Source organism: Mesorhizobium sp. M0991, assembly GCF_040318915.1.
Lineage (GTDB): Bacteria > Pseudomonadota > Alphaproteobacteria > Rhizobiales > Rhizobiaceae > Mesorhizobium.
Genome location: NZ_JAMYNE010000023.1, coordinates 1 through 92,243, shown reverse-complemented (window position 1 = coordinate 92,243; position 92,243 = coordinate 1). Strand labels below are relative to the sequence as shown.

Annotated in this window: 86 protein-coding genes, 6 pseudogenes and 1 riboswitch; of the genes and pseudogenes, 40 read left to right on the top strand and 52 right to left on the bottom strand. The window is 60.8% G+C overall.

Features of this window, described 5'->3' with window-relative positions; genetic code table 11:
- Together thiC and pmtA (NKH70_RS26670) are read right to left on the bottom strand one after the other, a co-directional pair.
- On the bottom strand, positions 1-1,106 hold a 1,106-nt coding region (gene thiC, locus NKH70_RS26675), incomplete at its 3' end, for a phosphomethylpyrimidine synthase ThiC (RefSeq protein WP_353026512.1).
- Positions 1,107-1,209: 103 nt separating this feature from the next.
- A riboswitch (TPP riboswitch) is annotated at positions 1,210-1,326 on the bottom strand.
- Between the two features lie 182 nt (positions 1,327-1,508).
- Positions 1,509-2,104 (bottom strand): annotated as a pseudogene (gene pmtA, locus NKH70_RS26670) (phospholipid N-methyltransferase PmtA).
- A 144-nt stretch (positions 2,105-2,248) separates the two neighbouring features.
- Here pmtA (NKH70_RS26670) and NKH70_RS26665 point away from each other — a divergent pair.
- A complete protein-coding gene (locus tag NKH70_RS26665; RefSeq protein ID WP_353026510.1) occupies positions 2,249-2,800 on the top strand; it encodes a DUF309 domain-containing protein in 552 nt (183 codons plus the stop codon).
- Positions 2,801-3,013: 213 nt separating this feature from the next.
- On the opposite strand, the pseudogene NKH70_RS26660 reads toward NKH70_RS26665, so the two are convergent.
- Positions 3,014-4,667 (bottom strand): annotated as a pseudogene (locus NKH70_RS26660) (MFS transporter).
- Positions 4,668-5,001: 334 nt separating this feature from the next.
- Here NKH70_RS26660 and NKH70_RS26655 point away from each other — a divergent pair.
- Positions 5,002-5,268, top strand: coding sequence for a hypothetical protein (locus tag NKH70_RS26655; protein ID WP_352884135.1), 267 nt, complete (start codon positions 5,002-5,004; stop codon positions 5,266-5,268).
- Between the two features lie 221 nt (positions 5,269-5,489).
- Here the strand turns inward: NKH70_RS26655 and NKH70_RS26650 are convergent, their stop codons facing one another.
- From NKH70_RS26650 to NKH70_RS26630, 5 genes are all read right to left on the bottom strand, one after another.
- Positions 5,490-6,965, bottom strand: coding sequence for an NAD-dependent succinate-semialdehyde dehydrogenase (locus tag NKH70_RS26650; protein ID WP_353026508.1), 1,476 nt, complete (start codon positions 6,963-6,965; stop codon positions 5,490-5,492).
- A 502-nt stretch (positions 6,966-7,467) separates the two neighbouring features.
- The gene (gene nadC / locus NKH70_RS26645; protein WP_353026506.1) at positions 7,468-8,349 is read right to left on the bottom strand and encodes a carboxylating nicotinate-nucleotide diphosphorylase; all 882 of its coding nucleotides are present in this window, start codon (positions 8,347-8,349) and stop codon (positions 7,468-7,470) included.
- The gene (locus NKH70_RS26640) at positions 8,349-9,890 is read right to left on the bottom strand and encodes an L-aspartate oxidase (protein WP_353026504.1); all 1,542 of its coding nucleotides are present in this window, start codon (positions 9,888-9,890) and stop codon (positions 8,349-8,351) included. The genes nadC and NKH70_RS26640 overlap by 1 nt, the downstream gene beginning before the upstream one ends.
- The gene (gene nadA / locus NKH70_RS26635) at positions 9,887-10,861 is read right to left on the bottom strand and encodes a quinolinate synthase NadA (RefSeq protein ID WP_353026503.1); all 975 of its coding nucleotides are present in this window, start codon (positions 10,859-10,861) and stop codon (positions 9,887-9,889) included. The genes NKH70_RS26640 and nadA overlap by 4 nt, the downstream gene beginning before the upstream one ends.
- A gap of 66 nt (positions 10,862-10,927) precedes the next feature.
- On the bottom strand, positions 10,928-11,896 hold the full coding sequence (locus NKH70_RS26630; protein WP_353026501.1) for an NUDIX hydrolase: 969 nt from the start codon (positions 11,894-11,896) through the stop codon (positions 10,928-10,930).
- A gap of 336 nt (positions 11,897-12,232) precedes the next feature.
- On the opposite strand from NKH70_RS26630, the gene panB reads away from it, so the two are divergent.
- Together panB and panC are read left to right on the top strand one after the other, a co-directional pair.
- A complete protein-coding gene (panB, locus tag NKH70_RS26625) occupies positions 12,233-13,057 on the top strand; it encodes a 3-methyl-2-oxobutanoate hydroxymethyltransferase (protein WP_353026499.1) in 825 nt (274 codons plus the stop codon).
- Positions 13,058-13,073: 16 nt separating this feature from the next.
- Positions 13,074-13,967 carry a pantoate--beta-alanine ligase gene (panC, locus tag NKH70_RS26620; protein ID WP_353026498.1) on the top strand — a complete coding sequence of 298 codons (894 nt, stop codon included), beginning with the start codon at positions 13,074-13,076 and terminating at the stop codon, positions 13,965-13,967.
- Between the two features lie 286 nt (positions 13,968-14,253).
- Here panC and NKH70_RS26615 read toward each other — a convergent pair whose 3' ends face one another.
- Positions 14,254-15,141 carry a LysR family transcriptional regulator gene (locus tag NKH70_RS26615; RefSeq protein WP_353026522.1) on the bottom strand — a complete coding sequence of 296 codons (888 nt, stop codon included), beginning with the start codon at positions 15,139-15,141 and terminating at the stop codon, positions 14,254-14,256.
- 136 nt (positions 15,142-15,277) lie between these two features.
- On the opposite strand from NKH70_RS26615, the gene NKH70_RS26610 reads away from it, so the two are divergent.
- A complete protein-coding gene (locus tag NKH70_RS26610) occupies positions 15,278-16,189 on the top strand; it encodes a DMT family transporter (protein ID WP_352700143.1) in 912 nt (303 codons plus the stop codon).
- A 400-nt stretch (positions 16,190-16,589) separates the two neighbouring features.
- On the opposite strand, the gene bioZ is transcribed toward NKH70_RS26610, so the two are convergent.
- The 5 genes and pseudogenes from bioZ to bioB form a co-directional block, all read right to left on the bottom strand.
- Positions 16,590-17,573 carry a 3-oxopimeloyl-[acyl-carrier-protein] synthase BioZ gene (gene bioZ, locus NKH70_RS26605; protein WP_353026496.1) on the bottom strand — a complete coding sequence of 328 codons (984 nt, stop codon included), beginning with the start codon at positions 17,571-17,573 and terminating at the stop codon, positions 16,590-16,592.
- Positions 17,570-18,835, bottom strand: a complete 1,266-nt coding sequence (locus NKH70_RS26600) for an adenosylmethionine--8-amino-7-oxononanoate transaminase (RefSeq protein ID WP_352700139.1) — start codon at positions 18,833-18,835, stop codon at positions 17,570-17,572. Before NKH70_RS26600 ends, bioZ begins: the two co-directional genes overlap by 4 nt.
- Complete coding sequence (bioD, locus tag NKH70_RS26595; protein ID WP_353026494.1) at positions 18,832-19,470, bottom strand: dethiobiotin synthase; 639 nt, start codon at positions 19,468-19,470, stop codon at positions 18,832-18,834. Before bioD ends, NKH70_RS26600 begins: the two co-directional genes overlap by 4 nt.
- Positions 19,467-20,615: an 8-amino-7-oxononanoate synthase gene (locus NKH70_RS26590; RefSeq protein ID WP_353026520.1), complete on the bottom strand. Its 1,149-nt coding sequence runs from the start codon at positions 20,613-20,615 to the stop codon at positions 19,467-19,469. Before NKH70_RS26590 ends, bioD begins: the two co-directional genes overlap by 4 nt.
- Positions 20,612-21,551 (bottom strand): annotated as a pseudogene (gene bioB / locus NKH70_RS26585) (biotin synthase BioB). Before bioB ends, NKH70_RS26590 begins: the two are co-directional and overlap by 4 nt.
- Positions 21,552-22,204: 653 nt before the next feature.
- Here bioB and NKH70_RS26580 point away from each other — a divergent pair.
- On the top strand, positions 22,205-22,417 hold the full coding sequence (locus NKH70_RS26580) for a cold-shock protein (RefSeq protein WP_023749661.1): 213 nt from the start codon (positions 22,205-22,207) through the stop codon (positions 22,415-22,417).
- Positions 22,418-22,664: 247 nt separating this feature from the next.
- On the opposite strand, the gene NKH70_RS26575 is transcribed toward NKH70_RS26580, so the two are convergent.
- From NKH70_RS26575 to NKH70_RS26560, 4 genes are all read right to left on the bottom strand, one after another.
- A complete protein-coding gene (locus NKH70_RS26575) occupies positions 22,665-23,129 on the bottom strand; it encodes a Ros/MucR family transcriptional regulator (RefSeq protein ID WP_353026492.1) in 465 nt (154 codons plus the stop codon).
- Positions 23,130-23,219: 90 nt separating this feature from the next.
- Entirely contained in the window at positions 23,220-23,387 is a 168-nt protein-coding gene (locus tag NKH70_RS26570; RefSeq protein WP_353026491.1) for a hypothetical protein, read from the bottom strand.
- A gap of 398 nt (positions 23,388-23,785) precedes the next feature.
- Positions 23,786-24,088, bottom strand: coding sequence for a hypothetical protein (locus NKH70_RS26565; protein ID WP_353026490.1), 303 nt, complete (start codon positions 24,086-24,088; stop codon positions 23,786-23,788).
- Positions 24,089-24,571: 483 nt separating this feature from the next.
- Positions 24,572-26,218, bottom strand: coding sequence for an MFS transporter (locus NKH70_RS26560; protein WP_353026488.1), 1,647 nt, complete (start codon positions 26,216-26,218; stop codon positions 24,572-24,574).
- A 682-nt stretch (positions 26,219-26,900) separates the two neighbouring features.
- On the opposite strand from NKH70_RS26560, the gene NKH70_RS26555 reads away from it, so the two are divergent.
- From NKH70_RS26555 to NKH70_RS26500, 12 genes are all read left to right on the top strand, one after another.
- On the top strand, positions 26,901-28,850 hold the full coding sequence (locus NKH70_RS26555) for a putative bifunctional diguanylate cyclase/phosphodiesterase (protein ID WP_353026518.1): 1,950 nt from the start codon (positions 26,901-26,903) through the stop codon (positions 28,848-28,850).
- 541 nt (positions 28,851-29,391) lie between these two features.
- Complete coding sequence (locus NKH70_RS26550) at positions 29,392-29,580, top strand: hypothetical protein (RefSeq protein WP_006205770.1); 189 nt, start codon at positions 29,392-29,394, stop codon at positions 29,578-29,580.
- 180 nt (positions 29,581-29,760) lie between these two features.
- The gene (locus NKH70_RS26545; RefSeq protein ID WP_353026487.1) at positions 29,761-30,660 is read left to right on the top strand and encodes a DUF3991 and toprim domain-containing protein; all 900 of its coding nucleotides are present in this window, start codon (positions 29,761-29,763) and stop codon (positions 30,658-30,660) included.
- A 322-nt stretch (positions 30,661-30,982) separates the two neighbouring features.
- Positions 30,983-31,588 (top strand): DUF1419 domain-containing protein, encoded by a 606-nt coding sequence (locus tag NKH70_RS26540; RefSeq protein WP_353026486.1) that lies wholly within the window; start codon positions 30,983-30,985, stop codon positions 31,586-31,588.
- Positions 31,589-31,598: 10 nt separating this feature from the next.
- Positions 31,599-31,997 carry a DUF3085 domain-containing protein gene (locus NKH70_RS26535; protein ID WP_352688753.1) on the top strand — a complete coding sequence of 133 codons (399 nt, stop codon included), beginning with the start codon at positions 31,599-31,601 and terminating at the stop codon, positions 31,995-31,997.
- An 86-nt stretch (positions 31,998-32,083) separates the two neighbouring features.
- Positions 32,084-37,174 (top strand): helicase-like domain-containing protein, encoded by a 5,091-nt coding sequence (locus tag NKH70_RS26530; protein ID WP_353026485.1) that lies wholly within the window; start codon positions 32,084-32,086, stop codon positions 37,172-37,174.
- A 326-nt stretch (positions 37,175-37,500) separates the two neighbouring features.
- Positions 37,501-37,671, top strand: a complete 171-nt coding sequence (locus NKH70_RS26525; RefSeq protein WP_352689507.1) for a hypothetical protein — start codon at positions 37,501-37,503, stop codon at positions 37,669-37,671.
- Positions 37,672-38,104: 433 nt separating this feature from the next.
- Positions 38,105-38,575: a Ros/MucR family transcriptional regulator gene (locus NKH70_RS26520; RefSeq protein WP_353026484.1), complete on the top strand. Its 471-nt coding sequence runs from the start codon at positions 38,105-38,107 to the stop codon at positions 38,573-38,575.
- A 664-nt stretch (positions 38,576-39,239) separates the two neighbouring features.
- Positions 39,240-40,982, top strand: a complete 1,743-nt coding sequence (locus tag NKH70_RS26515; RefSeq protein ID WP_353026483.1) for a ParB N-terminal domain-containing protein — start codon at positions 39,240-39,242, stop codon at positions 40,980-40,982.
- Between the two features lie 97 nt (positions 40,983-41,079).
- Entirely contained in the window at positions 41,080-41,571 is a 492-nt protein-coding gene (locus tag NKH70_RS26510) for a UCP036055 family protein (RefSeq protein WP_353026481.1), read from the top strand.
- A complete protein-coding gene (locus NKH70_RS26505; protein WP_353026480.1) occupies positions 41,552-42,436 on the top strand; it encodes a DUF7007 domain-containing protein in 885 nt (294 codons plus the stop codon). Before NKH70_RS26510 ends, NKH70_RS26505 begins: the two co-directional genes overlap by 20 nt.
- Positions 42,436-42,759: a hypothetical protein gene (locus NKH70_RS26500; protein WP_353026479.1), complete on the top strand. Its 324-nt coding sequence runs from the start codon at positions 42,436-42,438 to the stop codon at positions 42,757-42,759. The genes NKH70_RS26505 and NKH70_RS26500 overlap by 1 nt, the downstream gene beginning before the upstream one ends.
- A gap of 13 nt (positions 42,760-42,772) precedes the next feature.
- Here the strand turns inward: NKH70_RS26500 and NKH70_RS26495 are convergent, their stop codons facing one another.
- Positions 42,773-43,081 (bottom strand): alkylphosphonate utilization protein, encoded by a 309-nt coding sequence (locus tag NKH70_RS26495; RefSeq protein WP_353026516.1) that lies wholly within the window; start codon positions 43,079-43,081, stop codon positions 42,773-42,775.
- A 510-nt stretch (positions 43,082-43,591) separates the two neighbouring features.
- On the opposite strand from NKH70_RS26495, the gene NKH70_RS26490 reads away from it, so the two are divergent.
- The 3 genes from NKH70_RS26490 (at position 43,592) to NKH70_RS26480 (ending at position 46,868) form a co-directional block, all read left to right on the top strand.
- Positions 43,592-44,179, top strand: coding sequence for a hypothetical protein (locus NKH70_RS26490; protein ID WP_352726782.1), 588 nt, complete (start codon positions 43,592-43,594; stop codon positions 44,177-44,179).
- Between the two features lie 337 nt (positions 44,180-44,516).
- A complete protein-coding gene (locus tag NKH70_RS26485) occupies positions 44,517-45,443 on the top strand; it encodes an ArdC family protein (protein ID WP_353026477.1) in 927 nt (308 codons plus the stop codon).
- 1,116 nt (positions 45,444-46,559) lie between these two features.
- Positions 46,560-46,868, top strand: a complete 309-nt coding sequence (locus NKH70_RS26480) for a DUF736 domain-containing protein (protein ID WP_023819777.1) — start codon at positions 46,560-46,562, stop codon at positions 46,866-46,868.
- Between the two features lie 191 nt (positions 46,869-47,059).
- On the opposite strand, the gene NKH70_RS26475 is transcribed toward NKH70_RS26480, so the two are convergent.
- A complete protein-coding gene (locus NKH70_RS26475) occupies positions 47,060-48,139 on the bottom strand; it encodes a DUF2130 domain-containing protein (RefSeq protein ID WP_353026476.1) in 1,080 nt (359 codons plus the stop codon).
- 225 nt (positions 48,140-48,364) lie between these two features.
- Here NKH70_RS26475 and NKH70_RS26470 point away from each other — a divergent pair, with 225 nt between their 5' ends.
- Positions 48,365-48,553, top strand: coding sequence for a hypothetical protein (locus NKH70_RS26470; protein ID WP_353026475.1), 189 nt, complete (start codon positions 48,365-48,367; stop codon positions 48,551-48,553).
- Between the two features lie 215 nt (positions 48,554-48,768).
- Here the strand turns inward: NKH70_RS26470 and NKH70_RS26465 are convergent, their stop codons facing one another.
- The 3 genes from NKH70_RS26465 to NKH70_RS26455 all read right to left on the bottom strand — a co-directional run bounded on the left by NKH70_RS26465 (position 48,769) and on the right by NKH70_RS26455 (position 50,284).
- Positions 48,769-49,041 (bottom strand): WGR domain-containing protein, encoded by a 273-nt coding sequence (locus tag NKH70_RS26465; RefSeq protein WP_353026474.1) that lies wholly within the window; start codon positions 49,039-49,041, stop codon positions 48,769-48,771.
- A 212-nt stretch (positions 49,042-49,253) separates the two neighbouring features.
- Positions 49,254-49,595 carry a hypothetical protein gene (locus NKH70_RS26460; RefSeq protein ID WP_023819767.1) on the bottom strand — a complete coding sequence of 114 codons (342 nt, stop codon included), beginning with the start codon at positions 49,593-49,595 and terminating at the stop codon, positions 49,254-49,256.
- Positions 49,592-50,284 (bottom strand): nucleotide-binding protein, encoded by a 693-nt coding sequence (locus NKH70_RS26455; protein ID WP_353026472.1) that lies wholly within the window; start codon positions 50,282-50,284, stop codon positions 49,592-49,594. The genes NKH70_RS26460 and NKH70_RS26455 overlap by 4 nt, the downstream gene beginning before the upstream one ends.
- Positions 50,285-50,608: 324 nt before the next feature.
- Between NKH70_RS26455 and NKH70_RS26450 the strand changes: the two genes are divergently transcribed.
- The gene (locus NKH70_RS26450; RefSeq protein WP_353026471.1) at positions 50,609-51,019 is read left to right on the top strand and encodes a hypothetical protein; all 411 of its coding nucleotides are present in this window, start codon (positions 50,609-50,611) and stop codon (positions 51,017-51,019) included.
- Positions 51,020-51,213: 194 nt separating this feature from the next.
- On the top strand, positions 51,214-53,286 hold the full coding sequence (locus tag NKH70_RS26445; RefSeq protein WP_353026469.1) for a relaxase/mobilization nuclease domain-containing protein: 2,073 nt from the start codon (positions 51,214-51,216) through the stop codon (positions 53,284-53,286).
- 131 nt (positions 53,287-53,417) lie between these two features.
- On the opposite strand, the gene NKH70_RS26440 is transcribed toward NKH70_RS26445, so the two are convergent.
- The 14 genes from NKH70_RS26440 to NKH70_RS26375 form a co-directional block, all read right to left on the bottom strand.
- Complete coding sequence (locus NKH70_RS26440; RefSeq protein WP_006205593.1) at positions 53,418-53,699, bottom strand: helix-turn-helix domain-containing protein; 282 nt, start codon at positions 53,697-53,699, stop codon at positions 53,418-53,420.
- Complete coding sequence (locus tag NKH70_RS26435) at positions 53,696-54,019, bottom strand: type II toxin-antitoxin system RelE/ParE family toxin (RefSeq protein WP_095204878.1); 324 nt, start codon at positions 54,017-54,019, stop codon at positions 53,696-53,698. The genes NKH70_RS26440 and NKH70_RS26435 overlap by 4 nt, the downstream gene beginning before the upstream one ends.
- Before the next feature lie 220 nt (positions 54,020-54,239).
- Complete coding sequence (locus NKH70_RS26430) at positions 54,240-56,561, bottom strand: type IV secretory system conjugative DNA transfer family protein (protein ID WP_353026468.1); 2,322 nt, start codon at positions 56,559-56,561, stop codon at positions 54,240-54,242.
- Complete coding sequence (gene virB11 / locus NKH70_RS26425; protein ID WP_023819761.1) at positions 56,539-57,585, bottom strand: P-type DNA transfer ATPase VirB11; 1,047 nt, start codon at positions 57,583-57,585, stop codon at positions 56,539-56,541. The genes NKH70_RS26430 and virB11 overlap by 23 nt, the downstream gene beginning before the upstream one ends.
- Positions 57,551-58,885 carry a type IV secretion system protein VirB10 gene (virB10, locus tag NKH70_RS26420; RefSeq protein ID WP_353026467.1) on the bottom strand — a complete coding sequence of 445 codons (1,335 nt, stop codon included), beginning with the start codon at positions 58,883-58,885 and terminating at the stop codon, positions 57,551-57,553. Before virB10 ends, virB11 begins: the two co-directional genes overlap by 35 nt.
- 7 nt (positions 58,886-58,892) lie before the next feature.
- On the bottom strand, positions 58,893-59,729 hold the full coding sequence (gene virB9 / locus NKH70_RS26415) for a P-type conjugative transfer protein VirB9 (protein ID WP_353026465.1): 837 nt from the start codon (positions 59,727-59,729) through the stop codon (positions 58,893-58,895).
- Positions 59,726-60,457, bottom strand: coding sequence for a VirB8 family type IV secretion system protein (locus NKH70_RS26410; protein WP_352810084.1), 732 nt, complete (start codon positions 60,455-60,457; stop codon positions 59,726-59,728). The genes virB9 and NKH70_RS26410 overlap by 4 nt, the downstream gene beginning before the upstream one ends.
- A gap of 13 nt (positions 60,458-60,470) precedes the next feature.
- Positions 60,471-61,541, bottom strand: coding sequence for a TrbL/VirB6 family protein (locus NKH70_RS26405; RefSeq protein ID WP_353026463.1), 1,071 nt, complete (start codon positions 61,539-61,541; stop codon positions 60,471-60,473).
- A 226-nt stretch (positions 61,542-61,767) separates the two neighbouring features.
- The gene (locus NKH70_RS26400) at positions 61,768-62,481 is read right to left on the bottom strand and encodes a type IV secretion system protein (protein ID WP_352907197.1); all 714 of its coding nucleotides are present in this window, start codon (positions 62,479-62,481) and stop codon (positions 61,768-61,770) included.
- A gap of 11 nt (positions 62,482-62,492) precedes the next feature.
- Positions 62,493-63,374: a hypothetical protein gene (locus NKH70_RS26395; RefSeq protein ID WP_353026461.1), complete on the bottom strand. Its 882-nt coding sequence runs from the start codon at positions 63,372-63,374 to the stop codon at positions 62,493-62,495.
- On the bottom strand, positions 63,371-65,782 hold the full coding sequence (locus tag NKH70_RS26390; protein ID WP_353026460.1) for a VirB4 family type IV secretion/conjugal transfer ATPase: 2,412 nt from the start codon (positions 65,780-65,782) through the stop codon (positions 63,371-63,373). Before NKH70_RS26390 ends, NKH70_RS26395 begins: the two co-directional genes overlap by 4 nt.
- 2 nt (positions 65,783-65,784) lie before the next feature.
- Positions 65,785-66,093 carry a VirB3 family type IV secretion system protein gene (locus NKH70_RS26385; protein ID WP_023819753.1) on the bottom strand — a complete coding sequence of 103 codons (309 nt, stop codon included), beginning with the start codon at positions 66,091-66,093 and terminating at the stop codon, positions 65,785-65,787.
- Positions 66,094-66,098: 5 nt separating this feature from the next.
- A complete protein-coding gene (locus NKH70_RS26380) occupies positions 66,099-66,407 on the bottom strand; it encodes a TrbC/VirB2 family type IV secretion system protein (protein ID WP_023819752.1) in 309 nt (102 codons plus the stop codon).
- A gap of 12 nt (positions 66,408-66,419) precedes the next feature.
- Positions 66,420-67,256 carry a lytic transglycosylase domain-containing protein gene (locus NKH70_RS26375; RefSeq protein WP_353026514.1) on the bottom strand — a complete coding sequence of 279 codons (837 nt, stop codon included), beginning with the start codon at positions 67,254-67,256 and terminating at the stop codon, positions 66,420-66,422.
- A 110-nt stretch (positions 67,257-67,366) separates the two neighbouring features.
- Between NKH70_RS26375 and NKH70_RS26370 the strand changes: the two genes are divergently transcribed.
- Both NKH70_RS26370 and NKH70_RS26365 read left to right on the top strand, forming a co-directional pair.
- Complete coding sequence (locus NKH70_RS26370; RefSeq protein ID WP_353026458.1) at positions 67,367-67,906, top strand: hypothetical protein; 540 nt, start codon at positions 67,367-67,369, stop codon at positions 67,904-67,906.
- On the top strand, positions 67,906-68,505 hold the full coding sequence (locus tag NKH70_RS26365; RefSeq protein WP_353026457.1) for a thermonuclease family protein: 600 nt from the start codon (positions 67,906-67,908) through the stop codon (positions 68,503-68,505). The genes NKH70_RS26370 and NKH70_RS26365 overlap by 1 nt, the downstream gene beginning before the upstream one ends.
- Here NKH70_RS26365 and NKH70_RS26360 read toward each other — a convergent pair.
- Both NKH70_RS26360 and NKH70_RS26355 read right to left on the bottom strand, forming a co-directional pair.
- Positions 68,462-68,746 (bottom strand): hypothetical protein, encoded by a 285-nt coding sequence (locus NKH70_RS26360; protein WP_353026455.1) that lies wholly within the window; start codon positions 68,744-68,746, stop codon positions 68,462-68,464. The two genes, NKH70_RS26365 and NKH70_RS26360, sit on opposite strands and share 44 nt — an antisense overlap.
- Before the next feature lie 254 nt (positions 68,747-69,000).
- Positions 69,001-70,239 carry a DUF1173 family protein gene (locus NKH70_RS26355; RefSeq protein ID WP_353026454.1) on the bottom strand — a complete coding sequence of 413 codons (1,239 nt, stop codon included), beginning with the start codon at positions 70,237-70,239 and terminating at the stop codon, positions 69,001-69,003.
- An 819-nt stretch (positions 70,240-71,058) separates the two neighbouring features.
- Here NKH70_RS26355 and NKH70_RS26350 point away from each other — a divergent pair.
- Together NKH70_RS26350 and NKH70_RS26345 are read left to right on the top strand one after the other, a co-directional pair.
- Positions 71,059-71,490 carry an Xre family toxin-antitoxin system antitoxin gene (locus tag NKH70_RS26350; protein WP_023755433.1) on the top strand — a complete coding sequence of 144 codons (432 nt, stop codon included), beginning with the start codon at positions 71,059-71,061 and terminating at the stop codon, positions 71,488-71,490.
- Positions 71,487-71,969 carry an RES family NAD+ phosphorylase gene (locus NKH70_RS26345; RefSeq protein ID WP_353026452.1) on the top strand — a complete coding sequence of 161 codons (483 nt, stop codon included), beginning with the start codon at positions 71,487-71,489 and terminating at the stop codon, positions 71,967-71,969. The genes NKH70_RS26350 and NKH70_RS26345 overlap by 4 nt, the downstream gene beginning before the upstream one ends.
- 175 nt (positions 71,970-72,144) lie before the next feature.
- On the opposite strand, the pseudogene NKH70_RS26340 reads toward NKH70_RS26345, so the two are convergent.
- From NKH70_RS26340 to NKH70_RS26330, 3 genes and pseudogenes are all read right to left on the bottom strand, one after another.
- Positions 72,145-72,566 (bottom strand): annotated as a pseudogene (locus tag NKH70_RS26340) (ABC transporter ATP-binding protein); the annotation flags it as partial.
- A 259-nt stretch (positions 72,567-72,825) separates the two neighbouring features.
- Positions 72,826-73,578, bottom strand: a complete 753-nt coding sequence (locus NKH70_RS26335) for a DUF7146 domain-containing protein (RefSeq protein WP_353026451.1) — start codon at positions 73,576-73,578, stop codon at positions 72,826-72,828.
- A 603-nt stretch (positions 73,579-74,181) separates the two neighbouring features.
- A complete protein-coding gene (locus NKH70_RS26330) occupies positions 74,182-74,523 on the bottom strand; it encodes a hypothetical protein (RefSeq protein ID WP_353026450.1) in 342 nt (113 codons plus the stop codon).
- A gap of 640 nt (positions 74,524-75,163) precedes the next feature.
- On the opposite strand from NKH70_RS26330, the gene NKH70_RS26325 reads away from it, so the two are divergent.
- Together NKH70_RS26325 and NKH70_RS26320 are read left to right on the top strand one after the other, a co-directional pair.
- Positions 75,164-75,616 (top strand): helix-turn-helix domain-containing protein, encoded by a 453-nt coding sequence (locus NKH70_RS26325; RefSeq protein ID WP_352907190.1) that lies wholly within the window; start codon positions 75,164-75,166, stop codon positions 75,614-75,616.
- Between the two features lie 142 nt (positions 75,617-75,758).
- Positions 75,759-76,091 carry a hypothetical protein gene (locus NKH70_RS26320; RefSeq protein ID WP_353026448.1) on the top strand — a complete coding sequence of 111 codons (333 nt, stop codon included), beginning with the start codon at positions 75,759-75,761 and terminating at the stop codon, positions 76,089-76,091.
- Between the two features lie 42 nt (positions 76,092-76,133).
- On the opposite strand, the gene NKH70_RS26315 is transcribed toward NKH70_RS26320, so the two are convergent.
- From NKH70_RS26315 to NKH70_RS26305, 3 genes are all read right to left on the bottom strand, one after another.
- Positions 76,134-76,832: a transglycosylase SLT domain-containing protein gene (locus NKH70_RS26315; protein WP_353026447.1), complete on the bottom strand. Its 699-nt coding sequence runs from the start codon at positions 76,830-76,832 to the stop codon at positions 76,134-76,136.
- A gap of 1 nt (position 76,833) precedes the next feature.
- Complete coding sequence (locus tag NKH70_RS26310; protein ID WP_353026445.1) at positions 76,834-77,190, bottom strand: hypothetical protein; 357 nt, start codon at positions 77,188-77,190, stop codon at positions 76,834-76,836.
- Positions 77,191-77,401: 211 nt separating this feature from the next.
- Positions 77,402-77,992: a hypothetical protein gene (locus NKH70_RS26305; protein ID WP_353026444.1), complete on the bottom strand. Its 591-nt coding sequence runs from the start codon at positions 77,990-77,992 to the stop codon at positions 77,402-77,404.
- A gap of 67 nt (positions 77,993-78,059) precedes the next feature.
- Here NKH70_RS26305 and NKH70_RS26300 point away from each other — a divergent pair, with 67 nt between their 5' ends.
- Both NKH70_RS26300 and NKH70_RS26295 read left to right on the top strand, forming a co-directional pair.
- The gene (locus NKH70_RS26300) at positions 78,060-79,130 is read left to right on the top strand and encodes an acyltransferase family protein (RefSeq protein ID WP_353026443.1); all 1,071 of its coding nucleotides are present in this window, start codon (positions 78,060-78,062) and stop codon (positions 79,128-79,130) included.
- Positions 79,127-79,405, top strand: a complete 279-nt coding sequence (locus NKH70_RS26295) for a hypothetical protein (RefSeq protein WP_353026441.1) — start codon at positions 79,127-79,129, stop codon at positions 79,403-79,405. The genes NKH70_RS26300 and NKH70_RS26295 overlap by 4 nt, the downstream gene beginning before the upstream one ends.
- 526 nt (positions 79,406-79,931) lie before the next feature.
- Here NKH70_RS26295 and NKH70_RS26290 read toward each other — a convergent pair.
- Positions 79,932-80,300 (bottom strand): hypothetical protein, encoded by a 369-nt coding sequence (locus NKH70_RS26290; protein WP_353026440.1) that lies wholly within the window; start codon positions 80,298-80,300, stop codon positions 79,932-79,934.
- 278 nt (positions 80,301-80,578) lie between these two features.
- Here NKH70_RS26290 and NKH70_RS26285 point away from each other — a divergent pair, with 278 nt between their 5' ends.
- Both NKH70_RS26285 and NKH70_RS26280 read left to right on the top strand, forming a co-directional pair.
- Positions 80,579-80,902 (top strand): hypothetical protein, encoded by a 324-nt coding sequence (locus NKH70_RS26285; protein WP_353026438.1) that lies wholly within the window; start codon positions 80,579-80,581, stop codon positions 80,900-80,902.
- A gap of 764 nt (positions 80,903-81,666) precedes the next feature.
- A complete protein-coding gene (locus NKH70_RS26280) occupies positions 81,667-82,404 on the top strand; it encodes a helix-turn-helix transcriptional regulator (RefSeq protein ID WP_352616878.1) in 738 nt (245 codons plus the stop codon).
- A 179-nt stretch (positions 82,405-82,583) separates the two neighbouring features.
- On the opposite strand, the gene NKH70_RS26275 is transcribed toward NKH70_RS26280, so the two are convergent.
- The 3 genes from NKH70_RS26275 to groES form a co-directional block, all read right to left on the bottom strand.
- Entirely contained in the window at positions 82,584-82,934 is a 351-nt protein-coding gene (locus tag NKH70_RS26275; protein ID WP_353026436.1) for a hypothetical protein, read from the bottom strand.
- Positions 82,935-83,053: 119 nt separating this feature from the next.
- Positions 83,054-84,709 (bottom strand): chaperonin GroEL, encoded by a 1,656-nt coding sequence (gene groL, locus NKH70_RS26270; protein ID WP_353026435.1) that lies wholly within the window; start codon positions 84,707-84,709, stop codon positions 83,054-83,056.
- Between the two features lie 71 nt (positions 84,710-84,780).
- Complete coding sequence (gene groES / locus NKH70_RS26265; RefSeq protein WP_353018246.1) at positions 84,781-85,077, bottom strand: co-chaperone GroES; 297 nt, start codon at positions 85,075-85,077, stop codon at positions 84,781-84,783.
- Positions 85,078-85,383: 306 nt separating this feature from the next.
- Between groES and pmtA (NKH70_RS26260) the strand changes: the two genes are divergently transcribed.
- The gene (gene pmtA, locus NKH70_RS26260; RefSeq protein ID WP_353026433.1) at positions 85,384-85,980 is read left to right on the top strand and encodes a phospholipid N-methyltransferase PmtA; all 597 of its coding nucleotides are present in this window, start codon (positions 85,384-85,386) and stop codon (positions 85,978-85,980) included.
- Between the two features lie 124 nt (positions 85,981-86,104).
- On the opposite strand, the gene NKH70_RS26255 is transcribed toward pmtA (NKH70_RS26260), so the two are convergent.
- Positions 86,105-86,653: a helix-turn-helix domain-containing protein gene (locus NKH70_RS26255; protein ID WP_353026432.1), complete on the bottom strand. Its 549-nt coding sequence runs from the start codon at positions 86,651-86,653 to the stop codon at positions 86,105-86,107.
- 267 nt (positions 86,654-86,920) lie between these two features.
- On the opposite strand from NKH70_RS26255, the gene NKH70_RS26250 reads away from it, so the two are divergent.
- The 3 genes from NKH70_RS26250 to NKH70_RS26240 all read left to right on the top strand — a co-directional run bounded on the left by NKH70_RS26250 (position 86,921) and on the right by NKH70_RS26240 (position 88,934).
- On the top strand, positions 86,921-87,343 hold the full coding sequence (locus NKH70_RS26250) for a hypothetical protein (RefSeq protein WP_353026431.1): 423 nt from the start codon (positions 86,921-86,923) through the stop codon (positions 87,341-87,343).
- 56 nt (positions 87,344-87,399) lie between these two features.
- Entirely contained in the window at positions 87,400-87,858 is a 459-nt protein-coding gene (locus tag NKH70_RS26245; RefSeq protein WP_353026429.1) for a hypothetical protein, read from the top strand.
- A 791-nt stretch (positions 87,859-88,649) separates the two neighbouring features.
- Positions 88,650-88,934, top strand: a complete 285-nt coding sequence (locus tag NKH70_RS26240) for a hypothetical protein (protein ID WP_353026427.1) — start codon at positions 88,650-88,652, stop codon at positions 88,932-88,934.
- A gap of 239 nt (positions 88,935-89,173) precedes the next feature.
- Here NKH70_RS26240 and NKH70_RS26235 read toward each other — a convergent pair whose 3' ends face one another.
- Both NKH70_RS26235 and NKH70_RS26230 read right to left on the bottom strand, forming a co-directional pair.
- Positions 89,174-89,509, bottom strand: a complete 336-nt coding sequence (locus NKH70_RS26235) for a hypothetical protein (protein ID WP_353026425.1) — start codon at positions 89,507-89,509, stop codon at positions 89,174-89,176.
- Between the two features lie 277 nt (positions 89,510-89,786).
- Positions 89,787-90,206: a hypothetical protein gene (locus tag NKH70_RS26230; RefSeq protein WP_353026423.1), complete on the bottom strand. Its 420-nt coding sequence runs from the start codon at positions 90,204-90,206 to the stop codon at positions 89,787-89,789.
- Positions 90,207-90,406: 200 nt separating this feature from the next.
- Between NKH70_RS26230 and NKH70_RS26225 the strand changes: the two are divergent.
- Both NKH70_RS26225 and NKH70_RS26220 read left to right on the top strand, forming a co-directional pair.
- Positions 90,407-90,675 (top strand): annotated as a pseudogene (locus NKH70_RS26225) (transposase domain-containing protein); the annotation flags it as partial.
- Between the two features lie 676 nt (positions 90,676-91,351).
- Positions 91,352-92,102 (top strand): annotated as a pseudogene (locus NKH70_RS26220) (Tn3 family transposase); the annotation flags it as partial.
- Positions 92,103-92,243: the final 141 nt, after the last annotated feature.

Here is a 92,243-nt window from a genome sequence, read left to right as displayed (position 1 = left end):
AGCCCGTCGCCGAGCGAGAAGGAGACGTCATAGCCGCGGCAGATGTCGCAGATTTCCGCGAAATGCTCGTAGAGGAAGCTTTCCCAGTGATGGTGCAGGCACCATTTGGCCATGATTGAGCCGCCGCGCGAGACAATGCCCGTGACCCGGTCGACGGTCAGCGGGATGTAATGCAGCCGCACACCGGCATGGATGGTGAAGTAGTCGACGCCTTGCTCGGCCTGTTCGATCAGCGTGTCGCGGTAGACCTCCCAGGTCAGATCCTCGGCAATGCCGCCGACCTTTTCGAGCGCCTGGTAGAGCGGCACCGTGCCGATCGGCACCGGCGCGTTGCGCACGATCCAGTCGCGGATGTTGTGGATGTTGCGGCCGGTCGACAGGTCCATCACCGTATCGGCGCCCCAGCGGATCGCCCACACCATCTTTTCGACCTCTTCCGCCATCGACGATGTGACGGCGGAGTTACCGATATTGGCGTTGATCTTGACCAGGAAATTGCGGCCGATGATCATTGGCTCGCTCTCGGGATGGTTGATGTTGGCGGGAATGATCGCCCGTCCGCGCGCCACCTCGTCACGGACGAATTCGGGCGTGACGAAATCGGGCAGTGTCGCGCCGAAAGCCTCGCCGTCGCGCTCAAGCTTGCCGTGCAGGATCTCGCGACCAAGGTTCTCGCGAATGGCGACGAACTCCATTTCGGGTGTGATGATGCCGGCGCGCGCATAGGCAAGCTGCGTCACCGCCTTGCCTGCTTTGGCTTTGAGCGGTCGGTGGCGGATGGGAAATTCCGGCGTCAGGCGTTCGCCCGTCGCGAATCCGTTGTCCTCCGGCCGGACATGGCGGCCGTCACAGCCCTCGACATCGCCGCGCGCCAAAATCCATTCGTGGCGAAGTCGGGCCAGGCCTTTTTCGATGCTGGTTTCGACAGCCGGGTCGGTATAGGGGCCCGACGGATCGTAGACGGTAACGGGCGGCTCGCCGGCTGTCGGATGGACGGAGATTTCGCGCATCGGCACTTTGATCTGCGAGTGGATGGTGCCGGGCTTGTGGATCTTCCGCGAGGCGGGCAGCGGTCCCGTCGACACGGCGGGGGTAAGCGCATTCATCTTGAGGCTCCTTTGCTCATGCATTGGAGACCCAGTTCTGTGCCGGAAGGATGAAAAGACGCTTCTGTGGACCTGCCGAAACAGGACCTCGGGCGTGAACTCCCGCAGAGCGCTTGCACCGTCCCTACGCCAGTATGAACTGGATCAGGTTCAACGGGTCACTGCGCCGCGAAAGCCAGCAGTATCTCAGCCCCTTGCCGGGACTCCCCTGGTGAATGCCTCAGGTTGAACGGGCCGGCGCGGCTTTGTCAAGCGCATTTGGCCCGCCCACTGCCAAATCAAACCAGGACCGCGTCGTCTTCTTGGCAATCTGGCATCTGCCCCTGCTCTGTTCCACATCCTATTTGGGTGCAAGGGCACCACTCAGCGGAACCCTCAGAGAAGGAAACCGTCCAGATTTGGCTAGACTGCTCGACGATAAGTCCAGAGCTGTGCCGGCGGTATGTTGCGGACGACGAAGTCATAGTGGGAAACCACGTAACGGTCTGGCATCTTGATCACTGGCGACAGAGGTCCGTATGTGATCTGAATCACGGGCCGGCCGGCAGGAATACGGGCAAGCAGATCCTCAACCAGCGCGACACGCTGTTGCACTGGAAAGCTCAACAGCGGGACTGCACTTATAACACAATCGAACTGTTCACCTTTGCGCTCACCCAGAGCTTCGTCCAGCGCAAATGCGTCGCCCAATCTGAAGTCCACATTCGGGAAGCGTTGCACCAAGCCGTCGTAGAAAATCCTGGAATATTCGACTGAACCAGCTGGTGCGGCTTGATTCCCCTAGCCAGAATCGCCTTTGTGATGACACCGGTTCCCGCGCCAAGCTCCAGAATTGGCAATCCTGACCGTGGGTTCACCACGCTTGCCATCCGGCGTGCCGCATAAACCGAAGTGGGAATAAGGGCTCCCACGCCCTTCTTGTCCTTCTGCCAGCCTTTGAAGAATTCAACTTTTTCCTCAAACCTTTTGCCGAGCCGCTCCTTCAGTCGCAAAATCATATCTTCTCCTTGCGTCAGCCGCTTACCCAACGTCATGAATTTGGCAAAGCGCGTTTTGGCCAATCTCGGCACCCTTTACAAGCCCGTTAAGACTGCTTGCCCGTCACGACGCGGTCAGCATGAATTGCCCCTTAACGCACTTTCATGTTTGCTGGGCCTATGTTTCGCCCTCGCCTGCTGCCCGAAAAAAGTTTCCCGAGTTATGCGTATCTGCCCGGCAAATATCCGCATCCGGTGCGTGATGCCTTGGGCCACAGTTACCGATCAGACCCGGTGACCGTCGCCGTTGGCGAAGCGCTCGGCTCAGATGTGTTTCGATGGGGAATCGACCTTTTCAATCACGGCTACTACTGGGAAGCCCATGAAGCCTGGGAGCCTCTCTGGCAGGCTGCGAAACAAAGCGCTCAGCACCGCCTGTTCTTCAAGGGACTGATCCTGTTGGCGGCGGCCGGCGTGAAGATCCGTGAGGGAAAGCGGGTCGCCGCGGCGCGCCATGCGACAAGAGCTGCAGGGCTTTTTCGTCAGGTGGTGAGTCCGGGCGGCCTGTTTGAGAAAGCACTGGGAATGACACCTGCCGCGCTCGCTGAACATGCCCAAGCGGTTGTCGCTTACCCGGTTGTTCTCCGGGAGCCAAAGTCTGCCGAGCCTGAGCCCGCCTTTAATTTCATACTCGCACCAGAATCCGAGAGCGTTTGATCGGCAATTCAGTGGTTCAAGTGTCCAGCTAGCTTTGTAGCAGGAAATGGGCTGTGAAAACCGCTCACCACCCGCATGCGTCACAAACAATAAGAGTGCAGTAATGTTTTATGGGCAACTCGCGGCCGCTTCGAAGTCGATGGTCTTGAAGGTCGGGGGCTGACCGGTCGCGCTCGTAGCCAATCGATTGATGACAGAGATGCCAGCCAGGCTTCAATGACGGGGATGGCGAAAAGCTGAGTGCTCGGGCTTGCGGGCCGAGCTTGTCGGCCGCTCGATGGAAAGTGTCATGTGAGGTGGGGTCTCTGCCGCGTGCAGCTGGAAGACACGCTCGTCCAGTTCCTTGTCTACTTCCGTCAGACGATGATTGAGGCGAAGGTAGTCCGTCCAGGTCGGCGTGCGGAACGTTTCTGTCCAATGCATAGGCTTCTGCAGGTTCCGCTGGAGCGTCCAGTTCCGAGCACCGACGCGGCTGTGTACATGGCGCCGCTGCCGCATGAGGTCGAGGAAGGCCTCCAGATTTCTCTCGGCTATCAGATATTCGACCTTGACCACGATCGGGCCGCTGCTCGGCTTCAAATTGAGAGAGACAGCTGGGCATCGAATTCCTCCAAGGGATCGGGCTCGGAGTCGCGGCGCTCTCGAAGCGGAAACAGAACGCCGGCTGCAGCGACGATCAACAGGGCTCCAGCGGAACCCTCTAGCGCCCAGGTCAGCGAATGGTTTTCGGCCACCGTGCCCACACCCAGCTGCCGAGCGCGATTCCACCATCGATCAAAGCATAGTAGATCGAGATGGTGCGCCCCACGACCCAGCGCGGGCTCGCCAGCTGCACGCTCACACCAACCCCGGACCAGGCGGTCACCCAGCCCGCGCCGCCCAAGGCGAGTGCAATTGCCGCCACGGCAATCGAAGATGTCAGTGCCAGGGAGAGAGAACACGCCGCACAGGCGACGCAGGAGAGCCTCATCAGCCGCTCCTGCGACAAGCTCCGTCTGAACAGGCTGTTGGAGAGGCCGGCCAAGACGGCACCGGTCCCGAAGCCGGCCATGAGCGCGCCATAGGCAAGCGGGCCTCCTCCCAGCTGGTCGCGGACAACCACCGGCAGCAGCGCGAGTATGGCGATGCTCGCCAGGCCAAAGAGGGTTCCGCGCGCGATCGCTGCCTTGATCTCCGATGACATCGCCGTGAAGCGCAGCCCGTCATAAATTGCCGTCCTCATCGACTCGCGGGGAAGAGGGGAAGAACGAACCTTCCACTTGCAGCGCCAAATAGTGGCCAAGGGTACGAAATAGGTGAGCGTGGTCACGGCGAATGCCGCCATAAGGCCAAATGAGGCAACCACAATGCCGCCGAGCGCCGGACCCACGGTCCGGACGGTGTTGAAGCCAACAGAAAGCAGGGTGACGGCAGCGGGAACATCGCGTCGATCCACGATATCGCCAACCGACGCTTGCCAGGCCGGATCATTGAGAGCACCGCCGCTTGCGATCAAGAAGCTGAAGCCGAGGATCATCCACGGACTGACAAAGCCCAGCGCCACGGACGCGGTCAGCATCGCGGACGCAATCACCATAAGGCACCGACCGGCGAACATCACCCTGCGCCGGCTGAAATTGTCGGCGAGAGCTCCGGCAAAAACGGACAGGACGAAGGCGGGGAGGTTCGATGAAGCCTGCACCAGCGCAACCATCAGATCGGAAGTCGAGATCGTTGCCATCAGCCAGCTGATGGCAACAGTCTGCATCAACCAGCCGAGGCTTGAAACCTGCGTGGCGAGCCAGATCGAGCGAAAGGTGGGCTGCAAAAGTGGCCCAAAGGTCGTTGGTGCAGCCAAATCTTCGTTTGATCCAGCCACCCCACTCATTTTGCGATCCTTTGCTTTCCGTTATTGTCGCTTCCCATGTAATCTAGGCTGAACCGTGGCGGCTAGAAGAATAGATGGAACCCATTTGCCCGACAAATGTGGCCACAGTTCCTCCTGACCAATGGTTTAGGCGGCCGAGACGCAGAAATGGGCCGGCTCACTCGCCTTCGACCACATCTTGGTGAGCCGGGATTCACATGTCATTTGAGGCAACATGCTTGATCGACGCGCTGCCGAGCGATTTTTTTCGCGAAAAGCGACCCTTTTCTTTTGTTGAAAACTCACTCATCAGCGGCGTTCGATGCTGAGTGTGGCTTTCGAAAAGTGAGGACGCTTGCAGATCTTTGACAGGATCGATTCCCTGATAGACGCAGACGATTGCCAGGCCGCGATCGAAGAGGCGCGCGCCTTGCTACTTCGATTTGAACAAAGGTCGGATGCGCTCACGCATGCGATCGACGACTTTCTGCTCGACCTGATAACGCTGGCTTTCATTGTTGAATGTTACGGACGCGGCTTTGAACTTTTGGCGCGAACGCTGGCCCGTAGAAGACTGGCAAAGGTCAGGCTTTTGTCGGAAGGGGTCGATTCCGCCAGATAGAAATGACGCCCAAAGCTTGTTGCTAACCGGCTATCGCGCCGCGTTCCGCCACAGCGACGAAGGCAATTGACGACGTTCGACCACCAAAAAATAGGCGGAAAACCGGGGCCCTTTATGAGGCAGATTGGGTGTGGATTGTTCCGCGAATCTGAAAACTGCGGATCCATTTGTGGCGTCCGGCCGTCCGCTGGCCTTCATCGCGGCAATCGCCGCCCGCCGCCTCAGATGCCGCCCATGGAGAGGTACTTCATTTCAAGATAGTCTTCGAGGCCGTGGCGGGAACCTTCCCGCCCGATGCCGGACTGTTTTATCCCACCAAAAGGCGCGGCTTCTGAGGACATGCGTCCTGTGTTGATCCCCACCATGCCATATTCCAGCGCCTCGGCCACACGCCAGACACGCTTCAGGTTCGAAGCATAGAAATAGGCGGCAAGGCCGTAGATCGTGTCGTTGGCCTCACGCACGACCTGATCGGCATCCTCGAAGCGGATAATCGGCGCCAAGGGTCCAAAGGTCTCCTCTTGCGCCACGGTCATTTCCCTTGTGACGCCGCTGAGGACCATAGGCTGGAAAAAGTTGCCATCGCTGCCGATGCGGCCGCCGCCACATCGGATCGCGCCGCCCTTGGCCAAGGCATCGGCAATGTGAAGTTCGATCTTGGCCAGTGCATGCCCGTCGATCAGCGGACCGATGGCGACACCTGGATCGAAGCCGTCGCCGACCTGAAGCTCACGGACACGCTCCACGAATTTGGCGACGAATTCGTCATGAACGCCCGACTGGACGTAAAGCCGGTTGGCGGAAACGCAGGTCTGGCCGGCATTGCGGAACTTGGCCTGGATCGCGCCGTCGACGGCAGCATCGACGTCGGCATCATCGAAGACGATGAAAGGCGCATTGCCACCCAACTCTAGACCGACTTTCTTGATCTGGTCCGAGCACTGGCGCATGAGCAACCGGCCGACTTCGGTGGAGCCCGTGAAACTGATCTTGCGGACCTTGGGGTTGAAGGAGAGTTCGCGACCGACCGCATCACCCTCGCACGCATAGATCAGGTTGACGACGCCTTCGGGAAACCCGGCAAGGTGGGCCAGAGCAAACATTGCACCCGCCACCAGTGGCGTCTGTTCAGCAGGTTTGAGCACGATCGTGCAGCCGGCGGCGAGAGCCGGCGAGATCTTGCGCGCAACCATTGAGGCGGGGAAGTTCCAGGGGGTGATCGTTCCAACGACGCCGATCGGCTGTTTGATCACCAGCATGCGACGGTCTGCAGAGGGCGGCGAGATCGTCTCACCATAGATGCGGTTGGCCTCTTCGGCGTACCACTGCAGATATGCGGCCGCATGCGCCACCTCAGACTTCGCTTCGGCTAGCGGCTTGCCCATCTCCGCAGTGAGGATCGCTGCAAGATCGTCCGTGTGGTCGACGATCAGTTGGTGCCAATGCCAGAGGATGTCGCTGCGCTCGCGCGCGGTCAGTGCGGCCCATTCAGGTTGCGCCACGTAGGCTTTGTCGATCGCCGCGCGCGTCTCCTCAACACCCATGTCGGGCAATTCCGCCAGCACCTCGCCGGTCGAAGGGTTTGATACCTCGAAGGTCCGCTCACTTGCTGGGGTGCCAAGAGCCGGCACCCGGTCAATGGCTCCGAACAGCTCGCGCGATTTCAGGTGGCGAAGCATTGGTTCGTACAGTGGCAAACGCGTATCCTCCTTGAGGCATGCAAACACGACGTATTTTTGGATTTATTCGCGCGCCTCAGCTTCGCATAGGGCCTCGGTGAAGGGCCACTAGACCCACTCGATTCCACTCTATACAGGCATCGCAACCACGCAGACAAAGTGAGCCTGCCGCGCGGTCAAATACTCCCATTGATCGTTACGGCCAAACCGCTCAAGGTTGGATCGTGTGAGCTGAAGCTACCGCAGGGCTCAGTTCGCAGCGCGGCGCTATCCCTGATCTACGATCTTGCTCTGACGATAAGAGCGTTCCTTGCGGACCATATCGTACGATTCGATCTAGGCCATCCCAAGAAGATATCCCAGCAAGTGCAGTTTGTGAGAGGCTGCCACAAGATGCAGTTCTTTGAGATTGGCACTGATGAAGGCAAGTGCCTCGACACGGTTGCTAACCAGTCCCTTCTTTTTCATAGCACGAACCCTGCTGCCACAATTGACCCCACCTTGATTGAACGCACTCTCATCAATTCAGATGCTTCTGGACGCATGCGTCGACCGGCACATCCATGCCAATGTCGAGGATTGGCGCGCTATGCGTAAGCCAGCCAACAGAAATGAGGTCGACTCCCGTTGCCGCGATGGCTGGTGCCGTTGCCGGCGTTATGCGCCCCGAGGCCTCGGTGGTCGCGCGGCCGTCGACCATTGCCACCGCCCGGGTGAGTTGCCTGACGGACATATTGTCCAGCAGGATGGCGTCCACCCCGGCGCCTAGCGCGATTTCCAATTGGTCCAGGGTGTCGACCTCAACTTCGACCTTGACCATATGCCCGACGGCAGCGCGCGCGCGTTCAATGGCCGTGCGGATGTCGCCGGCAATGGCGATGTGATTGTCCTTGATGAGCACCGCATCATCGAGCCCGAAGCGGTGGTTGGCGCCGCCGCCAGCGCGCACGGCGTATTTTTCCAGCGCGCGCAGGCCGGGCGTTGTCTTTCGCGTGCACACGATCCTTGCTTTCTGTCCGCGCACCGCTTCGACGATCTCGGCCGTTGCCGTCGCAATGCCGCTGAGATGGCAGAGAAAATTGAGCGCTGTACGCTCGGCCGCAAGCATGCCACGCGCCGGTCCACTCACCGTAGCAATGGTCTCACCCGCCGCGACCCTGCTGCCGTCCAGACGTCCAAAATTTATGTCGATCGACGGATCAACAAGCATGAAAGCGTAGGCTACCAGATCAAGACCGGCAACAACGCCAGACTGCCTGGCTCTGAACGCAAAAGTGGCCTTGCAGTCAAAGGGTATAATCGCATCGCTGGTAAGGTCACCGGCTTTGCCCAGATCCTCAAGTAGAGCGCTACGCACGATCGGCTCGATCACGATCCCGGGAAGGGGTGGAGGTGACGTCATCAGGCACTCCGTTCCGCGGGTCGCAGGCTGAGTTCGGCCGCAACTGTCATTGCTGAGGCAAGGGTCAAGCGTGAAGACCGGGCCTGCGCCCTGCGTGTGGGGAAGTCCGACCTGTAATGCGAGCCGCGGCTTTCCTCGCGTCGAAGCGCTGCAATGGCGATCATCAGCGCGATCAAAGCAGGATCGGAAGCGGCAGTGTTGCGTACCGCCATCGGCAGCAGCGTTTCCACGGTGTCGGATAGTGCTTGCCCGTCCCGGATAACACCGAGCCCATTGGAGACTGCGTGGCGAACGGAGGAGGGGTCGGGCCGCGGGGGTGCCGTTGCGACAAGCCTTGGCCACTGCCACCCTGCAGGCGCGGCAGCTACGCTTTGCGCGACCCACAACGAGGTCGTCACGGCCTCGGTCAGCGAGTTGCTGGCAAGCCGGTTGGCGCCGTGCAGACCGGTGCCGGCAACCTCACCGCAAGCCCACAAACCCGGCACCGTGCTGCGGCCCGCGGCATCCACGGCCACGCCGCCCATGTGATAATGTGCCGCCGGGCGAACCGGAATCGGCTCAACGGCAGGATCGATTCTGGCGTCCCGGCAATGCCGGGCAACAGCTGGGAAGCGCTTGGCGAACTTCTGGCCGAGGGACTGCCGGGCATCAAGGTAAACACGATGTCCGGTGCCAAGCTGCTGCCATACGGCCCGTGCCACGACGTCGCGCGATGCCAACTCGCCGCCAGGCGTATCGCATAGAAAGCGGTGCCCGCACTCGTCGATCAGCACTGCGCCTTCGCCGCGGACCGCTTCGCTCACCAACGGCATAGGCCGATGCGAAACGTCGAGCGCCGTTGGGTGGAACTGGATGAATTCCAGATCGGCGAGTTCTGCACCAGCGCAGGCGGCGAGCGCCAGGCCGTGCCCGAATGAGCCGGGCGGGTTGGTCGTGTCTCTGAACAGCGCGCCGATACCGCCGGTCGCAAGAACGACGCGACGGGTCGGAAATATAATCGCCTGTCCACCTTTTGCCGCCACAACGCCGCTGACCGCACCATTTTCCACAATGAGCCGGCGGGCTTCCATGCCTTCCAGAATTGTGATCGAAGGCGTTCGCCTCACAGCGATGATGAGCGCGCGAACAAGCTCGCGGCCCGTAGAGTCACCCCCGGCATGGACGATCCGGCGACGGGAATGCGCTGCCTCGAGCCCGAGCCGCAGTGTCCCGTCCCACGAGCAGTCGAAGGCGACGCCCAGGTCCATCAAATTCTCGATGGCTCGGTCCGCCGCATTCAAAATACGTCTGACTACACTCTCGTCGCAGAGGCTATCACCTGCAGCAAGCGTGTCTGCAAGATGCAGGTCTGGACTGTCGTCAGCGCCGAGGCTTGCCGCCAGCCCGCCTTGCGCGAGTGTGCTGGAGGCTTCGGTCCCGAGCCGCGTCGGGGACAGAAGGTAAACGGGATGCGGCGCCAGATGAAGCGCCGTCATCAGCCCGGCAACGCCGGCTCCGATGATCACAGGCGCTCCCCTGATGTCGCCGACCTCTGGCGTCATACGGCAAGCATCCGCTCGACAGCGCGCCGGGCCCGATCCACGACTGGAGGATCGATGGTGACGACGTGGCGGTTTTCCTTAAGCGCGCTGCGAATGTTTGCGAGCGTGATACGCTTCATGTGCGGACAGAGATTGCAGGGCCGCACGAACTCGACGTCGGGGTGCTCGATCGCGACGTTGTCGCTCATTGAGCATTCGGTCATCAACACGACGCGCGCAGGCTTATGCCGTCCGACATAGTCTGACATCGCCGCCGTAGAGCCAGCGAAATCCGCAACCGCGACAACTTCGGGCGGACACTCGGGATGGGCAAGCACCGTGACGCCAGGATAGGCATCGCGCAGCTCGCGAATGTCGGCTGGCGTGAAGCGCTCATGCACTTCGCAATGGCCGTTCCAGGCGATGATCTCGACCGAAGTCTGTGCCGCGATATTCCTTGCCAGGTACTCGTCGGGCAGCATGATCACCCGCCCCACGCCGAGCGACTCAATTACCGCCAACGCATTGCCCGAAGTGCAGCAGATGTCCGACTCGGCCTTTATCGCGGCGGACGTGTTGACGTAGGTCACGACCGGCACGCCAGGGTAGCGTTGCCGCATCAGCCGCACGTCGTTCGCCGTGATCGAGTCGGCCAGCGAGCACCCCGCGCCGAGATCCGGAATGAGCACCGTCTTGTCCGGATTGAGGAGCTTCGCAGTCTCAGCCATGAAATGCACGCCGGCCAGCACGATGATGTCCGCATCGACCGTCATTGCCTTGCGAGCCAGCGCCAGGCTGTCTCCGACGATATCGGCCACGCAGTGGAAGATCTCGGGTGTTTGATAGTTGTGGGCTAGAATGACGGCCTTGCGATCACGCTTGAGCGCCAGAATGGCCTCGATGTCATCGCTGAAAGCTGCCCATTCCGCCGGCGGGACGATGCGCTGGACACGCTGATACAGGGACGCGGCCGAAGGTAGCGTGCCACTCACCGGCGCCTCCCGATTTATAATCTATTTGACTATAAGGGGAATATATCTACGTTGACTATAAGCGTGTCAACCCCGAGCCAGCGGCAATTTTGTCCCCGCTACGGCTGTTTCGTCCAGCACGGCATGGCGGAACTGATAGAGTTTGGCCGGCCGGCCGCCCGTATCCAGGGACGTCTCGCCAGTCTCCTCGACCAGCTCTTGCTGCTCTATGAGCCGACGGAAGTTTGGCTTGTTGATCAGCCTGCCGGCCAGGGCTTCCACGGTCCGTTGCAGCTGGAGCAGCGTGAACACCGGAGGCATCAGCTCGAACACCACCGGCCGGTACTTAATCTTCGAGCGCAAGCGCGCAATGCCGGTCGCAAGGATGCGGCGATGGTCGGCAACCATCGCTGTCCCGGCTGTTGAGTCGGCTGCGATCGACCGTCCGTCGCGGGTGGCCTCTGCCACCAGACCCGCCTCGTAAAGCAACTCATAGCGCTGGAGCGCCAACTCTTCATTCCAGGGGCGGTCCTCGAACCCAAAAGCAATGGCAGCTCGCCGCCGCCGTTCACGGACAATCGCAGCCTCCTTGGCCTCGGCCGCCCAGGCAAGCAGACGCGGCTTCAGAACATCCGCAATCACTTTCGGCGTACCGAGGCGGTGGTCCTCCCACGGAAAATAATCGTACCAACTCCGCCAGGCGCAGGTGGATGCGCCGGTGGCGTGTTCCTTCCGGGTCAAAGCGAGATAGCTGATTGAAATGACGCGCTGCTGACGCCCGTCATCTGCGCGGTCCCGATCAGCGAACGTATAGAGCTGCTCAATATAGCCAAGGGGATGACCGGTCTGCTGCTCGACCCACGCCCTTAGACCTGACTGCAGCGATCGATGCTCCAGCGCGAACGGCCCCGAGGGCAGGCAATCCGCCTGCCCGATGGTGAGGACCGCTGGTTCACCGTCGTTGACGGCCACGACAACGGCAATCAGCTCCGCTTCGACGTCTTTGGCCTTGGCGGCGGCCCTACCGTTCCGTGTTGCTTTTGGGCGATCGTCCATGGTTGCCTGGGTTGGGCAGAGTTCCCTGAGAAGCTTCTCAATCGATTTAACCAGCGTGTCGCAGCCCCATTAGCCTGTCAACACCACACTCTCCGTAAAGGCCTAGACCTTCGGTCTACACAAGAGTGTCGCAAACGCGAAGCCGCTCGGCAGTGACGCAAGGGAAGTGGACTGGGCGCGAGACAAGAGCCCCGCTTTCGCACTCGTGCTCATTCGAAGCGGCGTCGCAGCTTGCGGAATGAATAGTCAGCAAATTATTGTGCAGTGCAAATTCTTCTTCGCATCTGCACAAATTTGTGGCAGATGTCTCGGGTTGACGTTAGGTGAGGGAAGTCGGTGAGCGCGACGCGAGGAACCAGAGCCTTGACTCCGCCGGAGATTTTGGGCCGCAAAGGTCGAACGCCGCTGGTCTGTCTGACCGCCTATACGACGCCCGTTGCACAACTGGTCGATCATCACTGCGATGTCGTTCTTGTCGGTGACAGCGTCGGAATGGTGCTTCACGGCCTGGCTTCGACGCTCGGTGTCACGCTCGAGATGATGATCATGCACGGGCAGGCGGTGCGGCGGGGTCTGGAACGGGCACTGATGGTCGTCGATATGCCGTTCGGCTCCTATGAGCAAAGTCCTGGGCAGGCCTTTGGCAATGCCGCCCGCGTAATGGCGCAAACCGGATGTGCGGCGGTCAAGCTCGAAGGCGGCGAAAGCATGGCCGAGACGATACGCTTCCTTGCTGCGCGCGGCGTGCCGGTGATGGCTCATGTCGGGCTGACGCCGCAGGCGGTCAATGCACTCGGCGGCTATCGTGTTCAGGGGCAAGGCGACGATGGTGACCGCATCCTGCGTGATGCGCGCGCGGTGGCCGAGGCAGGAGCGTTCGCGGTCGTGCTGGAGAAGACACCTGAAGCCTTGGCGCAGCGAATCACGCAGGAGATCGCAATCCCGACCATCGGCATAGGCGCCTCGCCGGCCTGCGACGGCCAGATTCTGGTCGTTGACGATATGCTGGGCCTGTTCGGCGCCTTTCGTCCAAAATTCGTCAAGCGATACGCCGAACTGGGGGAGGCAGCTTCCGCGGCAATAGCGGCCTACTCCCATGATGTTCGTGAGCGCCGCTTTCCAGCGGCAGAACACGTGTTCGGCGACGAGCCGAAGACCTGAAAAGAGGAGATCCAACGTGGGCATTCCCATCATTCGGACAGTTGCCGAACTGCGCAGCATAGTAGCCGTGTGGCGCCGGGATGGTTTGAAGGTGGCGGTCGTACCGACCATGGGGGCTCTCCACGAGGGTCACCTCAGCCTGGTGCGTGCCGCCCTCGCAAAGGCCGATCGGGTGATAGTCACGCTCTTTGTCAACCCCAAGCAGTTCAACAGCCCGGCGGATCTGATCGCCTATCCGCGCACCGAGTATGACGATGCCGCCAAACTGGCGCCGCTCGGCGCGCACATCCTTTACGCGCCGGATGCGGCGGATGTATATCCGCAAGGCTTTGCCACGACGGTTTCGGTGAGCGCGGTGAGCGAAGGCCTTTGCGGCGCGTTCCGCCCCGGTCATTTCGATGGGGTGGCGACCGTCGTCACCAAGCTTTTTCTCCAGACCGGTGCCGATATGGCATTTTTTGGCGAGAAGGATTTCCAGCAACTGCATGTGGTGCGGCGGCTTGTTCGCGATCTCGACATTCCCATCAAGATCGTCGCCTGCCCGACGGTGCGTGAAGGTGACGGGCTGGCGATGTCTTCGCGCAACGCGCGGCTGTCCGCCCCTGAACGGAGCGCGGCACCCCGCCTTGCCGAAATTTTGTTCGAAACTGCCCGGCGGCTGAACTGCGAAGATTGCATCGATCGTGTGCTCGATGAGGCACGGCAGGCCATCCTTGCTGCAGGCTTTTCGCAGGTCGAGTATCTTGAGCTGCGTGCGGACGAGGACCTCGCCATGATGGCCGCCCCGGACCGACCGGCGCGACTGCTCGTCGCCGCCTGGCTTGGCCAGACGCGGCTGATCGACAATGTCGAAGTGTGGTCGCCACGAGGCAGGGTCGAAGGTTTCGTGGAGGCCGCGGCCGCCGCGTAAGCATCCTTTTTTGCTCGAGGCACAATAGGAGCGCCTGCAAGCTGGTCACGAACAGAATACCCTAGCAGCCACCGGCGGAACGATCTCACGCACCACGCGGGGTCTGACTAGCTGCGCCCTTGAAGTAGGCACCCACCACCAGAGCGTCTCGCTGCAAAACAGGCCGCACCGTTCACTTGTTGGTGTAATCCAGAAAGCCGACTACATGCGGCAATCAGTGACCGCCGCGGGGGGCTTCCCTGATCCGAATTGCCCGTGAGTTTTTTTGGGATCGCGGCCAAGTCGATCAGGGTGTCCCAGCGGCGAGCCGTGAAAAATCGAAGGTATTCACATAATCGCGAAATGCCACTTGCGCCTTGGAATGGTTCTTCAGGTGCGGGAAAATGAGCATCATTTCATAGGGTGGGATTTCCCAGCCCGGGAATAATTCTACGAGGCGGCCGACGGCCACGGACGACTGGCACACATAAGCGGGCAGGAGTGCAACCCCTTCTCCGGCGATGCAGGATTGCAATAGGAATCCCATTGAATCCGAGGTCGCGGCAGGCGGTGGCCGTAGAACGAGCGGTGTGTCGTCCGACGAGAATACCCATTCGGGTTGCGCATCATGCACCAGACAGCGCCGCCGGAGCAGATCGGTCGGTTCCCGAAGAGGAATGCCACTTGCCAGAAATGCTGGCGCGGCCACAAGCACCCGTTTTATGGAGGAGATACGCCGAATGATTATGTCCTGACCTGTGGTTGTGCCAACGCGAAAGGCGAAATCAACCCGCTCGCGGATGATGTTGAGATGCCGGTTTGTGGCGATCAACTCGATGGCGATGCCGGGAAACTGGGTAGTAAATCCGTGTAGAAAGCTCGGCATGAAATACGTCGCTGTCACCTCCGGGCAGGTGATCTTCAGCTTCCCGACAGGCTGTTCCCTCAGATTGGTCATCGCCATATTCGCGGCCGAAACCTGTGCACGAACGCGGCGACAGTATTCGAGATAGACTTGACCGCTGCCGGTGAGGCTTACGTGCCGGGTGGAACGATTGAGGAGCCGCAGTCCCAAACGTGCCTCCAGCTGGGCGATACGCTGGCTGACCGTAGACTTAGGCATCCCAATCCGCTCCCCGGCGCGCGTAAAGCTGCCCGTTTCAGCGACTTCGGCCAGAAGTATCATGTCGTCCACGCTATCCAAGCGACGCATCCCTGTTGGTGTTCTTGGCGATTGTACAATGACACGGACAGTGTGTCCGTGCGATCGGAATTGTTGGAACGCTCTCGGCTGGGTAGCGTGGAAGTGGTAGCGAAAAGGGAAGGTGGACATGTCGATCCGTCAGACGACCATCGGGACCGACAGAGTAGGCATGGCCGTGGCGGCGATGATCTTAACTGATCTGACGCTTTCGATCGCAGATGCGATCATCAAGATCACGATCTCGGACATGCCACTGTCGCAATTCATCTTCTTGCGGTCCTGCGTCACCATCCCCTTGTTGATCTTTATGATGAAATGGAGGTTGCCTCGGGTATCGCTGAGCCCAGCTCGACCTGGCTGGGCCACGGTTCGAAGCAGCCTGCTTCTGTCCAGTCTGCTGATCTACTACGCTTCGCTTTCGCGCCTCGATTTCTCGATAGCGGCCGCGGTCTATTATACGATCCCGCTGTTCATTACCCTATTCTCGGCACTCTGGGTCCGCGAGCCTGTCGGCCTGCAAGGTTGGCTCGGAGTTGCGCTCGGGTTTGTAGGGGTACTACTCATGCTGAAGCCGCAGGCCGGCGACATCAGTATCCACACCCTCATGCCACTGGCGGCTGCCATTCTCTATGCCCTGGCGATGGTGCTGACGCGGACCAGGACCCGTGCTGAAAACCCGTTCGTTCTGGCACTCACATTCAATCTGATCGCGATCATTGTGGCAGGTGGGGCAAGCCTGGCGGCAATAATTGCTGGCAGCGATGGCGGGCAGAGTCTGACGATAGGCGAGTGGGTACCGATAGGCTGGAGCCAATGGGGGCTGATGGTGCTGCTAAGTATCACAATGTTGATCGGCAGCGTCGGCACTGCTGTCGCGTACCAGTGGGCACCGTCGGCCATGATCTCAACCTGCGACTTCTCCTATCTGGCATTTGCGGTGTTGTGGGGCGTCCTACTGTTCTCGGAACGTCTGGACGGCGCTTCCATGCTCGGCATAGGTCTCATCGCGCTCGCCGGCATCATCGTCATTCGACGTTAGCCGGACTGGAGCACCCAGTTCAGCGATCTTCGGTTGGAACGGTCGCTGCTGGCACCGCTGCACCTGCACCGACGACGGTGCAACGAACGCGGCCGAGGTGCGCCCAAAGCCAGACTCACAATTGATTGCAGGCGGTTTGCCTGAAGGTGCTGCGGGGTGAAGCTCATTCCACCGCCGCCCGAGGCGCGTTTGTGACGGCCGCGCGCGAAGCAGACATTTTGCCAGGCGATTGGTGGATGCCGGGAGCCCGCGCCAGACTGTTCCAGGAGTATCTTCCGACCGACATTCGCTGTTCCTTATGGTGCAGGATGACAGCTGACCGCTCTCTTCCTACTAGGCAAACATCAACGCCCAGAGAGCCGTTCGCCGTCACTTCTTGCAAGCGCACTAGTCATTGCCCCTAGACGCCGATCACGAGTGCGCCGCCGGTAAGCCCGGCGCCGGCCGCGGCGAGCAGAAGCCTTTCGCCTGCCAAAAACGGCTTGGCCTGATGGGAGAGGGACAGCGACAGCGCAATTGTCGCGGCAGAGGAATTGCCGAACTCCGCAATGCTTCTCACCACCTTCTCAGGGCCAATATCGAGTTTGTCGGCCACGGCATCGAGAATGCGGGCGTTGGCCTGGTGTGGAACAAACCGATCCACGGCCTGAGCTGAAACGTTCGCAACTTCCAGCGCCTCGGCCGAACACCGCGCCATCATCTCGACCGCCTTGGCGAACACGGCGCGTCCGTCGGCGATCGTCATGCGGGTTTCGGCTATGTCGAAATCTCCGGCAAACGGCCGGGTGCTGCCGCCCGCCGGGATCTGGATCAGGCCATAACCGGACCCGTCGGAATCCAGCGAAGCGCCGAGGACACCGTGATTGGGGTCGGACGACGGGACCAGCAAAAGCGCGCCTGCGGCGTCGGCGAACAGCACCGCGCTGGCGCGTTCGGCCGGGTTGATGCGGCGGCTCAGAATGTTGGCGGCGATGACCAGCGCCGGCTTGCCGTGCGTGCGCACGAAGGCGTCGGCGAAGGTAAGCGCGTAGACGAAACCGGCGCAGGCGCCGGCAAGATCGACGGCTCCGGCATTAGCAAGGCCGAGACGGTGAGCGACCAGCGGCGCGCTTGGCGGCAGCAGATGATCGGGCGTCGATGTTGCCAACAGCAGAAGGCCGATCTCGCTGCGGTCGATGCCGGCCATACCCAGGGCCATGTCTCCCGCCTTCCCGGCCAGGCCCGACAAGGTGTCGGAAGGCTCGGCCCAGCGGCGCGACCGGATGCCGGTCCGCCTCTCGATCCAGCCGGCCTCCAGGCCAAGCGAGGCCTCAATGTCGGCATTCGGCACGACCCGTGCCGGTGCGTGGTGGCCGAGACCGATGATCTTCGCGCCTCGGATCATCCGGCTTGCCCAACAACGTCGGCGGCCTCGTCGATCGCATCGTGCAAGCGACCAAGCTCGCTGGGAGTTACGCAATAGGGCGGCAGGAGATAGATCACATTGCCGAGCGGGCGTACCAGGAGATCACGCCCAAGGAAGAAAGCGCGCAGCTTCGGGCCGATTTCAGCCAGGTAGCCGGAGCTGGCGACCGCCAGTTCGAAGGCGGCAATCGTGCCGGTCACCCGGACATCGGCGAAGCGGGGATCTCCCACAAAGCGATTGTATGCTTCGGCCTGCAGTCGCGACAGGGTTGTGACGCGCTCGATGACCGGCTCGTCGCGCCAGACTGCGATGTTGGCCAGCGCCGCCGCGCAGGCGATCGGATTGGCGGTATAGGAGCTCGAATGAAAGAAGGTGCGGCTGCGATCCGGCGAATAGTACGCCCGAAAGATGGCGTCGGTGGCGAGCGTGGCGGCAAGCGGGATCGCGCCGCCGGTCAGCCCTTTCGACGTGCACAATATGTCGGGCGCAATGCCTGCCTGCTCGCAGGCAAACAGGGTGCCGGTTCGGCCCCAGCCGGTCATCACCTCATCGGCGATGAACAGCGTCCCGGAGGCCTCGGCGATACGTTTCAATTCGGCCAGGATTTTTGGCGAATACATCCGCATGCCGCCGGCGCCCAGGACCAGCGGTTCTAGGATCAGCGCCGCCGCCTTGCGATCACGGCTGAACGCCTCGAAGGCGTCGAGGGTTTCCTGCTCGCGGCCGTTGGCAGGGAAGGGGATGGTATCGACGTCAAAGAGCAGGGGTTCGTAGGCGGCGTTGAAGACGCCGCGGGCGCCGACGCTCATCGTCCCGATTGTGTCGCCGTGATAGCTGGATTCCATCACAACGACACGCGAGCGCGGCGCGCCGATGTTGCGGAAATAGCCGAGCGCCATTTTGAGCGCCACTTCGACGCTGGTCGAGCCGCTGTCGGAATAAAAGACCCAGTCCAGACCCTTCGGCGCCAGGCCAATGAGCGCGCTCGCCAGTTCTTCGGCCGGCGCGTGGGTGAGACCGGCGAATATGATCTGGTCGAGCGTTTCGGCAGTTGAGCGGATTGCCTCGACGATCGCCGGATGGCGATGGCCGTGGGTCACCACCCACCATGAGGATATCGCGTCGAGAATGCGCCTTCCGTCATCCGTCTGCAGGTATGCGCCTTCGGTCCGAACGATCTTCGGCAGAGCCGGTTCGACGGCGTGCTGGGTAAAGGGATGCCAGACGGCTGAGCGGCTCATACGCTGGCCTGCTGAAAAGGCGCCATGTCGAAATGCGCTGCCATGGCCGACAGGAGAGTGTCGGGCCCCAGCAAATCGAGGAAAGGCAAGCGGCCAAGCACACGCACCTTGCCGATCGCAGCGATGGTGCATTCCGTGTCGGGCATAGGGTTGCCGATGAATGCGACGCCCAAAAGCGGAATGTCGCGGCGGCGCAGCGCCTCGATCGACAGAAGCGTGTGGTTGATCGTGCCGAGCGCGGTGCGCGCACAAAGCACGACCGGCGCGCGCCAGCGGGCGAACACATCGATGAACAGGATTTTGCGGGTGAGCGGCACCATGAGACCGCCAGCTCCCTCGACGATCAGCGGACGCGCCATTACGGGCAGAACGAGGCGGTCGGGATCGATCAAAACGCCATCGAGTTCGGCAGCGCGATGCGGCGAGAGCGGTCGCACGAGCCGCCAGGCTTCCGGGACGATCCGCTCTGGGGGCAGCTCAGCAAGCCTCGCCACGGTCTGGGTATCGGTTTCGCCGTCGAGCCCCGACTGCACCGGTTTCCAGTAGGCGCCATTGAGCAGGCCGGCCAGACCAGCCGCTATAACCGTTTTGCCGATTCCGGTGTCCGTGCCGGTGATGACGAAGGTTTGGCTCATGCCACCATTCGCTCCCATTCCTCTGACAATGCCTTGATCATCGCAGCGACGTCAGCCTGCTCGACATTGAGCGTCAGCGAAATCCTGAGCCGAGCCGTGCCCTCGGGCACGGTTGGCGGGCGGATGCCGCGCACGTCGAAGCCGCGCGCCTGCAACGCGCTGGCGAGCGCCATGGCGCGGGCGTTGTCGCCGACGATGACCGGCAGGATCTGCGAGCCGCTCGGCGCCACCCCGCAGCAGGCTTTGAGTTCCCGGCCGGCGAAGGCGACGAGTGCTGCAAGCCGCTCGCGGCGCTTGGGCTCGTCACGAAGGATGGCAAGCGCCTCGGTTGCAGCGACCGCTATAAGCGGCGAGGGGGCGGTGGCATAGATAAACGGTCGGCAACGGTTGATGAAATAGTCGATGATTGCCGTGGGTGCGGTCACCAGCGCACCGGAGACGCCAAGCGCCTTGCCGCAAGTGTGCAGCACGACAACATTGTCGCGGCCTTCGAGGTCGTGCGCAAGGCCGCGTCCGTCGGGACCATACACGCCGGTGGCATGGGCCTCGTCAATCAGCAAGAATGCGTCGTGTCGGCCGGCGAGCACTGCCAGATCGGCCAAGGGCGCGCGGTCGCCGTCCATGGAATAGAGGCTCTCGACCACGATCCAGGGGCGCCCCGTACCGCCCGAACGCCGCCAGGCCAAGATGGCGGCTTCGAAGCCGCCGACGTCGTTGTGGGGCGCCTCCACCATCGCCGCCCGCCCGGCCCGCGCGCCCTCGTGGGCACTGGCATGGATGAGTGCGTCAAGCACGACGAGGTCGCCCTTTTGCGGAAGGGTCGTCAGGATGGCGAAATTCGCTACATAGCCCCCGCTGAAGAAAAGCGCACGTTTGGCACCGAAGAAGCGCGCCGCCTCGGCTTCGAGGGTCTCGTGCTCCGGTGTATTGCCGCGCAACAGGCGAGACCCCGTGGCGCCGACCGGCGTGCCGGCTGCGAGTGCTGCTGCGACCGCTTTGGCCAGGCGCGGCGAGGCTGCAAGTCCCAGATAGTCATTGGAGGCGAAATCGAGACCGGCACGCGGCGACAACGTGCGCAAACGGTTCTTGCGCGTGAGCCCGCTCAGCGTCGTCTCATAGCGGTCGAGCAAGCCCCCTGCGCTCACAAGCTGGAAAGCTCCATTGGCAATACCGAGCTTGCGAAAGAGCACAATGTCCTTATCCTCACTCGGGTTGTCCGCCGTCAGCAGCGTATCGCCGACAAACACGGAATTGGCGCCGGCAAAGAAGCACAGTGCCTGCATTTCCTCGCTCATTGCCGTGCGGCCGGCCGACAAGCGAACATGGGATTGCGGCATCAGGATACGGGCAAGCGCAATGGTGCGCACGAATTCGATCGGCTCTATTGGCCGCTCATGACCAAGCGGTGTGCCTTCAATCGGGATCAGCATGTTGATCGGGACGCTGTCGGGCGGCTCGGGGAGATTGGCGAGCGTCACCAGCATGTCCACGCGGTCGACCGGTTCCTCGCCCATGCCGACAATGCCGCCGCAGCAGACTTTGATGCCGCTATCGCGAACATTGTCCAATGTTTCGAGCCGGTCGGCGAACGAGCGCGTCGTGATGACTTCGCCGTAATAGCGCTCGGACGTATCGATGTTGTGATTGTAGTAGTCGAGCCCCGCTGTCTTTAGCTGCTGCGCCTGCTCAACATCGAGCATCCCTAATGTCATGCAGGTTTCCATGCCGAGCGCCTTGACGCCTTCGACCATGGCGACCACGACCTCCATGTCGCGCGCCTTGGGGCTGCGCCACGCCGCGCCCATGCAATAGCGCGTCGCACCCGCATCGCGCGCCTTGCGGGCTTCCTCGATGACGCGTTCGACCGCCATCAGCTTGGAGGCCTTCAGTCCCGAATTGTGATGCGCGGACTGGCTGCAATAACCACAATCCTCGGGGCAGCCGCCGGTCTTGATGCTCAGCAGCCGGCTGAGCTGAACGCGATTGGGATCAAAGTTCGCACGATGGACGCAATGGGCGCGAAACAGCAGTTCGTTGAAGGGATACTCGTAGAGGGCGCGGGCTTCGGCTTGGCTCCACAGGCGGCGGCTTCTGGCAGCTCCCCTATCCGCGGTCGATCCTGCCGCTCCATTGTCTGGAGCAGGCCTTTATGTGCGGTACTCAGAACCTTGCCGCCGCGCGAAAGATAGAAGCGAATGGTAAACACCGACTGAAGGTCGGTGCCGTTTTGATGGCCTTTGAGCTTCCGGCCCTGCCAGCCGACAAATGCTGGCGAGTTGACAGCTTGCTCAATGCAGGCCGAACTCGCGCAATCCCTCCCCTCGCGATAGCGCACAAACCGGCTTTCGCTCCTCTCGCGCGGCCGCCGCAAGTCAAACGGTGATGAGCCGCGCCGCGCCGCCCTTCTCCCAGCACACTGTCGGCGAGATAGATCGCCTAACCCGAGTTCATGGGGAACGATGACTACGGATCGGCAGCCACTCGCTGCTTTCAATCCAGCTCCGCCACGCGGGATGTTCGGTTGATAGCCGCTCATTGGCCGACGTACGCGAACGGCTGCCCAGCAATTGCGCAGGGTCGCGATGTTGTCTTTAGCTGACCGGTCGTGACGCCATCCGAGAATGCCGGGTCTTGCAATTTTTTCTTTGCTGCGTCTAATTCCAATGCTTTGATCTGAACCGGCCTGGCACAACTGTCAGGCCACACTGCAATTGTTACGAAGGAATACGTAGATATGGCGACCGGCACCGTGAAGTGGTTCAACAGCACCAAGGGATTTGGATTCATCCAGCCCGACAATGGTGGTCAGGATGTTTTCGTCCACATTTCCGCTGTCGAACGAGCCGGGCTCTCGACCCTCGCTGACGGCCAGAAGATCAATTATGAGATCGAGCAGGACCGCCGCACCGGCAAGTCTTCTGCTGGCAGCCTCAGCAAAGCCGGCTGATTTTTCTGCCGCGTCCCGGCAAGAGCCGGACGCGGCAGGTCCCGGATGTACTGGCGACCGCTCGACAAGAGCGAGCAAGGACATAGCTAAACTGCAAGACCGTGACAGCAGATTGCTGCAAGGCCCTTGCGAATTCCTTATGAACTATGGCTGTTTGCAGGCAAGGCGGGTTTGGCCCCGCCTTTTTATATTCAGCGCAGGCTACGCCAGTGGTGCTGCCCACCAGAACGAAGCCCAAAGATTGACGTCAGGCTGCGGCCTTCTTGCGCGTCTGTTTCTTGGGCGCCGTCACTTCCGCCTCTTTCGGTTTGCGGCCGAGACCCATCGTCTTGGCCAACGCCGAGCGCGAAGCAGCATAATTCGGCGCGACCATGGGATAATCTGCCCCCAGACCCCATTTGGCGCGATAGTCGTCCGGCGTCAGCCCATAGCGGCTCGACAGATGGCGCTTGAGCGACTTGAATTTCTTCCCGTCGTCAAGGCAGATGATGTAGTCCGGCGTCACCGACTTCCTGATCGGCACAGCAGGCTTGAGAGCCTCAGGGATTTCTGCGGAAACGTTGCCGATCGTGCCTTTCAGTGCTGCGTGCACCTGGTCGATCAGGGCGGGGAGATCGCTCACCGGGACCGGATTGTTGGTGACATAGGCTGAGACGACATCAGCGGTGAGCTCGATGAGGGCGTCGATGTTGTTGTCGGCTTCTTCTGTCATGAAAAATCTCCGGGTGGGCTGAAAGACAGTCGGCTAAGTGTTGCTTCATAGTGGCGGTTGTCGCTCAAAGCAACAAAACCCCGACAAATGCTAACCGCGACTAAGCATGATCAGACGGCTGGCGACCGATCTGCCAGCAGGCTCATCGGCCATTGCAGCAGCAGCGCTGGACCAGCCGCCTGTTGCTTGCTCCTGCTCCTCTTCGGGTGGCGGGTCTTTTGCTTTCGGTGTCACCGCTTCTCGATGATCGATCGCCATCTGTCCCGCGTCCGCATCCCGAGCTTGTCAAAGATGGAAAGCGAGCGTGCCGACTTCGCAGGTTTCGCTGCGGCGCTACCGTCCTAAGCCTGCCTGGCGGCCGGGCCCGTGTTTTCGGCCATTCATCTCGACGGTAACGAGGCGTAACGGTGAATTGCCTCGCGAGCAAGGTGAGTTGGTGCATCGCGCGGAACGCCTCCGTGGCGCGCCCCGAATGTCGTGATCATATACGGCTCGTACGCGTCCTCAACTGCCGCAGCTTTCATCGGCTCCGCACTTCGCCATCCGGGCTTGGGACACTGCCTGCTCTGCTTCCGTGCAAAGTCCGCGATGGCGGCTCGATTGCTCGGCCGAGACGCCATTTTTGGGCGGCAATTCCAGCGCCGGCCCTGAACGGATCATGCCGCATATCTCTTGGATTCCCCATCGTCGTGGCCCCGCTTAACCCGGCCGGGCCTCCCGACCGCCGGATCGATAATGATGATCGCCTCTGGAGAATTGTTCTTGTTGTCGAGCGCGACGGTCTCCACCGTCTTGCCGTGTTCGACTCTTTGCCAATGGCCGGCACGGGGCCGAGCGATGTCATGGGCGTTGCAGGCCTGCGCGACGTGCTGGTCCCTGACGCCATGTAGTCTTGCGATCTCGGTCATCGGTTTCGACCAGACCAACCCATGAAGCTCGGCACGCGTCATTTTCAGCATGTTTCTTTCCGCTCGCATCAGTCATGAGCAACGCCAGCCAGCCTGTCGACACGACGAGGTCCCCTGCCTTATCTGCACCGTGTGAAGTTTTTGTGGGGTTCGCTCGGGCCGCGCCACCCCAGCCTATCTTCCTTCACCTCCAACAGCGAAGCATTCAATCCTAATTCGTGAAGCGTCGAGAAAACAAAAATTTGACTGGCAACCCAGGCTTCTGCGGCGCCGACCTTTCCGATTGGATACGAGAGCCAAACAGCCTAAACCCCTCGGAAAGTTTGCTGCCCAGACTCCCCCGTCCGGTCGAACGCCCTTTGCGGTACCGGCTGTCAATCCGGACTTTCCGACGCCAAACGTCGCTGCATCCGTTCACGGCTCAATCGTGATTGTCCATTCCACCGCCATCGCTTCCTCTCCAGACAAAGCGACGGTGATGGACTGCGCAGGCCTGACAACCCATGTCCAACCCAGAGAAGTTTCCACTCATCCTTACGGGCGCGATACAAAGGGCACAGGCTGAACCTGGCTGCCGGGGGCAGGACTTGTCGACCGCTCGATCGAAAGTGCGAGATGAGGAGGAGAACCACCGACCTGCAGAGCGGCAAGGCGCTCGCCTACCTCCCTGTCGGTCACCGTTAGCCGATGGTTTAGACGAAGATAGTCCGTCCATGTCGGCGTGCGGAACGTCTCGGTCCAAAGCGTCGGCTTCTGAAGGTCGCGCTGGAGGGTCCAGTCCCGCGCACCGGCACGGCTCTGAACGCGCCGCCTTTCGCGCATGCAGCGCAGAAATTCCGTGATGTTCTCCTCGGCGATCAAGTACTCCACCTTGATCACGATGGGGCCGCTCCTGGGCCTCGGATCGAGGGCCAGCTCTGGTGGTGTGAAGTCGAAGGCCCCTTGATCTGATTCTTCCCATAGCTCTATCGGCAATAGCTTTCCCGCAGCTGCAACCAGCAACAGTGCCCCTGCAGCACCTTCCAAAGCCAACGTCAGGGAATAGTTCTGTGCGACGGTACCCCAGATCCAGCTGCCCGCTGCCATGCCGCCGTAGGTCAAGGCGTAGTAGATCGACAGAGTGCGACCAACCACCCACCTTGGGCTTGCCAACTGCACACACACGTCGGTTCCAGTCCAGGTGACAACCCAGCCTGCGCCACCGATTGCAAGCGCGATCGCCGCCACAGCCACCGATGATGTGAGAGCCAGTAAAAGGCAACACGTTGCGCAAGCAACGGATGCGAGCGTGATCAATCGGTTCTGGGACGTGATGCGTCTCAAGTAGTTGCTGCCAATGCCGGCGATCAAGGCGCCCGTGCCGAAGCCGGCCAAAAGGATGCCGTAAACGATTGGCCCCCCTGCCAGTTGGTCGCGAACCAGGAGGGGGAGCAAGGCAAGGATCGAGATGCTTGACAGCCCGAACAGGGTTGCACGCACAATCGCCACTCTGATCTCCGAGGAAATCGCGGTGAAGCGCATGCCATCATGAATGGCCGTAGTCATCCGCTCGCGCGGAAGAGGCGAAGAGCGAACTTGCCACTGTGAGCGCAGAACAGCGCTCAACGGGACCAGGTCACTTAGCGCAGCGAGGGCGAAAGCCGTAAGGGGGCCCAGCAAAGCTAAGATTACACCGCCCAGCGCCGGTCCTATGCTCCGAACCACGTTGTACCCCACCGACATCAGCGTCACTGCAGCGGGTATCTCGCGCTTTTCCAGGATATCGCCGACCGAGGCGTGCCAGGCTGGATCGTTCAAGGCAAAGCCGCATCCGGCCAAGAAACTCAGTCCCAGGATCAGCCATGGACTAGCAAAGCCCAGTCCCACAGAGAGTGCCAGCGCCGTGGATGCCAGTGCGATCAGGCAGTGTCCGGCAAGCATCACGCCGCGGCGGCTGAAGCTGTCTGCAATGGCTCCAGCAAGGATCGACAAGAAGAAGGCGGGCAGTGTCGATGCAGCCTGCACGAGCGCAACCATCAGATCGGAGGCTGAAATCGTTGCCATGAGCCAGCTTATGGCAACGCTCTGCACGAGCCAGCCAAGGCTGGATATCTGCGTGGCTGTCCAGATCGAACGAAAGACCGGGTTCTGAAGAGGGATCAGTGTGGTTGCCGCAAAAGGGCGGGAATCTTGACGCCGCATGACTTCTCACCTTCACAACGTAGCATTTTTGCTCACGCACCTGCTGACAGCGGTGCACTTACGCGTAGCTGCGTCACAACCAAGTTACGAAATCGCGCTCGCAACAGTAGATGTCGCATCCACGGTGCTGATGCGCGATGAGTGTGCCGTTTGGGCGTCAACTGGTCTGGGTCGCGCAGCCCGAAGGGGTGCGGTCTGCCCTGCGACTCTTGGCCTTGGACGGTGCTACCGCGCCGATGGCTTGGTTGTCAAACTGCCGCGGGGCTGGCAGCGCCCGTAGCATAGGCTGGACGATTTCAGGCAAGCAATGATGACATGAAACTGGGGAACAGCGAAGCCAGTGCGATGTCCAGCGAAGACCGCTGGACATGTCGACCCGCTCAGCTGACTACCTGCATGCTCACGAGAGCATCATCCTACCGCTGCTAGACTTAGCCACACCTTCGCGCGCCGCTCTGCAAAAATGCGCCAGAGCGTCAGGTAGAGCCGGATATCGGTCAGCGCCTCGAGCATTTTTTCACTTGCGAAAACGTGGACCAGGTTGGGTGGGCGTTTTCGACTTATCTTCGAATTTCCGCGGACCTTTCCCCGCCAAAGTTGCGGTTGAAATTTACTTTTTCCGAATTGTTCGATGCTACGGACCACGCAGCTACTACTCTAGGGCGGGGGAGTGAAACCAGTGATGCAGCGTCTGTCTGCCGCAAGCCTCGGTGACCTTCTGGCGGGAGATCTGCGGGCTTTTGGCGGGCCCTCGACGATCGAACCACTTGCCGGCCGAATAAGGGCGGAGCAGGTCAGTATCGTGCTTCGCAACACATCTCTTGGCATGGTTGCGAATATACTCAATGCGGCCACTTTTGTTATGGCGGTCTGGGGCTCGCCCGACCAAACGAAAGCCATCCTCTGGGCGAGTGTGATCATCGTCGCCGCTGGTTTCGTCGGCCTAAGAGCGAGATCATCGTTTCTATCGGTCAAACCAAGGTCGGTGTCTCGCCGGACAACGCAAAACCTGGTGCGCAACGCCTTCTTGTTCGGCACTTGGTGGGGCGCACTTCCCGTTCTGTTCTTCGGCGGGGCAACGAGTGCAGCCCAGGTCGTTATTACCTGCCTGAGCGCGGGGATGATCGCAGGCGGTGCCGCTTCCTTTTACACGATTCCCATTGCGGCCATCGCGTATACGCTACCGATCTTCATCGGTTCGGCGGTCGCGATTGGGTGGGTGGAAGACGCCGTCAACCTGCCCGTCGCAATCCTGATAGTGAGTTACGCCATCACGCTGTTTCGTGCAGTGCTTGCTCACGCGTCCGAATTTACCCAACGCTTCATTCTGCAAGCGGAAAGCGAAAATGCCATTCGCAGGGATGTTCTAACCAGTTTGCCGAACCGGTTCAGCTTCAACGAGCGGCTGGAGAACGCGTTGGTGGACGCAAAGCAGTTTGACCAGCACTTTGCGCTGCTTTTGTTCGATCTTAGCAATTTTGACGAGGTGAATGATCACTTTGGCCGAGCCATAGCGGATGCCGTTTTGGTCGAAGTCGCTGCGCGACTTCGCAAATCGACACGGGAGAGCGACGGCATCGCCAGATTGGAGGGTGGCGAATTTGCAATAATCGCTGCGCGCGATATCAGGCCAGATCAAATCACGTCCTTGGCCAAACAGATCATAGATGCCATGCGCGGCCCGTTCTTGATCGAAGGGCGCGAAATATATTGCAGGGCCTCTCTCGGCATCGCTTTGGCGCCCACTGACGGTTTGGATGCCAACCAACTCCTGCGGTGCGTCGACACCGCGCTACACAGGGCGAAGGCGCAGGGGGCGGGCACCATCCAGTTTTTCAGCCCAGGCGACGATGAAGCTGCTGCAAGGCGCCATGCCCTTGAACGCGATCTGGCTTCTGCGCTGGCCAATGACCAGCTTTCGCTCGCATTTCAACCCTTTCTCGATCTCGCGAGCGATCGCATTCGAGGTTTTGAAGCCCTGCTGCGGTGGCAGCATCCGACCTTTGGCGAGATCCCTCCGTCGGAGTTCATAACCATCGCCGAAGAAACGGGTTTGATTCACTCCATCGGACACTGGGTCGTCAAAACGGCTTGTTTGGCGGCTGCGCGCTGGCCGCGCGACTTGCGGGTCTCCGTCAATTTGTCGGTAGTGCAGCTTAAGGACAAGGCCTTGCTGGATGGAATTGAAGTGGCCTTGGCTGAAGCCGGGTTGGAGCCCCGAAGACTGGAGGTCGAGATCACGGAAACTGTGCTGATTTCGAATTTTGAGGAAACGATTTCATTATTACAATCGTTAATTTCGCTATCCGTCACAGTTGCTCTTGACGATTTTGGCACGGGCTATTCGTCACTCACTTACCTTCGAAAACTGCCTCTTTCGCGGCTCAAGATCGATCGATCTTTTGTCCAGGATATGCTGACTGATGCTGACTGCGCCGCGATTGTAAGATCATTGGTTGAGCTGGCGCATGAGCTTCGAATTGAGGTAACCGCCGAAGGCGTGGAAACTCCCCAACAGCTCGACTATCTGCGCCGCGTCAGATGCGATGAAGCTCAAGGTTATTTGATCGGGAAACCTATCCGGATAGGCGACATTCCTGGCTCGCTGAAATCCGGCGCGTCCCTCACTTGATCAGTATCGACGAGGGGCGCGCCGGATTACCCCGGTCGCCTTTCCAGCCTCCCCATCGATACCTGCAAGAACCTGGAACGCGGCTTTTGCAGCTCCTTCACCGCCAGTCCTAGCTGTGAGCTATCGGCGGTCAGCCCGATCAGGCTTGATGTGCCTCTCGTATTGTCGGCGGCTATGGTGTTGCCCGGATGGGTTCTTTGTGCGGATGCCACTATCGTGGCGGCGTCATCGGCACAGGAAGAACGGTTTTTTCGCCTAGACCTTGATGAAGCCGGCACAACTCAGCCGCAAAGTGCCGCAGGCATGAATCCGCGAGGTTTCGTGGCGAGTGACTTGGCTCCTGTGCGGGGTCCATTTCCCGCTCTTTCGGCTTAATTCCCTTGTTCCAGCCCGGACCTTGCCGATCAACCCGCTTCGGGGTCGGACTACGCAAGCGTGCCGTCGCTCAAGGCTTCGCCATCGCGATGATCGCGGTCCCGGCTGGACCCGACGGGCGCCTGTCGAGCGGGGAATGGTCCCCGCGAACACGGGAGCCAAACAAATGTCGCACGAACTCAGCCTCGCTCAGAGCCACGCCTGGAACCTCGCTCGCACCCTGATGACGCCGGTCATCCTGTTCAAAGTCAATGACAACGAGTACGGCGTTCTCCCTGCCGAAGACCTCGACGGCGACGAGGTCGAGGCGATCGCCGAATACTGTCCATACACAGGAGGCCGGCCGGTTCATTGAACCAGCCTCTATGCCACGGCGTGCCGCTTGCGAGCGGCAGGCCGCAAGGGAGGCTGCGCCGCGGCGAAAGCCGCGCCCTTGCGCCCTTTGCTCTTCGCGGCGGTTGGGGAGTGTTCCGCCAATTGTGCGGAACAAATTGACTTGGAGAAAGGCCGGCCGGAAGGCCGCCGGGAGAGAAGAATGGAAAAGACGGATATAGAAGCGCTGCGCGGCCGGGTCGGCTGTGCCGCGGTGCTGGAGACCAGCGGCTTTACGGTCGACCTCAAGGAAAGCACGCGCAAAGCGGTCAAATACCGTCGTGGCGACGATATCATCATCGTCATCCATGACGGCAAGGGATGGTTCGACCCGTTGTCGGATCGAAAGGGCGATGTCTATTCGCTGGTGCAGCATCTGGATGGCGGCGATTTCCTGGAAGCCCTCTTGCAGGTAGCCTCGCTTGCGGGGTTCGTGCCGAGCGAGCCGGAATGGAAACGACAGTCTCGGGGGACCGAACCCGGCCAGTCAGTTCCGAAGCGATGGGCGGCCCGACGCAAACCGTGGCGCGGATCGGCGACCTGGCGCTATCTGCGCGATGAGCGGCACATTCCCGAACAGGTCATTGCGACTGCGATCGCTCAGAACGTTCTGAGGGAAGGCCCGCGCGGCAGCATGTGGGCCGCCCACAGCGACGCGGCCGGTATCGTCACCGGCTGGGAGGAGCGTGGCCCGCAATGGCGTGGTTTTGCCGCCGGGGGCGGCAAGGTGTTGTTCCGGTTTGGGTCCGACACAGCCACCCGCATCTGCGTCAGCGAAGCGGCCATCGACGCCATGAGCCTGGCCGCGATCGAACGGATAAGGCGCGATACGCTCTATGCCAGCACGGGCGGCGGCTGGTCGCCGGCGACGGACACGGCTCTTCGCCTGTTGGGAGGAAGGCCGAACATGCGGCTTGTAGCGGCCACCGACGCCAACGCGCAGGGCGAGGCATTCGTGTCGAGGCTGCGTGAGCTTGCCGGCGAGCTCGCCTGTGACTTTGAGCGGCTGAAGCCGCGCGCGGAAGACTGGAACGCGATGCTGCAGGACGCGGCATCCGCATGATAGCGCCGATCACTCAACCGCGGTGCAGGATTGAAGATCGCCGGCCGTAGTCATGTCCGCTCGAAAAGGTGCGCACGTTGCCATGACAGTCGGTTCGCACCACCAAATTGGGGAGGGCAAGATGGGAAAGGTAGAAAAGAAAACCCGGCTGCCGCATGCCCGCCGGTCGCGTGCAAGGGTGAAGCTTCGCCCGGCTGCGCCGGCCCTTGACCCGCCCGGACGGAGAGGCGGCCGCAGGGGAGGGGTCATGAAGGGCTGAAGACGATGGGCATCCACGAGGGTGCTGCGCGCTCAGGCCCGACGAGGCTGAAGGAGCCCGCAAATGAACCCCTTTTTTCCCAATCGTAAAGTCTACCAGGGCATCGCCGACCGCCGGCAGATGTTTCGCATGTTCGATCGCCATGCGCAGCGCCCGAACCGGGAGCATGTCGATGCCGGATTTCTCTATAGCGGCGAGTGGTTCGAAGTCGGCCGCGTCGAGCACGACTACATGCTGGAGATCCTGCCACCGCTCTGGATGCGGGGCGACATGTTCGCGCTGCGCGAGTTCCTTACCGACAGCATCACCAGCGTCTTCTACACGCTGCGCATCGACGGCAAAACGCGCTACTTCCATGCCTACTGCGACCTGAATGTGGCGCGATCGCCTGCCGAAATGCGCGATGCCATCGTCGAGCGCGAGTCCTGGCCGGTGAAGGCGATGACGCGCGAGGAGCGGCTCGAGCATATCTGGAGCGCCACGCACGACGAGTATCGTGGCTATGCCGGGGACCGCTGGCTGCCGGAGCATCACGGCAAGCGCACGGTGCACTGTTATGGCGGCCGGCAGGCCGCCGTGCTGAAGCTGCTCGATGAGCTCACCGATGATGAGATCGCGGCGAAGCTGCCGGTGCATCTGCGCCACCTTCCCCTGGCCGTTGCCGCGTGAGGGGGCTGCGATGTTCACTTTTCCCATTCTTGCAGTTCGCAAGGTCATCGAGCGCGGAAAGACCGATGCCGCCAACAACGGCGGTTTCCGCAATCCCTATTATGGCCTCAAGCCCGGCCAGGGCGAGATCCCCGGCCTGTGGCTGGTCGGAGACCAAGGGGTCTACATCATATCGAACGGAAAACTCGCAGACGGCGAGCGCCCGCTCGTCCTCTATTCCGAAGAATGCCACCCGATCGGCAACCCCGACTGGTTTCACTACAAGCAGCGCCATTTCGGTGGCGACGACGGCATCGAATTCATCGACGCCGAGCAACTGATCCCGCTGTTCGATCGCAAGCTTCGCTGCACGCATCTCAACGTGCAGCTCACCGAGACCGAAGTCTCGCTCTCGCTGATCGCCCGCTAACCCCCAGCAAACCTGCCAGCCCTTTCACGCGGACGCCAACGCCGTACGCCCGATCGTGCTCGCCCTCAAATCCAAGGAGATTTTCCATGGCTCATGACGACCCCTTTACCATCGACCTGTTCGGCAGCACGGCCATTTCGTCCGGACTTGGCCTTGGCGTCACGGTTTTCGCGGCTGACTTCCGGCCGGGCGATGAAGATGATCCCGATTCTTCCGCGCCTTCGCCGGTCACGCCGGCGGTTGCAGCCAGGCAACCGACGTCGAAGCCTCGACGGGTTCATGGACTGAACTTTCATCTTGCCGGCGATCGTGGACTGGCCCGTGGCTGGAAGGATCGGGCCCGCGACAACATCGCCTCGATCCGGCTCGCCGCCGAGATCGAGGCCGATGAGCGTCCTGCCACGCGTGAGGAGCAGGAGCGGCTGATCCGGTTCACCGGCTTCGGCGCGTCCGACCTTGCCAATGGTGTCTTCCGCCGCCCCGGCGAGCTCGAATTCCGTAAGGGCTGGGACGACATCGGCTCGGACCTGGAAGATGCCGTCGGCGAGATCGACTATGCCTCGCTCGCACGCTGCACCCAATATGCCCACTTCACGCCTGAGTTCATCATCCGGGCGATCTGGTCAGGTCTCCAGCGTCTCGGATGGCGCGGCGGTCGGGTTCTTGAACCGGGCGTCGGAACCGGCCTGTTTCCGGCGCTGATGCCGCAGTCCCTGCGCGGCGTCTCCCACGTCACCGGGATTGAACTCGATCCCGTCACCGCGCGCATCGCGCGGCTTTTGCAGCCGCAAGCGCGGATCATAGCCGGCGATTTCGCCCGCACCGACCTGCCGGCGAGCTTCGACCTCGCCATCGGCAATCCGCCGTTTTCGGACCGAACCGTGCGCTCCGATCGGGCGTATCGGTCGATGGCATTGCGGCTGCATGACTATTTTATCGCGCGCTCCGTCGACCTGTTGAAGCCGGGGGCATTCGCCGCCTTCGTCACCAGCTGCGGCACTTTTGATAAGGCCGACAGCACCGCGCGCGAGCATATCGCGAAGACCGCCGACCTGATTGCCGCGATCCGCCTGCCCGAGGGCAGTTTCCGGGCCGACGCCGGGACGGATGTCGTGGTCGACATCCTGTTTTTCCGCAAGCGCAAGATCGGCGAGCCAGAGGGCGACCTGTCATGGCTCGACACCGAGAAGGTCCGGGGAGCAACTGCAGATGAGGGCGCGATCCGCGTAAACCGATGGTTCGCGCGCCACCCGGATTTCGTGCTCGGCACACATGCCTCGATCTCGGGGCCTTACGGCGAGGCCTATTCCTGCCTGCCTCATCCCGGTGTCGATCTGGCGCGGGCGCTCACCGCAGCGATCTCCCTCCTTCCGGAAGCCATTTATGACGGCGAGCCGGACGAGATTGATCATGACGCCGAGGACAGTGCCGATATCGTCGATGCCCTGCCGGAAGGCGCCGGCGTGCGCGAGGGCAGTTTCTTCGTCGCGAAAAACACCACCCTCGCACAGATGATCGACGGCGCTGCCGTGACCGTCACGGTGCGCAAGGGCAGGGCGAGCGAAGGCGTGCCCGAAAAGCACGCGCGTATCATCCGCAAATTGATCCCCATCCGTGATGCCGTGCGTGAAGTCCTGAAGGCGCAGGAGTTCGACCGGCCCTGGAAGCCGGCCCAAGTCAAGCTGCGCATCGCCTGGTCGAATTTTGTGCGCGCCTTCGGCTCCATCAACACGACCGTCGTTTCCACCAGCGAGGACACCGAGACCGGCGAGGTCCGCGAAGTGCATCGCCGGCCGAACCTGCAGCCCTTCCTCGACGATCCCGATTGCTGGCTGGTGGCTTCCATCGAAGACTACGATCTTGAGACCAATACCGCCCGGCCGGGTGCGATTTTCACCGAGCGCGTCATCGCGCCGCCCGCGGCACCCGTCATCACAAGTGCTGCCGATGCGCTTGCCGTCGTCCTCAACGAACGCGGCCATGTCGACGTCGATCACATCGCCGAGCTGCTGCACGCCGATGCCGCAGCAGTCATCACCGAACTCGGCGACGCCATCTACCGCGATCCTGAGACCGGTTCCTGGCAAGCGGCCGACGCCTATCTCTCCGGCCAGGTCCGCGACAAGCTCAAGGCCGCACAAGCCGCCGCCGCCCTCGACCCCGTCTTCGAGCGCAATGTCCGTGCCCTGGTCGAGGTTCAGCCGGCCGATCTTCGGCCTTCCGACATTACCGCCCGTCTTGGCGCACCATGGATACCCGCCGCCGATGTTGCCGCCTTCGTCAAGGAGACGATGGGCGCCGAGATCAGGATCCATCATATGCCGGAGCTGGCGTCGTGGACGGTAGAGGCGCGGCAATTGGGATGGATGGCGGCCGGCACGTCCGAATGGGGCACCGATCGCCGTCATGCCGGCGAGCTCATAGCCGACGCGCTGAACAGCCGCGTGCCGCAGATCTTCGACACTGTGAAGGAGGGCCCGGCTGAAAAGCGCGTGCTCAATGTCGTGGATACGGAAGCCGCCAAGGAAAAGCTGCAGAAGATCAAGACCGCTTTCCAGAACTGGATCTGGTCCGATCCCGACCGGACCGACCGGCTGGCGCGGGTCTATAATGACCGCTTCAACAACATCGCGCCCCGAAGATTCAACGGGGATCACCTGCAACTTCCAGGCGCCTCCGGCGCCTTTTCTCTTTATGGGCACCAAAAACGCGGCATCTGGCGCATCGTCTCGGCCGGCTCGACCTACCTCGCCCATGCCGTCGGCGCCGGCAAGACCATGACGATTGCCGCGGCCGTCATGGAGCAGCGCCGGCTTGGCCTGATCGCCAAGGCCATGTTGGTCGTTCCCGGCCATTGCCTTGCACAGATGGCCCGCGAATTCCTGGCGCTCTATCCGACCGCCCGCATCCTGGTGGCCGACGAGACGAATTTTTCTTTAGCCAAGCGACATCGCTTCCTGTCGCGTGCGGCGACCGCCGCTTGGGACGCGATCATCATCACGCACAGCGCCTTCCTCTTCATCGGCGTGCCGTCGGCATTCGAGCAACAGATGATCCACGACGAACTGGAACTCTACGAGACGCTGCTGACCAAGGTCGAGAGCGACGACCGCGTCTCGCGCAAGCGTCTCGAGCGGCTGAAGGAGGGGCTCAAGGAACGGCTGGAGGCGCTGGCGACCCGCAAGGACGACCTGCTCACCATCTCCGAGATCGGCGTCGACCAGATCATCGTCGATGAAGCCCAGGAGTTCAGGAAGCTTAGCTTCGCCACCAACATGTCGACGCTCAAGGGCGTCGATCCGAACGGCTCGCAGCGGGCCTGGGACCTTTATGTCAAATCCCGGTTCGTGGAGACGAAGAACCCAGGCCGGGCGCTCGTGCTGGCCTCCGGCACGCCGATCACCAACACGCTTGGCGAGATGTTCTCGGTGCAGCGCTATCTCGGTTACCAGGCCCTGCTTCAGCGCGGGCTGCACGAGTTCGACGCCTGGGCTTCGACCTTCGGGGACGTCACGACTGAACTCGAATTGCAGCCATCCGGGAAATACAAGCCGGTGACGCGCTTCGCCACCTTCGTCAACGTGCCGGAGTTGATCGCGATGTTCCGCTCCTTCGCGGATGTGGTGATGCCGCAAGACCTTCGGGACTATGTGAAGGTGCCGGCGCTTTCGACCGGCGCACGTCAGATCATCACCGCCAAGCCGTCCGCCGCCTTCAAGCGCTACCAGATGGTGCTCGACGCCCGCATCAAGGCCATCGAGGAACGAGACGGTCCGGCAGAAGCTGGTGACGACATCCTGCTGTCGGTTATCACCGATGGCCGGCACGCTGCTATCGACCTGCGCCTGGTTGATCCCGACAATGACAATGAGCCGGACAACAAGCTCAACGACCTGATCGGCAATGCCTTCCGTATCTGGCAAGAAACAGCGCAAAGCAGCTATGTCCGCGCCGACGGCAAGCCGTTCGAGCTTCCTGGCGCAGCGCAGATGATTTTTTCCGATCTCGGCACGATCAGCGTCGAGAAAACCAGAGGCTTTTCAGCCTATCGCTGGATCAGGGACGAGTTGGTCCGCAGGGGCGTTCCGGCATCGGAAATTGCGTTCATGCAGGATTTCAGGAAGTCGGAGGCCAAGCAGCGCCTGTTCGGTGATGTGCGGGCCGGAAAAATCCGGTTCCTGATCGGCTCCTCCGAAACGATGGGCACCGGCGTCAACGCGCAGCTCCGCCTCAAGGCGTTGCATCACCTCGATGTGCCGTGGCTTCCCTCCCAGATCGAGCAGCGCGAAGGTCGTATCCTGCGGCAGGGCAACCAGCACGATATCATCGATATCTTCGCCTACGCCACGGAAGGATCGATGGACGCCCAGATGTGGCAGAACAACGAGCGCAAGGCCCGGTTCATCGCGGCCGCCCTCTCCGGAGACACGTCCATTCGGCGGTTGGAGGATATGGGTGAGGGGCAGGCCAACCAGTTTGCTATGGCCAAGGCGATCGCCTCGGGCGATCCACGTCTGATGCAGAAGGCAGGTCTGGAGGCAGACATTGCCCGCCTGGAGCGCCTTCGCGCGGCCCACATTGATGATGAGCACGCCGTTCGGCGGCAGATCCGCGATGCCGAGCGCGATATCGAATACGCGACCCGGCGCATTGGCGAGGTGGGCAAGGATATCGAGCGCCTCGTGCCGACGACCGGCGATGGGTTCAGCATGGTGGTCGGGGGCGAGGCGTTCACGCAGCGCAAACTCGCCGGTCGTGCGCTGATGAGGGAAATCCTGACTCTCGTGCAGCTTCAGCAGGAGGGCGAAACCACTATCGCCTCCATCGGCGGCTTCGATTTCGAATATTCCGGCGAGCGCTTCGGCAAGGACGGCTACCGCTATGCCACGATGCTGATGCGCACCGGCGCCGATTATGAAATCGAGCTGCCGGTGACCACTACGCCGCTTGGTGCGATTTCTAGCCTCGAGCATGCCTTGGCCGGCTTCGAGGGCGAGCAGGTACAATACCGCCAGCGTCTTGAGGATGCCGAGCTCAGGCTCACTTCCTATCGCTCGCGTCAGGGCGGCGAGTTCGGATTCTCTGGTGAACTCGCCGAGAAGCGCCGGCAGCTTGCGGAAATCGAAAACGATCTTGCGTCTTCGATTGATGGCCAGGATCCGCGTGCAGCCGCATAGCAGGCTCGATACAGGCTGCCGGTCAAGAGTCCGGCAATACCGGCGGCAAAGGTTCAAGGCGGCTCGGGTGCAGGCGATGCGGGAGGCGCGCCGAACTGCTTACCCATGTTGATGCCTCGTTTCGGTCATGCTCGGCTCCGGCCAGCCAGACCACATGACGTAACGTCAAGAATCAGCTAACTGGATCATCGCGGCGGACCTGATTGGACCGTCCGGCCGGCGCCTGCCAGAGCCCCCCGCAAAAGCAGGCGCCGGCCTTTTAGCGCTTGAAAGGCGAGCAGTCATATTGTTTCGTCTTGTCCCCATCCAGACACGAGGCAGTTGCGATGGACGACACCAAAGGCGGCGCAAACCACACGTCCGTTGAGATAGTCGAGGCCATGGGCGAGTGGTTCGTCCGTGTTGTTGGGAACGGCGAAGAACTTACCCGATCATTCGACCTGGAATCGGTCGCCCTTGCCTTCACGGAAGGCCAGCGGATGCGCCTTGGGGCTTAAGGACTTCAAGCGGATCTGACCCGACTTCCGCGTTCACACCATAGCCGCCTAAATTCAGTTTGCTATCGATCCGTTGCGGGATGGCCCTATGTCGTGCCGATCAACTTCCGTTCTTCACCATACGACGGCAGGATCAAAGTCTTGCGCAATGCAAGCAAAGGTCTGACATAACCGCTTTGGTTCCGTACTTGTCCGTTGGACGTTCCGTTATTTTAGCTAATCGGCATATAAGCGGGCCGTCACTGGCTGACGGGCCGCCTGTTTTTTTAGTCTACAGCCTAGCCGGCCAAAAAGAACGCGTCAATTTTGGCGTCGCTCTTGCCCAGCGCCGCAATGCCGGATGCCATCATTGGCTTAGAATAGATCAGGCCCGGTTGCGTACTGGACATTGCTCAAATAGAGATGGGACAAATCAGACAAAAGGACCGACACATTGACAGAAGAATCCGACCGCCGCGCCGCCGAACTAGCCGAGCTTACTGCGGAGATTGTGTCCGCCTACGTAAGTAAGAACCCTGTACCGGCTACCGGCCTGCCTGAACTAATCGCATCCGTGCATATGTCTCTGTCCGGGCTTGGTACGCCGATCGCGCCTGTCGTTGAGCCGCAAACTCCCGCGGTCAACCCGAAGAAGTCGGTGACGCCAGATTTCATTATCTGCCTCGAAGACGGCAAGAAGTTCAAATCCCTGAAGCGGCACCTTAGCACGGACTTCGGTCTGACGCCGGACGCCTATCGCGAGAAGTGGGGCTTGCCGCGCGACTATCCGATGACGGCTCCGAATTACGCCGCTCAGCGCTCGCAACTGGCGAAGTCCATCGGGCTTGGACGCAAGGCTGAACCCGTCGCACCAGCCAAGAAGGCACCCGCGAAGCGGAAAGCCAAAGTGTCCGCCACCACCTGACGCTACGTAACGACTCAGCTATGTCAAGGCGCGGCGGATCCCAATCCCGCCCGGGGCCGGCGCCATTCGGATAAGCTTCAGCGAGGGCGCCGGCCTTTGTTCTTAGCGTGGCGGAACTCGCCGGGCGAAGAAACCCCTATCACCTCAAGCCCGGCGAGCCTACACCTGATCAAAGTTCGCGATCAGGACCGGGATCAACCGGCACCACGTTCGAAGCAAGCGCAATGCCAGCGCTTTGGTCCCGAAATGGGACAATGCCGACCCCCCCCCGCTAGCAGCCGGGTTTCTCTTCACAAAAACCAACGTAGAACAAAAACCTGTGAGCTTTCGCAACGGAGCCGCCGCGCCAAGGCAGAGAACCGTTCCGCTTATCGCCATGCCCCGGTCTACGTCGCAGGGTTGAGGAAAGGAAAACTTAGGAGGAATAAAACCCGCTCGCAGATCGGGCGGGCCGCTGACGCTGGCGCTCAACCGCGCCGCTCGCGATCCCGGCCGCGTCGTCCTGCGCAGGGCTGTTAGCCCCGCTCGGCCAGCCGGGCAGGGATGCTCGGCCGCAGGTGCACCGGCCCGCCCGCTCCGCGGGCCGGGGGATGTCTTCAGGAAGAAGACGAGCAAGGACGCAGCGATCAGCGGTGTCCCGCAAAACCCTTGAAGGAGCATCTCCATGGAACTGAAGTTTGTCGACCCGCGCGCGCTGAAGGACAACCCTGACAAGGCGCGACGCTCGAAGTCGAGTCCGCAGGCCGACGCGCTGCTGCTGGCTACGATCCGTGCCGTCGGCATCGTGCAGCCGCCTGTCGTCGCGCTGGAGACCGATGGCGGCAATGGCTACGTCATCGATGCCGGCCATCGTCGGGTGAAGCAGGCGATCGCGGCCGGTCTCGAAGAGATCGCCGTGCTGGTGATCGAGAGGGCCGAGGATGGCGGCGCCATGCGCTCGCTAGCGGAAACGCTCGCTCACGAGCAGCTCAATCCCGTCGACCAATGGCGCGCCATTGAGCGGCTGGTCGCGCTCGGCTGGACCGAGGAAGCGATCGCCGTCGCTTTGGCGCTGCCCGTCCGCCAGATCAGGAAGCTGCGCCTGCTGGCCAACGTTCTGCCGGCCATGTTGGAGCAGATGGCCAAGGGCGACATGCCCAACGAGCAGCAGTTGCGCACCATCGCCTCGGCTTCGCTTGATGAACAGAAGGAGGTCTGGAAGAAGCACAAGCCCTCCAAGGCCGATCCCCAGGTGTCGTGGTGGAGCGTGGCGCAGGGCCTGACGAAGCGCCGCATGTACGCGCGCGACGCCAGCTTCGGTGACGATCTCGCCCAGGCCTACGGCATTGCCTGGGTCGAGGACCTGTTCGCTCCGGCCGACGAGGACAGCCGCTACACGACGGATGTCGAGGCCTTTCTTGGCGCCCAGCAGGAGTGGATGGCAAACGCTGTGCCCAAGCGTGGCGTGATCGTGGAAGCCGGTCAGTGGGGCGAGCCGAAGCTGCCGGCCAAGGCCGAGCGTCTGTACGGTAAGCCGTCGAAATCCGATCACACCGCCATGTATCTCGACCGCGACGGCAAGGTACAGTCGGTCGCGTATCGTATGCCGGCGGTCAAAAAGTCCAAGGACAAGAATGGCGCTGATGTCGAGGCCGATGGCGATGATATGGTCGTTACGGCAAAGCCGCGTCCGGACGTGACGCGCAAAGGCCTGGAGATGATCGGCGACCTTCGTACCGACGCACTGCACGAGGCGCTGTCGCGCGCACCGATCGAGGACGACACGCTGATGGCGCTGCTCGTTCTCGCCTTCGCCGGCCAGAATGTGACAGTGGCATCTGGCGCCCGCGACATCTCCTATTACGGGGCGGCAGGCCTCGGCGAACATGCCGCGCGCCTGTTCGACCAGGAGGGCAAGCTCGCGTTCGACATGGACACGCTGCGCATTGCCGTGCGTTCCTTGCTGATCGACGTTTTGTCCTGCAGGGAAAATCGCTCGGACAGCGGCGTTGTCGCCCGTGTCGCCGGCGACGTCATCGCCGCCGACAGCTTCCTGGCCAACATGGGGACGGAGGATTTCCTGTCATGCCTGTCGCGGCAGGCATTGGAAAGCGCCTGCGCGGATACATCCGTCCTGCCCCGTCAGAAGGTCAAGGATACTCGTGCGGCCCTTGTCGAGCATTTCAAGGAAGGCCGCTTCGTCCACCCGTCGGCGCGGTTTGCGCCCACTCCGGAAAAGCTGACCTCCTGGCTGAAGAAGAACGAGGCCAGGGAACAGCCTGACGACGGCACGCCGGAGGACCAGGACGAGCTCGACGGCGATGCGGTTGTCGAGCCCGCGCATGACGACGTTGGCGAGGACCCCGCTGCGCAGGACGAGGACCTCACGGACGAACAGATCGAGCCTTACAAGGTGGCCGCCGAGTAGGCGGCTGCGCCTTACCTTTCCCTTCGAACGATCATTCCGCCGCCGGCACATCACCGGCGGCGGTTCTGTTTCCACCATGAGCACCACGGAGAAAACTATGTCCGCCCAATTGATCTATGACCTTGTTCCACTCGCATCCATCGTGACTTATTCCGACGGATCCCCACGCCCGCCAGAGCGGCATCGCAAGAAGCTCGCAGCCTGGGAAAATCGCAACGGCGGCGGTCGCCTGATCCGCAAACAGGCCGAGGCCCGCGTCGGCAGTACGACGCTGCCCGCCTCGATCACCCTGCACAAGGGCGACTATGGCAGTCAGGGAACCATTGTGCTGCGCGTCCACCAGACGTTTTCGGTGAACAGCGACCTGAAGTTTTCGGTCAAGCAGCGGCCCGCCATCGGCTCCGTCCTGGTGCTCGACCGCGCCGGCGACGATGCGGAGCTTGTCCATCTTGCCGCCAATCGCGCGGCCGCCGAGGAATGGCTTACCCGTCACGGCTATCCGAACGCCGTGTTGCAGCAAGTCACGGCCGACACCGTAGCGGCGGATACTGTAGAGGGGGGACGGCAGCATGACTGCGCGAACTTCTGAAACCCATGTCGTCGAACCCCCCGGTTCTCCAGAAGTTACTTTTGGCCGAAGCGCCGATGGGCTTTGCGTTGCCACTGTCGGCGAGCACGCCTTCGCCATGGCTCCGGCCCGCGATGGCCCGCACTATCTTGTCACGGGCTGGCGTATCCGCCGGCCCATGGCCGAATGGACGCGCGGCGATTTCTACGGCCATGCCGGAGAGCTTGCCGACAAGGCGGCGTTTCGCGCGCATGTCAAGGAGAGCGCCCTCCACCAGCAGCAGCGCGCGGCTCTCGGACGTCGCGAGATCCACTCCCGTGCCCACACGCCATGGGGAACGTCGCAGGGAGCGACCGTCTATGCCGAGGGCGTCGTGGCTCACTCGACCGCAGGCCATGGCGGGTTCCATCTGTCGGCGGAGCGAAATCGCAAAGTCCATCAGATGCTCCGTGCCAATGATGGCTGGTATGAAGAGGATTGCCATTGGGCGGCCGTCGCCCAAGCCTTCCCCCAACTCTTCACGGACTTCGAGAGGGCTTGTGCGGAAAAGTCGATCCGCGACTGGTTCCCGGATGCCTGGGAGGCGATCCACGGGAGGGTGCTCGAACCCGGCCAATCCGCGAAAAAGGACGAGCGGGCATTTTTCGAGAGGCATACCGATGACTGGGTCGTTGTGTCGGCGATCCGTTCCGGGCACCAGGCCGCGTTCACCGAGGTTATCGCGACCCCTGGCGGCAGGCGCGGAGCGGGCACGGAGGAACGTCGCTTTCTCGTTGCGACCGACGAATACCATGTCGGCCGCTTTGGATTCGTCATCGATGTTGCGCGCCACCGTGTCTATGGCGGGCCCTCAAGCTTCATGGATTGGCAGGGGAGGGACACATAATGTCTGTCCCCGAGCTCCGCGCACAGCTCTTTCGCATGGAGGAGGCTCGGCGCCACACACAGCGCCAGCTCGATATGATCAACCGGCAGATCATGAGGCAGATGACGGCGATCATTCCGCAGCTCAAGCTCCAGCGTATCGGCCACCGACGCCGAAACCCTGCTGATGCCAGGACCTTTCTGGAACGGTATCGATCGAACCTTGCCGCGATCACACAGGAAAGGCAGCACGAAATCGATGCGCTCTCACGCAAACTGGCCAGGCAGGACGCTGCAATCGCAGCACTGCGTGACAGGATCCCGCAGGACCTGCTGCGTGCCTAATACTGGTGTCTGATCAGCGCTTGCGGACGAACTCCGTTCGCAACACCAGCCCCTTGATCGCATCATGCCGGCAATCGATTTCTTCGGGATTGTCGGTGAGACGAATCGACTTGATCACCGTGCCCTGCTTCAGGGTCTGGCCGGCACCCTTGACCTTGAGGTCCTTGACGAGGACGACGGAGTCGCCGTCGACGAGCACATTGCCGGCGGCATCGCGCACTTGAATTTTTCCGGCAGAAGCTGCAATGGCAGCCATCTCCGACGCTGGTCGCCATTCCCCTATTGCGTTGTCATAGACGTAGTCGTCGTTGTGACCGGTCATTGCTGCCCTCGTTTCGGAGTTGAACACGCTACGCTGCCAGCCCGACATGGGAGCAGGCCAAAGAGTTGATCCGCAGCGGCGGACCGGCGCAGCTCATCTATACCGGCAGGAGCCGAAGTTCAAACCGCTGACGTCCCTCGCGCAGCTTGGCGGGCAGGCGGATTGGCGGCGGGAATGAACACTGCATTTCCTCGCGCATGCCGATGTCCGAATTCATCCCTTGCCGGTCTTCCCGGCGGGTTTGCTGCGGTCTGAACCGGCGGCTGTCCGCTTCAAGGCCGCTATCGCGCCGCGGGGCGGCCGGATCCCGCCGATCTCGGCAAGGCTGGCCCGCGTCCCGCGCAGGGCCAGTGAAGAACTGACCCCGCTTGTCCGCAAGCCAACCTCGCTCGCCTGGCAGGCTCCGGACCCTGAAGCGTCCAGCTTCCGCCGGTTCCTTTTGACCGCACCCGCAGGAAAGACCGGCAAGGGCCGGAACACCTGAAGGGCATCGCTAGAAAGGAAAGCTCAATGTCCAGTTCAACCCGCTCCACCAAGGCCAAGGCCCGCGTCGTCCAGCTCCGCAAGGGCACAACCCTCGAAATGGTCCGGCTCTGCTGCCCGGATGGCCACCAGGCCACCCTCATTTCCGAAAGCTTCGGCCTCTCCATCCTCGACAGTGACGGCATCCGTGAATTCCATGAGCGCAGTCTGATCGAAAGCGCCGATACGCTCTCCGAGGGCCTTTCCGAAAAGGCCATGCAGATCCACCTGCAAAGAATCGTCGGGTCCCATGTCGGCTCCGCCTTTGGAGCAGGCCAGTTCTACTCGAAGGCCGTCACCGAGGCGAAGGATGCCACGGCCAAGCTCGCCAATGACACCCGCGACGAGGACATTGACGGTCCGGTCGGCTTCGACAGCAAGGCCCAGCGCAAGCGCGAATTCGCCGCCGAAATGGGCCTTCAGGCACATGCCCTGCGCATGGCGGCCGAGGGCGCCGTTGCCGCCTACGAGCACATCGTCGGCGAGAGCTGGAAGCCCTACGAACGCCAGACCGAGAACCCCGGCCAGACCGTCAACCGGCAGGCAGCCGATCTCCAGATGGCGGCCCTTGGCTAATCCGAATGGGCGGAGCTTCGGCTCCGCCCGATCCTCTCATACTGAGGCTGGTGTCCCTCGGGGTCGCCGGCCTCTTTGCATGTGCCAAAAGCACCGAACTCAAAGAATGGGGATGGGCTGGTCGTCGGGACCGCGCCAATCGCGGCCGTCACGAATGATGGTCCTGCTCCGGTCCACGTGCCGCGAAACGGCTGCGCCGTCCTCCACTGACGTTGCGGCCCGCAAGCGATGGTTCTCAGCTTCCCCATCGATCCTGCGCGGGTTCGCGGACCTGCGGTCCTGCGCGTGCGGACCTCGTGACGGCCGCGATTGGCGCGGCCTCGAATGGAGGTTTGAAATGGACAGGAACAACAACAAGCCCCGCGTCGACATCTACGCGAAGATCACCGATCGTATCGTCGCGGATCTGGAGAAGGGCGTGCGCCCATGGGTCAAACCGTGGAGCGTTGCGAATACGACCGGTCGCATCACACGGCCGCTCCGTCACAACGGCCTGCCGTATCAAGGGATCAATACACTGCTTTTGTGGTCGGAGGCGGTCGCGAGGGGCTTTGTCTCTCCGGTCTGGATGACGTTCAAGCAGAGTGCGGAGCTCGGGGGTCATGTTCGCAAGGGCGAGACCGGCTCCATGGTTGTTTACGCCAGCCGCTTCACCAGGACGGAAACCGACGCGCATGGCGAGGAAGTCGAGCGGGGTATTCCGTTCCTCAAGGCCTACACGGTGTTTTGCGCCGACCAGGTTGAAGGTCTGCCGCCGCACTATCATGCGGCACCAGAGCCTGCCGCCGATCCTGTCCAGCGCATCGAGCATGCCGACCGTTTTTTCGACAACACCGGAGCGGTTGTGCGGTATGGCGGAGACAAGGCCTATTATTCTCCCTCTTCCGACCATGTGCAGTTGCCGTCACCGGAATTTTTCCGGGATATGGCTTCATTTGTCGCCACGAGAGCACACGAGACCCTGCATTGGACATCGGCTCCTCAGCGGCTGAACAGGGACCTCAGCCGCTACCACAAGGATCGCACGGATCGGGCGCGCGAAGAATTGCTCGTCGAGCTTGGTGCTGCGATGCTCTGCGCAGACCTCGATATCGTCCCCGAGCTCGAGCCGAGACCCGATCATGCCGCCTATATTCAAGGCTGGGCCAGCCTGCTGGGCAGCGACAAACGGGCGATCTTTCAGGCAGCCGCCCACGCACAACGCGCGGTCAATTATCTCCACGAATTCCAGCCGCAGGCGGAAGAATTAGGGAGGGCGGCCTGATGTTACGCGCTCCCTGTTGCAAGGGGAGCGCGCCGAGCCCTCCCCGATCCGCTTTCGCGTCATCAGTCTGGGCGCGGGAGTGCAATCGACCCCCTCGTCCTGATGGCGGCACACAGTTATTTTTGCCCTATATTCGCCGATACTTGCTGGGAAGCGGTCGTTGTCTACGACCATCTTCGCTGGTTGCCTCGCCGAATGTGCTGCCCTTTGCGCGAAATCTCCCCAACGTCGCTGAGGGCAAGCATCGGGCATGATTCCCGCTTTACCCCGGCACCGTCGACCGGGATTTCCATGCGGATAAGCCGAGCCGCGAGACCATAGAGAAGCGCATAACTCGGCGGGATTGCCTCAACTAGGTCGACATCTTGACGTGGCCGGCTAAGGCCAGCTCGACCTTTGGCCAAATGAAGGATGTGCGGCGTGTGATGGTCCAGTTTGGCAAGCGTCGTTCGCTCGGCAGAGCACATCAGGGTGAGGCCCCGCCTTGCGGCTGGCCCCGTTCGGGCGGTAACCCGGGGCCGAACCCTGATCAGCCGGCTGGTGCCGGCGTCCAGCCCAGAGATGGCTATCGATGTCCGCTATGCGGCCGCTCCTGCTTGAACAGCAGATTATCGGGCTCCTGGGACTCGCCTCGCGGCCCGTCATCGTTCGACCGATATCAGGAGGCGGGTGCGTCTCTTTCCGAGCTATCCGTCGTTCTACAATGACGCGTGACGGGGACGGCCAGGCTTGATGATGCCTGACGTTAGTCGAAGTTGCGGTGATCATTCCGATGGGAGCTCGACCGTCGTCTGGCCGGCGGTTTCATGGAAAGGCCCACCACCTGCGTCCTCGAGGGGGCTGGTCTGACCGAAGGCCGTCTTCGCTTCGCTGCGCCTCGTTCTTAAACCCGCAACAGCCGGTCGCGACTTTCTTCCCCTGGCGACTGCGCCGCCATTCCGCGCGGAACAAGAAAGCCTCCCCCTGGCTGCCCTTCACTGTCGTTGCGGCCATAAGCCCCCCCCAATTGCCCCCGCGAATGGGGGACCCCGGTGGGTGCGGGCCGATCGCCTCCGGTCCATCGACCGCCATCGAGGTCGCGGTGGTCGCGGCCCGAGAAACTCACGGAGACGACAAATGGCTACCATCGGCACATTCACCTCAAACGGCAACGGCTTTTCCGGAGCCATCAAAACCCTCAACCTCAACGTCAAAGCCAAGCTGATCCGCGTCGAGAACCCTTCCGACAAAGGCCCCCACTTCCGCGTCTACTCGGGTAGCGTCGATCTCGGAGCCGCCTGGCAGAAGGTCTCCAACGAGGGCCGCGACTATCTCTCGGTCAAGCTGGACGACCCGAGCTTCCCCGCTCCGATCTACGCCACCCTGATCGAGGTGGAAGGCGAGGAAGGCCTGCAGCTGATCTGGTCTCGCCCCAACCGGGACTGATCGCCTCGACGAGGGCTCCGCCGCAAGGCGGGGCCTTCGGCCGTTCCCAAACCAAGCCCGCAGGCGGAACGAGAAAGCGTGACAAAGCGATGGCTGCGGAGCAGGGGCTCGGGTCCCGTCTTCTGGTCGCGTCTCAGTTGGGATCAGTCGTTGTGAGGAGTCCTGATCGCCTTGGCCGACCCGAAGGCCTCCTATTCAGTTTCAGGCGAAGCGGCTTCAATCGCCAGCACATCCAGCCCCTCAATCTCCTGCATCACTTTTCCGGCGATACCCTGCAAGTCACCATACATGCCGACAGTCGACTCGATCACCCCTTGAATCTGCGCCTCGCGCTTGGCCCACAGGCGTGTTGTGACCTTGCGTTCCTTGGCGAGGTCCTCCTGCATATCGGAGAATTTCTCCACGATCGCCTCGACACGGTGGCGAAATCGCGGACCGGTCAGATAGCCGTAGACCTGTTCCATTTTGGTGGCCTGGCCGTCCTGGGCGAGGCGGGAGTTCGCCAGCTTGATCAGGGACTGCCGAAGCATGATGGCGATCGGGATCGCACACTTGGGATGGGCGACATAAACTCCGTCCACAAGATCGAAGGTTTCCACGCCGGGAGGCAACGCTTCCGAGATCATCAGCGCAATATCCGCTTTCGCGGCTCGTTGATCTCCTCTGAGCTTCCCAAGCCAGCCCTGGGTCCAGTTCTTGGTCCGTTTCGATTCCCACAAAATGGCGCCGCATGGCTGGCCGGCGGGTCCGACCACGCGGTGTAGGACATCTCCGCCGAACTCGCCCTTGGCGACCGGTTCGATGGTGTCCATCGGGAACCGGCTGGCAATGAGAGACTCGAGCTCAAGCTCGAGGACCTCGCCCTGCAGCTGCTGAGAACCCTGTTCCGCACGGCGCTTCAGCTCCTCGATCTGGCGCTGCATGCCGGCGATCTGTTCTTCTTTTTCGGCAACCTTCATTTTGAGGCCGTCTTCGGCTTCGGACCTAGCCTTTACGCGAACGGCGTCCAATCCTTCCTGGATCTTCCTTTCGATGGTCAGCGCCATCTCGCTTACACCCACATCCGCGCGGTCAGGAAACTGCGTCAGCAGGGTTACCTCGGCAATGATCTGCGAAAGGGGCCTTCCCGATGCGCGGTAGAGCCGTAAATAGAAATACTTCTGCGCCGCACGTGCCCGATAAGTACGATTCACCCCGTCAACGACCAACTCAATGGCGTCAAAACGGAGCGAGTATTGGGAAGAGAGCCAATCCTTGTCGATATCGATCATAGGCTCCAAATACACATTTGGTCCCAATGTCGCAAAAATCCGAAGCCATCATCCGGCTGGGTGCTCCAATGTATCGCCACTAACGCCGGATGACGATAATCCCGGCCAGTGCGATGAGGACGATACCCAGCATTGAAGCCGTAATCATCGCTGCCTTCCTCGATACAAGCCGGCGTCGTGGTCGTTGGAGACCGTCTTTGCCGGATCGGGCAAGCCACTTGTGGTGTGCCCGCCGTCATCCTGACCTATCCTGACAGACAAAAAGATCAAAGCCAGAACGGCGGCGACGGTGGCATAGCGGAACAGGGATCGTGCCAGAACATGGCGGGAACATTTTTGGCCCAGCGCATTAGTGAAGTTCGCATGCGCGATGTCGTCACCATGCTGGTCGAGGGCAAAGTGGCTGCCGGGTGAATTGTCGAACGTCTCAACGGTTCGCCGAGAATTTCGTCGTGCTCCGGACGATCTTCGCTGTCGACTCCACCCGACCTATCGCCTCACAAGTGCCCGCCGACATCTTGCCACGGTGTCAAGATCGCTGACTTCCCACTGGCGACATCGCGCCCGCGCCCGGTACACGAAGCGACTTTGTTCCAAAAAATGGCTCCCGTCGCTCTACCGGCTACCTGTCAAGACGGGATCGCTTCTGCGCGCCAAGCGGATCGCGGCTGATAGCCGCGCATCCGCTTGGCGCGCAGCAGCTCGAGGAAAAGGGCGACGGCTTCGCCCTCGGTATCAAAGGAGTGCTGTACCGTGCGGCCGGTGGTTCCGATCCGGCCCCAACGCCGGACCAGGCAGGTCTGGCCGAACAGGGTCTCCTCGATCGACAGTGCATAGAAGCGCGCCATGTTCCGATCCGCGTCGCGGCGTTCGATACAGAGGCGATAGAGCTGCGCGATCATTACGGACAGAATCGCGCAGCCGGACGCGCGCGTCCAATGAATGGTTTGAATCAGCGGACGCGGATCGGTTCACTCTGGTGATGGATGGAACCGAACGTCAGTCGTTCAGCACCGTCTTTGATGGCCTTCCCCGAAGAGATGTAGCCAATCCTCGTTGGGCCAGAGTCCTGGGCGATCGGTCGTACGAAAATCGACGTTGATAGCGCGTCCGGCTACTTCGGCTGCCCGGCAAGGAATTCCGTTATCAGGCCCTGCACCACCTCCTGCATGGTTGTTCTATTGCGCGCGCAATGGACCTGCAGCTCGATCATCTGCGAGACCGGAATGCGTGTGTGCAGCCGGGCTGTCTCGCCGTCTGCCTTTGGCCTTTCGAGCTTCGCTTTCGCCGCTCTGGCAGACTGAGTTCTCGTCTGCTGCTCCAGCCTGTCGGTTTCGCTGATGCTGGATTCCACTATGGCAGCCATGTTGCGCGAGAACGGATCATCCGAACGGGCGCGCGGTTTCAAGGCAGGCAGCGGCAGCTGGTTTGCGGTCCGATCGCTTTTCTCGTTCATTGCGGGGTGGCTCCGTTCAGTTTGCGGATGATCTCGGCGGTCAGGGCATTCGTCTGGTCGCGAGCGTCCTCGACGGCCTTGTTCACGGGCTGGACTTCGTAAAGCGTCCCGGCAGTTGCGATTGAGGCGAAGGTCGGCCGTTGCGACAAAAAGGCCTCAAGCACGCTGGCGTCGGCCTGCCGCAGCAGCTGGATCGCCGTGCGGAAGGCCATCGTGTTGTGTTCGATCCCCGAAACCATGTTGAGCATCACCGCGTAGGGAATTTCGCGGTGGCGCCCTCCAAGTGAGCGGATGTGCCGAATCAGACCGAGGCATTGCTTGACATCGAAGACGTGCGCTTTCGTCGGAATTAGCACGAAGTCGGCGTTGGCGACGGCCGGGCCGAGTGCAGCCACGGCCGTGCCCTGGACATCGACCAGCAGCAGGTCCTCGGCGTCGGATTGCGCCAGGCGATCGATCAGTTCGTCGGTCGAGCCGATGGGGATGACGTCGATGTTTGAAAGCGCGTATCCGGCGCGGCGACTGTTTTTGCTCCACTCCAGCGCTGACAGTTGCGGATCGGTGTCGAGCACCGTCACCCGATGACCGGCGGCGGCGAACTCGCCAGCGAGCAGGATGGTGGTCATGGTCTTGCCGACCCCGCCTTTGGGAGAGGCCACTGTGATTTGCACCGCGCGTTGTTCCGGCATTGTTTTTTCCCAATGTTGCGTACCTTGGCGTCAAGGCGCATAGGCGACTTGGCGCCAAAGTGACTTTCTTGCATTATGACTATGCGCCGATGCAACAAAGTGCCGAGGCGCATAAGTGCCTGTGTGATAATATGAATTTGCACATCGGTGCAATGTCCCAGGATGCATGATCGGCTCTGCATCAGTATGTCAGTGAGTCAGTATAATGTTTCGTATTGAATTGACAAGATACGCAATTTGGGTCCAAATTGGCTGAGCAGGTCGTCGCTTCGCTTCGACCTGGGCCGTCTTCGACGTGAGGCCCATCCGCCATAGCGAGGAATTTTGGACACCAGCGCCGCCCACAAGGACACCCGAAAGCGCTCCCGGATCGATATTGGGCCGGAGGCGGGCGCGCTCCTGGATGAGGCCTGCAAGGTGTTCCAGCTTGACCGAGCGGAGACGTTGCGGCGCATTATCCGGGCCAGCCTGGATCTCGGTCCCGCTCTGTCAGCTGAGAATTCACGCACTGTCGCGGCGCTGGCCTCGCAAGTCCGGATGGTCGGCCGAAACCTCAGCCAGCTTCTCCATGCCATTCATTCCGGCCACGCTGCCCCCATGGAGGCGGCGTTGCCGATATGGGAAGCGCTGGATGAGAGGGTGAAAGCTGTCGACGCCGAGTTGACGGCGATGACGATCGCCCATGGCCTGAAACTTCGGAAGGCGGCGCATCTGCTGGATGGTGAGGGCGCGTGAACCTCGACCAGTCTTCCATACAAGCCATAGCCGATCGGATTCGCGCGAGCGCGGCTTTCGAAGAAGAGAACCGCAAGCGCCGGCGTCGGGCCCTGTTGTCCTTTGCTGGAAATGACGATGATGGGTTGTTCAAGACGGTTCGCGGCCGGAAGAGGGAGGGCGGTCTCGGGGCAAGCCAGCCACCGGAACCGGCCGTGCCGCGCTCGTCTCCCGGGGAGCTGGAGCCGCCGCGCGGTAAAGCCGGGCGCCTAAACCTCGCCCTGCCGGCGAAGCAGCGGAAGCTCGCCGGCGGACCTGCGCCGAGGGCCGCTGCCGACAGGCTGGCGGCCGGGTATCAGCCGGCCGTTCTGAAGGTGATTTCCTACGGGCATGGCGTCACAAGGGCAGCCGCCATCGGTCAATATATCCAGAAGGAGGGTGTCGCGCTCGAGACGCATGACGCGCGTATCCTGGCAACGCAGGAAGCTGTTGCCGAGGAAATGAAACAGTGGGGCAAGGGTTTCGACAAGCGGCGGGAGAGCGAGGATGTGGCGACGTTTCGGCTTTCGCTGGGAGGGCAGGAGAATGCCGAGCGCCTTTCACAGGCAGTCCAGGCAGGTTTCGCCGGCCACGGTTTCGCCTATCGTATCGACACACTGCAGGACGGATCGAGGGTCGCGCGCGTCGTCGCGACCATGGCCGGACACAGCGTCGTGCGGGGTGAGAACGGGGACGACAAGGTGAAGCATCGGTTTCACTTTTCGGATCGACGCCAGCAGGATCGCCAGTTCTCGGCACCGACCCGGGCCACGATCGCCTCGCGGATCTCCGAGGCGCTTGGGGTCAAGGAGGATACCGTTTCGGTGAAGCCAATTGGGGAGCCCAGCCACGGCAAAGCCGGTGTCGTGTTCCAGCTCGCGCGCCTTAGCCATGACGGAGCGGCGATCGGCGCCGACGGCGCCGCGATCGCGTCTGAGGAGGCGGTTCGGCAGACCGCGCAGTCCTGGGACAAGACCCTGAATTCCTACAAGCCTCGCGACACCATGCACATGATCCTGTCGGCCAAGGCGGGCGAGGACAGGCAAGCTCTGGTAAGGGCCGCACGTGGGTTCCTGCATGAGCAGTTCCCCAATCACAAATTCGCCTTCGGCATGCATGCCGATATGGCGGAGGAGGGCGGTCATATTCATGTCCACGCCATCGTTGCGGTGAAGGGTGAGGACGGTGAGCGCTTGCGACCAGGTCCGGCCCAGCTTCGCGAATGGCGCGCGCTCTATGCCCAGCACGCACAAGCGCAGGGCATGAAAATCGTCGCGACCTCCGCGGCCTATCGAGCGTCATCACAAAGCTATGGCCCGCGCGACAAGGCGATTGTGGCCACGGCCGAAAAGCCGCGGCCGGGCAGGGAGGCGCGTGACCGCGCCTATGCCCGTGCAAACCCGCACGTCATCGAGAAGGCCCGCCAGCGGATCGACTACGCCAGGGCAAACCCGATAAAGATTCCGATTTCGGCGCGCCAGCTGCAGGCCACCCAAGCAAGCCTTCGGGACTGGCACTCAGTTGCTGCTTCCCGGCCGAATAACGCGATAGCGGGACAATTCATTGATCGGATGACGCGAGCTTTCCGATCCGGTACTGTTGTGGTCGCTATTCGAGATGGAAAGGGTGTTCAAATGAGTTCAGATGCCACCGCGGACCAGATGCGGGAAAACCTAAAACAGATCAACGAGACCGTTAACAAGACAGCGGCCATGATGAACGGCCAGACGAAAGCGGAGTTCTTACGGCGCGCGGCGCCCACCATGGAGCTGCTTGCGATCCGGACGGATCTCAAATCCCTGCAGGAAGGTGGCGTCACGCATGTCAGCGAAGACCAGGCCCATCGGATTGCCGGCGCGCGCGCCGAAGCTTTGATCCATCGCGCCCAGGAGATCGAGGCCGCTGAGCGGCTTGAGGCCGACCGCGCTCGCGAGATTCGTAATCGCGCCATCGAGCAGGAGATACGCGACGAACGAGCCGGATCGGCTGATCCGACCTCGCTTGAGCAGGTTGCGCAAGACCGCGAAATGGTGCGCAACGCCGAAAGCATCGCTGCGAAGGAAGCCCGCGAGGCACAAGCCGCAAGCGAAGCCGCGCGATCATTGGCACAGAATCCCAACGAGCGGCTTGATCCCGAGATCGTCAAAGGCGAACGGCTCGAAGAACTGCAGCGCCTGCAGTCGAGGAGCATCAACACCGCTGCAGTCGAAGGTGAAGAGCCGGATTCACAAAAGCCGCAAAAGCAGTAGTTGCCTCGTCATGCACCACTGCGTGGGCTCGTTGTTCCCTAAGCCGGGCTCTGGCAGCGGCTCGGTTCGGCACACGCTCGCGTCCAAACGCGGATGTACTCCGAGGAAAGACGAGATTTGACACCTCGTGATTATGCAACCTCCTTCACCCGGATTTCTATATCCAGGTGAGCGGAGGCGGCGATGTTGACGAGCGCGTCAAGCGAGAACTTGGCGAGCTTGCCGCGCAGCAGATCATTGATACGAGGGCGCGTCAGGCCGAGCCGCTTGGCGGCTTCCTCCTGGGGAATGCCCCATCGCTGGACTGCCTTGCGGATTTCGTAGAGCAGCGCCGAGCGCGCTTTAAGGTTTGCTGCCTCCTGTTCGGTGTCCGCCAGGGCGTCCCAGACGTTCTCATAGATTTCTACGTTCATCGTTCTGCCTTCCATCGTTTTAGCCGTTGAGCCGCCAGATCGAGGTCTTTCTTGGATGTGGCCTGTGTCTTCTTCTGGAACGCATGAAGCACCAAAACGCGGTCCTCCAGCGTTGCCAGATAGATGACGCGGAACGCTCCCGATGCCTCCCGGACTCTGATTTCCCTGACGCCGGCCCCCACGATCTGCAGAGGCTTCCAGTCGTCGGGATCGTCGCCGCGCTGGACAAGTTCGAGCTGCCAGCCGGCCTCTATCCGCGCATCGTCAGGAAACGCTCGAACATCCGCCCTGCTGCTTCCAAGCCATTCAATCACCTTCATCGGGGTGCACTGTATCGGTTTTGATACAGGTTGGCTAGGGTGACAATCAATCGCATTTTACGGACCAGCAATCAGCTCACGTCCCCACCAAGAACCGGGAGCCGCAACGAAACGGTTCGATGCGCCTGCCATCGATTAGGGACGCTTCGTCTTGTTCTCACACTCGACTTGGGCACCGAAGGCACAAATCGCTCATTTGTGTTCAACTGAATTTCACGTCCTAGCGATCGCCGTGACGTCTAATTTGATCCTGCAGCGCCTCAAGAGCGGCTGATGGTACCCCGTCGACATCTCCGGTATCCACTGACGGTGACAGGGAACGAGCGCCGGCCTCCACTTCCTGATCGAGCGATGCGAGCAGCGCGGCGATCGACGTGGACTTGTTTCCCGGCCGGACTTGGAAATGCAAGACACTCGCCTTGCCTTCAGACGCACTCGGGTCGGCCGTCTTTGATGCTACCGGCGCCGATCGCCGGCCAAGGGTGGGAAGCGGCCGCGGCGCATCATCAGCTGTCTGATCGGCCCGCTTCGGCTTCAACTCCGGAACTTCAGCGGCGACCTCGCTCTTTGCTTCAGCCTCACCGACCGTTGGAAGGCCTGAGCTTGGCAGCACCTGTGGTGCGTCCGCGCTGTCGCTCTTTACTTTCGGCTTTAACGCGACGGGATCAGCCCGTTCAGCCGCAGTCGCACGCGGCACCGCATCGGCATAGGCTGTATCGCCCGAAACCGGCGCTTCGACGGTATCGGGTTCCCCCAACTCGAAAGGTGCGGCCGGCGCGTTGTTAGCCGCCGCTTCGACCTCCGCCATGGAGAGCAGCGGAAGATCCTGCCATCGGGAGAGAGGCGGCACTTTCAGGCGTCGGTGCCGAAATTCCTGGTAGGTCGCTTTATAGGGAGCGTCCTTATAATAGGTGATCTTGCGCACCATGAAACCAGGGGGGCTCGAGCCCAGAACCACGGCCTGCTTCGCCGGCAGTTGCCGAAGCTCCGCCGCCGTCCGGAACGGCCTCTCCTGATAACTTAAACTCTTGTCTCGGCCCCCAAATATACCTTGACCAGCCCTGATGATCGGTGTGGGCACCTCGATCGTGGTCGGCCCCAGCATTACAGAGACATGTTCCGAGGTCTCCACGTCGTTCATGCGGATGAAAAGCTTCACCTGACACGCGGTCACCGTGGTGTGCCGCGTCGCTTTTCCATAGACTTCGTCAAGCTGGGCAAGATCCTGCAGGATCAGGACCATGCGAAAGCCATAGCCCGCGTTGATCGCCAGCTTGGAAACAATGGACTCCATTCTGCCGAGCTGGCGAAACTCGTCGATCATCACCAGGACCTGATAGGGCTCGTCTGGGCCTGGCGAGGAAGCCATCAGCACATCATGGATTTGCTGAACCAGGAGTTTGATGATGGGCCGGAACACGTCGAGCTGCGCCACCGAGCAGCCGATGAAGAGAGCCGTCGGGTCCTTGCGAAACTTCGAGATATCGAAATCGGTCGACGCCGTAGCGGCTGCAACGAGATCATTGGTCCAGGGGTTGAGAGCCGCCGTCAGGTTGAAGTAGGCTGAGTTTCGCGTTTCCTTTTCCAGCGCAATGAACTGGTTGAGCCCGTGCACGACCCACGAAGGCAGATATTTTTCCTCGTCATTGCGGATATTCGTCAGCACCCTGAGAAAATCCACGCCGGTCGAAAGAAGCATCGCGACGGCGCGCAAATGACGCTGCCCCTCATAGCGTGGTGACGTCAGCACATAGCCGATCATGGCCGAAAGCAGCTGCCGGCCGGCGCGCGCCCAGATCTCGGAACTTCCTGTCGCCTCGGGGATGATGAAGGAGGAGACCACCGCGCAGTCCGTCGGCATGCGCGCATCGCGCCGGATGAAATCCAGCGGATTATAGCGATGCGAATCCTGCTCGCCGGGCGAAAAGAAAAAGACCTTATCACCGAGAGCCTGCCGATGCGCACCGAACGCCTCGAAGTTCTCCCGCTTCGGATCGAACCACACCGAGGATCCTCGCCACATATAACCGTTCGGAATGACAAAGCTGACGCCCTTGCCCGATCGGGTCGGCCCGACCACCAAGACGTGCGCGGGCTCGTCCGAGCGGATCGTCGCCCCACCCATCTTGCCGAGGATCAAGCCTTGCTTTGCCAGCAGGTTTTTCCTTTCGGCGTCCATGATCGTGCCGAACCGCGCATTGCCGTAGTGCTTTGGCTTGCGGTTGATCAGGCTTGCAAAGATCAGGCCGACGCCGATCGCCACGACAACCGCGACCGCGATCGCGCCCCGGATGATCGTCTCGCCCTGCGTGGGATGATAGGCCAGGCGCTGGCTGAAATGCTGCCAGGCAACGAACAGGCCGCTTAGGCTGCGTTGCGCGTTCTGGTATTTTAGAAGCCCCCAGCGCGAGGCGCCTTCAGAGGGCAGCGCGGGATTCCACCGCCATGTCGCCACCAGCTCGTAGGCCATGCTCCAAAGGGCAAAGAAGGCGGCGAGGCCGATGAGGCCGAGGAGAAGCCTATAAGCGAATACGCGAGACATTCTGGGGAACCTTTCTGGCGGCTCTCCATTCGGTCATGCGGTTGAACCAGATCGCCGAAGTTCCGCGCCAGCCGCCCCGGCGCGTTTGTTGGATCACAATCGGCAGGACCGACCGCACGTAATCGATGATCTCTGCCTTGCTCAGCCCGAGCCCAGCCTGCATGACCATCAATGCTAGCTGCTCAAACGCACCGGTCGGGCTGTCCGCATGGATCGTCGTGATCGATCCGGGATGACCTGTGTTGACGGCGCGCAAGAACGAATAGGCTTCCGCTCCCCGGATCTCGCCCAGGAAGATTCGGTCCGGCCGCAACCGCATGGCGGCTTGCAGCAGCGTTTCAACGGTCACGTGCGCCAGGCCCTGGTCGCCCTTTGATGCGACGAGGGGCAGATAGTTGGGCTGGTGTGGTTTAACCTCTCGCGTATCCTCAATGGTGAGGATCCGCTCATCCGAAGGCACCTCGTGCAAAATCGCGTTCAGAAACGTCGTTTTGCCCGACGATGTGCCTCCTGAAAGCAAGATCGAATACCGTTCCCGCACGGCCAGGCGGAGGAAATCCTCGATCTTGCCCGCGTCGAGATATTCGCAAAGGGCGCTGTCGGTCTCGCTCAATTCGCCGGGATCCTGGACGGAGATCGTATCGAACGACCCCCGCTTCCGGTAATCATCAAGGCGCATATCCTTCACGACCTGCTTGCGGATCGCGAAGGCGCCTCCTGTCGGCGTCGCCGGCGCAAGCACGCCCTGGAAGCGTTCGCCGCCGGGGAGGGCGGCCGAAAGCAAGGGATTTTCCTCGCTGATCGATTGCGAGGATGATGCCGCTATACGTTCCATGAGGTAAGTGATCGCTGCGCGGTCGAGCTCGGGGACGTCGAAGGGCTCCATATGTGTCGAGCCAACAATTTCGACCCACACAAGCCCAGGCCCGTTTGCACAGATTTCGACCACGCGATCGTCGTCGAGCCAGCGCCGCACCGGCTCCAGCGCCTTATTGAGAAAGACGGTTCTTTGCTGCCCGCTCACGTCGTATCTCCCTCAACGCCTCGCGTACCGGGTCCGGATAGAACTCCGAAAAATCGAGGTCCCGGCGGACGAACACCATGATGCGCGACCCCTGATCGACATGGATCGTGGGCGCGATATTGATCGAATTGCGAAGCGCCTCTTCGGCAATGCGGTTGAGGCTTTGCGAGACCTGTTGCGCGCCGATCTGGCGCGCGCTCTGCAGGTATTGGTTGGGCTGCGTCTGGACTGTCACCGTCTGTCCGGTCTGCGGGTCCGTGTAGGCCTGGTTGGTGTTCGACCCATTCTGGTCGTTGCCAAGGTTGGCGATGAATTGCGTCGCACCGCCCACGACACTTAGAAGGATCGCCGAGCCGAACCGCTCGAAATAATGGTTGTCCACCTCGCCCGGCATACCGCTGCGACCGAGCTCGTCGGTGCCCGTCGAACCGAGCTGCACCGACATGCCGTCTGATCGAAGCAGGCGTGTCCACACTATGAACACCCGCGTTTGGCCGGTTGCGAGGCCACTGCGATATTCACCGATAAGGCGGGAGCCAGCGGGGATCAAAACCCTGCGACCGTCGAACGACCACACATCCTCCGACACGACGGCCCGAACCATACCGGCAAGATCGCTCTGGATCGCGGTCTCGAGCACGCCCTTGATCATCGTCCCTTGGGCGACCAGAGCGTCGGTGCGCGGGTTCATCGTGGCTTTCGATGTATCCGCTCCGCTCTGGCTCGCCCTTGCCAAAAAACGCCGATTGGGGTCCTCCTCGCCCTCGCCTGCGTTTCCGGCCGCCGCTGCATCCGCACCATTGCCGCCCAGCGCTGATGCACTGCCAGGCGCATCGCCGCTATCGACGACGAGCTGCTTGGCGCGCAAGCGCTCCCATTTGCGGCGCTCCTCTTCTTCTTGCCTGCGCCGTTCTTCCTCAGCCAGACGACGGGCCTCGGAATCATCCTGCACCTGTGGTGGAGCTGCAGGCGGTTGCAAGGCTGGTGGAGGGGGAGGCGGAGCCTCGACCGTCGACGGCGGCTGTGCCGGCGCCGCCGGCGGCTCCTCGGGAGCCGTCGGGATTTTCAGCGTGCCGTTATCAAGCTGGGGACGCGGCGTATCGAGCCCAGGTGCGGGAAACTGTGTGGTGTGAAACTCCTCGCCATCCGACGCAGTCAACAGCGGCTTGTCTGGCGCACGCGTCGCCGCATAGATCATCCAGCCGGCGAAGACCACCGCACCCAGCGGCACCACGATCTTGAAGAATGTGCTCGCCCCGAATTTTGGCGGGGCGACCACTGTTCCTTCCTCGGCGAGCATTCTGTACTCATTGGGAGATGGCATCAGGCCCCCTCACTTTCCGAACAGTCCCACCGCCGACACGCTGGGGCTCGTAAGGTTCAAGCCCGGTCGGTTCGTTCACATTGTTCAGTCTCAGATTGAAGACGCAGGTTGCTTCGTTGCCGTTGCGCAGCGTCCACTGGTAATTGACCTTGTCGACGACGATGTACGCGCCCTCGCGGCGATAATTCACAAGCGTCTCATTGCGCTCGCTGTCGACGACATGGATCGCCGGCACTTCCCTTGCCGGATCGAAGCGGAACCAGGTCTTCACGCCGTCGTCGTAGATCACGAGCGGCTTATTTGCCGACGACCCCTTATAGGCATAGGACGAGTTGGCGTTTTCGGCCTTGAAACCCTGCCGGTTCGGCTGTGCCGCCCGGGCCTGGGCTTCGTCCATCAGCGCCGCGTCCGACACCTCTTCGGGATAACGGAACTTGATCGCATAGACTTGTTGCGCAACCGGCCGAAACTCGCCGTTGAGGAAGAACACATAGCTGCGCTTGTTGGTCAGGACATTGAGATTCCCGCCCGCATTCTTCTCGATCGGCTTCACAAACAGCACATTGCCCTTCTTGTTGGGCTCGATGCTCCAGGCCGGGACGTCGCCAGCGCCGAGTGTTTCGATTTTCTCGTCATCGCCGAATTCGATCATGGTCGAGGCGCCATAGCTGGCCGGCACCGACACCACATCGTCCTTTTGATACCAGACGAAGCGAATGCGACTGTCACGAGATCCCGCCCGAGGGGTCTGTTCGGCAAGGGCCGGCTGAACCGCGCAAACGCCGAGCCCGATTGCCATCAGGATGGCGGCGACCTTCATTGCGGTGTCTCCGCGGTGGGTGCCGGCGCCGTCTCCTGATCGCGCCGATATTCGAGCACCTGGAAGCCGAGCGGATTTTGAAAGCGGATCTCGTTTTTTGCCGGCACGCCGGTGTAGCGGAACCGGATCAACGACACCCAATGCCGCTGCACGGTGTTCGCCTGGCTCTTTTCCTCCGTCATGAACCGGACCAGGGCGGTCCTCTGGTTAGGAAATGTCACGGACTTCACGGTCACCGCCACGACGGTGTTTCGCCCATAGAGCACGACGGGGTTCGTCACCTTGTTTGCCGGGCTGAAAAGCTCGACGAGCTCCCTCGAGGCATCGCCGGCGCTCAGCAATTGCGCGAGATCGAAGTTGTCCTTAAGCGCCTTCGGATCGTAGGTCTCGCGAGCCTTCACATAACGGACGATATCGAACATCCCCATCGACTCGTCCTGCTGCAAAGGCCCCTCAGCCAGCGGCCGCTTGACCTCGACAAACCCGGTGGATTTGTCGACCACCACCATGTAGGGCTCATAAGTCTTGAGCGGCAGCGCAAGGATCAGCGCGCCCACCGCTGCAACGGCAATGACCGAGGCGACGCTTGCCACGCACCACGCCAGAGATCGCGACCAGCGATTGCGCCGCGCGATATCTTTTTCCCAGATTGCCGCATCCACGTAGTACGGCAAGGGAGACTCGGTTTCCTTCGCCGGTCCCCCAGCGCTTTCCTTCACATCGCTCATTGGTGCCCCAAACCTATGCGGGATCCGTCAGCTTTCGGGAAAGCCGTGCATATTCCGCTGAATCCTCATACCTTCTCTGTGCGAGGCTCACGCGCGCCCGCTCGCGACCCGCCAGACGTTCCTGCCGCGTGCTCCAGCCCAAGCGTCCCGTCAGCCTGCGCTGACCGGCTTGGCCCATCGCTGCGAAGGCGCCGCCGTAGAAGCGCCCGAACGAAGGCGTTCCAATACCAATTCCGCCCGCGAGCGAGGCGGCAACGTTGGTGATTTGCGACAGCAGCAGCACGCCGACGAGGCAGATCAGGATCAGCGGCGCGGCTTCGGTCAAGGTCGTTGTCGCAGCACCATTCGACCGGTTGACCGCGTCGAAATAGGTCTGGGTAATCGAGATGAAGAAGGCACAGAAGGCGTAGACCAGAATTTGCACGCTCATGTACTGCACGATCGCGGTTATCCAGCCGGCGAAGAACCGGGTCGTGTAGCCGAACAGCATAAGAATGATGAACACTGGGGCGAGTGCCAGCAAAAGCCAAAGAAAGATCTTCGACAGGATGATGAGGAAGATCGCATAGCCGATGAGCAGCGCGCCGACGACAAGGATGATCGCCGCCAGTACGTAGCCGCCGAAGTTCAACACGCCAAGGCTCTTGATAAAGGCGGAGGTGGAATTGGCGAGCGAATCCCAGATGTTTTGCAGGGCCGTCTGCACGGAGTTGACGGAGTTCAGCCCGGCCGATGTCCCGGTCACATTGGCCGAAACGCTCGTCAGAAGGCTGTTCCCGATCGCGGAAGGTGTCTCATTCGCGAACGAATAGGCATATGTTTGAAAGTCCCCCCAGCTCGTCGCCAGAGCGTAGATGACGAAGGCGCGGAACAGGCGCCAGACCATCTCTTTTCCCGATCCGGTCGAGGTTCCCTGCCAGATGCTGATGGCCCAGAATATCACGTACAGCGTCAGCATTAGGCCGGCGACACCCACCTGTCCCCCGCCGGTCAGGGCCGACGCGAGGTTCTGGTAGGCTTGCGATACATAGTTATTGCCGAACTTGTCGACCTGCTGCAGAAGCGTCGTGATATTGAAGTTCATTTTTTCGCCGTCCCACCTGGAAACAGAGATGGATCGCTATTGAGTGCATTCATCGGACCGCACTCGAATGGCTTCTTCGCTTCTGTTCTTGGTTCGGGCGCCGCGAACGCCATCGATTGCATCGATCCCTCGTCGCGCGAGCATGGAGCCTTGAGCGGCTTGTGGCCGCACCCCGAGGTCGCGACAGCGCCAATGATGGCGGCCGCTGATAGAAGAAAGCGCACCGTCATTGGCCGGACTTGTATTCGAGCCCCCGCGAGGCCTGGGTGATCAGGTTCATACGATCGATGTTTTCCTGGTTGGCGGCCGCCGTAGCGGTGTTCACCGCGCCGATCAGCTCGTTCACGGTCAGACCCGTTTGCACCATGATCTGGCTGTTCTGATCGATCGAGCCCTTGATGTCCTGCGCCGTGCCGATCCGCTGAGCGCCCGACTGAAAAGCGCTGGAACGGGTCTTCACCCCATTTTGCGAGGAGTCGACCAGCCCGGTAACAGTGGCCGCGACGTTCACCAGGGCGCTGTAGTTCTTATCCATCTGCGTCGTCTGGCCATTGATCAGGCCCGAAATGGTTTTCACGAGCTGCAAGCCATTGATCATGTTCGAAACGATGCCCTGCGATCCATTGCCGAGGCCGGCGAACGACAACGAGCCGCCCGAGATCACGCTACCAAGAGAAGGCGCCTCCCCCATGGAGAAGCCGCCATTGCCCAAGGCCATCTGCGCGAGCTGGCCGGCCTGGCTCGACCGGTCGCCCGTGACGGCCTGCAGCGTCTTTTGCGTATAGTTCATGATGTTGCGGTCGGTGCTGAGGATCTCGCTCGTGGCCGATGCAATCTGCCGAGCCTGTTCCAGATTAGCCTGGTCGATCGTCGGCACCTGCGCAAAGGCGAGGCCGCCCAAGCCAAGGAAGAGTGCCGCTGTTAACGGAATTCCACGCATAGCGCTTTCTCCTATTGAGCCTGATATTGCTTGACCGCCGACATCAGTTCGTCGGTCGTCATTGTCACGGGAGCGCGATTCGCGTCCCTTTGGATTTGCGAAAGCACGGGCGAGACGTTTTCAACCGTGTCGGTCGTGCGCGGCGCCGTGCATGCGCTGTCCGCCGACGGGCAGCACGGGTTGCCGGCCGTGCCGCCGCCGCTGGTACTCCCAGGGCAGCTCGTCGAGCCACCCGAGCCAGGCGGCGGGGACGCGGGAGTGGGCACCACCAGGCCGGACGATCCCCGACTTGTCAGTGTGGCAGTGCCAATGTTTCGCACGTTGAAAGCTTGGGCGAAGAACCCCGTCGCCTGGATCACCTCGTTGAAGGTCAGCCCGCCTTGGGCGCGGATTGCGCTGTTGCGGTCGAAGGCTTCCATGACCGTTTTGTCAGTCCCGATATCCTGACCCATGGTCTCGAACGACTGCCTATTGGGGGCCACCGTTGACATGCTGCCATTCATGCCCCCGAGAACCTGACCGGTGATATCCAACTGGCCCCTTTCGCCGGCATTGCCGCCGACAGCGCCCGATCCCGACCCGGTCGAGGCGAACGCCGAAGAGCCCTTGATGTCCGGATTGGCCTGTTCCAAGGACGCCTGGCCACTCGCCGGATCGACCGAAGCCTTCGGGCTCTTCACGTTCTGCGCCTTTTTGGGTGTCGTTACCGAGCAATTGACGCCCTGCGTGGCGGACTTCGTGTCCTCCTGGATGAGCTTGATTTGAACCTTGTCGGCCTTGTCCTCGCTCCGCTGCGACAGAATAGGACTGTCAGAAACCGGCACGGCCGCCATGACCGTCGATCCCGCGAAAATCGTCACAAGGGCGGCCGTCGCGCCCATAATGGTCTTCATTCCGGGTCCCTCCCAAGAAAGATTGGCAACCAAACCTGCGGATCGTCGCCGACGCGCGCGCGCAGCGCGTCGAGCTCCTGAACCGTCTCAATTCGACCGGAGAGGATCTTGATCGCGTCAGGCATCGCGCCCAGATTGAGGCGCGCAATGACGCTGTCCTGATCATGCTTGATCAGGAATTTGCGGGCTTCGGGCGGGGTTTCGCGGATCCATTTGATCTCGCGCTCCGACAGCCCGAACGCCCTGTGCGATTCCTCGTCAGCCTTCGGGTTGGGGAAAAAAATATTGGTCGGCGTCTGTTCGATCAGCGTGTTGGCGATCGATGACTTCACAATGTCCGCCGCTGACTGCGTGCCGAAGCCAACGATGCCATTCAGCTTACGAATGGTTTTCAGCTTGTCCTTGATGAAATAGCTGAAAATATCATTGTCCAGCAGCTTCCAGCCCTCATCGAGGAAGATCATGACCGGTTGCCCGTCAAGCAGCTCCTCGATGCGATGGAAGATATAGAGCAAGGCTGCCGTGCTGGTCGTTGCGTCGCTCAACAGGCTCGTCATGTCGAAGCCGAAAATGGACGACATCGAAAACGAGTCTTCCGCGTTGTTGAACAACCAACCGCGCTGATCGGGCCTCATCCATGGCTGCAAGCGCGAATAGAGATCGTCATCGCCGGCGCGCATCGCACCGCGCAACAGCTCGGCGAACTCCTCCATGGTTCGACCTTCCGGCGGCGCGCTCGCCACCTGGGCGATCGCGTTGCGGATGACTTGCTCCTCGCGCGTCGAGTGGGCGTGTCCGTCGGATCGACGCAGCATGAAGCTGAAAAGCTGGAAGAGAAATTCCCGGTTGCGCGGCGTATCGGGCAGGCGCAACGGATTGAAGCCGGAAGGCTCGCCGGCCTTCAAAACCTCATAGCGGCCGCCAAGCGACCGCACGAAGATATCCAGGCCACGGTCCTTGTCGATCATCACCAGCTTGGGGCGCGGCGTGATGCGCTGCGCCTGTGCCGCGAGAAAGCCGAGCAGCACCGTCTTGCCCGAGCCCGAGGGGCCGTTCAGAGTGAAGTTGCCGAGGTCTCGAACATGGAAGTTGAAGAAGTAGGCCGTTTGCGACGTCGTCTCGAGAACGCTTATCGGCGTTCCCCAATGCACCCCGCCAGTCCGGCCGCTCGGATAGTTATGAAAGGCGGAGAAGCCCGCCATGTTCTTCGATGAGATCATCGACTTGCGCGCCACATAGGCGAAATTGCCGGGCAGGGTTGCCCAGAATGCAGGTTCACAATTCAGGTCCTCGCGAACCCACAGGGCGGACACCTCGGTCAGCGCCGTGCCGACGTCGGTCACGCAGCGCGCCACGTCGTCCATGGTTTTCCCAAGGCACAGCACCGTCAGATGATGCAAGCCATAGAGCGCTTCCGAGGACAGAAGCTCATCGCGCGCTTCACCGAGTTGATCGGCCACGATCGAGCCGGCTTCATCCGACATGTCGATCTTGCGCCCGACCCGCTCCATCTGGGTCAGCGCCTGGGGCTTGTCGATGATGGCGAAGGATTGCGTGACGATGAATTCGTGCGGCACCTTCAGCATGGGGTTGAGCATCCCCGGTCCCGTGATGGAGGGGTACTCGCCTACCGAAATGATGGCGCCGTATCGCGTTTCGCCAGGGAACGCCCCGCGAATTTCCAGCGCATTCGGGCCGAAGAACAGCCGCTTCGTCGCTAGCGCCTCCGCGAGTTTCATGCGCGGCAGTGCCATCGGCCGCGGAAATCCGCCATTGACGAGCTGCACCAGGAATTCCAGCGGCTCGGAATGCCAAACGTCACTGCGCTTGACGACGGTGAGAACCCGCGCGCCATACGCCTGCAGGCTCTCTTTGACGGCTTTCATCACGTCCGTGAGTTCGATCAGCGCCCGCTCCTCGCTCGAAGAGCGACCGTTCGCAGCCCTTCGTCCCAAAAGCTTGCGGATCACGAGATCCGCCGTCCCGACCGTGCCTTGCAGCTCGCGCCGCACGATGGTCAGGTAGATATCGTTCACAAACATGCGCTGGGTGCGCAGGGCCGCCGTATAGCGCTGGTCCAGCTCTTGGCAGAACTTGTTTTCGAAGCTCGACTCGATCGCGGGCTTCACCTCGCGGCGCACGATATGCGAGTAGATCGCATAGCGGGAATTCGCCAACCCCCGAATGAGATCGTTGCGGCCGAGCAGGCGCGAATTGATCTCGGCGATATCGATCGTCTCGAAGCACAGTCCGCTCATGTGAACGAAGGACATCAACATGCCGTCCTGCGTCTTGATCACCTCGTCGGACACATGCCGCGAATAGGGTATATGGGCCGAAACCGGATTCTCCCGACGAGAAACGGCCCCGAAACTCAGTTCATCGCGAAGAGCCCGTGCGATCGCCACGGTCACACCCGATAACTGCGCGCACCCCAGAAGCTGGCGCTTCGGGGCGGCGTCTTGCGTGAACGGATGAACATGATCTCGATGAACATGGGATCGCGCATGATTGCGATCCTGGCAACCGCATAGAGCGGCACGCAGATAGAGAGCATGACCAGATTATGGGTTGCAAGGAACACGACAGCGGTCAGCACGCCGATGAACCCCGCAAGCTCGTAGGGGATACCGAGCACCGTCGGCGCTCGGGTCAAGCCCTTGACCAGCGGAGTGATCAACAATTTGGGCTCGCCAGGATCGATCCGGCCGTCTGCCATGCCGATCACCTGCCGACCGCGGATTGAAAGAATTCGACGATCTGAGCCGAGCCGAAGACCAGCACGATACCCAAGACCCAGCTTCCGGCCACAAACCATGACAGGCGTGCCGCCCAGGCCATGAAGCCCATGAAAATGCAGAACAGAACGGCCAAGGCCGTCGCGATCGGCCCGGTCAGGGTCTGCACCAGCGTCTGCAGCGTGCTTTGCACCGGCTGGAGATTTCCGCCCCCAGCCATCGCCTGCGTTGCCAAGAGCATGAGCGGCATCGCCACACCAGTGCTGCGTGCAGCAAACATCTTCCACAAGGTCATCAAAGCTTCTCCTCAGTCAAAGTCTTGCACCATCCCGCCTTGCCAGACCGGCGCCGTCGCTTCGCGAGACGTCATTGTGCTGCCATTGCGGGAGCTGGCGCGGGATGTCGGATCATTTCGTTGATCCGCTGCGCCGGCCGCAGCCGGTTGAACGCCGGCCAGGTCAAGGCTCACCGCCCCGGCGGGCATCACCGCCTCAGACCCGACCGATGGCCATTGGTAGAAATCGTTGATGACGTTGGCGACGTAGCCAACCGTCTCGGGGTAGGGCGGCACGCCCTTGTATTTGAGAACCGCGATCTCGCCGGCATTGTAGGCGGCGAGCATGTATATCGGGTTCGGAAATTTGCGATGCAGGTCCCGCAGAAAGCCGATCCCACCTTTCACATTATCCGCGGGATCGCAGATATTGACCCCGTAGCTTGCCGCCGTGGACGGCAGAAGCTGCATCAGGCCGTAGGCCCCTTTGGGCGATAGCGCACCGGTATTGAAGCGGCTTTCGGCCCGGGCAACCGCGAAGACGAGCGGCGGAGCAAAGCCTTGCTGGCGCGCGACCGTTTCTACGATCCGCTGTCCTTCTTCCTTCGACAGGGCAGCGACGCCGGGGCAGGGGTTGTCAGCCAAGGTCGGTGTCACCGTAGCGGCCGCGCTGTCAGCACCTCCCGCCGCACCGATCCGCTGAACGTCCTGGCTTTCGACCTGGTAGGCCGGCATCACCCGGCCTTTGGCGTCGACGGCCGCATTGACGATGCGACCGGTGGGTGCCGTGACGCTGCCCTGGAAGTTCCGGGAAGCTTCCTGTGCAGACGCCGCTTGGCACGTCACCAGGATCGCACCCGCTGCCAACACCGTTTTGCGGGATCGAATCATTAAAATAGCCCTGCGCCGTTGCCGATTCTGGAATGCTGAATTAATACAATGACTCGATGAACTGCAATCGCGAAATTGAGGCAGACACAATGAAAATGAGCAGGGTTCTTTCCGTTGTGGCGTTTTTGCCGACCTTGTCGGTTCTGTCGGCGGCGCCGGCCCGTGCTGATGATTTTGGCTGCAAGGTCTTGCTGTGCATCCTCAACCCGCAGGGTTGGGCGAGCGTCGGGGAATGTGTGCCCCCGGTCGAGCGCGCTTTCCGTATGGTCGCGCATGGGGAGCCCTGGCCCCAGTGCCCCGAGGCCGGCAGTTCCGGTCGTATCGGATATGAGAAATTCAAACCCTGCCCGGACGGCACGATCGCCGTCTCGCCTGAGACGGAATCGAGCGGAAGCGACAACAGCTCTCGCTCACAAACTGTCTACAAGCCAGACAGCAACGGCGCTTTCTGTGCTGCGCGGAATGCAACGAATGCCTCTTGGGCCACGAACCCGAGAGGTTCGGGTTACGGTGCGCGTCCAACATCGGCGGTGACGCGGCGCGAGCAGAGGACGGAGCCAAACTATCTCGATCTCACGACGACCGACGGCAAACAACGGTTCTGGTTCAATCTGAGCAGGTATCAATAATGAAACCTGGCTTCGCCGCCGCCGGCATTCTCGCGGCCGTCCTCGCCAGTGTTCCGGCACTGGCCGAGGACAAATCCAATCCCTGGTTTCCGATCCCCGCCACAGCATCGTTCAGCACAGGCGACACCTGGACCTATGCCGGTGAGACCCACCGCCTCTACGGCGTTCAAGCCTGCCTGCGAGGCACATATTTCACAAATAGCGCAGGGGGGCATGTCGATTGCGGGGAGGCAAGCCTTGCAATGCTCGTGTCTCTCATCCGGGATCTCAAACCTCAATGCTACACGGCCGCTTGGCAGGCCGCGACCAAAACGCGCTTCGTCGTTTGCGTTGCGCAGCCTACTTCAGGATCCGCGGGAGGTTCTCGCATCGATCTCGGCACGGCGCTGATCTCGACCGGCTGGGCGTTCGCGGCCGTCACTCCGAACGGCGCTCCGGTCCATGCTCCCTATATCGTCGCGCAGGAGGTCGCTAAAAAGCAGCACCTTGGCCTGTGGCAGTTTGCCGACGTGCCCGATCCGAATGCCATCATCCTCCGCGATATCCGAAACGCATCTAACCAGGCTGGTCAGTCTTCGAATCCGCCTGCAAATCGATAGCTGGTTCCCGGCGCGTTGGATCATACTGTACATTCTGGTGAGGCCATCGCCGGACCACGAACGCGACGGCAAGCGCAATCGCCGAAATCAATCCGAGAACAATAGCCGCGACCAGCCCCGGCTCTCGCCAAAACGATAGACTGTCCCACTGGTTCAAAAGCCGGGCGCCGGACAGCACCAAAATGAGGACTGTTGCGATGACAATGCCCGTTCCCGGATCCATGTCGAATTTCTTCAGCATCGCTTTCTCCTTGTCGCACTCCCTGGTCACGGCCCCGATCAACGATCGCTTCCAGCGCAAACGCCGGCGCCAGACGCAAGCTCAGGCGTAGCCTGCCCTACGGGTGTGCCAGCCGTCGTCCGCGCTTCGTCGCGCTCACGGACCCTCGCCAACCGCATCGAATCATTGCCCTCATCTTGTCTTTCGCTTGTTCACGATTTTTATGTCCTGGCTGGGTCCAATTACGGCTGCAGCCTCGCACGCGCTTCGGCTTTTCAGTTGTTCGGTCGATATTCCAAAGCCTGCCTGCCGGGCGGAGGCGAAAGCCGCTGCTGTTTGCCCGGTAGCGCCGGTCGGGGGCCGCTTGCGTCCCAGCGCCAGGTCTCGAGCTCGCAGCTTGAAATCAGATTGTCGAATTCCGCCCGTACCGCCTCGTTAGCATCGTGCGGTACGACAAAAAGCGCGGTTCCCTGCTGGTCAACGTCGGTCAGAAGACCGAACGCCATCGGTACCGCCGGCAGCACGTTGTAGCGCAACGTTTTCACAAACCGCCGATGCTCCCCGGTCAGGACCTCGATCAATTCCTTTTCGTCGTTGTGCTGAAACGGAATCCAACTCTCAGTCACGTTCATAAAGCCGATTTCGTCGATCGCCAGAATGCCGGACGGCATCTGCATGACCGTTGCGATGGTGATCAGGTGCGAATTTTCGTGCAGTCGCCACAGGTCGAATTCTGCTGCAAAGCGCTTCGGCACTGCCCTGAACATTTTCTCATCCATGAAGAGCGGCGCGTCGGGCATATGCTTGACCGACAGCTTGCCGCCAAACCGGGCAGGATCGAGCGATTTCACAATGCCGATCACGATCTTCTTGTGCTTGGCCTTGGCTGCCGCCGCGAAAGCCCGCTCCCGATCCGCTGCCAGGCGATCCTTGTGCTCAGGGGAGTACATTGCCGGCATAAACAGCAGCTCGCGCAACTGGAACTTCTGGCTCGACTTCGCATCGGCCGCGCCCCAAAGAAATTTCCGGACCAACCCCCAATTTCTTTTTCCCACAAAGCCGGGTGCCATTAATGTCAGCTCCGCTTCTTCCCAGAGATAGTCGAGCAAGCCTCGCAGCGTGAGCTTCTTCGGATCGGCCTTCACAGTATGGTGGGAAGCCCCCTCGCCGGATGATCCCTGTCGCGCCTTGCCTTGTGTCAGTGCGAAGGCCAGCTTCAGCCGCGCCGCCTCCGATGCAGGATCCTCGATGATTGCTTGACCCAGGATCTCCGCCTTTCCCGATAGTGCAAGGGGCAGTTCATAGCGATCACAGTCGACCGCATGGTCCTTGCCGGTGTTCGGCATGCGCTTGATGATCAATTCCTCGCCGACGGCGGCGATGTACATCGGCACCCCGGGATGCCGACACAAACACAAGACGCGAGCCTGCTGATCCCGCGCCTGACGCAAGAGCGTCTGAATTTCCGGGTGCTGGGGGCCAACCGTGCGACCCAGAATAGCAAAGTCACTCATAAGGTGCCATCCGACTTTAGATCGTTCGCCTTATGATTAAATCATTGAACCGATGTTTCGTTCAACCCATTGGGTTCAACGATGCTTCCCATGGATTGACAGTGGTTAACCCAGCAGACTCGAATGGGCTGATGTTTCAGGTAGGCGACCATAGAGCCGCAAGCAGCGGCTGTGGCGGCGATGTAGCCGTCCGCGGCGTGATCCGCCTGGGATGGTGAAGCATGATGACAATCCGTCGACTTAGACTGTTTCATCGATGGCGTGCATGAAGAGCACGCGGTCATGTCCTCGTGCCGGATGATGCGACGAAGCTACGCCACTATGGTGACCTCTCAAGACCGGAACCGCGCGCTTGTGACGTTCTGTAATGTGGCGCACAAATGTTTGCCGTTTTATATGTTCTTTGGAATCCCATTCGTCGCCAACGCGTTGAAATAAGATCAAATAGGTAAAATCGTTCGATGGTTTCCTCCCATTTCCACCGGACGGTGTTCCTCCCTGAAGGCTTTAACCTTCTTTGGCCGGGCCGTATCCGAGCCCGGCCATTCTTTCTTCCGGGCTTCCTTGTTCAGCGCCGGCGGAAACGCGTTTTTCCTGGTGTCAATCATTCGCGACCAAGGCGGTTCGCACTCGCCGCCTTAGCGCTTTTCGAAGGGCTACGCAGGCGAGGTGTCGGTAGGATTGATGCTGCTGGCGGGCGCCAAAGGCTACGCGTGACAGCAAGGATCGCAGGGTGATCGGATCGGTTCGCGCTGACGCAGGGACTTGCAGGGCGCATCATGTGAGGCTATATTGTGCCTCACATGAATGGAGAGTGGAATGCTGGCGTTCGGAAATGTAGCCGACGTGTTGGGGCTGCCTGCTAAGGAGGTGGCGGCGCGGTCGCCATTCGGACTGATCTCCCGGATCGAGAATGGACTTCCCATTGGGGTGGTCGAGCGCGTTGCCCATCTCGTTGCCCCGGGAGATGCTCAGTTCAAATACCGGCTGATCCCCAAAGCAACCTACGAGCGGCGCAAGACGGCGCATCGCCTGTCGTCGGATGAGGGCACACGATTGGCCCGTGTGGCGCGGGTCTGGGGGCTTGCTGTCGATGTCTGGCAGAACGAAGAGGAAGCACGCGATTTCTTGTTTCGGCCGCATCCGATGATTGAGGACAAGCGACCGATCGACATCGTTATCCTCAGCGAGTTCGGCGCCGAAATGGTGGTCGATATCCTCGGAGGTCTGAAGTATGGCAGTGCTGCGTGACGGCGCAGACTCTCGATCGCACCCTATTGTCCTTTCGTGTCGGCGATCCGGCCGGCACCTACCCGATCTTCGACGCGACAGGCTCGACAGTCGCACCAGGGCGATGGAACACGCCCGGAAGTCCTATCATCTACACCAGCGAGCACTATTCGACGGCCTTGTTGGAAAAGCTGGTGCATGGCAGCGGCCGACTGCCGCCCAACCAGCACTACCTCGAAATCACAATCCCGCGCGGGCTGAGCTACGAGGTCTTTTCGCAGCCGTCACTGCCCGGCTGGGACACGATGCCGGCGACGGTAAGCAAGGAATTTGGCGAAACCTGGTGTTTAGAACGGCGCAGCGTCATCCTGCTGGTGCCGAGCGTCGTGGCGCGTCTCGATAGCAATGTGCTGATCAATCCAACGCATCCGGAGTTTTCAAGGATCCGGACGAGTCTCCACCAGCCCGTCTACTGGGACCGGCGGCTGTTTGGCGCGTAAAGGGAGGGGCTTTCTGTCCCCCAACCAGTGCTACCGCATATGGCTCAAAGCGTTGAGATATCGTCGTTTCATGCGTAGGACCGATCGCGCTTGAGCATTCCTCAGCGGTTTTTCTTGCCCATCCCGCGGGGTTACCACACCGGCCAATAGAGATGGGCTAATCCGTTCACTTCCGTCAGTGCAGGCCAAACTCGCGCAGCAACTCTTCGCGGTAGCGCACGAAGCGGCTTTCGCTGCGGTCGCGCGGGCGAGGCAGGTCGACGTCGATGAGCCGCGCCGCGCCGCGCCGCCCTTCTCCCTGGGCAGGATCAGCACCCGGTCGGCAAGGTAGATCGCCTCTTCCAGATCATGGGTGACCATGACCATGGTGACGTTCTCCTCGCTCCAGATGCGGGCGAGTTCCTCCTGCATGCCGATCTTGGTCATGGCGTCGAGCGCGCCAAGCGGCTCGTCGAGCAGAAGGATCTCGGGCTGGACAGTGAGCGCCCGGGCGATGCCGACGCGCTGGGCCATGCCGCCGGAAAGCTGCCGGGGAAAGGCGTCGGCGAATTCGGCGAGACCGACGAGCGCGATGTAGAAGCGGGCCTTCTCCTCGGCATCCTTCCTCCGCTTTTGGCGGTTGTGAGTTCTCGTTGAGCGACTGTGCAGCGAGGTAGGTTAGCGCCTTCACCGAGTGGTCGACAGTATCCTCTGACGGAAGACGTCGGCGCCGGTCTTCTGAAGCCAAGGCATGGGTGTCGAGCAGAGATAGGCGCGCATCTGGTGCCGGTTCTAGATGCTCGAAGGCACCCTTCGCCAGAACAAGTGGTGCCAAATTCGTGATCAAAGTTGATGGCAAGTTGGCCCGCCGAGAGGTTCAGGTGTCTGCGCCGAGTGTTTCGAGCAGCAGAAGATCCAAGGGTAGGGTCTCGGGAGTCGGATCGTCCTCCCACAGCTTCGCGAAATCCCGGTCGTCGGGCGGTCTGTGAATGAGGACCTGGCGCTCAGGGTTGGCTTCGCGAACGCGTTCGGCCGCGCTGAGGCCGGGCTTGTCCGGATCGGCGAAGACGACGATCCGCTGTACGAATTCGGGCAGCTGAAGAAACGGCAAACGTGGTGCCCCCAGTGAGCACCAGACGGGCAGGCCGTATCGCAGCATTACGGCATGGCCGGTCTCATAGCCTTCGGCAATACCAAGGACGGCGGCCGCTGGGGCGAGCCGCAAGGCGAAGCCCCGGCTGGGGCCGATGATGCGGCGCGGCTCGTCCAGCCCTGCCTTTTCTGGCCGTGTCGGGTGCAAGAGGGTGAGTTGCACCGAACAGATTGAACGGTCTGGGGCCTGCAGAGCAGCCACCAGCGCGGGAAAGCGGTTCTTTCCCAACCGATAATCCGGCAGATAGCGCAAAGTTGGCAACGTCGCCGGCAGACGGCGAGAGGCAAGATAAGCTTCGCCGTGCGTACCGGCGAGCGCAGTCGCTCTCGACCAGAGCGCGAGCGCGTCCGCTGCCGTGGTTTTGGGCGCCGCCGGACGAACACGACGCAGAGGCTCGGCCGCGCGCTTCGACAAATCCAGGTCCGCAATGGCGGTCTGGATGTCGACGGGATCGCAGCCTGCAAAGCAGTAGAGCATAAGACGATAATCCCCGTCACGAACAGAGAGGGAGGGATGGCGGTCGCCTTTCCCCTGCCCGTGACTTGGTACTGGGCAACGGCACAAGTAGCTGCCGCGCGCCGGGTACCCTCCTAAAGCGCGATATACCTGCGCAGCGCTTGGCCACGACACCTTTGTCATGGACCTGATAATGCCGCCAACTCGCTATCGGATCAATAGAATGATTCAATAGCGCGTTGAACATTACCGGCGAAATAGCCGGGGCGGTTCAAGGGCCAGGACTTAGCCCTCGTGACGTGACGGCAGGATCGCCTCGGCCAGGTAGCCCAAGCCTGCATCGCTGAGAGCGCCATTCGCAAACACTCGAGATTAGCGATCAGGAGCCGTTGCATGAGGTAATTACGAGAACCATTTGCGCGCGAACGCGCAACCTGACCTTTAGACGATCGGCACCTTTGTGGCGTTCCTGGGAGGCTCGGTCGGGGCCTTTTGGGAATTCGGGACGCTGCGTTGCGCAAGCCTCGAATCATTTGGGGCTACCGTATCAGGAGCTCGCAGACCTGACGGAACAGCAGGATCGTCTGTGTGCGTGATTGAGCAAATCCTGGCGCGCAGAGACTGTTAGAGTTTGAAGCGGCCAAGGCGCTGATCGTTGACGCGGTACTGCCAGGCCAGTTTCGAATCCTTGGGGTTGACGCCCGACGTTGACCAGGCGGAGCGCTCGACCTTTGCAGCGTCATGCAAAGGAAGATCGTCATCACAGCGCGACGGTTGTAACGGCGACCGAAGACGATAACGTCCGATACTGCGGGTTAGAAATTCGATGACACAGACGGCGGCGAGGGACAGGATCAAGAAAGCAGTGGAAAAGCTGAGCATGCGAAGGCCGGCTTCCTGATCGGGCAGGGCGAAGAAAGCGAGCACGCCGCCGGCGAAAATTGCGAACGCGAACCTCATGAACATGGCAGCAAGTCTCCTATTTCGACGTTGATCATTATAATATCACAGAGTGATCGTCATTATAATGATCAATGGAGATAGGATGGCCCCTTATGGATCAAGCGTTTTTCGACGGCTGGGGCATGGTGCGGTTTTTGGGGTATCGGCTTCAGAGTTTACCCGGCGCCATTTCCATCTCGAACAGGCATAGAGTTTGGTGCCGGGGCCAAGCCTTGCGGCCCCGCCTTGAGTGTAATCGCCAGAAGCACCGGCGTCGAGGTCTCGCTTCTGGTCGACTGAACCAGGTCATTCGAAGTGGTCGGGCAACGATTGCAGGGCCTGCCTGCCGCAAGGGCAGAGATCAGGGTTGTCCCTCCGGATTGGGTGGCACACGACAAATTCATTAGTAAGGGGACACGAGATCCAAACCGGATTCATTTAATTATTCATTTCAACAGGGCATGCAGAAATGGTCAAATGCTATCGTACATCTGGAACGATTTAGCGGGTCAAAAGCTGTAAGCCCGTCACTTTGCTGAGTATGGGGAGGATGCCGCGACACTTTAATAGGGCAATGAGTTATCGTTTCGGCTACAAGCCCTGAGCACTAGACATTCTGCAAAAAATGGCCGTCATATTCCGAACGATAAGCAGGGGGGCAGCTGTGCCGATATTTAAAAACAAGACAGAAGACAGCGATGGTTGGCTTTCGATCCTGCTCGCGCTGCGACTTCGCCAAATCGAGAACGAGTACCCGGACTATGCAAGTTTTGCCGATGCTACGGGGCTATCGCGCGGCACGCTCTACCAGTTGCGGACGGGGAAGGGGAACCCGACATTCGTCACCCTGGAGCGGCTGGCGCGGCACCTGAAGGTTCCGGTGTGGACGCTCATTGGTCGGACTGGTGACGACGACAGCGTGAAGCGGGACATCGAGACGTTCGGCTTCAGCTTCACCGAAATTGCGCGGCATATTGAGGCCACGCGTGCCGTGAAGCGCTCGATGACGGAGTTCAGTGGTGTTCCTTCTTTGAGAGAGGCAGCCAGCCCCGCTGGGGCAACCTCCGAGAAGAAGCGGCTGCCTCCGGCCAAAAAGGGACGCAGGACAAGCCAGTAGAGACAAGAAAAGTAGAAGATGCTAAACAATCAGCGTAGACTTATTTGCTACGATAAGCAAAAAATCTATCTTATATTTCTTTGACTCGCATCAGAAAATCCGCCAGCGTCGATGCATTGGCATCATTGCTGAAGGGTTCACGATGCAAGCGAATATCTGGCAAGTCGCAGGAGACGATGCGCTCTATAGGGAAGCGGCGGCGTTCGTCGATTGCCACCCGAAACCATCGGTGGAAGAGGTTTCGGAATTTCTGCGGAAGAAAGGCAAGCCCGAGACAATCACGTTGGTGATCGGACAGTTCATCGTGGCGGCTCTGTTCGAAGGACGACACGCGGATCTGCTGTACTGGTCGCTGGTTGCGGCCGAAGTGAATTGCGTTGGGATGGAGCAATGGCCTGATGATGTGCGCCAGGAGCTGGCGAGCCATCTGAAACGGGGATTTGGAAAGCTCTCGTCGCGCAATCTCTCCCATTGAAGGCGGCGGGCCGACGGCGTGGCCTTCAACGGGAAGGCGGGGTCACACCTGACCAGGGGCAACGTTGATGTCGCTGCCGGCGGGACCGGGAGCGGATGAAGCGAGTTTTGTGTCACCACCACTGGGCGTTGGAAAGTCGCCTGGTCCCATTTGGCAGACCGCTTGCGCGCCGCATCCCTGAGGAATGGATTGGCCGGCCGAATTGAGGGCGGCATAGCGGCGGTTTACGTCGTTCGTCCAGTTACGGCGCTGGCTTTCAGTGCTGCCGTTGTAACGATCGGCGAGGCAGCGAATACTTGACGTGCCGCCGCACGATTTGACGGCATCGCGAAGCGTCATTACGCCGCCTTCAATGTTTTCGGACAAGATGCCCCGATCCATTCCGTAGGCCCGGCCGGTCGCCCCCGTAAGCTGCATCGGTCCAAGAACGCCACTGAAGGAGCCGGCACATGCTGACATCGCGCCTTCGTGAGCGGACACGGCAAGAGCGAGCTTGGGATCAACACCATACTTGTTGGCGGCGTCGACAATCATATTGGCGATGTTCGGGCTGCGCTCCGTCATCTCTTGCGTGGACGGATAGCTCGGCAGACCCGCACCGTTCGTACAAAGGGAACGCAAGGTTGTTTTGTCATGGAGATCGCAAGAACTTGCATCCTGATCGAAGGAATTCGCTTGCGCAACAGGCGCTTTTCCAACGACCAGGAGCGCGGAGAGGAGTATTGGGAAGGGACGCAGCATCTTACTTCCCCGGGCAGAAATTATAGATGGCGCCATTGATGGAGAGCGCGTCGCTGGATGGGCGCGTAATCTTCATCGGCGTGATGACCGGGGAGCTGCTGCCACGCTCTGTACATGAGGCTTGGAACGCATCGTCTGCATGACGGGTGCCTGCTATCTTGCAGGTGCTTGCGCCGACGGTGATTGCGTCGCCGTCGAACTCGGCAAGTTCGAGAGCGCCGACGCCTTGGTCGAGATCGGCACATGTGTGTGTGGACGCTACATATGATCCCTGCGGAGCCTTGAGCGGATCAAGTTCTTGCGCGATTGCCGGCGAGATCAAGACGGCTAGAGTTGCGAAGATTGTCCGGCTGGCCATGGCAGATCTCCGGAACATCATCCCGCCGTGGCCGCCGGCAGGAGCCGCGGTCAAGGCCGCGCATCGCGCGCCGTCAGGGAAGCCTTGATCCGTTGGCGATGGCCGGTGGCAGGCTGGTGTCCTGAATAACGTCAGGTTCTCCGTGTCGATCATGATTGCGCTCCTTGGGGATATCGAGGTTGCCGAAACACAACGGCGTGGGCTGCTTCCTCTAGGGTTGCGGGACAGGGACCCGGAATTGGCATTCCGGGGCGATTTCACCTTGGAATACGATGCCGGCCCGAATGCTTTTGGCCTGAACATCATATGAACCCATCGCACCATTCCGAGCGAGGTCGGGGCGGACGTTATTCGGTTGCGCGCCATATTCGATGAAACAGCCGGAGCCAGCGTCAGCGACCGTTGATCGGCCGTTCTGGTAGATCGCCAAGCGCATGGGACATCGTTTCAGCGTGGCATTGCCGACAGGATCGGTGCGGATCGGCGAGCAGCCGGTGAGCGTGTGCAGGACCGAGAGGACGACGGTTTTGGTCGGGCTGCGAACGACGATGTGACTCTCGGAAGCCGGCGCGTTGGCGACCGCAAAGCGTGTATCGCCTTTGGCCACGTAGGCGTCGTTGTTCTTCTTCAGTCGGTCGGCCCATAGGGAGGCGTAGGGCACGGCTTCCGAGTTCGGGAGCTCGAGATCGGCATAGGCGACGGCGCGCCAGGCGTTCGGATCATGCGTGAGCGACTGGGCCGAAGCGTGGGGCGCCAATCTAAGGGCAGCCGCGACTGCGACAAATGTCAGGCGTGCATGCATTCCTTGCCTCGCTTGTGTGCCCTATGATTAAATCAAAGTTGTGATGATTGTCGAGCGTGATATTTGGATGGGACAAAAAGCCCGCCTATCGGGGCTGGATGAATTGCGAGGCCTGGCGATCGGGCTGGTGGTGCTGTCGCATGTCGGGCCGGTCTTCGGAGAAGGCGGGACGGTCGCCGCTCTGCTGTTTGCGCCGGCGTGGAGCGTCGGGGTCGACCTGTTCTTTGTGATTTCCGGCCTGGTGGTGGAACGCTCATTGCGAAGCCTGCGCCTCGAGCGCGGTGCGCTCGAGGCGGCCTCCGCCTTCTATGTCAGGCGTGCTATGCGGATCGTGCCGCTGGCCTGGTGCGTCGGCGCCATCCTCTCGATCGGGTTGATCATCCCGGGAAGCGGCGTTGAGCCTGCAGACGCGAAGGCAGCATTCGCCTTCATCTCGAATGCGCATTGGGCACCCTGTTTCGGGGGCGCCACAGGATGCGGGAACGCCTTTGCGTTTGGGCCATTCTGGTCGATTGCCGCCGAGATGCAATTTTATCTACTGGCTCCGCTCCTGGTGTTCTTGCTACCGCGGCGGGCGCTCCTCGCGCTGGCCGGACTCGTTCTCGTGGTCGGGACGTTCACGCTGCGGCCCTGGGGCGGGACGCTTTGGACGTTCCGCATCGATGCAATCGCGGTCGGGCTGGCGATCGGAGCAACCATGGGCACAAGCGCATGGCCCCGTCTGGCGGAACACCTGCGGGTGATCGGCAACATGGAAGCGGCGTTCTGGATGTCGATCGCGGCCTTCATGTTGGCGATCTTGCCGCCGGCGATGCATGGCGTGGCGACTGCCGTGCTGGCGCTGATGTGCGGGTGGATCGTGACAAGGGCGACCTTGCGGGATGATTCTGTGAACTGGCCGGGGCGGATGCTGCGCCGCTTGGGAGGCATCTCCTATGCCCTCTATCTGATCCATCTGCCGGTGCTGGCGCTGTTCAACTGGTCGCTTGGCCAATTCCTGGACGCTCCGGCGACGGCAACGCTCTCGATCGCGGTCGCGATCGGGCTGTCTCATGTGCTGACGGTGGCAATCGGAGATCCGCTCCGGCAGCTCGGCCGCCAATGGTCAAATCGAATAGTCCGGGAGGTGTTGCCGTGACGGAAGAAAATCGTCAGTGGTCGCTTGGTGGTGAAGATGTCGATCAAATTCCGCGAGGAGCAAGGGCGCTGGCGGAGCAGCTTTTGACCGAGACCGACGGCGATGCCGTGGCAGCGCTCGTCGCGGCATGCTGCGTCATTGGAGCCATGCGCTCGGCGGTATCGAGGGGTATGGTGCGCAATGGATCGCCGTCAGGGGTCGATATCGCGCAAGTGCTGGACGTGTTCGTGCGAAGCGAGCTCCCAGCAAAAGAGCAGAACCTGACCGGTAGATGACTTCGACCGCGAAGTAGCTACCATGTTGGGGGGCTGTGCGGCCTGCCGCTCGATGCCCCGGAATGCTGCATGCACGATACCCGCAGTTTGATCTTCGTGGACGACCTTCAGCAATGCCATGCACTGACACTGATTTCGCCAGGAAAGAGATTGAACTAAAGCCTTGCGAAACGCTTTGGCCGAACGACAGGATCGGTCTCGCATAGGGAAGCATGATTTTTCGGCCGGAGGTGAGCGATGCGGCCTCCATGCGTGAAGGTCGCCATGACTGCTGGCGCGACCACACGCAATACGCTCGAAGTCGCCGAAGACGGTCGTCGCAATCTTCGAACTGGGATCTGCACGAAGAGACGCGGTGGTGAATTGGTACGCTGCGTGACGACACATCCGGAGCGTCGTAAAAGCCGCTCGCAGCGTACCCCTCATACGCCCGCGGACAATCTTGCCGACGCCGGCGCCGTTGGTTTGGCCGTCGGCTTCTGTGCGCATCTGGCCAGCCGACACGCGGCAGTGTGACGGCCGCCGCTTAGTAGCGGTCGCCGAACCAGCCCTTGCTCTTGGGCGGCGAGGGTTCCTGATAGGCCCACGGGACAGACTTGTAGGACGGCCTCGGGTCTTGGACGCGCCAAGCCTTCTGCCAGTAGTAGAAATTGAGGGGTACTCGGGCGAGCACGCGACCATCGGCAGACAGGAGGTCGGAAGCGCAGGCGACGACGGGGCCGTCGTAAAATTGCACGCGGCCAGTATAGCCGTTGAGCGCTCCTGGCCGGCAGGCAAAGACGCGAACGCCTGCAGCGATCGTGTCCGGGGCTTCCGCGGGGACGGAGGTCGTCTTGATGCCTTCCTTGGTGACGAGCGTGCGCACAGGCACGGAGTTCCAATGCGAGCGGCGCAAGGCGTTATTCGCCTGAGCTTCGGTTGGGTAGCCGGCTCGCCGGGTAATGACCGGCGGGAAGCGCCCCCAGTCTGGCGCATATTCTTGCCGGCTGCGACTGACCCGATCAGGCTTCCAATAGGAGTCCGTAGCCGAAACGGGGCCGGCCGAATGTGAAGCATCCGGCACTCGCTCGGCGCAACCGGCGAGCAAGGCCGCGGATGCGACGAGGTGGAGGATGTGACGAAAAGAACGCATATCGTGCTCGGGGGACATGGGTTTGCAGGTGAGAATTTCCGGTGAAGCCAAGGCATCTGGAAGGTGCTGGCCCAAATGCCACGATGGGTTTTGCGAGCCTGACGCTCGATCTGGGCGTAGAGGGGGATGCGACGATCGAGTTCATCGGGGAGGGTGACGGCTACGCCTGCTTTCCGCCTTTCGCCGGCGACGTCGGCCATTTCGCTGGCTGCACAACGCCCTCGTCTTTCCGGATCGGCGAGCAGACAAGCCATTTTTTCAAGGTGGCGGTTACGAGCCATGCCATGGCGACAACCCCACAAGGCAACGCCTGCTTTCCCAGCGTCGCGGTCTGGCCCAGGTCGCAGCCGTCGACGCCGCGATAGGTGCACGAAGCAAAAGTTGATTGCTGGTTCCCATGGATCACTCCTCGTCAGATTCATTGAGTCAGTAAACTATCTTGCAAATCGCTGTGCAAGTGTCTCGGAATCATATTCCGCGAGGGGAGGAGGTGCTCGTATCCGGATCCGCGCCCGATGGGCCGGGTAGGGCCTCGGTGTCGAGTTGACGCGGGGCCATCAGGCAATCGATACTCTGAATGCGCGCTATGCCGTGGCGGTCGCAGCGGCATCCGCTGGAGGAACTCAGCGGCTTCGTGAGCGGCCTTGCCTGATATCGCTGCGAGCCTTTCGAAGCCGCTGTTCGAGCGCTAAATAGCGAGCCGTAATCGAGTTCAGCTTTGTGAAAAACTGCCTGCTCTGCGCAGGGTTGCCCGGCGCAGGCGGGGGGAAGAAAGCAAAAAGAGCCTCCCGATCAGCGTCTAATTGTTTTAGCTCCGAGCAGAGACGGCAAATTTCGTGGTCGTCCGTTCCGGAACTCCGATGTGATGCACGGCGCGAGGTACGCGTAGGGTTAGTCTGCCGACCCACATCGTTCGACGAAAGTAAAATCGTATCCAAGGCGTTTCCTCCACGCCGGGTTGTGGTCATCCAATCTGGAATAATGCGGGTTGCAACCTATGTATACTGGCGGTTTTGCCTGTCACTTTTGACAGGTCGTGAGACGCTGGAATCCAGCGAGGAGCAACCTAGTTCGATAGCCGCGCGAATGGCTTGGAGAGGCGCGTCGATAGCAAGGAGGTAAGCTGGATATGGCGAGATTTGACTCAAATTTTCACGACGTGACGGAGGGTATTCACGCAGTTGCCTCTCCTGCGGACGCGGCGGACCTTCTGAACACAATTGTCGAAAGTTACGGTCTTGAGACGGCGGCCTTTCTTACCGTCAGGCCGGTTTACGAGGAACCGAGTAAGCCGTTCTATGTGACCACCTATTCGCCTGACTGGGTGAAACGCTACATCGAGAAGGATTTTTTCGACATCGATCCCGTGCTTCGCTATGGGCTGCGTGCTGTGAAATTGGTTGATTGGAAGGAGATCGACCTATCGGACAAGCCCGTGCGCACGTTCTTCGGTGAAGCGAGGGAACATGGTGTCGGGAAGCATGGCGTCACGTTCCCGGTTAGGGGTGTCGACGGCGACCGCGGCATTCTGACCGTGACGAGCAACGAGAACGCAGCGGCGTGGCAGACGTTTCTCAAATCCGAGGTTCGCGACTTCCAGCATCTCGCCGGTGAATTTCACAATGCTATCGGTCGAATCCAAGGAAGGCCACGCCATCCGACGGTCTGCTCCGATAGAGAGATCGAATGCCTGAAATGGTACGCGAGGGGAGAGAAGGTCAAACGGACCGCAGAGATACTGTCGCTATCCCCTCGCACGGTCCGATTTCATCTTGATCTGGCACGGGCCAAGCTTGGTGCCAAAAGCTTGGCCCATGCGGTTGCGATCGCGGCAGAGCGCGGCCTTTTCTTTCAAAGACTGTTCTGATCGGTAGCCAAGCGCTTCGCGGGAAGCCGCCGGCAAAACTCGTTCCGTTTCGTGAAGCTGGGAATGCTAGAACGACTGATATGAATCATGGGGAAAGAAGGGAGGCGTCGCTCTGGACAACCAGATCCGGAAAGGCACCGCGACGCTCCAAGGGTAGAATGCTGGCCAAACCAAGTGTCCTATTCGCAAACCACACGGTACCGCTTGCCGGGCTCGCTGATGTTCTTGCAGACAAGCGGCTTGTGCGGCTCGGAAGAGGAGAGCGGCGGACTTGCGGCCCGCCAAACGACTCTCTTTGATGTCTTTTGACTTGCCGCACGGCGCGGTTCGAGTCTCTCCGGCTCCTGTGGCGCAACCGGGAACACGCTGGCTTCGATCCGCGGCTGCTGCAGGCGTGGCGGCTCTTTGTCAAAGAATCGCCTGGCATCAAGCGATCTCGGAATAATCACCGTACCATCATCGCTGTGCGCGCAGCCGCTGCCCAACAGTAAGGCCAGCCCCAGGAAAAAAGGCAGAATCCGTTCAAACATAAGCATACCCTTGGCGGGCGTATACCCCGGCTTGCGGGTCGCCGACAACCGGCGCAAGGGCACGAAGAAAGGGCGGCATTGCTTGCCGCCCTTTCGAAATTGTCGAGATGCGTGGACCTTTAAAAGCCCATACCGCCCATACCGCCCATGCCGCCGCCGCCCATGCCGCCAGGCATGCCGCCGCCAGCCGACTCCTTCTTGGGAGCCTCCGCGATCATGGCTTCGGTGGTGACGAGCAGGCCGGCTACCGAAGCCGCGTCCTGGAGAGCCGTACGGACGACCTTGACCGGATCGACGATACCCATGGCGATCATGTCGCCATATTCGCCGGTCTGTGCGTTGTATCCGTAGGTCGCGCCCTTGTTGTCGAGGATCTTGCCGGCAACGATCGAAGCTTCCGCACCGGCGTTGGCAGCGATCTGGCGGGCCGGAGCCTGCAGAGCGCGACGCACGATGTTGATGCCGGCGGTCTGGTCGGAGTTGGCGCCGGTTGCCTTGATGTTCAGCGAAGCGCGCAGCAGAGCGACGCCGCCACCGGGAACGATGCCTTCTTCGACGGCCGCACGGGTCGCGTTGAGGGCGTCATCGACGCGGTCCTTCTTTTCCTTGACTTCGACTTCCGTCGCGCCGCCGACGCGGATGACGGCAACGCCGCCGGCCAGCTTGGCCAGACGTTCCTGCAGCTTCTCCTTGTCGTAGTCCGAGGTGGTCTCCTCGATCTGCTGCTTGATCTGGGCAACGCGGCCCTGGATCTCGGCCTTCTTGCCGGCGCCGTCGACGATGGTGGTATTCTCCTTGGAGATCGACACCTTCTTGGCGCGGCCGAGCATGTTGAGGCCGACGTTCTCGAGCTTGATGCCGAGGTCTTCCGAGATGACCTGGCCACCAGTGAGGATGGCGATGTCTTCCAGCATGGCCTTGCGGCGATCGCCGAAGCCCGGCGCCTTGACGGCGGCGATCTTCAGGCCGCCACGCAGCTTGTTGACGACCAGCGTGGCCAAGGCCTCGCCTTCGACGTCTTCCGAGATGATGAGCAGCGGCTTCGAGGTCTGCACGACGGCTTCGAGAACCGGCAGCATGGCCTGCAGGTTGGAGAGCTTCTTCTCGTGCAGGAGGATGTAGACGTCCTCAAGCTCGGCAACCATCTTGTCGGCGTTGGTGACGAAGTAGGGGCTGAGGTAGCCGCGGTCGAACTGCATGCCTTCGACGACTTCGAGTTCGGTCTCGGCGGTCTTGGCTTCCTCAACCGTGATGACGCCTTCGTTGCCGACCTTCTGCATCGCCTCGGCGATCATCTTGCCGACCGACTCGTCGCCATTGCCGGCGATGGTGCCGACCTGGGCAACCTCTTCCGAGGTCTTGATCTTCTTGGCGTTCTTGATCAGCGTTGCGACGACGTCGGCGACGGCGAGGTCGATGCCGCGCTTGAGGTCCATCGGGTTCATGCCGGCGGCAACCGCCTTGTGGCCTTCCTGGACGATCGACTGCGCCAGAACGGTCGCGGTCGTGGTGCCGTCGCCGGCGATGTCGTTGGTCTTCGAAGCAACTTCGCGGACCATCTGCGCGCCCATGTTCTCGAACTTGTCTTCAAGCTCGATTTCCTTGGCGACGGTGACGCCGTCCTTGGTGATGCGCGGGGCGCCGAACGACTTGTCGATGACGACGTTGCGGCCCTTGGGGCCGAGCGTGACCTTCACCGCGTCGGCGAGGATGTTGACACCGCGCAGCATGCGCTCGCGGGCATCACGGGAGAATTTTACTTCTTTGGCAGCCATTTTTAGCTCCTGGCAGGGGCTTTGATTGAGCCCGGGGATTCAGGGGATTCAGTTGACGGAAAGGTCGATATTCAGCCGATGATGCCCATGATGTCGGATTCCTTCATGATCAGAAGGTCTTCGCCATTGAGCTTGACTTCGGTGCCCGACCACTTGCCGAACAGGATGCGGTTGCCGGCCTTGACGTCCAGGGGGACCAGCTTGCCAGCTTCGTCACGGGCGCCCGAGCCAACAGCAATGATCTCGCCTTCCTGCGGCTTTTCCTTTGCCGTGTCCGGGATGATGATCCCGCCGGCGGTCTTGGATTCGGACTCGACGCGGCGAACGACCACGCGGTCATGCAGCGGCCGGAAATTCGACTTTGCCATTTTTGGATGTCCCTGGTGCGGAGGTTGAACGGTTGCCCGTTGCCGGAGCGTCGTTAGCACTCGCCAGTGGCGAGTGCTAACGTGGCGGTGAGATAGTCTGTAAGCTCATACTAGTCAAGACGGAAGAGGGACGGGCTGGGACGGGCGAAGAGCAAAAATCGCGTGGCTCTGCGAGCGCAAGACGCCCTCGCTGTTCGTGACTGCCTGTGACGGGCCTTAACACGCAAGCAAGTTGTAACGGGCTTGCAAAATTCGCAGAGCTTGGCCACAACGCGCTTCGCTAAATGGCCGGAGCACGGAGAGAACATGGTTTTCCGACTGAAGGAGCGACTCGGCAAGAGGTTTGAGGAAGAGGTCCAATTCTTCAAAGGCTGGCAGAAGGACAAGAAGGGCGTGGGGGCTCTTATCCCCACTTCGATTTATGCGGCGCGCCGGATGGCAAGCGTGGTCAACCCGCGGTCCGGAATGCCGATCCTGGAGCTTGGCGCGGGAACCGGCGTCATTACCAAGGCAATCCTGGAGAGGGGCATCAAACCGCATCAGTTGGTGTCGGTCGAATACTCCAGAAATTTCTACAACGGCCTGGTGCAACGCTTCCCGGGCGTGGCCTTCAGATTGGGCAACGCATTCGCGCTGGATGAAGTTCTGGGTGACCGTGCGAGTGAACAGTTCGATTGTGTCGTCAGTGCAGTCCCGCTGTTGAGCTTTCCTATGGAACAGCGCGTTGCCCTGGTTGAGGATTTGCTTGCCCGCATTCCTGCCGGTCGGCCGGTAATTCAAATCACCTATGGGCCTCTGTCGCCGGTGATCAAGATGCCCGACCGCTACGTGGTTTCCCACTATGACTTCGTCGTCCGCAACATACCACCGGCGCAGCTCTGGACCTATCGACGAGCAGTCTAGCCAAATCCGGCACCCGAAGGGCCGACTGCGCTGAGGTGTATGCAATCACGCCCCATGTGAAATTGCCATCAGTGCGCTTTCATGTTTGCTGGCTCTATGCTGGATCGGCTCTCGAATAGAAGCCCTACTTCTCCACTTTGTCGAAAAAAGCTAGAACAGCGGTTGGCGGGATCTTTTCGGAAAAGAGGAAGGTCGCTGGGTTCAGTTTCAACGCCTTGGCGATCGCGGCAATCGTATCCACGCTGATGTTGCCGCTCGCGCGTTCCAGTTTCGTGAATGTCGCCTCCGCCACGCCGATGAGTTCGGCCATCTCATAGCGGTGCAAAGTACGTCGTTGTCGCTCAAAATCGATGATGCGCGCCAGCCGCTTGCGGATCGCATTGTCGTCCAACCGATGCGCCCATTCCGGAACTTTCTTACCGCCGGCGAGCAGTTCTGCAAAAGACACTTGCAAGCCTTCTGCCATGATCTGCAGCGTCGTCAATGTGACATTATTTTTCTGACGCACAGTCTGAATGTAGGTTCGATAGGCCAGTTTTTCGCCGTCGGCGGTCCGAAACAGCTCGGCCATATGCATATGGGATAAGCCGCGTTTGGCTCTCTCCCGCTCAAGCGTCAGGGCAATGTTGGCGCGCAACGGATTGTTGACCACGCCCGCGTCGTCTCGTTTCATAAATCGATGTAGTCGCACAAACCTGCCTTTTCGATCTGTCCTTTTTCGCGCGGATGATCCATAGTAAAGTATCAGAATCCGCAGCGAGGAAAAGGCTATGATCGTACTGAAATATCTCTTCGTTGGTGCGGCCGCCGTGGTGGGCGCCGCGACTCTTCCATCCCAATCACAGGCATCGGAATGGGGCTGTCAGGTCCTCCTCTGTCTGTCGGTGACTGGCAGGGCACTCCTTCTTGCCACCCGCCAATCTACAAGTTGATTGCGGCGATGAAAACGCCTGGTTTTAGCTGGCCGACCTGTCCACAAGCCAACTCCAGCGCCGCGAGATTAGAGAAGTATGAGGATTGTCCTTCTGGCTGGCAAGCAGTCGGCGCCAACTCCGACCGGCCCGGAATGGGGCAAGAACGGAACATATGCCGCATCGCATCCGATAGGCTCACCTTGCCCGCCGCTTTGATGAATAATCGCCTCGAGCAGAATCATGGAGACGGATCTCGACAGGCCCAAATCGAAATCGACGGTAAGTTGGTGGCGGCAAAAATCCAGGCCATGGGCAACGATAGAGGGCATTCACTTGGTAATGGCCCCACCTCCTACACCATCGCTCGGCCGATGCGTGAAAAGCCCTGGTTCATCGAATATGACGACGTAAACGGCATGCGCCAGAAAAGCTGGTTCAATCTCCCTTGAGCCAGGCGATCAGGCAGGACGAGGTACTATGGGGTCGCATTTCAGGGAGGTTTGTTGTGTTCAGGGCGCTTCTGCTGGCCAGTGTGATCATGAGCACAAGCGCAGTGTTGGCGGCGGCTGGCCAGAGTGACAAGCCGCGATCAAGCGTGGACAATCCTATGTGGCCCGCTTCACTGAAATGGGACTGCAAGACCGCCGCCAAGATCGTGTGTGAGCGTGATGGCAGTTGCTCGGCGACTGAGGACCACACCGGGTTTGTGCTGAACTACGGCAGCAACGAAGCTGAGTTCCCGGCCAGCAATGTCAGGATCAAACGGCACTATCAACAGACTGTGCAGGCAAGCCCTTTGCAGCAGGAAGTTAAAGTCGAACTGGCCGACAATCGCGTTCTTTGGCTGACGGCCGTGGATGCCAGCCGCACTTATTCGGAAGCCTGGGTCGGGGCAATGAGTGAATTAAAGGGCGGCGCGGTACTCATGGAATCAGCGGGCGTCTATTGTATGCCGCACAAGTGAGAGGGAAGGCGACCGAAAACCGATATGGTCTGACCTCTGGCGCCACAACCGGCGTTTCAGAAAAGTCCGGAGTAACGATGGCGGCGGGCCATCCGCGTAGGTGGACATCTCACGCGTCCTGCGACCGCCCGGTCTCAAGAACGAGTTCCACGTCTTTCACATAAGCCCCTGAAATTGCTTTCCTGAACACAAGACAGGCATCCACCCTGAAGCGGGCAGGCCCGGCCTATGAATTTCGCAAGCCCACGCTCGAAGCAGTTCTCTGACAAGGTTCGGGTACGCCAATCTATCGGAAAGACGGGTGCATCGCGCCTCGAGCGCTTCGTTGCCGGGGATGGTCCTCACAAACCGGGGCGCGCCGCGTGACTGGAGCACGGTCACGAGTTCTGGATGGCCGCCGTATTCCAACAGGCGCCGATCAAATTCCGAGCCTTTGAATGTCAATCGGGACCCTGGTTTTCGCGCAAAGGGGACCCCGGTTGAGGGGTATTGAAGGGCACGTCCGTTAGTGCGCGATTAGGCGAAGCTGGTCGGGGTTGCACAGCCTGATCGGGTGCGGCTGATTAATCTCTGATCAAAACGATGCTGATGGACTGCCCGGGCCAAACAAGCCGTGCCCAACCCCAGAGGAGTTACCGGTCTCGGAGCGAGGCGGGGTGCAATCTCACTTTAAGTGCAGTGCGACAGCCAAGATCGATCGTTTTCGGCAAAAGGAATTTGATTTCGGCGGCAAGGTAGGCAAGTGTAGCATCTGGCGGAGGCGTACTGTATAGATGCAGGTTGTCTGAACCATGATTTTATATACCTACTCACTTGAGGCTGGGCCGAGCGAAGACCGCTGGAAAGACACTGCTATCCCGGGTTTCTTTTTTACAGAACTAGATGAGGTGCGGCAGGTGGTCCGCGAGCTCCGCGACGAAATCACCTCGGATGAGGATGAGGAGCCTTCATGGCGTCCGGTTCACATCGAGCGGATTGAACTCCTCGAACCGACGACCCAGAACGTCCTGACTCTGCTCAACGAGGGGGTTGGGCCGCTGATCCAGCGCTATGAGATCGTGGAAACCATTGCCTAATAACTAAGCCGAGAGCTTTCCCGCAAGTCGGTGCCCGCGCACTTTGATGCGCTGGGTTGTTAGCGGTGATGTTTTTTTAGTGCCCGAAGATATTGCCGATGCCGTGCGACAACCAGCGCAAGGGGCGCCTGTATGATTGGCGGTGATCAACAAGTCTTGCGTTCTACGCGTCCTGTGACAGCATGATGAGTTTGCTCGCGCCATACATAGGTGCACGCGACCGGTAACCGGAATCGGCTTTAAGGAAGACTGAGCAACACAGCGCCGTCGATTTTGGGTCGCGTGCCCGTTCTCGAAACACAGGTATAGGAGCTGCGTACGCGGTGCTTGATCTCGCCAGGCGCGGGCGCCGCTTCATACACCGCGCCTGGAACCCAGATTTCTTCAGTTCTCCACCGCAACAGCCGTGTCAAGCTGCCCGCATCGCGCGGGTTCGTCTTGACGCGCTCGCCCCGGCGCTTGGGATCAGCGTGCATCGCTGCGCTGACCGAGCTCGCCGGTAAAAGCCTGTAGCCGGTCGGGCCGGCCTGGTAGCAGAAATGCAGGCGAGGATGCTTTTTCTCCAGCTTGCGCACGAAGCGCTCGACCGCCGCCGGCCTCACCTCGATCTGGCCGAAATACCGGACCTCCCCATTGCGCCCACCCTCGGCCCCGCAGTTGCGTGCTTGGAGCTCGGCTCGACACTCCCAAGCAACCCGTTTGCTTTAAAAAGACTAAGGGCGGGCCGCCGCTCAGACTACGGTCATATCGTCTAGGTCGATGACAGCGGCGTTTCGATATGATCCTGTCGTTGCTCCCTTACCCTCCCAGATGTGATGCGGATGCTGAATGCGGCACACCTCCTCCCGGGCTTCATTTCAAATCAAGCCCGCCGGCGGCGTGTTCCTGGCGCATCGTCGGCGAAAGCCGCTGTTCGAAGCTGCGAAAGAGCTCGCAGAACCGGCTATAGCCATATCCGTCGGGATGACTTCCTCGATACTCCTCCCACAAGATGAGGAGCGTGACGCCCGGCTTCTTGAGCTCGACGGCAAGATCGGCCCAGTTCGGCTCTGGGCGCCGCCGCGTGCCCTGTTTGACGCCATTGCGAGCGAAGAGTTTGTTCTCAAGCGCGTCATCGGTCAGCTCGCCTGGCAGGGGCCAGCTCAACCTGATTGCCGCTGCGCGCTGCAGATTATCCTGCACCGTACTGCGTGCTATTCCCAGCACGACCGCGATCTCGCGGGAGCTGGTCCCGCTTCCGGCAAGCCGAAGCATTTGTCTCAACTGTCTCATGGTCAGCCTTCTCTTTGCCGGCATCAAAATGTCCTCGTTCATCGCGAGGTAATTGATGCCAAAGTTGCTGACCCAGGAGGTAATCTTCAGTGCCGAAAACCGGCCGGTCTTTGGTTGGAATGGTGGCCGGCTTCATACCGGAATGGTGGCCGGTGTTTGATCGGAATGGCGGCGGGCTTCACGTCGGAATCCGCACGCTTGAACGCTTTCTCACGGACGGTCGCATCGAGATCGACTCCAACATCGTCGAGCGCGCCATCAGGCCCCAGACAATTGCCGGTAGCGAGGGCCGTGGAGCCGTGGACGAACTTGGGCGACCCTGGCCACACTTCTGCAAACGGCCAAAATGAATGGCGTCGATCCGCTCGCCTGGCTCTCCCAGACCTTGACCCGCCTCGCTCAGCGCTGGCCAGTAGCCGAAATCGAAATGCTCATGCCCTGGAACTTCAAGCCAGGCGCCATCAGCTAACCGCTTACGCTCGATCTCGCAAAGGCCGGCATGCCTGATGATGAGATTGCTGCGGATTCGGCTCGGTGCGGGGATCAGGATAGCTGCGCAACCGATGGTCTCATAAGGCCAATTCGCTGAGCGCCACACCATTGGCCACGCGGCTGCACATTCCTGTCAATTGGATCTATGTGCAGATCAGCCAAATGCGCTCCTGATCGATCGTCAACCGACCGGACCTTACCTGTTCCAAAACTCCCCTTCGGTGATCAATGCGGTCCGCGACCTCCGCAACCACACCATTAGCCACGTTGAGAATCATTCAGCCTCATCAGGAGGGCTATCAACATGTGTAATCGAGCAGCGCCGAGAGCCGTCAGCCGCATCATGCCGTTATGCACTTTCGGCCAGCGGAACTCCCCATCCTCCAAGCCGGTCTCCGATCCCATTACTGAACCGGCAACCTCACAGATCGCGACCACTCGCGAAAGGTGAAAACAGTGCTTGCGGTGGTCCGGACTCTCTGGGCTTTGAGACGGTTGCGCAACGTGTCTTGTTGCGTGCGCACGTTGTTCATTGAATGTCTGCCGCTGCACATCGAGTGGGCGCTACTCCGCAGAGCCAGCTCGTTGCCACGACGCTCGCTTGAGTTTGGCAAGTCGCCGACGCTCGACGGTGACAGAGTCGATCTTGCGACAATGCGCATACGCGTCATTCTCACTCGTAGATCTGGGGAGACGGAACGACGGCATCATCCGATGGAGAGTTGTTCAGCCAGTGATCGGGCCGCCCGGCGCCGCGGCATCAACTTCAATATGGCAGCGAGCCTGGTTCGAAATTCTACAGCGGACTCTCAGACCAAAACGGCTACTTCAGCATCGTGCCGATCAGCCTAACCGAGAGCGAGGCCGTTTAAGTGCTCGACGGTCTCGTCGACCACGACACGATTTTGGAAATCGAGGAGCGCCCCAGCTGCGCATCAAGAGCCGGAAGCTCCACACCTTCGAGAAGACCAACGCCGATCCGGCGCTGGCCAACCATATCGGAGCCGATCAACACCGCTATCACCCTTGAGCACTGGGACGATCCCTTGCGCGTGGCCGCCTGGATTACGACGCGGACCGCGGCGCCAACAAGGGAGAAGCGGCCCACAAGCTCCAGCGCGCTGTCTTCTTCCACGTTGCGAAATCCGCGATCGCTCCTATGACAGCCAAGCATTCAAAGGGTCGGGACTCAATCTGGTCGTCGGCGCCATCGTCTAGTGGAACAGCGTCTATCTCAGCCGAGTTACGGCTATCTGCGCCAGCCGAACCGCACGCTCCCAACGAACTCCTTAAGCATGTTTCCCCGCTCATATCAAATGCACCGGATCTATTTCTGGGCAACAGCAGACGTCCGAAGGCTTCACACCATTGCGACTTCCCGGCAGAATCCTCCGCGCCGCATGACGTTTCTCGTCCGTTGATCTTGGCGCAGGATTTAGAACGGCTCTTGCTCCGACCCAGGCACAGGCAAGGCCAATACCAGTTGTGCCGCCCGTAACGACTGCAGTTCGCGGATACGCTACGAGACTCACGCCTGCTCCTCCA

Excerpts from the sequence above, each read along its gene's own strand:
- NKH70_RS26665 (WP_353026510.1), top strand. The coding sequence starts at position 2,249 with ATGTTTGCTGGGCCTATGTTTCGCCCTCGCCTGCTGCCCGAAAAAAGT.
- nadC (WP_353026506.1), bottom strand. The coding sequence starts at position 8,349 with ATGACGTCACCTCCACCCCTTCCCGGGATCGTGATCGAGCCGATCGTG.
- NKH70_RS26640 (WP_353026504.1), bottom strand. The coding sequence starts at position 9,890 with ATGACGCCAGAGGTCGGCGACATCAGGGGAGCGCCTGTGATCATCGGA.
- NKH70_RS26630 (WP_353026501.1), bottom strand. The coding sequence starts at position 11,896 with ATGGACGATCGCCCAAAAGCAACACGGAACGGTAGGGCCGCCGCCAAG.
- NKH70_RS26610 (WP_352700143.1), top strand. The coding sequence starts at position 15,278 with ATGTCGATCCGTCAGACGACCATCGGGACCGACAGAGTAGGCATGGCC.
- bioZ (WP_353026496.1), bottom strand. The coding sequence starts at position 17,573 with ATGATCCGAGGCGCGAAGATCATCGGTCTCGGCCACCACGCACCGGCA.
- NKH70_RS26600 (WP_352700139.1), bottom strand. The coding sequence starts at position 18,835 with ATGAGCCGCTCAGCCGTCTGGCATCCCTTTACCCAGCACGCCGTCGAA.
- bioD (WP_353026494.1), bottom strand. The coding sequence starts at position 19,470 with ATGAGCCAAACCTTCGTCATCACCGGCACGGACACCGGAATCGGCAAA.
- NKH70_RS26580 (WP_023749661.1), top strand. The coding sequence starts at position 22,205 with ATGGCGACCGGCACCGTGAAGTGGTTCAACAGCACCAAGGGATTTGGA.
- NKH70_RS26575 (WP_353026492.1), bottom strand. The coding sequence starts at position 23,129 with ATGACAGAAGAAGCCGACAACAACATCGACGCCCTCATCGAGCTCACC.
- NKH70_RS26570 (WP_353026491.1), bottom strand. The coding sequence starts at position 23,387 with ATGGCGATCGATCATCGAGAAGCGGTGACACCGAAAGCAAAAGACCCG.
- NKH70_RS26565 (WP_353026490.1), bottom strand. The coding sequence starts at position 24,088 with ATGCTGAAAATGACGCGTGCCGAGCTTCATGGGTTGGTCTGGTCGAAA.
- NKH70_RS26560 (WP_353026488.1), bottom strand. The coding sequence starts at position 26,218 with ATGCGGCGTCAAGATTCCCGCCCTTTTGCGGCAACCACACTGATCCCT.
- NKH70_RS26555 (WP_353026518.1), top strand. The coding sequence starts at position 26,901 with ATGCAGCGTCTGTCTGCCGCAAGCCTCGGTGACCTTCTGGCGGGAGAT.
- NKH70_RS26550 (WP_006205770.1), top strand. The coding sequence starts at position 29,392 with ATGTCGCACGAACTCAGCCTCGCTCAGAGCCACGCCTGGAACCTCGCT.
- NKH70_RS26545 (WP_353026487.1), top strand. The coding sequence starts at position 29,761 with ATGGAAAAGACGGATATAGAAGCGCTGCGCGGCCGGGTCGGCTGTGCC.
- NKH70_RS26540 (WP_353026486.1), top strand. The coding sequence starts at position 30,983 with ATGAACCCCTTTTTTCCCAATCGTAAAGTCTACCAGGGCATCGCCGAC.
- NKH70_RS26535 (WP_352688753.1), top strand. The coding sequence starts at position 31,599 with ATGTTCACTTTTCCCATTCTTGCAGTTCGCAAGGTCATCGAGCGCGGA.
- NKH70_RS26530 (WP_353026485.1), top strand. The coding sequence starts at position 32,084 with ATGGCTCATGACGACCCCTTTACCATCGACCTGTTCGGCAGCACGGCC.
- NKH70_RS26525 (WP_352689507.1), top strand. The coding sequence starts at position 37,501 with ATGGACGACACCAAAGGCGGCGCAAACCACACGTCCGTTGAGATAGTC.
- NKH70_RS26515 (WP_353026483.1), top strand. The coding sequence starts at position 39,240 with ATGGAACTGAAGTTTGTCGACCCGCGCGCGCTGAAGGACAACCCTGAC.
- NKH70_RS26510 (WP_353026481.1), top strand. The coding sequence starts at position 41,080 with ATGTCCGCCCAATTGATCTATGACCTTGTTCCACTCGCATCCATCGTG.
- NKH70_RS26505 (WP_353026480.1), top strand. The coding sequence starts at position 41,552 with ATGACTGCGCGAACTTCTGAAACCCATGTCGTCGAACCCCCCGGTTCT.
- NKH70_RS26500 (WP_353026479.1), top strand. The coding sequence starts at position 42,436 with ATGTCTGTCCCCGAGCTCCGCGCACAGCTCTTTCGCATGGAGGAGGCT.
- NKH70_RS26495 (WP_353026516.1), bottom strand. The coding sequence starts at position 43,081 with ATGACCGGTCACAACGACGACTACGTCTATGACAACGCAATAGGGGAA.
- NKH70_RS26490 (WP_352726782.1), top strand. The coding sequence starts at position 43,592 with ATGTCCAGTTCAACCCGCTCCACCAAGGCCAAGGCCCGCGTCGTCCAG.
- NKH70_RS26485 (WP_353026477.1), top strand. The coding sequence starts at position 44,517 with ATGGACAGGAACAACAACAAGCCCCGCGTCGACATCTACGCGAAGATC.
- NKH70_RS26480 (WP_023819777.1), top strand. The coding sequence starts at position 46,560 with ATGGCTACCATCGGCACATTCACCTCAAACGGCAACGGCTTTTCCGGA.
- NKH70_RS26475 (WP_353026476.1), bottom strand. The coding sequence starts at position 48,139 with ATGATCGATATCGACAAGGATTGGCTCTCTTCCCAATACTCGCTCCGT.
- NKH70_RS26465 (WP_353026474.1), bottom strand. The coding sequence starts at position 49,041 with ATGATCGCGCAGCTCTATCGCCTCTGTATCGAACGCCGCGACGCGGAT.
- NKH70_RS26460 (WP_023819767.1), bottom strand. The coding sequence starts at position 49,595 with ATGAACGAGAAAAGCGATCGGACCGCAAACCAGCTGCCGCTGCCTGCC.
- NKH70_RS26455 (WP_353026472.1), bottom strand. The coding sequence starts at position 50,284 with ATGCCGGAACAACGCGCGGTGCAAATCACAGTGGCCTCTCCCAAAGGC.
- NKH70_RS26440 (WP_006205593.1), bottom strand. The coding sequence starts at position 53,699 with ATGAACGTAGAAATCTATGAGAACGTCTGGGACGCCCTGGCGGACACC.
- NKH70_RS26435 (WP_095204878.1), bottom strand. The coding sequence starts at position 54,019 with ATGAAGGTGATTGAATGGCTTGGAAGCAGCAGGGCGGATGTTCGAGCG.
- NKH70_RS26430 (WP_353026468.1), bottom strand. The coding sequence starts at position 56,561 with ATGTCTCGCGTATTCGCTTATAGGCTTCTCCTCGGCCTCATCGGCCTC.
- virB10 (WP_353026467.1), bottom strand. The coding sequence starts at position 58,885 with ATGCTCGCCGAGGAAGGAACAGTGGTCGCCCCGCCAAAATTCGGGGCG.
- virB9 (WP_353026465.1), bottom strand. The coding sequence starts at position 59,729 with ATGAAGGTCGCCGCCATCCTGATGGCAATCGGGCTCGGCGTTTGCGCG.
- NKH70_RS26410 (WP_352810084.1), bottom strand. The coding sequence starts at position 60,457 with ATGAGCGATGTGAAGGAAAGCGCTGGGGGACCGGCGAAGGAAACCGAG.
- NKH70_RS26405 (WP_353026463.1), bottom strand. The coding sequence starts at position 61,541 with ATGAACTTCAATATCACGACGCTTCTGCAGCAGGTCGACAAGTTCGGC.
- NKH70_RS26400 (WP_352907197.1), bottom strand. The coding sequence starts at position 62,481 with ATGCGTGGAATTCCGTTAACAGCGGCACTCTTCCTTGGCTTGGGCGGC.
- NKH70_RS26395 (WP_353026461.1), bottom strand. The coding sequence starts at position 63,374 with ATGAAGACCATTATGGGCGCGACGGCCGCCCTTGTGACGATTTTCGCG.
- NKH70_RS26385 (WP_023819753.1), bottom strand. The coding sequence starts at position 66,093 with ATGGCAGACGGCCGGATCGATCCTGGCGAGCCCAAATTGTTGATCACT.
- NKH70_RS26380 (WP_023819752.1), bottom strand. The coding sequence starts at position 66,407 with ATGACCTTGTGGAAGATGTTTGCTGCACGCAGCACTGGTGTGGCGATG.
- NKH70_RS26370 (WP_353026458.1), top strand. The coding sequence starts at position 67,367 with ATGAAAATGAGCAGGGTTCTTTCCGTTGTGGCGTTTTTGCCGACCTTG.
- NKH70_RS26365 (WP_353026457.1), top strand. The coding sequence starts at position 67,906 with ATGAAACCTGGCTTCGCCGCCGCCGGCATTCTCGCGGCCGTCCTCGCC.
- NKH70_RS26360 (WP_353026455.1), bottom strand. The coding sequence starts at position 68,746 with ATGCTGAAGAAATTCGACATGGATCCGGGAACGGGCATTGTCATCGCA.
- NKH70_RS26355 (WP_353026454.1), bottom strand. The coding sequence starts at position 70,239 with ATGAGTGACTTTGCTATTCTGGGTCGCACGGTTGGCCCCCAGCACCCG.
- NKH70_RS26350 (WP_023755433.1), top strand. The coding sequence starts at position 71,059 with ATGCTGGCGTTCGGAAATGTAGCCGACGTGTTGGGGCTGCCTGCTAAG.
- NKH70_RS26335 (WP_353026451.1), bottom strand. The coding sequence starts at position 73,578 with ATGCTCTACTGCTTTGCAGGCTGCGATCCCGTCGACATCCAGACCGCC.
- NKH70_RS26330 (WP_353026450.1), bottom strand. The coding sequence starts at position 74,523 with ATGTTCATGAGGTTCGCGTTCGCAATTTTCGCCGGCGGCGTGCTCGCT.
- NKH70_RS26320 (WP_353026448.1), top strand. The coding sequence starts at position 75,759 with ATGCAAGCGAATATCTGGCAAGTCGCAGGAGACGATGCGCTCTATAGG.
- NKH70_RS26315 (WP_353026447.1), bottom strand. The coding sequence starts at position 76,832 with ATGCTGCGTCCCTTCCCAATACTCCTCTCCGCGCTCCTGGTCGTTGGA.
- NKH70_RS26310 (WP_353026445.1), bottom strand. The coding sequence starts at position 77,190 with ATGGCCAGCCGGACAATCTTCGCAACTCTAGCCGTCTTGATCTCGCCG.
- NKH70_RS26305 (WP_353026444.1), bottom strand. The coding sequence starts at position 77,992 with ATGCATGCACGCCTGACATTTGTCGCAGTCGCGGCTGCCCTTAGATTG.
- NKH70_RS26300 (WP_353026443.1), top strand. The coding sequence starts at position 78,060 with ATGGGACAAAAAGCCCGCCTATCGGGGCTGGATGAATTGCGAGGCCTG.
- NKH70_RS26280 (WP_352616878.1), top strand. The coding sequence starts at position 81,667 with ATGGCGAGATTTGACTCAAATTTTCACGACGTGACGGAGGGTATTCAC.
- NKH70_RS26275 (WP_353026436.1), bottom strand. The coding sequence starts at position 82,934 with ATGTTTGAACGGATTCTGCCTTTTTTCCTGGGGCTGGCCTTACTGTTG.
- groL (WP_353026435.1), bottom strand. The coding sequence starts at position 84,709 with ATGGCTGCCAAAGAAGTAAAATTCTCCCGTGATGCCCGCGAGCGCATG.
- groES (WP_353018246.1), bottom strand. The coding sequence starts at position 85,077 with ATGGCAAAGTCGAATTTCCGGCCGCTGCATGACCGCGTGGTCGTTCGC.
- pmtA (WP_353026433.1), top strand. The coding sequence starts at position 85,384 with ATGGTTTTCCGACTGAAGGAGCGACTCGGCAAGAGGTTTGAGGAAGAG.
- NKH70_RS26255 (WP_353026432.1), bottom strand. The coding sequence starts at position 86,653 with ATGAAACGAGACGACGCGGGCGTGGTCAACAATCCGTTGCGCGCCAAC.
- NKH70_RS26250 (WP_353026431.1), top strand. The coding sequence starts at position 86,921 with ATGAAAACGCCTGGTTTTAGCTGGCCGACCTGTCCACAAGCCAACTCC.
- NKH70_RS26240 (WP_353026427.1), top strand. The coding sequence starts at position 88,650 with ATGATTTTATATACCTACTCACTTGAGGCTGGGCCGAGCGAAGACCGC.
- NKH70_RS26230 (WP_353026423.1), bottom strand. The coding sequence starts at position 90,206 with ATGAGACAGTTGAGACAAATGCTTCGGCTTGCCGGAAGCGGGACCAGC.